This window comes from Rickettsiella endosymbiont of Litargus connexus (genome assembly GCF_964277335.1).
Classification (GTDB): domain Bacteria; phylum Pseudomonadota; class Gammaproteobacteria; order Diplorickettsiales; family Diplorickettsiaceae; genus Aquirickettsiella; species Aquirickettsiella isopodorum.
In genome coordinates this window covers 288,357-403,699 of sequence record NZ_OZ195516.1, presented here as the reverse complement: position 1 = coordinate 403,699, position 115,343 = coordinate 288,357, and the positions used below count along the sequence as shown (strand labels likewise).

At 36.8% G+C, this 115,343-nt stretch carries 93 protein-coding genes, 2 tRNA genes and 3 pseudogenes (2 of these 98 cut by a window edge); 55 read left to right on the top strand and 43 right to left on the bottom strand.

Going from position 1 to position 115,343, the window contains the following annotated elements:
- The 5 genes and pseudogenes from dnaB to rpsF all read right to left on the bottom strand — a co-directional run.
- A protein-coding gene (gene dnaB / locus ACICP9_RS01730) for a replicative DNA helicase (protein WP_071662503.1) crosses the window boundary here: on the bottom strand, positions 1–696 show its 5' portion. The gene continues 669 nt to the left of window position 1, outside the view; the window shows 696 of its 1,365 coding nt (coding positions 1–696); the start codon lies at positions 694–696; its stop codon lies off the left edge, out of view.
- Between the two features lie 323 nt (positions 697–1,019).
- A complete protein-coding gene (rplI, locus tag ACICP9_RS01725; protein ID WP_071662504.1) occupies positions 1,020–1,472 on the bottom strand; it encodes a 50S ribosomal protein L9 in 453 nt (150 codons plus the stop codon).
- Between the two features lie 41 nt (positions 1,473–1,513).
- The gene (locus ACICP9_RS01720) at positions 1,514–2,440 is read right to left on the bottom strand and encodes a DUF2232 domain-containing protein (RefSeq protein WP_395498344.1); all 927 of its coding nucleotides are present in this window, start codon (positions 2,438–2,440) and stop codon (positions 1,514–1,516) included.
- Positions 2,441–2,478: 38 nt separating this feature from the next.
- A complete protein-coding gene (gene rpsR / locus ACICP9_RS01715) occupies positions 2,479–2,715 on the bottom strand; it encodes a 30S ribosomal protein S18 (protein WP_071662506.1) in 237 nt (78 codons plus the stop codon).
- A 133-nt stretch (positions 2,716–2,848) separates the two neighbouring features.
- Positions 2,849–3,271, bottom strand: a pseudogene (gene rpsF, locus ACICP9_RS01710) (30S ribosomal protein S6); the annotation flags it as partial.
- 190 nt (positions 3,272–3,461) lie between these two features.
- Here rpsF and ACICP9_RS01705 point away from each other — a divergent pair.
- From ACICP9_RS01705 to ACICP9_RS01695, 3 genes are all read left to right on the top strand, one after another.
- Entirely contained in the window at positions 3,462–4,430 is a 969-nt protein-coding gene (locus ACICP9_RS01705; protein ID WP_395498342.1) for a polyprenyl synthetase family protein, read from the top strand.
- Between the two features lie 161 nt (positions 4,431–4,591).
- Positions 4,592–6,073, top strand: coding sequence for a hypothetical protein (locus ACICP9_RS01700; protein WP_395498340.1), 1,482 nt, complete (start codon positions 4,592–4,594; stop codon positions 6,071–6,073).
- A 247-nt stretch (positions 6,074–6,320) separates the two neighbouring features.
- Positions 6,321–6,397: transfer RNA gene (locus ACICP9_RS01695), tRNA-Pro, on the top strand.
- A 339-nt stretch (positions 6,398–6,736) separates the two neighbouring features.
- On the opposite strand, the gene ACICP9_RS01690 is transcribed toward ACICP9_RS01695, so the two are convergent.
- Entirely contained in the window at positions 6,737–6,943 is a 207-nt protein-coding gene (locus ACICP9_RS01690; protein WP_395498338.1) for a hypothetical protein, read from the bottom strand.
- Positions 6,944–7,394: 451 nt separating this feature from the next.
- Here ACICP9_RS01690 and ACICP9_RS01685 point away from each other — a divergent pair, with 451 nt between their 5' ends.
- The 6 genes from ACICP9_RS01685 (at position 7,395) to ACICP9_RS01660 (ending at position 20,317) form a co-directional block, all read left to right on the top strand.
- Positions 7,395–9,770 (top strand): DUF1601 domain-containing protein, encoded by a 2,376-nt coding sequence (locus tag ACICP9_RS01685; protein ID WP_395498336.1) that lies wholly within the window; start codon positions 7,395–7,397, stop codon positions 9,768–9,770.
- A gap of 280 nt (positions 9,771–10,050) precedes the next feature.
- Positions 10,051–10,419, top strand: coding sequence for a hypothetical protein (locus ACICP9_RS01680; RefSeq protein ID WP_395498334.1), 369 nt, complete (start codon positions 10,051–10,053; stop codon positions 10,417–10,419).
- Between the two features lie 2 nt (positions 10,420–10,421).
- The gene (locus ACICP9_RS01675) at positions 10,422–10,547 is read left to right on the top strand and encodes an Rpn family recombination-promoting nuclease/putative transposase (RefSeq protein ID WP_395498900.1); all 126 of its coding nucleotides are present in this window, start codon (positions 10,422–10,424) and stop codon (positions 10,545–10,547) included.
- A gap of 260 nt (positions 10,548–10,807) precedes the next feature.
- On the top strand, positions 10,808–17,989 hold the full coding sequence (locus ACICP9_RS01670) for an NB-ARC domain-containing protein (RefSeq protein WP_395498332.1): 7,182 nt from the start codon (positions 10,808–10,810) through the stop codon (positions 17,987–17,989).
- A 632-nt stretch (positions 17,990–18,621) separates the two neighbouring features.
- The gene (locus ACICP9_RS01665) at positions 18,622–19,032 is read left to right on the top strand and encodes a hypothetical protein (RefSeq protein WP_395498330.1); all 411 of its coding nucleotides are present in this window, start codon (positions 18,622–18,624) and stop codon (positions 19,030–19,032) included.
- A gap of 13 nt (positions 19,033–19,045) precedes the next feature.
- Entirely contained in the window at positions 19,046–20,317 is a 1,272-nt protein-coding gene (locus ACICP9_RS01660; RefSeq protein WP_395498328.1) for an insecticidal delta-endotoxin Cry8Ea1 family protein, read from the top strand.
- A gap of 223 nt (positions 20,318–20,540) precedes the next feature.
- Here ACICP9_RS01660 and ACICP9_RS01655 read toward each other — a convergent pair whose 3' ends face one another.
- Genes ACICP9_RS01655 through ACICP9_RS01645 form a run of 3 tightly spaced genes read right to left on the bottom strand, consistent with a single transcriptional unit; the run spans position 20,541 to position 23,446 of the window.
- The gene (locus ACICP9_RS01655) at positions 20,541–20,978 is read right to left on the bottom strand and encodes a cytochrome c-type biogenesis protein CcmH (protein WP_395498326.1); all 438 of its coding nucleotides are present in this window, start codon (positions 20,976–20,978) and stop codon (positions 20,541–20,543) included.
- 18 nt (positions 20,979–20,996) lie between these two features.
- Positions 20,997–21,527, bottom strand: a complete 531-nt coding sequence (locus ACICP9_RS01650) for a DsbE family thiol:disulfide interchange protein (RefSeq protein ID WP_395498325.1) — start codon at positions 21,525–21,527, stop codon at positions 20,997–20,999.
- Positions 21,528–21,532: 5 nt separating this feature from the next.
- Positions 21,533–23,446, bottom strand: a complete 1,914-nt coding sequence (locus tag ACICP9_RS01645) for a heme lyase CcmF/NrfE family subunit (protein WP_395498323.1) — start codon at positions 23,444–23,446, stop codon at positions 21,533–21,535.
- A 178-nt stretch (positions 23,447–23,624) separates the two neighbouring features.
- Between ACICP9_RS01645 and udk the strand changes: the two genes are divergently transcribed.
- The 4 genes from udk (at position 23,625) to lolD (ending at position 27,173) form a co-directional block, all read left to right on the top strand.
- Positions 23,625–24,290, top strand: coding sequence for a uridine kinase (gene udk / locus ACICP9_RS01640; RefSeq protein WP_071662113.1), 666 nt, complete (start codon positions 23,625–23,627; stop codon positions 24,288–24,290).
- Positions 24,274–25,080: an enoyl-ACP reductase gene (locus ACICP9_RS01635; protein WP_071662112.1), complete on the top strand. Its 807-nt coding sequence runs from the start codon at positions 24,274–24,276 to the stop codon at positions 25,078–25,080. The genes udk and ACICP9_RS01635 overlap by 17 nt, the downstream gene beginning before the upstream one ends.
- A gap of 124 nt (positions 25,081–25,204) precedes the next feature.
- Positions 25,205–26,458, top strand: coding sequence for a lipoprotein-releasing ABC transporter permease subunit (locus tag ACICP9_RS01630; protein WP_395498320.1), 1,254 nt, complete (start codon positions 25,205–25,207; stop codon positions 26,456–26,458).
- Positions 26,451–27,173, top strand: a complete 723-nt coding sequence (gene lolD / locus ACICP9_RS01625; RefSeq protein WP_395498318.1) for a lipoprotein-releasing ABC transporter ATP-binding protein LolD — start codon at positions 26,451–26,453, stop codon at positions 27,171–27,173. The genes ACICP9_RS01630 and lolD overlap by 8 nt, the downstream gene beginning before the upstream one ends.
- Before the next feature lie 55 nt (positions 27,174–27,228).
- Here lolD and ACICP9_RS01620 read toward each other — a convergent pair whose 3' ends face one another.
- Positions 27,229–27,723, bottom strand: coding sequence for a response regulator (locus ACICP9_RS01620; RefSeq protein WP_395498316.1), 495 nt, complete (start codon positions 27,721–27,723; stop codon positions 27,229–27,231).
- 671 nt (positions 27,724–28,394) lie between these two features.
- Here ACICP9_RS01620 and ACICP9_RS01615 point away from each other — a divergent pair.
- Positions 28,395–29,123 carry a helix-turn-helix domain-containing protein gene (locus ACICP9_RS01615; RefSeq protein WP_395498314.1) on the top strand — a complete coding sequence of 243 codons (729 nt, stop codon included), beginning with the start codon at positions 28,395–28,397 and terminating at the stop codon, positions 29,121–29,123.
- Here the strand turns inward: ACICP9_RS01615 and ftsB are convergent.
- The 3 genes from ftsB to kdsA are packed head-to-tail and all read right to left on the bottom strand — an operon-like array spanning position 29,120 to position 31,576.
- Positions 29,120–29,422: a cell division protein FtsB gene (gene ftsB, locus ACICP9_RS01610; protein WP_071662107.1), complete on the bottom strand. Its 303-nt coding sequence runs from the start codon at positions 29,420–29,422 to the stop codon at positions 29,120–29,122. The two genes, ACICP9_RS01615 and ftsB, sit on opposite strands and share 4 nt — an antisense overlap.
- Entirely contained in the window at positions 29,423–30,733 is a 1,311-nt protein-coding gene (eno, locus tag ACICP9_RS01605; protein ID WP_395498312.1) for a phosphopyruvate hydratase, read from the bottom strand. It lies immediately after the preceding gene.
- Between the two features lie 9 nt (positions 30,734–30,742).
- Positions 30,743–31,576: a 3-deoxy-8-phosphooctulonate synthase gene (kdsA, locus tag ACICP9_RS01600; RefSeq protein WP_071662105.1), complete on the bottom strand. Its 834-nt coding sequence runs from the start codon at positions 31,574–31,576 to the stop codon at positions 30,743–30,745.
- 203 nt (positions 31,577–31,779) lie between these two features.
- On the opposite strand from kdsA, the gene ACICP9_RS01595 reads away from it, so the two are divergent.
- On the top strand, positions 31,780–32,922 hold the full coding sequence (locus ACICP9_RS01595; RefSeq protein ID WP_395498310.1) for a hypothetical protein: 1,143 nt from the start codon (positions 31,780–31,782) through the stop codon (positions 32,920–32,922).
- On the opposite strand, the gene ccmC is transcribed toward ACICP9_RS01595, so the two are convergent.
- The 3 genes from ccmC to ccmA form a co-directional block, all read right to left on the bottom strand.
- Complete coding sequence (gene ccmC, locus ACICP9_RS01590; protein WP_071662103.1) at positions 32,900–33,646, bottom strand: heme ABC transporter permease CcmC; 747 nt, start codon at positions 33,644–33,646, stop codon at positions 32,900–32,902. The two genes, ACICP9_RS01595 and ccmC, sit on opposite strands and share 23 nt — an antisense overlap.
- A 94-nt stretch (positions 33,647–33,740) precedes the next feature.
- Positions 33,741–34,430 (bottom strand): heme exporter protein CcmB, encoded by a 690-nt coding sequence (gene ccmB, locus ACICP9_RS01585; protein WP_071662102.1) that lies wholly within the window; start codon positions 34,428–34,430, stop codon positions 33,741–33,743.
- Positions 34,431–34,438: 8 nt separating this feature from the next.
- The gene (gene ccmA / locus ACICP9_RS01580) at positions 34,439–35,068 is read right to left on the bottom strand and encodes a cytochrome c biogenesis heme-transporting ATPase CcmA (RefSeq protein ID WP_395498308.1); all 630 of its coding nucleotides are present in this window, start codon (positions 35,066–35,068) and stop codon (positions 34,439–34,441) included.
- A 161-nt stretch (positions 35,069–35,229) separates the two neighbouring features.
- Between ccmA and sohB the strand changes: the two genes are divergently transcribed.
- The 8 genes from sohB to rlmH all read left to right on the top strand — a co-directional run bounded on the left by sohB (position 35,230) and on the right by rlmH (position 43,722).
- Positions 35,230–36,234 (top strand): protease SohB, encoded by a 1,005-nt coding sequence (gene sohB, locus ACICP9_RS01575; RefSeq protein WP_395498306.1) that lies wholly within the window; start codon positions 35,230–35,232, stop codon positions 36,232–36,234.
- 61 nt (positions 36,235–36,295) lie between these two features.
- A complete protein-coding gene (gene lnt, locus ACICP9_RS01570; RefSeq protein ID WP_395498304.1) occupies positions 36,296–37,810 on the top strand; it encodes an apolipoprotein N-acyltransferase in 1,515 nt (504 codons plus the stop codon).
- 273 nt (positions 37,811–38,083) lie between these two features.
- Complete coding sequence (leuS, locus tag ACICP9_RS01565; protein ID WP_395498302.1) at positions 38,084–40,588, top strand: leucine--tRNA ligase; 2,505 nt, start codon at positions 38,084–38,086, stop codon at positions 40,586–40,588.
- A gap of 54 nt (positions 40,589–40,642) precedes the next feature.
- Positions 40,643–41,173, top strand: a complete 531-nt coding sequence (gene lptE / locus ACICP9_RS01560; protein ID WP_395498300.1) for an LPS assembly lipoprotein LptE — start codon at positions 40,643–40,645, stop codon at positions 41,171–41,173.
- 4 nt (positions 41,174–41,177) lie between these two features.
- Complete coding sequence (gene holA, locus ACICP9_RS01555; protein ID WP_395498298.1) at positions 41,178–42,290, top strand: DNA polymerase III subunit delta; 1,113 nt, start codon at positions 41,178–41,180, stop codon at positions 42,288–42,290.
- A complete protein-coding gene (nadD, locus tag ACICP9_RS01550; RefSeq protein ID WP_071662095.1) occupies positions 42,287–42,913 on the top strand; it encodes a nicotinate-nucleotide adenylyltransferase in 627 nt (208 codons plus the stop codon). Before holA ends, nadD begins: the two co-directional genes overlap by 4 nt.
- The gene (rsfS, locus tag ACICP9_RS01545) at positions 42,910–43,245 is read left to right on the top strand and encodes a ribosome silencing factor (RefSeq protein ID WP_071662094.1); all 336 of its coding nucleotides are present in this window, start codon (positions 42,910–42,912) and stop codon (positions 43,243–43,245) included. Before nadD ends, rsfS begins: the two co-directional genes overlap by 4 nt.
- A 6-nt stretch (positions 43,246–43,251) precedes the next feature.
- Entirely contained in the window at positions 43,252–43,722 is a 471-nt protein-coding gene (gene rlmH, locus ACICP9_RS01540; protein WP_395498296.1) for a 23S rRNA (pseudouridine(1915)-N(3))-methyltransferase RlmH, read from the top strand.
- Between the two features lie 44 nt (positions 43,723–43,766).
- Here the strand turns inward: rlmH and ACICP9_RS01535 are convergent, their stop codons facing one another.
- The 5 genes from ACICP9_RS01535 to glyA all read right to left on the bottom strand — a co-directional run bounded on the left by ACICP9_RS01535 (position 43,767) and on the right by glyA (position 47,552).
- On the bottom strand, positions 43,767–44,249 hold the full coding sequence (locus ACICP9_RS01535; RefSeq protein ID WP_395498294.1) for a phosphatidylglycerophosphatase A: 483 nt from the start codon (positions 44,247–44,249) through the stop codon (positions 43,767–43,769).
- An 82-nt stretch (positions 44,250–44,331) separates the two neighbouring features.
- Positions 44,332–45,306, bottom strand: a complete 975-nt coding sequence (gene thiL / locus ACICP9_RS01530; protein WP_395498292.1) for a thiamine-phosphate kinase — start codon at positions 45,304–45,306, stop codon at positions 44,332–44,334.
- A gap of 34 nt (positions 45,307–45,340) precedes the next feature.
- Positions 45,341–45,787, bottom strand: coding sequence for a transcription antitermination factor NusB (gene nusB / locus ACICP9_RS01525; RefSeq protein WP_395498290.1), 447 nt, complete (start codon positions 45,785–45,787; stop codon positions 45,341–45,343).
- Positions 45,762–46,262 carry a transcriptional regulator NrdR gene (nrdR, locus tag ACICP9_RS01520; protein WP_395498898.1) on the bottom strand — a complete coding sequence of 167 codons (501 nt, stop codon included), beginning with the start codon at positions 46,260–46,262 and terminating at the stop codon, positions 45,762–45,764. Before nrdR ends, nusB begins: the two co-directional genes overlap by 26 nt.
- A 30-nt stretch (positions 46,263–46,292) precedes the next feature.
- A complete protein-coding gene (glyA, locus tag ACICP9_RS01515) occupies positions 46,293–47,552 on the bottom strand; it encodes a serine hydroxymethyltransferase (protein ID WP_395498288.1) in 1,260 nt (419 codons plus the stop codon).
- 292 nt (positions 47,553–47,844) lie between these two features.
- Here glyA and ettA point away from each other — a divergent pair, with 292 nt between their 5' ends.
- From ettA to miaA, 6 genes are all read left to right on the top strand, one after another.
- The gene (gene ettA, locus ACICP9_RS01510) at positions 47,845–49,524 is read left to right on the top strand and encodes an energy-dependent translational throttle protein EttA (protein WP_395498286.1); all 1,680 of its coding nucleotides are present in this window, start codon (positions 47,845–47,847) and stop codon (positions 49,522–49,524) included.
- A gap of 44 nt (positions 49,525–49,568) precedes the next feature.
- Positions 49,569–50,051, top strand: coding sequence for a tRNA (adenosine(37)-N6)-threonylcarbamoyltransferase complex ATPase subunit type 1 TsaE (gene tsaE, locus ACICP9_RS01505; protein WP_395498284.1), 483 nt, complete (start codon positions 49,569–49,571; stop codon positions 50,049–50,051).
- A gap of 131 nt (positions 50,052–50,182) precedes the next feature.
- A complete protein-coding gene (locus ACICP9_RS01500; RefSeq protein ID WP_395498282.1) occupies positions 50,183–51,244 on the top strand; it encodes a glycosyltransferase in 1,062 nt (353 codons plus the stop codon).
- 85 nt (positions 51,245–51,329) lie between these two features.
- Entirely contained in the window at positions 51,330–52,520 is a 1,191-nt protein-coding gene (locus tag ACICP9_RS01495; RefSeq protein ID WP_395498280.1) for a protein kinase domain-containing protein, read from the top strand.
- Between the two features lie 48 nt (positions 52,521–52,568).
- The gene (mutL, locus tag ACICP9_RS01490; protein WP_395498278.1) at positions 52,569–54,425 is read left to right on the top strand and encodes a DNA mismatch repair endonuclease MutL; all 1,857 of its coding nucleotides are present in this window, start codon (positions 52,569–52,571) and stop codon (positions 54,423–54,425) included.
- Between the two features lie 16 nt (positions 54,426–54,441).
- Positions 54,442–55,350 carry a tRNA (adenosine(37)-N6)-dimethylallyltransferase MiaA gene (gene miaA / locus ACICP9_RS01485; RefSeq protein WP_395498896.1) on the top strand — a complete coding sequence of 303 codons (909 nt, stop codon included), beginning with the start codon at positions 54,442–54,444 and terminating at the stop codon, positions 55,348–55,350.
- 1 nt (position 55,351) lies between these two features.
- On the opposite strand, the gene ACICP9_RS01480 is transcribed toward miaA, so the two are convergent.
- Genes ACICP9_RS01480 through ACICP9_RS01470 form a run of 3 tightly spaced genes read right to left on the bottom strand, consistent with a single transcriptional unit; the run spans position 55,352 to position 58,118 of the window.
- Positions 55,352–56,602: an MFS transporter gene (locus ACICP9_RS01480; RefSeq protein ID WP_395498276.1), complete on the bottom strand. Its 1,251-nt coding sequence runs from the start codon at positions 56,600–56,602 to the stop codon at positions 55,352–55,354.
- 10 nt (positions 56,603–56,612) lie between these two features.
- On the bottom strand, positions 56,613–57,185 hold the full coding sequence (locus ACICP9_RS01475; RefSeq protein ID WP_395498274.1) for a non-canonical purine NTP pyrophosphatase: 573 nt from the start codon (positions 57,183–57,185) through the stop codon (positions 56,613–56,615).
- Positions 57,186–57,200: 15 nt separating this feature from the next.
- Positions 57,201–58,118 (bottom strand): DUF1338 domain-containing protein, encoded by a 918-nt coding sequence (locus ACICP9_RS01470; protein WP_395498272.1) that lies wholly within the window; start codon positions 58,116–58,118, stop codon positions 57,201–57,203.
- 119 nt (positions 58,119–58,237) lie between these two features.
- On the opposite strand from ACICP9_RS01470, the gene ACICP9_RS01465 reads away from it, so the two are divergent.
- The 5 genes from ACICP9_RS01465 to ACICP9_RS01445 all read left to right on the top strand — a co-directional run bounded on the left by ACICP9_RS01465 (position 58,238) and on the right by ACICP9_RS01445 (position 62,599).
- Positions 58,238–58,573, top strand: a complete 336-nt coding sequence (locus tag ACICP9_RS01465) for an NGG1p interacting factor NIF3 (protein WP_395498270.1) — start codon at positions 58,238–58,240, stop codon at positions 58,571–58,573.
- On the top strand, positions 58,566–60,245 hold the full coding sequence (locus ACICP9_RS01460) for an AsmA family protein (RefSeq protein ID WP_395498268.1): 1,680 nt from the start codon (positions 58,566–58,568) through the stop codon (positions 60,243–60,245). The genes ACICP9_RS01465 and ACICP9_RS01460 overlap by 8 nt, the downstream gene beginning before the upstream one ends.
- A 46-nt stretch (positions 60,246–60,291) precedes the next feature.
- The gene (gene mutY, locus ACICP9_RS01455; RefSeq protein WP_395498266.1) at positions 60,292–61,353 is read left to right on the top strand and encodes an A/G-specific adenine glycosylase; all 1,062 of its coding nucleotides are present in this window, start codon (positions 60,292–60,294) and stop codon (positions 61,351–61,353) included.
- 81 nt (positions 61,354–61,434) lie between these two features.
- Positions 61,435–61,698: an oxidative damage protection protein gene (locus ACICP9_RS01450; RefSeq protein ID WP_395498264.1), complete on the top strand. Its 264-nt coding sequence runs from the start codon at positions 61,435–61,437 to the stop codon at positions 61,696–61,698.
- A gap of 49 nt (positions 61,699–61,747) precedes the next feature.
- Positions 61,748–62,599 (top strand): purine-nucleoside phosphorylase, encoded by an 852-nt coding sequence (locus ACICP9_RS01445; protein WP_395498262.1) that lies wholly within the window; start codon positions 61,748–61,750, stop codon positions 62,597–62,599.
- Positions 62,600–62,602: 3 nt separating this feature from the next.
- Here ACICP9_RS01445 and ACICP9_RS01440 read toward each other — a convergent pair whose 3' ends face one another.
- The 3 genes from ACICP9_RS01440 to ACICP9_RS01430 are packed head-to-tail and all read right to left on the bottom strand — an operon-like array spanning position 62,603 to position 64,825.
- Entirely contained in the window at positions 62,603–63,352 is a 750-nt protein-coding gene (locus tag ACICP9_RS01440; RefSeq protein WP_395498260.1) for an SDR family NAD(P)-dependent oxidoreductase, read from the bottom strand.
- Positions 63,331–64,170, bottom strand: a complete 840-nt coding sequence (locus ACICP9_RS01435) for a segregation and condensation protein A (RefSeq protein ID WP_395498258.1) — start codon at positions 64,168–64,170, stop codon at positions 63,331–63,333. The genes ACICP9_RS01440 and ACICP9_RS01435 overlap by 22 nt, the downstream gene beginning before the upstream one ends.
- 16 nt (positions 64,171–64,186) lie before the next feature.
- A complete protein-coding gene (locus tag ACICP9_RS01430) occupies positions 64,187–64,825 on the bottom strand; it encodes a site-2 protease family protein (protein WP_071662074.1) in 639 nt (212 codons plus the stop codon).
- A 277-nt stretch (positions 64,826–65,102) separates the two neighbouring features.
- On the opposite strand from ACICP9_RS01430, the gene ACICP9_RS01425 reads away from it, so the two are divergent.
- The 4 genes from ACICP9_RS01425 to clpA all read left to right on the top strand — a co-directional run bounded on the left by ACICP9_RS01425 (position 65,103) and on the right by clpA (position 71,038).
- A complete protein-coding gene (locus ACICP9_RS01425; protein WP_395498256.1) occupies positions 65,103–65,456 on the top strand; it encodes a hypothetical protein in 354 nt (117 codons plus the stop codon).
- A 69-nt stretch (positions 65,457–65,525) separates the two neighbouring features.
- Positions 65,526–67,082, top strand: coding sequence for a hypothetical protein (locus tag ACICP9_RS01420; RefSeq protein WP_395498254.1), 1,557 nt, complete (start codon positions 65,526–65,528; stop codon positions 67,080–67,082).
- A gap of 45 nt (positions 67,083–67,127) precedes the next feature.
- Entirely contained in the window at positions 67,128–68,426 is a 1,299-nt protein-coding gene (gene icd / locus ACICP9_RS01415) for an NADP-dependent isocitrate dehydrogenase (protein WP_395498252.1), read from the top strand.
- A 302-nt stretch (positions 68,427–68,728) separates the two neighbouring features.
- A complete protein-coding gene (gene clpA, locus ACICP9_RS01410) occupies positions 68,729–71,038 on the top strand; it encodes an ATP-dependent Clp protease ATP-binding subunit ClpA (protein WP_071662070.1) in 2,310 nt (769 codons plus the stop codon).
- On the opposite strand, the gene infA is transcribed toward clpA, so the two are convergent.
- Positions 71,031–71,279: a translation initiation factor IF-1 gene (infA, locus tag ACICP9_RS01405; protein ID WP_071662069.1), complete on the bottom strand. Its 249-nt coding sequence runs from the start codon at positions 71,277–71,279 to the stop codon at positions 71,031–71,033. The genes clpA and infA overlap by 8 nt on opposite strands.
- A 139-nt stretch (positions 71,280–71,418) precedes the next feature.
- Between infA and ACICP9_RS01400 the strand changes: the two genes are divergently transcribed.
- Together ACICP9_RS01400 and ACICP9_RS01395 are read left to right on the top strand one after the other, a co-directional pair.
- Positions 71,419–71,913 carry a CinA family protein gene (locus ACICP9_RS01400; protein WP_395498250.1) on the top strand — a complete coding sequence of 165 codons (495 nt, stop codon included), beginning with the start codon at positions 71,419–71,421 and terminating at the stop codon, positions 71,911–71,913.
- 287 nt (positions 71,914–72,200) lie between these two features.
- Entirely contained in the window at positions 72,201–79,232 is a 7,032-nt protein-coding gene (locus ACICP9_RS01395; RefSeq protein ID WP_395498248.1) for an ankyrin repeat domain-containing protein, read from the top strand.
- 65 nt (positions 79,233–79,297) lie between these two features.
- Here ACICP9_RS01395 and ACICP9_RS01390 read toward each other — a convergent pair whose 3' ends face one another.
- Together ACICP9_RS01390 and ACICP9_RS01385 are read right to left on the bottom strand one after the other, a co-directional pair.
- Complete coding sequence (locus tag ACICP9_RS01390; RefSeq protein ID WP_395498246.1) at positions 79,298–80,062, bottom strand: exodeoxyribonuclease III; 765 nt, start codon at positions 80,060–80,062, stop codon at positions 79,298–79,300.
- Positions 80,063–80,065: 3 nt separating this feature from the next.
- Positions 80,066–81,457, bottom strand: a complete 1,392-nt coding sequence (locus ACICP9_RS01385; RefSeq protein WP_395498244.1) for a phosphomannomutase/phosphoglucomutase — start codon at positions 81,455–81,457, stop codon at positions 80,066–80,068.
- Positions 81,458–81,738: 281 nt separating this feature from the next.
- Between ACICP9_RS01385 and ACICP9_RS01380 the strand changes: the two genes are divergently transcribed.
- Both ACICP9_RS01380 and ACICP9_RS01375 read left to right on the top strand, forming a co-directional pair.
- On the top strand, positions 81,739–84,561 hold the full coding sequence (locus ACICP9_RS01380; protein WP_395498894.1) for a ribonucleoside-diphosphate reductase subunit alpha: 2,823 nt from the start codon (positions 81,739–81,741) through the stop codon (positions 84,559–84,561).
- A gap of 39 nt (positions 84,562–84,600) precedes the next feature.
- Entirely contained in the window at positions 84,601–85,680 is a 1,080-nt protein-coding gene (locus ACICP9_RS01375; RefSeq protein WP_395498242.1) for a ribonucleotide-diphosphate reductase subunit beta, read from the top strand.
- A 60-nt stretch (positions 85,681–85,740) separates the two neighbouring features.
- Here the strand turns inward: ACICP9_RS01375 and ACICP9_RS01370 are convergent, their stop codons facing one another.
- From ACICP9_RS01370 to ACICP9_RS01360, 3 genes are read right to left on the bottom strand one after another with little or no spacing between them, the layout of a single operon-like run.
- The gene (locus ACICP9_RS01370; protein WP_395498240.1) at positions 85,741–86,568 is read right to left on the bottom strand and encodes a metal ABC transporter permease; all 828 of its coding nucleotides are present in this window, start codon (positions 86,566–86,568) and stop codon (positions 85,741–85,743) included.
- Complete coding sequence (locus tag ACICP9_RS01365; protein WP_395498238.1) at positions 86,525–87,337, bottom strand: metal ABC transporter ATP-binding protein; 813 nt, start codon at positions 87,335–87,337, stop codon at positions 86,525–86,527. The genes ACICP9_RS01370 and ACICP9_RS01365 overlap by 44 nt, the downstream gene beginning before the upstream one ends.
- Positions 87,334–88,194, bottom strand: coding sequence for a metal ABC transporter solute-binding protein, Zn/Mn family (locus tag ACICP9_RS01360; RefSeq protein ID WP_395498236.1), 861 nt, complete (start codon positions 88,192–88,194; stop codon positions 87,334–87,336). The genes ACICP9_RS01365 and ACICP9_RS01360 overlap by 4 nt, the downstream gene beginning before the upstream one ends.
- Positions 88,195–88,345: 151 nt before the next feature.
- Here ACICP9_RS01360 and ACICP9_RS01355 point away from each other — a divergent pair, with 151 nt between their 5' ends.
- From ACICP9_RS01355 to gcvPB, 6 genes are all read left to right on the top strand, one after another.
- A complete protein-coding gene (locus ACICP9_RS01355; protein WP_395498234.1) occupies positions 88,346–89,206 on the top strand; it encodes a ParA family protein in 861 nt (286 codons plus the stop codon).
- A complete protein-coding gene (locus ACICP9_RS01350) occupies positions 89,200–90,069 on the top strand; it encodes a ParB/RepB/Spo0J family partition protein (protein WP_395498892.1) in 870 nt (289 codons plus the stop codon). The genes ACICP9_RS01355 and ACICP9_RS01350 overlap by 7 nt, the downstream gene beginning before the upstream one ends.
- Positions 90,070–90,287: 218 nt before the next feature.
- Positions 90,288–91,376, top strand: a complete 1,089-nt coding sequence (gene gcvT, locus ACICP9_RS01345) for a glycine cleavage system aminomethyltransferase GcvT (protein WP_395498232.1) — start codon at positions 90,288–90,290, stop codon at positions 91,374–91,376.
- A 44-nt stretch (positions 91,377–91,420) separates the two neighbouring features.
- The gene (gcvH, locus tag ACICP9_RS01340) at positions 91,421–91,813 is read left to right on the top strand and encodes a glycine cleavage system protein GcvH (protein WP_395498230.1); all 393 of its coding nucleotides are present in this window, start codon (positions 91,421–91,423) and stop codon (positions 91,811–91,813) included.
- Position 91,814: 1 nt separating this feature from the next.
- Positions 91,815–93,182, top strand: a complete 1,368-nt coding sequence (gene gcvPA, locus ACICP9_RS01335; protein ID WP_395498228.1) for an aminomethyl-transferring glycine dehydrogenase subunit GcvPA — start codon at positions 91,815–91,817, stop codon at positions 93,180–93,182.
- 8 nt (positions 93,183–93,190) lie between these two features.
- The gene (gcvPB, locus tag ACICP9_RS01330) at positions 93,191–94,642 is read left to right on the top strand and encodes an aminomethyl-transferring glycine dehydrogenase subunit GcvPB (protein ID WP_395498226.1); all 1,452 of its coding nucleotides are present in this window, start codon (positions 93,191–93,193) and stop codon (positions 94,640–94,642) included.
- Here gcvPB and folP read toward each other — a convergent pair.
- Entirely contained in the window at positions 94,639–96,018 is a 1,380-nt protein-coding gene (gene folP, locus ACICP9_RS01325; protein WP_395498224.1) for a dihydropteroate synthase, read from the bottom strand. The two genes, gcvPB and folP, sit on opposite strands and share 4 nt — an antisense overlap.
- Before the next feature lie 106 nt (positions 96,019–96,124).
- Between folP and rpoD the strand changes: the two genes are divergently transcribed.
- A complete protein-coding gene (gene rpoD, locus ACICP9_RS01320) occupies positions 96,125–98,059 on the top strand; it encodes an RNA polymerase sigma factor RpoD (protein ID WP_395498222.1) in 1,935 nt (644 codons plus the stop codon).
- 43 nt (positions 98,060–98,102) lie between these two features.
- Here rpoD and ACICP9_RS01315 read toward each other — a convergent pair whose 3' ends face one another.
- Positions 98,103–99,137 carry a hypothetical protein gene (locus ACICP9_RS01315; RefSeq protein WP_395498220.1) on the bottom strand — a complete coding sequence of 345 codons (1,035 nt, stop codon included), beginning with the start codon at positions 99,135–99,137 and terminating at the stop codon, positions 98,103–98,105.
- A gap of 219 nt (positions 99,138–99,356) precedes the next feature.
- Here ACICP9_RS01315 and gstA point away from each other — a divergent pair, with 219 nt between their 5' ends.
- The 3 genes from gstA (at position 99,357) to ACICP9_RS01300 (ending at position 104,157) form a co-directional block, all read left to right on the top strand.
- Positions 99,357–99,968 carry a glutathione transferase GstA gene (gstA, locus tag ACICP9_RS01310; protein WP_395498218.1) on the top strand — a complete coding sequence of 204 codons (612 nt, stop codon included), beginning with the start codon at positions 99,357–99,359 and terminating at the stop codon, positions 99,966–99,968.
- Between the two features lie 252 nt (positions 99,969–100,220).
- Complete coding sequence (locus ACICP9_RS01305; RefSeq protein WP_395498216.1) at positions 100,221–101,552, top strand: hypothetical protein; 1,332 nt, start codon at positions 100,221–100,223, stop codon at positions 101,550–101,552.
- Between the two features lie 271 nt (positions 101,553–101,823).
- Positions 101,824–104,157, top strand: a complete 2,334-nt coding sequence (locus ACICP9_RS01300; RefSeq protein ID WP_395498214.1) for an ankyrin repeat domain-containing protein — start codon at positions 101,824–101,826, stop codon at positions 104,155–104,157.
- Between the two features lie 262 nt (positions 104,158–104,419).
- Here ACICP9_RS01300 and ACICP9_RS01295 read toward each other — a convergent pair whose 3' ends face one another.
- A complete protein-coding gene (locus tag ACICP9_RS01295) occupies positions 104,420–104,608 on the bottom strand; it encodes a hypothetical protein (protein ID WP_395498212.1) in 189 nt (62 codons plus the stop codon).
- Between the two features lie 35 nt (positions 104,609–104,643).
- Complete coding sequence (locus ACICP9_RS01290; protein WP_395498210.1) at positions 104,644–104,883, bottom strand: hypothetical protein; 240 nt, start codon at positions 104,881–104,883, stop codon at positions 104,644–104,646.
- 235 nt (positions 104,884–105,118) lie between these two features.
- Between ACICP9_RS01290 and ACICP9_RS01285 the strand changes: the two genes are divergently transcribed.
- A complete protein-coding gene (locus tag ACICP9_RS01285; RefSeq protein WP_395498208.1) occupies positions 105,119–105,985 on the top strand; it encodes a hypothetical protein in 867 nt (288 codons plus the stop codon).
- 41 nt (positions 105,986–106,026) lie between these two features.
- Positions 106,027–106,160: pseudogene (locus ACICP9_RS01280) on the top strand (transposase); the annotation flags it as partial.
- Between the two features lie 63 nt (positions 106,161–106,223).
- Here the strand turns inward: ACICP9_RS01280 and ACICP9_RS01275 are convergent.
- The 6 genes and pseudogenes from ACICP9_RS01275 to ACICP9_RS01250 form a co-directional block, all read right to left on the bottom strand.
- Positions 106,224–106,300, bottom strand: a tRNA-Ile gene (locus ACICP9_RS01275).
- A 64-nt stretch (positions 106,301–106,364) separates the two neighbouring features.
- Positions 106,365–106,609, bottom strand: a pseudogene (locus ACICP9_RS01270) (tyrosine-type recombinase/integrase); the annotation flags it as partial.
- 743 nt (positions 106,610–107,352) lie between these two features.
- Entirely contained in the window at positions 107,353–109,317 is a 1,965-nt protein-coding gene (locus ACICP9_RS01265; RefSeq protein WP_395498206.1) for an alkyl/aryl-sulfatase, read from the bottom strand.
- Between the two features lie 48 nt (positions 109,318–109,365).
- Positions 109,366–110,145, bottom strand: a complete 780-nt coding sequence (locus ACICP9_RS01260; RefSeq protein WP_395498204.1) for a hypothetical protein — start codon at positions 110,143–110,145, stop codon at positions 109,366–109,368.
- 785 nt (positions 110,146–110,930) lie between these two features.
- Complete coding sequence (locus tag ACICP9_RS01255) at positions 110,931–112,544, bottom strand: hypothetical protein (protein WP_395498202.1); 1,614 nt, start codon at positions 112,542–112,544, stop codon at positions 110,931–110,933.
- The gene (locus ACICP9_RS01250) at positions 112,538–114,538 is read right to left on the bottom strand and encodes a hypothetical protein (protein WP_395498200.1); all 2,001 of its coding nucleotides are present in this window, start codon (positions 114,536–114,538) and stop codon (positions 112,538–112,540) included. Before ACICP9_RS01250 ends, ACICP9_RS01255 begins: the two co-directional genes overlap by 7 nt.
- Positions 114,539–115,268: 730 nt before the next feature.
- Here ACICP9_RS01250 and ACICP9_RS01245 point away from each other — a divergent pair.
- Positions 115,269–115,343 carry the 5' end (the start) of a hypothetical protein gene (locus tag ACICP9_RS01245; RefSeq protein WP_395498198.1) on the top strand. 99 nt of this gene lie beyond the right edge of the window, so the window shows 75 of its 174 coding nt (coding positions 1–75); its start codon is at positions 115,269–115,271; the stop codon falls past the right edge of the window.

Sequence of the window (115,343 nt, the reverse complement as noted above, 5' to 3'; positions counted from 1 at the left end):
TTGTATTGCTGCATGTTCTGCAATATTCATGGCAAATGTTGTTTTTCCCATTGACGGTCGGCCTGCAACAATCACGAGATCAGCGGGTTGTAACCCCGATGTCATTTCGTCTAAATCTTTATAAGCAGTGGAGAGTCCCGTGATCACTTGATCGGAATGAAACAAGATATCAATTCTATCGACCGCTTTTGCCAAAAAATCGCTAATTCTAAGTGGACCACTCCCACGTGTGCCTTGATCAGAAATCTGAAATACTTTTCGCTCCGCTTCGTCTACCAGTTCAGTGATCGAACGTCCTTCTGGCATGAAAGCATTTTCAGTGATTTCAGAAGCGATACCAATCAATTGGCGTAAAATTGAACGTTCTCGTACGATATCGGCATAAGCGACGATATTGGCAGCACTGGGTGTATTGCGCACCAATTCAAATAAATAAAGATCGCCGCCTATTTCTATCAATTGATTCGAGCTTTTTAAAGCATCTGTAAGAGTGACTACATCAAAAGGCTTCGCATGATTGGCAAAACTAACAATCGTACGAAATAAGATACGATGTGATAACAGATAAAAATCTTTTTCTTTTAATCTGTCTGCAACTCTATCCCATGCTTGATTATCCAGCATTAATCCACCTAAAACCGATTGCTCGGCTTCAAGTGAATGTGGAGGTAACTTTAGATGATCGGTTTTTTGCATAGCAAGAATTGCCTAAACCATAAACTAACAAAAAAAATCCTTGTTGCTAGTTTAAATTTAATCTTTTACAGAAGTTAGTAAAGTGCTGTATTTATTCCTATAAAGATACTCTTAGCACTTGAATTTTTATCTGGGTTGCTGCTTAACTCGCAATCCTCATGGTTGTCAATACGCTTCAGTTGCTTTTTTATTTTCGCAGTCTTGCGAAAAAATCAATTGCTATGAGTATAATAGGACTTATCGTTCAAAATACAACATCCTTGTTATATTAGCCAGCTGTAAGTAATATAAAGGGGCCTGTCGAAATTTTGTTGGATAAATAATTATTCTTCTGCAACAACATTTACTTTCAATATTGCGATAACATCACTGTGTAATTGCACAGTGACTTCATGTTCACCCAATTGACGTAACGGACCATTAGGTAAGCGAATTTCACTCTTTTCAAGTGTGACACCTGCAGCATTTGCTGCACGGACCAATTCAGAAATACCAATAGAACCATATAAACGACCTTCTTCTGCTGACTTAACCGGTATGGTTAATGCTAAATCATTGATAGCCGCGGCACGCGTTTCAGCGACGTCTAATTTTTCTTGTGCGACTTTCTCTAATTCAGCACGCTTCATTTTGAATTCAGCGATAGTTTCCTTATTAGCAGGTACCGCCTTGTTTTCAGGGTATAAATAATTTCGCGCATAACCGTTACGCACCGTCACTTGATCCCCTAAATCACCTAAAGAATGTATTTTTTCTAATAAAATTACTTGTGCCATGAAAAATAAACCTCAAAATTCACTTGTTAACTCTTTATGTATCAACTGTTACTTTCTATTCTTAACCGATAGCGTAAATTAACCCAGCTATCGATAACTGCGAATAGTATCAGTGCAGTGGCTACATAAGGAAAAAAAACTACCAATAGAACATAAAATAGAAAAATCCATTTATTAGCTACGTTTCTTAAATCCGCCACCGCATGAAAAACACTTAACCCTGCTAATACAAAAATTAATCCCACAACAGGTAAGACATCTTGCGCTAATACTATTCCTAGGAAACTTAATATACCTATCACTAAAAGAAGGAGTACTTCCCATAGACTCAGCCGGACACTTTTTAATTCCAGTCGAAACTGGCCCGGATTATATAGCATTGACTGCAACCCTCGTGCAAGTATTAAATTAATAAGTACCGACAAGGAAATAAATGCGACTTGAAAACCAGTAGCAAACTTAGCAAAAAATTGAAAACGTGCTGTGTTAATAGCGACATTAAATTGATTTTTAACCAATGTGGCATAATGCTCGAACTGATTTGACCATACCTCATTGATATGTGGTATCCATAAATGCACTAAGAGCACTGCTAATAAACCAAGCAACAGACTGGTTGTTAATACAGCTTTCCAACTCTGGGTTTGACGTAATATTAAGGCTAACACATACGTAAATAAACTGCCGCCAATAATTCCATATAAAATAATTAAACGATTACCTAAACTAGCGACAACAACGGCCGGTAAAATAACCCATAATAATACGATAACCCCTTCTTTAGCGCCCTTACGTAAGGTAACTAAAGAAACAATGACATTACTCACCCATCCGAACAAAGGAAGAATAGTAAAAAGTAGTCCTACTATGACGGCCTGTCGGCGGCCACGCATCACATAGCTTGCAAAACGATGCAATATACCTCTTGGACTTGTCGAACTTGAATTTTTTTCTATGTTGCCGCTCAATTCGCAATCCTCATGATTCTCATCATTTTTAGCCTACATTAACCCATGTTTTGATGTTTATCACAATAAGGAAGTAATCCTAAAAACCGTGCGCGTTTAATCGCTTGCGTCAATTTACGTTGAACGCTAGCGGTAGTTCCTGTTGTGCGACTGGGAACTATTTTAGCGGTCTCCGTCAAATGATTTTTTAAAAGAGGGAGATCTTTATAATCGACCTGCATACCTTCAGCAGAAATTCGGCAATGCTTACGGCGTCTATTTTGATAATTGTTCATAAAATCTATTCATCCTAATAATTAAAAGCTGATAATTAATATTACAAGGTTACTACACCGCTCTTCCTTCAACTTCAGTCTCTCTAGAATCTCTAGAATCTCTAGAATCTCTAGAATCTCTAGAATCTCTAGAATCTCTAGAATCTCTAGAATCTCTAGAATCTCTGGAATCTCTGGAATCTCTGGAATCTCTGGAATCTCTAGAATACTCTCGTCTATTTTCCTGGCCTTGCATTTCTTTTGCTTTTGCTAAAGGAGACATTTCAGTAATAGCTCGATCGACTTTTATAATCAGCTGACGTAACACCGCATCATTAAAGCGAAAATTATCGCTGAGTTCAGCCATAGCCTCTTTCCCGCATTCTATATTCATTAGAATATAATGCGCCTTAGGAAGCTTATTAATAGGAAAACAAAGCTGTCTACGACCCCAATCTTCAAGACGGTGAACCTGTCCGCCGCTATTTTTAACAATGGCCGTATAACGTTGAACCATAGCAGAAACCTGATCACTTTGATCAGGATGAATTAAAAGCACTATTTCATAATGACGCATAGTATCTCTCTCGGTTAAAAGCCTCCCAACTCACGTGGTGAGGCAAGTATATACTTAAAGGACTACCCTAAAAGCGGGCCTATTATACGGTCGGACCCTTTAAGATGCAATAAATCCCTACTGCTTGACAGGCCTTTCCTTGCCACCTAGCATTCAGCTTTAAATTTAATCATTACCTCTAATCTATCCTATGGATTTAGCGCCTATATTAGCCTTGGTTAAGCAAGACCTTGACCAGGTCGATACCCTAATCGATAACTGCCTTTACTCTGATATTCCTTTGATATCAGAATTGGCGAAGCATCTTATTAATAGTGGTGGTAAGCGCTTACGCCCATTAATTGCCCTACTCAGTGCGAAGGCCTTTGGCTACCAGGGAGAGGGGCATAGGCAGCTTGCGGCAAGTTTAGAACTCATCCATACAGCGACCTTATTACATGATGATGTCATTGATGGTTCAGAGCTACGCCGTGGCAAAAAAACCGCCAATAGTTTATGGGGGAATTCCGCCAGCGTTCTAGTCGGGGACTTCCTATACTCGCGCGCCTTTCAATTGATCAGTCAAATCAATAATTCGCGTGTGCTTACATCGCTCGCAGATGCCACGAACACATTATCCCAAGCAGAAATTTTACAATTACTTAGTTGCCACAATGCCGATGTTGATGAAGCCTATTGCTTAAAGATTATCCAAGGTAAAACGGGCGTACTTTTTTCTATCGCCGCAGAACAACCCGCTATTCTAACTACACGACCCGAAGCTGAAATTTCAGCCATGGCCCATTATGGCGTGCATCTAGGTATTGCCTTTCAATTGATTGATGACGCACTCGATTATTCCGGAAGCAGTCTACAACTCGGCAAAAGCTTAGGCGATGATTTAGCCGAAGGTAAACCGACACTCCCCTTAATCTATGCGTTGCAACACGCGAATGCTACGCAAGCACAGCTCATAAGGGAAGCGCTCACACAAGGCAGTCAAAAACATTTGACCGCTATTTTAGATATCATGCAATCTACATCTGCTCTCAATTACACACGTCGCCTCGCCCAACACCATATTCAACAATCCTTGATCCATTTAGATAGCATTCCTGATTCAGATTATCGTCAAGCCCTGGCCCAACTGGCTAAGTTTGCCATTGAACGCACTTATTAAGTTTATAAAATAAGCCGTCTTTTTTTAGCCTATTTAAATTCATAATAGTTTAGGTGTCTAATTAGCACTTTTTTAATTCGAAAACAATTAAATCGATTAAGGTTATTTTAATAAAATCTACTTATAATTAACGGGCGAAAAATCTTTCTTAAAAAAACTCTATGGCAAAAATATTAAAAAGTACTAACAAGAATTTAAAGAATTTTGAATATTTACGTAAATTAAACGATAATAATAGTTCACATGGAATTTATCTTTTAAAGAAAGTAAAAAATAATAAACTAAAAAGCCTATGGGTTGCTAAATTTTTAAATCAAAAAAAAGAAGCTCAACTAGAAGCGCTTTCCCAAGACTTGTTCCGCTTGATACTTCCTCAACAGCCAAAAACACGCTGGGGGCAAATACCTGGAAATGAAGCGCTTATAAGCCAATCCATTGAATATTATGTGCTCTCCAGAGCAATACTTAACTTTAAAGATAAATTTTTTTTCTCTCCAAAAAATAATGAATCCATACTCAATCATAGCATTACCGGATTGGCGGCTACACAAGTTTTAGCATTATGGTTAAATGAAATCGATTTTAAAGCGGGCAATGTCGGTATCGATCCCGAGAAAAAAATAGTTATAAAAATTGATGGGGGTTTAAGTTTTATTTCATTAAACCCTAATTTCAGCTATTTACACCAAGGAAATTTTAATATTACTACAGAGGATCTTGAAGCACTGCCTAATTTAGTAAACTATGAAGCTTGTAATTGGTTACAACAAATTCGATGGGACTTGAATAAAAAACATAGTATAAAAACAGCACCGACAGAATTAGACAAAAAGATCAACCAAAGCCCTCAGTTTAAAAATGAATTATATCAAACTATCTTACGCATTATTTCATTACCTGATGCGCTTATTCATTTTTTTACCCAATGTTATATAGCCCAGCACAGCGATGCACAATTATTTTCAGACTTTATCATCCAAAGAAAACATCAACTAGAAGCTGCCGCGAATAATATTCTCGCTTTTGATAGTTATCGTCAAAGCAATCAAGCAAGAAAAGATATAATGACCTATTTAAACTATCTAAGAAACTTTAAAACCATGGGTAAATCTGTTTTACTCACTGATTTTTCAAATAAAAGTAACCTTAATGTCGAAATAATCATCATTGAAAATTTTAAAAAAAATAGAATAAATAATTTTCCTAGAATACTTAATACGTATCGCACTCGCTTAAACCATACGATTGATTTATTCTCTGAGAAATTTGAAGACTGGCTACTGCCTTTAGATCGAGAAAAAATTACTTTAAATATCGAATTTTTAAATAAAATTGTAACGGAATATTCGGCTTCACCCTCATTTTTAATGAAAAATATATTTTATACGACATTAGAAAAAGTTAAAAATATCCTTAAAACAGAAAACGCACCAGAAAGTTCGCTTATTTCAGATGTCATCTTATCCATTAACACTTTGCTGAATGACAGAGACCATCTAAAACAAAAAAAATCTCTACCGATTTTGGAAAAAAACAAAACGATTCAACCATCTATTTCGATAAGTTTTTTTAATAAAAAAAATCAAAAAATATCAACCGACCATCAATCTAACTCACCTTGCACCAGTACTTGTATTATTTAGTTATTTTTTTTTCGATCTAAACTATTTTTTACTAAAAAATAAGGTGTATTAATATGCTATTAGAACTTTATCATGCTGCTAAAGCAGGAAAACTGCGCGCTATGTACATTTGAATAGCGACTCTCTTAAAAAAGCAGCGGAAAAGACAAATTGTCTACACTTGAATCGCGTCGCTTAACTTAGAGCTAGCTGAATGAAACCAAAGCTGATAGAATTCCTCGAAATTTTTGACCTATTTCGTCAATTGCGGGGTGTAGCTCAGCTTGGTAGAGCACTAACTTCGGGAGTTAGGGGCCGGAGGTTCGAATCCTCTCATCCCGACCAGCCTATCCCACAAAAAAAAACTTAAAAATTAACCTATTTCGTTCATTCTATTCCATTCAATTATTTTCCAACCTGGCTTACATAAGCACCATGTACCAAATTTGTACCAGTTACTAAATGATCAGCAGCTTTCTTGAGATAATCACTATTCAAATGCGCATAGCGATTCACCATATCACTATTTATTTGAGTAAAAAGGGTTTAATATTCTATGAAAGGTGATATCGGTAAGATTTACTCAACGGCTTATCATAAACCTAGTCTGGGAGAATTATTGTGGATCCACACGTTACTTAAGTACTGACATTTCTCCTGATGAAATTCCTTATTCAAGATTAGCTAAAAAACTATGGGATGATGAATCAGAGTTTGCCAAGTTTGCCCTTGCTCTTTCGCTTCTGAATAAAACATATGAATATTCATTTTCATTTTTTTAGTTAAGGCAGTAATCTCTCTTTCCAAAGCATTAATTTCTGCTTGCATCTGCGCTTGATTTTTTCTCGTTTCGGCATTTTCTGCCTCCAACTCTGCAAATTTTTGATCCATCCACTCTAAACTCTTTCTATCGCGTTCTGCTTCCTCTAGTAGTTTATCTACATTTATCTTCGATTTAGGAATATATCGCTTTAATTTCGTTAAGCCTTTACTCAGCTTTCAAGCGAGTTTTCAGCAAAGTATTGAAACGCTTTAAATAACTCAGTTTGGATTAACTTTAAACACTCATCACCATGAGATTTATCTGGATGAAATAATAAACTACAATGTCGAAAAAAAACAGGTCAATCGATGCTCTAAAAGCTTAATTATCCGCTAAAATTTTAGCGGGATAAATTATTACAATAAACTATAAAGAAAAGCTCCATTATTATATCAATAAATAATATTTTTAACGCGAGCAAAATAATTTGTAGTTTTTTTTAATTTAGTTAATAGATTTTTTGTGTATAATTAAGTTATTATAGATAGGTTAACCGTAAAATATGCTAGAAATAAATCTGTGAAAAAAAATATCGCAATTAATGAAAAAATTTTATTAAATGATGCTCGCGGTTTATTTAAACTTTTTTCTGAAGAAAAAAATGATTTTGATAGTATTAATTTAACAACCTTACTTAATAGACTCAGTAAAATTATCACGCCAAAACATTTTTTTTCTTATAAAAAAAATATTTCCGAAATAGTTTATTTAATTCCATACTATAATTTTAGACCTATAGGTATCAGTAACCTATTAAATGCTTTTTCTAAATGGCCTATTTCAATACATGAAGCCCCCTATTCAAAAGCTATTAAGCATTTACTACAAAAAATTCTGTATCAAACGCGGAATTTTAATGGACAGAGTATTTCAATGACACTCAACGCCCTGAGTAAATGGCCTAACATAAAGGAAATCTATTACTCAGAAGCGATAGATGCACTCGTTCAGTATATTCCTCAAAGCGCTCCTAATTTTAATGGACAAAATTTTTCAATGACACTCAACGCGCTGAGTAAATGGCCTGAGTGCATTAATAAGGTCGTTTATTCAGAAGCGATAAATGCGCTCGTTCAGTGTATTCCCCAAAGCGCTCCTAATTTTAATGCACAGCATATTTCAGTGACACTAAACGTGCTGAGTAAATGGCCTGAGTGTATTGTAGAAACTGCTTATTCAAAAGCGATTGATGTACTCGTTCAATGCATTATCAAAAGATCACGTGATTTTAATACACAGGATATTTCAAATACACTTAACGCGCTGAGTAAATGGCCTGAGTGTATTGTAGAAACTGCTTATTCAAAAGCGATTGATGTACTCGTTCAATGCATTCTCAAAAGATCACGTGATTTTAACACACAGGATATTTCAAATACACTCAACGCGCTGAGTAAATGGCCTGAATGCATTAACAATGTCGTTTATTCAGAAGCGATCGCTGCACTTATTCAATGCATTCCTCAAAAAAATCGTAATTTTAATGCACGGGAAATTTCAAATACACTCAACGCGCTGAGTAAATGGCCTGAGTGTATTGAAGAAACTGCCTACGCAAAAGCGATTGATGCACTCGTTCAGTGTATTCCTGAAAGCGCTCGTTATTTTAATACACAAGCTATACCAGTTATACTCAACGCGCTGAGTAAATGGCCTGAGTGCATTAATAAGGTCGTTTATTCAGAAGCGATCGCTGCACTCGTTCAGTGTATTCCCCAAAGCGCTCCTAATTTTAATGCACAGGATATTTCAGTGACACTCAACGCGCTGAGTAAATGGTCTGAATGCATTAACAAGGTCGTTTATTCAGAAGCGATAGATGCACTCGTTCAGTGTATTCCCCAAAGCGCTTATAATTTTAATGCTCAGGATATTTCAAATACACTCAACGCGCTGAGTAAATGGCCTGAATGCATTAACAAGGTCATTTATTCAGAAGCGTTTGCTGCACTTGTTCAATGTATTCTCAAAAGAGCACGTGATTTTAATGCTCAGGATATTTCAAATATACTCAACGCGATGAGTAAATGGCCTGAATTGTGTCTTCAGGATTGCCTCGGGTATTTAAAAGCAATCAATGTTTTGATTAGTTGTATCCCTGAAAAAATGGATACCTTTACTACACAGATACACCAGATTTCTTTTTTAACATTAACTTGGTGTAAATTTCAATTTTTAAATTATTCAAATGCTCAATGGATTAATAAAGAAGAAATAATCAAAAAACTAATAAAAAATAATGAAACATCCATTATAAAAGAATTAAATTCCATAACAACGAGACAGTTTTATCAAGTTTATTTATTTCAACCTGATCTTATTCCTTGTAGACTTAGAGAAACAATTAAGTGTCATGAATTTGAATCAGAAGAAATTAAAACTTCTCGATTACAGAACGATGTATTCCAACATCTTTTGGCTTTTTTCCCAGAATTTAAATTTGTAGCTGAACATTTTTTAGAATTTACCTACGTCGACATCGCTTGGCCTGAAAAAAAAATTCTTATCCAAGTCAACGGTCCAAGCCATTATGCAGAAAAAAAATTGAATTTATCAAGTCAATTTAATAATCATCTATTCGAAAAACTAGGCTGGTCTGTCGTTATTATTCCGTATTTCGATTGGAAAGAGCTTATAAAAGATAGCGCTCGAAAAAAATATCTTAAAAGAAAGTTAGGTTTTTTAATAAAACAATTATCTGAAGGAAACGCAATCAAAGCAGCTATCCTCTATAAAAATAATGAAAAATCCGATATAAATACACCCTCAATCGATGATGAAAGAAAACTTGTAAAGCTATTTAACGGAAAGAGACCGAAAACATCGTTAACTTTAAACGATAAAGAGGATAATCAATACCATAAATCTTCACATCAAAGATTTGGAAAAATATAGTACAAAAAAAACAGGAGTTTTACGCTAGGAAAGGCTAAACTAAGAGTAGATTAAGGATTAATAAGAAAAGAAAGGATGTCAGGATTTAAGTGCACAAAACAGCTATACTAAGCATTTTTACAAGCCAGTCATGTAAGGTATTCAGGCTTAGCGCTATCCGAAGTAAGCCCTATCGAATGATCGCATGACAGCAGTAAGTCGCTTTTTGAAAAATAAATCCTTTAGGCAGAGAGAGGTTTAGGAGGTTTCCAAATGCTATATAGACAAAGCAGCGCCTTGTTTGTTCGTAACCGATAATACGGTGCTCACAAAAACGCACAGTAAAAAGATAGAATTAGTCAATTACAAATATTCAGGAAATCTACATGGTTTAAAAGAAGCGACATTTATTCCCTTTGCTTATCAAGGTATGATAAAAATACAGATGGAAAAACTAAAAATAACCATTTTTGATTTTATCGCTTGCAAGGCGAGAGAATTAACGCCAAAAGCGATGGACATTGATGCGCGGTATTCCAGTTTAAAAAACTTTAAACCGATTAGAGACCATGTCTGGGTGGTAATTTTTTTTGAAAAGACTTATTTATTTAATGGACTAATAATCAGCCTCATGATAAATTTTTTAAACGGAATCTTAAGGATAGAGTAGCTATTGATTTTTTAAAATCATATTTAGCACCGCAGCTTTACAAGAAGATTGATATTAATTCTCTCCCATTAACAGAAAAAAGTTTTATTGTTCCACAGCTTCGTGAAATTCATAGTGACGTATTCTAAATGTTTAATGAAGTACCCGGTTATTTATTCTTCTGCTTGAACTAAATTAATTTTTAGAAATTTTTAATAAAATATCGACAAAACTGCTAAATTTTAGTAAATTATTAATTGATGCTTATTTTTTTTAATACTTTTAGTATTAAAAAAATAAATTGCTGAAAAATATTAATTTAACAATTTGTTAGATAATTTAATTAATTATTTTAATCTTAGCTCATAAAAAAATTTAAATAAGAAACCTAAAATAAAAGGACTTAACTATGCTACAAATAGAAAATAAAACTCAACAATTTTATCGTTATTCTAAGTTAATTCAATTACAAGAGATAGAACATTCCATTAAACAAAGAATTTCTTCACGCATTAAACGAGCGCCATCTGTTAATACACTTGTCGAAGCCACTGCAAAAAACGATTTTAGTTATTGGTTAAGTCAAGAAGATATTGCTGATATTGCTCGGATAGAATATAACCAATTCCGCACTAGAACCGAAAACAATGCTGAATTTGAAATATTAGGTTCAATGACGCAATTATCTTCTACCGTAAAATCATTTCAAGAAAAAATTAAAACGAATAAATGGAGCAAAGCTTTGCTTACGTTAATTATGAATCTTGAAAATTTACATTGGGTTACTATGCTTATATCGTATAAAAATAATAATTATGTTGCCTATTACGTAGATTCAAAAAATAATCCTATTCCTCAAAATTATTTTGAATTGCTTTATAATCCATATCTAATACATCCAATAATAAATCTAAACTCAGGCTATATGCAACAAAAAGATGGCTTCAATTGTGGTTTATGGGCACTCGAAAATGCGGTGGTTCTAAATGCAATGTTTGATCACAAGGAACCACTTGATTGGTTAAGTAAAGCATTGAGACGGGTGCACGATAAAAATTATTTTGAAGGGAAAAGAATATTATTATCCGAAAAACTCATCAATGATCCTCTATGGAAAGAACGCCATTTAAATTTTGTGCATCCTGATGAAATATCTAAAAAAACGCAATTATTAGATGATTCATTTACTCTAGATAAGCTTGAACATGACTCTAAACGATTAAAAGCCTCGCCTAACAAAGAAAAAGAAAAGGTCACGGCTTTATTAGAGATCTTTGTTACTACTTTTTTAAGTTTTTTCTTAAAAAATATAGGAATTTATCATGTACTTGCTAAGGAAAAACGATTAACAGCGGAAGCACTTAAAGTTGAAATAAAAACGGGGGCTACAAGCGCTTTATTCGGTGTATATATTGCCGATAGCCTTGTAGGTCTAATTCCTGCTTTGGTTGCTTCACTTAGAACAATAAGTAGTAAGTATTATATATCAAAAGATAAGGCGCAAAAGATAACCCATTTTTTTTCTAATGTTGAATCAGGAAATTTAGATTCTATGCTAGCTGAAGTAGCTGTTAATATTTTTTACAGCTTTGAAAGTCAATTTATGCAGGTAACGGACAAAGCAGGTGAAAAAGTGGCAATAGAGAAACTCGCAGAGGACGCAGTCGAGCGAATATTCAATGCTATAAACAAGCTTTATGATGTTAACTGCGTTTTTTCTAAACAATTGCTAGAAGAAAGTGTGTTAAAAGGTGCATCGGAAAAATTTTTCGATCCAAATCTTAAAGAGATCGCACTGACAACTTCAGGTTATATGATTCTAAATAAAGAAGGAGAAAAAATTAACACCAGTAAATTATATGAACATACAGGTTTAGTAGAACTTAGTGCAAATGATCAACCTATTAAATTTTATGCAACTAAAAAGTATTCACGTCATAAATATGGCTATCGCCGTCTATTTGATTGGGAAAAAGAAGTCAGCGGTGAATTGAAGAAAGACCTGAAAGAACAATATATCAATGATCAATTTCTTCAGGCAAATGATATTTCTCAATTTCATTTAAGAAAATATTCTTATGTTTTCTCTCAAGAAACTAACCATGCCGAAGCATCGCGCCTTTTAGATAAAATTAAAAATCATCAATTCCCACAACCAGTTATTAAGGATCAGAATAATAAAAAGCCTATTTATTTTAATTTAAGAAAACCAGTAAAAAACTTTAGTGGAAGGATTGAGATTCTTAAAAATTTGCATCGCACGCTGATATCGGAAAGAACGATAGCCATAGTGCCTAATTGGTCCACTTTTTCGATTTCTTCGGATAAAGATATAGCAGACACGCATGGTAGCGATTCATCATCAGCTTCGAGTGGCTCCCTTTTATCCATTAGTGGGTTGGGAGGAATAGGCAAGACACAATTAGCTTTACGCTATGCTGAACTCTATGCGCATCATTATGATCATAATGTGTTATGGATCGATGCAGAAACTATTGAAAATATAGCCTATTCTTTTAAAAAACTCTCTAAAAAGCTAGAAATTTCTATCAGTGAATATGGACAAGAAAAAACACTTGAAGAAATCGTAGAAAATGCTTATGAGTATTTTTCGGATAGAAAAAGTTTATTTATTTTTGATAATGTTGAGAATTACCGTGCAATCGAAATTTATTTACCTAAATCGAGACCTGACAACAAACCCACGGTGCTTATAACCTCACGTTATGGCAATTGGGATAATGTCGCAACTACGATGAAGCTTAATGTATTTACCGAAGTTGAAACCCAAGAACTTATTAAGAAATCATTGGGCTTAGATGAGAGTACTCAACTTGAAAAAATACTGGAATTAAATCAATTACTTCAAGGCTTGCCGTTAGCACTACAACAAGCGCTTGCTTACATTAAATTGAGAAGATCTACTGATAGTATTTTTTCATTTCAGGATTACATTGAACTGTATAAAGAAAAAAAGAAAGAATTATTAAATTTTGATTTTACAAAATATTTTAACGATCCTTATTTAGAAACAGTTTTTACAACATGGCTTATTACGTTATGTAAAATCAAATCTAATCCGATAGGTGAAGATGCAATAGAAATTTTAAATATTATGGCTTATTTAAATCCAAATAGTATCTCCATTAACAAATTTGAGTATTTAAATAAAATTTATTTTCCAAAATCATACGATCTCGCTAGTATTACCTCTTTATTAAACAGTTATTCTATGATTAATTCGCATGGAAAAGAAGATGTATATACCATTCATCGATTAGTTCAACAGGTCATACGGATTAATCTCGAAGAACATCAGGAAAAGTTTAAAGCGATAGTCGAAAAAGCACAACTACTATTTTGGCATTGGCAATTTGCTTTTAAAAAAGACCAAGAAGTTTTCTTCCACTATCTACATTTTTTAATCTATATGGCAGAACATAAGGAGCTTATTGGTAGCTTGTTGTTTGGTCATCCAGAAAAAATACTATTTGATAATTTAATTCTTAAAAATGAGAAACAGCGTCATTATTTTATTGATTTAGCCTACTTGAAATTTCCAAAGGAAAAATTTCTTAAGTTTGCAGGAGACGCAATTGCCTACTATATAAAATTTGGTTTGTTTTTCTCTTTATCGGAAATACTTAATTATCTAGAAAAAAAATGGTCTATAAAAAGTTTTTCAAAGGAAAATATTAATTATATTAGCGAATATATTAATAATTTAAAGAATTCTAAGCTAAAATTAAATCGATTTTCGAGTAATCCTGAAAAAAAAGCAAGACAAAGAAGCGCAGTTTTACTCTATGCTGAATTTAATCACAAAATATTTGGGAATTTTTTTTTCAAATATGCTGGCTGCTCATTTCAAAGTTTAAAGAGAAGTATTTGTTTACTTTCTGAAGCTGAAAAAAAGATCAAAGAGCACAGGAATCAAGCGATTAAAGCTCATTTTAAAAAAATAGAACAAGTATCCCGTTTTATCAGTTCAGCGTTGATGACTAAAGATACGCTATCAGCCTTGATTCAAGGTCATTTTAATGAAGTGGCCATTAATTTCGGATTAATGACTAGCAGTCTGTTTTTTGGAAAAATATCCGATAGCTTGCTCACTCAAGGAAAAAACTTAGCCTCCGATGCCAGTTTACTTGAAAAGAATTTAGGCTTGGAAAATAAAAAAGTACTCAGCATTTTATTCAATGAAAATGTATCTTCCATGGGCAAACGACAATTTTTAGGTAAAGCACTGCAAGCGGCTTCGCCATTTGTTGCTAAAGCCACCTCAATTTATTTTGCTTATAATCTTAAAAATGAAATACACGCTTATAGAATGGGAAATAAAGATGTTCTTCCGAATATCATTTCAAATAGTGTCATTTTGAGTATCGATGGCATCGAAGCCGGTATCGAGGGGGCTGAATTTCTTGGATTTATTACGGGGATATCCGCCTTCACTGGTCCTCTTGGAGAAGGAATGGCGCTAGTTGTCTGGCTAGGAGCTGAAGGGTATGCGGTTGAAAAACACGTTGAAGCCATTGAAAAATATGTGCATCTTTCTAGAGGAGAAAAATTTTTTGAGTTTTTACTTAGCACACTTCATCTGGCTCCTTTAGAATATATACAGCTTAAAGCCAATAATGGGCAATTAGTAGAACGTGCGATTAATTTTTTAAAAGATAACACCGCTATTCAGTGGTATATTTTTCCTGCTTTTACTTTTGTAGAAGATACATGCAAAATCCGTAAAGCTTTTTTAACTGAAAAAATAAATTTTACACCTGACGATAATAATCCTGACGAACCTGCTGAGGGTAATTTAATTTGTTTATCCGCCTCTCCACCTCCTTATGAGGTACTTAATATAAAAATGAAGTATTACTTATGCCATAAGACCTTAGGCGTAAGCTATGCACTAAACAGAACCGGTAATGGAACTTTAGTCGATTTAGGAGAAGGAGAGGACGAAGTCATTGCTTTTTCTCATTCCCCCACATTATTTATTGTACAAAACGGTAAAAAACGGTATCTAGGGGGTGATAATGGCAATGTATTTAATTTGCAAGGAAATTCGATTGCAGGCCTGCTTCAAGGAGGCAATGAGACTGATATACTGGTCCTGGATAAATTTCATCCTGAAAACAGTGATTATTTGCTATTTGATACGGATGGATTCTTATGCGGAAAAAACAAAGCCGCCATGCAATCGATTCCACCCTTTTGTGCGCCTGATGAGATTAGAGTCCAAATCGATCGGATCGATCACATTTACGGACGGAAAAATGAATCTGATATTTTATATCTTGATCAGGATGTTCGTTTTATTGATGGCTACGGGGGAAAAAATCAAACACATCCCGATAATTTTTTTATCACTGATCGTTCTTATAAGAATTTAGAGTTTGTGTTAAGAAATAATACACTAATCACATTTTTATCAAACCCAACAATAGACTCGATAAGCTATCGAATTCCTTCTGGCGAGATAGGTGAGTCTTGGATTCATTATTATTTTAAAGAAACTATTCAGCATCGATTCTTCTTTGAATATTTCCTACATGAAGTTGATTTAATATCGATTCAAGATAATACAGTACATATTTCTATTTTAGTGGGTGAAGATAAAGATAAAAAAACATTTTCTCTTAGTATTTCAGAGGCTTTAATGACCTTAGAGGTCAACCAAACTCATAATACAGCACAGCATTCCAAAAACTTCTATTATTTTTTTAAAGATTTTGAAATAAAATTAATCACTAATGAGCATTTATATGGAAAAGAAATAATCTTTAATAATAAAACAATGGATGAAAAAATTAGTTTATTTAAAGCATTAGCCAATCGTTTAGAAAAAACTTTCTCTATGCAATTAATAAACAACCTCACCCTATCGATAGGTCGAGAGAAAAAACATGAGATTTTTTATATCAATGGTGCCTATGAAAATCATTTGGTGGGGAATGGAGGTGAAAATGTTTATACTATTTTGCCTAATAAAAAAATATTCTTTCCTGTTTCTAATATAGTTCTCTATGAAACCTCTAATGATTCAAATGAGTTGCTCGAGCGGATAGATACGTTAGATTTACGGGAAATGATAAAGGAATATAAACAAATCTACCCAAGTGCTGTTACCTCTTCAGATGTATTTCCCTTTGGAAATGATTTAATCTTAACCTTAAGTAATGCGATTTATGCTCCGATTTATCCTGATTCTTATGACTCAAATTGTTTTGAACCTTGGCTGACGATCTTATTAAAAAATGCACTGTTTGATAATAGTCATTGGTATCAAAGACTGGATATCTTTTTTGATATTCTGCCCAAAAATATAGTTTCGCTAGACGATGAAGTTTGGAGTTTAATTACAGCACCTTTACTTTTTACTGCCGATAAAAAGATTATCGTCATTACTACTCAAGATATAGAAGAGGATACAGAAGTTCAGGTATTAAAAAATATCGGAAATTATGCATTCTTTCGTGATGAAACTAATCTTATACTTACTAATGCTTTTATAGTTTTAAATGATTACTGCACAATTATCTGCCGCCATTTTTATCAAGAACCGGAAATGAGAAAAAAGATATTATCGACGACATTTAAATTTTTTGACCAAGAAATTCATCCTAATGACCATCAAAAACAAATTGAGCATGCGACACATTTTCAACATTTATCTCAAATAGTGATCGCTAGTAATTTGAGTAGCCTACTTACACATACGTATTTAAATTCAATAGGGATGAAAGGTCATCAGAAGAAGTTATCTCAGCCACGAGTGCGTCGTAAACGTCAAGCCCATCAAGAAGAAAAAATAATAGTTGACGCCATACAAAGCTCGACAAGCACAAAGAAAAATTCTAAACAAACCAATCAAACATTTTTTCATGATAGGAAACATGCTTCTCAAGCTAGTAGAATTGAGGAGGAAAACCGCATCTTAGCAATAGCAGATGATTATCTCGAGAAATATGATAGTTCTTTACGAAAAAAATCGTATCGGAATACTAAAAAACTGAATCAGAAAAAAAATAAAAATAAAAGAAAAGATGTGTTTCCATCTGTGCGGGGAAAAGATAAACCCAATATAGCAAAGCATCCGCTACTTAATCAAAAAAATAATGCTAATTATTTCCAACCAATTACTCAAAACTACCTTGCTTCTAAAACACAAAAAACATTACCTAAATTTCAAACAGAAAAGCAGCTTCGGCTAACTTCTAAATCAGAATCAACAAACACAAAAGATAATTTCTTTAAAAATTCCCATTTTGATAAAAATAAGAGTTTTCATAAAACGAATAAATTTTTACCGCAAGAAAATTTAAGATTAGAGAAAACGCGATCGATATATCCTAAATTACCCTATGAACAAAATCAAACGGGCTCAAAACCGAATTCGCATTCTTTCTCTATACAGCCACACACGCCTAATACTCACAATACACTGATCTTTTTAGATTTTGTTGTTAGAAAATCTTTAAGAAATCCCATTGTGCCAGTTTCTTTGGATAAAAAATTAAACAAAAACATAAAAAGAGCTATAATACAAAAAGATAAACTTAATAATCGAACATATTTTAATTCATAGTCCATAACCTAAGAAGTTTGCTTTGTAAATATCTAGCAACTAAATTGATTAAAATGATCCTATTCTCCATCGAGAATCTCCGTTTTATTTTCACGAAGAGCAGTAACCGCTAAAGCCCATTTCATTTCTTCATTCAGATCGGAATAAAGAGAAGCTTTTTGATGAACCACGGCTTGTTCACTTAAGGAATGAAAATCATCCCAAAGAGGTTTATTTTTATTTTACATATAAGGCTTATTATTCTTTTAGCTAATTAAACAAAGAATCGGCTCCTTCTTGATAATGGACATATACCCGTTAAAGATCTTGAAGATCTATACATTTGCCACAAAGAATTAAACATTTACGTCAAGCTGCTGAAGATATTGAAGCTTTCAATGGTTTTGAGATCTATTCAAAAGCTTTAGAAAAATTAGAAAAACAGGAGTTAGCACATGCTTAATTCTACTAGACAATTAGTACCACATAAAGCACTTGGCAACACGTCTTATTCTGGTAATACTGCCACATTCTAATATCATTACGAACCGTCAATATAATATAATTTTCAAAAAAATTTGATAGTTTATAATAAAGGCTCAGATAGAAAATTTTTAAATTAATTAATTAATTTTTACAACAAAGGATTTTTTATGACAAATTTTATATTTAACATATATAGAGAAAATACCAATAATTCTTCGGACAGTTATAAGCTACCTGATCAAATATTTCCGCAAGAGGATATAACGAATTTTTCTGAAGTTTACAATTTTGAAATACCACCTAATAGTAGTAAGGATGTGCTAAACCAAAATAGTGGAATCATCCCTGGAGCACATAAACAATACCGGGTGGCTAACATGGGTAGGAAAGATATCATTGCTCAAATTAGGTGGGGTACAGCAGTTCAATGGATGGGGGTCATGGGAAAACAAATAATACCTCCTGGAGAAACGAAAATTGTTAGAAATGAAGGTCGTGCATATTACTGTACTTGTTTACAGCTTATTAATGAAACTTCTTCTAGATCTATAGTGGGAGCAAATTATGCAGGTTGGTAATACAGATATCACAATGAATAAACCATTTGAAATTAGTAATTATAATCCTAGATATATCCAATTTATACATAATTACTCATTGGAAGAAGTAGATTTTAATGCAGCGCTTAAATCGGTGTTAATATTTGGAATAGGAAAAATACCAGGAGTAGGTGAAGGATTAGCACTGTTACTTGATATATTCTGGCCACAAGAAAAGGAAAATTTATGGGAAAAAATTAAAGATAAAGTAGAAAAACTTATTGATCAAAATGCTTTGCAAATAATAGAACTAATCTTATCTGGAGATATAAAACAATTTGAAGAAAGAATAAAAACAGTAAATAGCGAAATTTTAGGAAAAAAATTAAAAGATGCTAGTAATCATTATATGAATATAGCAGAAGACTTAGTAGGGTTTGAAAAAAAATTTATTTTTGCAGATCTAAAAAGATTAGACAAAAAGGCAATTAATCTCTATGTACTGCCATTATATTCCACGACGGTATTAATGAAAGTATCCTATTATATCACTGGAATTCAAAAGGCCGAATTAATTGGATTAAACGAATCACAAACAACAAGACTTAAAAAATATTTAAATAGTTTAATACACGATAGTAAAGGAGTTAATTATTACATTAAAACCTTAAACGAAGATCGTATCGATGCAACTTACGATGATGCCCCACCGGATGAGATATTCGACGCCATGATGTACACACGTAGCTTTGCTGCTATAAATGGTCTAGAATACATCCCTATTTGGAATAAAATGGTTGAGTTGCATTCTTTAGATACGGAATGCTACGTAGATGTAATTTCCTATTCAAAATTATTTGGTCGACAGACCCCTGATTTAGCTAAACAAGCTATTGCAGTAGAAATGACACAGCCTCTGACACCTGATCTTCTAAATAATGGCCAACGCAATAAAATAAAATCTATCACTGGATACATTCGAAGGATAGGAGGGAGTCCTCGAGTAGGCGGTGGGAAAATCATCTTTGAAAATGGTACAAACTACCAATTTGGGACTATCACAAATGAATTGGTTTACAAAGAATTGAATGGTGCCTTAATTAATAATTTGGTAGTTTATGGTAATAAAGCGATAGATGAAGCAACCTTTTATTTTTCAGATGGAAGTCAACTTTCTTTTGGCGAACGGGCATACCCCCCCACATATCATGAATTTAAATTATCAGGCCATCATATCGTTTCGTTTTATATAACTAGCGATGCGCCTAGTCTTGCTGGCCAAGCAGCTAACATCGCTGTAGCTTATCAACTTACTAATAAATAACAAAATTTTCAAGTAACCCATAGATTAATTTAAATTTGTGGGTTACTTTTATTTATTTTTTATGTAGCTCATTCGAAAATTATGAGGAAGATGTTATGAACGCAGCACAACAATTAAAGCAACAAGGTTAAGAGAGTATCTACTCGGAGTAGATCTAATTTTAAGTTGTGATCTTACAAAGTTTTTATGGATGATCATAGCCAAGAGGTTGATAAGTCGTCATTTAAGAACCTGAAATTCGAGTATCGAATTTCTTTATTTTGAGTAGTAGTATGAGCAAAATAACTAATAATAAAATAAACGGGGATAACCACAAGCAAAAGGTTATACGCGAGAAAGCGGGCTTAAATGAAATAAACTCACCATAACGGCTCACTAAATAATTTTTTACTTGGTCTACCGATTCGCCCTGCTTGATTCGTCGATAAATCACTAAACGCAGATCGTTTGCTAGAGGCGCATTCGAATCGGCTAAGTTTTGATTTTGACAAACTAAACAGCGCATTTCATGAGTGATTTCTTCAAATTGGATTTTTTTCTCTGAAGAATCAAAGACATACATTTCGCTTAATTCAGAAAAAGCTAATGGAGAAAAAAAAATGGCCAACCAGAATAGTTTTCTTAAACTATTTTTTTTAAAAAATTTTTTAACGCCTTGCATGATAAAATTTTAATTAATCTATGATTGACTTTTATGGAGATGTTTAATAAGTGGTTGCATATTCTGTATCCAAATCGACGAAGTTAATGGGCCTACCTGCTTATAACGAATAATGCCTTGTGGATCGATTAAATAGCTTTCAGGCACACCATAAACGCCTAAATCTATAGCAAGTAACCCTTGCGGGTCAAAAATAATTTTTTGAAAGGGATTGCCTTGTTGTCTTAGCCATTGTTTTGCCTGATTAAATTCATCACGGTAATTTAAACCGTAAATAGAAATGGCATGATTTTTCTTCAAACTTAATAAAAAAGACTGTTCTTCAGTACAAGTTAAACACCAGCTTGACCACACGACTAACAGTGTCCAATGTTGCAAAAATATTTTTTTTCTTAATGTTATTGATTTTTTTAGTAAATCATTGGCTGAAAATTCTGAAATCGGTTGATTAATTAATGGCGATGGCAGGTGATTGGGGTCCTTTTCTAAACCTTGCCATAAAAAACAGACGATGATCAATAAAATAATTAGCGGAATAATATAACGCATGAATACTAATACTTAATTTTTTTATAGCGTCTGGAGAGTATGGCCCATAGACCGCCAAGTATCATGCATAAACCGCCCATCCAAATCCAACGTACAAAAGGTTTGTAATAAAAACGTAAAGCCCAGGTCTGTTTGCCCACCGGCTCAGCCAAAGACACATATAAATCGCGCCAAATACCTGCTGCAATAGCGGGTTTGCTGATCATGACATCGGTTATGGGATAATAACGTAATTGTGGCCGTAGAAATAGACTACTTTGATGGTTCACTTGAATAGTAGCCACTGCGCCAGTGTAATTAGGACCTTGCAAGGCATCCACCTGTTGCAAAGTAAAATGATAACCTGCTAATGACAAGCTTTCTCCGATACTCATTCGCACATTACGCTCAAGACTATAATAACTGCTTAAAATGATTCCTATCGCTAGAATAGCAACACCTAAGTGTGCGACTAACATTGCACCTTGCGTTTTTATAATATTTTTTAAGCTTAATTTTTTTTTAAACGATGCCACTAGCAACTGTAAAGTATTTAATAGGATCCATAATGTCAAGCTTAAGCCTATTAGCACTTGCCAATGCAGTTCTTTACTCAACAAAATAATCAAGATAAAACTTAAACTGAATGAACTGAGTAGGATACTAACTATTTTTCTTAAAATCTCGCCACGTACTTGATGCTGCCAGGGTATTAAATAGGATAGGCCCATAAAAAATAATATTAAAATAGCGAAAGGTGTCAACACGAGACTAAAATACGGTGCGCCCACGGAAAGCTTACCAAAATCTAATACTTCAATAATTAACGGATACAATGTGCCAAGTAACACAGTAAATACCATCACACTTAATAAAACATTATTCACGATTAAAAGTGTGGTGCGGGAGAGCAAACTCACGTGTAAATCTTGTTGTTTTAATCGATGGATTTTAAAGGCATAAATAGCCAACGCGGTTCCTATCAATACCACTAATAAACCTAACATGAAAACACCCCGCCAAGGATCAACCGCAAAGGCATGCACAGAAATCAAAATCCCGGAACGCACGATAAAAGTGCCGATTAAACTTAAGGCAAAGGTTAATATGGCAAGTAATATCACCCAGGTTTTCAGTAATTCTTTTTTTTCTACCACTAATAAAGAGTGAATTAACGCGGTGCCCGCAAGCCAAGGTAATAGCGATGCGTTTTCGACGGGATCCCAAAACCACCAACCTCCCCAACCTAACACACGATAAGCCCACCAACTGCCTGATACAATTCCCCACGTCAAAAAACACCAGGCCGCTAAAGTCCAAGGCCGCATCCAAGTTGCCCATTGCTTATCGAAACGACCGCTTAATAATGCGGCTATAGCAAAAGCAAAACTGACCGAAAAACCCACATAACCCATATAAAGTAACGGCGGATGAATAATTAAACCTGGATCTTGTAATAAAGGATTCAGATCTCGTCCATCCATCATTCGCTCTGCCGCTAAACTAAATGGATTCGAGAGTGTCAGTAGAAATAATAGAAAACCTGCGCTAATAAATCCCAGTACCGATACGACTCGTGCTAATAAAGCCAATTCGATGGATTGATTTAAAACAATGACGGCAACTGTCCATAGATTTAAAATAAACACCCATAATAATAGAGAACCTTCATGTCCACCCCATAAGGCACACACACGATAAAACCAAGGCAAGTGGGTATTAGAATTTTGCGCCACATACACAAAGGAAAAATCATTGACTAAAAACGCATAGGCTAAACTTAGCATAGCCAGCGCAATGAATGTAAATTGTGACAGTGTTATAGGTTTAATCCATTTAAGCCAATTACGGTGTTGGTAATAAAGACCGGCTAAAGGAATGCTGCATTGAAGCAATGCTAGAAAAAAAGCGCCTAGCAATAGCGCATAAGAAAATGTCACAGAAAACTTCCTTTGTATTATTTATATTCGTTAGGCTTTTATATTTTACATATAATTGTTACTTAATATAATAAAAGTATTAAATAAACCGTATACTGATCATCAATACTATTTATGCCATTTACCTTTTTATAAAAAACTGCTAACTTACGAGCATTTATTGAATACTAAGGCTTGTATGACTCAGCGTTGTATCATCATCGGTATCGCCGGAGCGTCTGCTTCGGGCAAGAGTTTATTGGCCCATACTATTGTCAAAGAACTGGGCTCTGAACAAGTTGCTGTTATCTCGGAAGATTCTTATTATAAAGATAACAGTACCCTCGCCTTTGAAAAACGCTTAGAAAACAATTATGACCATCCGGATGCTTTTGATCATGACTTACTTATCCATCATCTCAAGCAATTGCAATCTGGTAAATCAGTAGAAATTCCTATTTATAATCACACGCTGCATATTCGTGAGCAACAAACACGACCTCTGGGTCCACATACCATTATTGTCTTAGAAGGGATTTTACTTTTTGCTGAAATTAGCTTAAGGGAATTGATGGATATTCGCATCTATATGGATACACCATTAGATGTTTGTTTGAGTCGCCGCATCAAACGTGATGTCATAGAGCGCGGTAGAGAAATTGAGGCGGTGTTAGCACAATATCAAGAAACCGTTCGTCCGATGTATTCGCAATTCATCGAACCTTCGAAACATTATGCAGATATCATTGTTCCACGGGGCGGCGAAAATCGAATTGCGATTGAACTCATCAAAGCCAAAATTCGTGAATTATTAAATAATTTTAGCAACAAAAGTAAAGAGGAAAATCATGGGTCTGCTAGATAATAAACGTGCCTTAATTGTTGGTTTAGCAAGTAATCGATCGATTGCTTACGGAATCGCGGAAGCCATGCACCGCGAAGGAGCAAAACTCGCCTTTGCCTACCAAGGTGAAAAATTAAAAGACCGTGTCACTAAAATGGCAAATAGAGACTTTGATTCGAACATCGTCATTCCTTGCGATGTCAGTCGAGATGAAGACATTACCGAACTTTTTAAGCAACTCAATGTCAGTTGGGATGGATTGGATAGTTTAGTTCATTCCGTTGCTTACGCACCCGCCGATCAATTGCAGGGCGATTATCTCGACAATGTAAATCGTGAGGGTTTTAGAATTGCACATGACATCAGTAGCTATAGTTTAGCGGCATTAGCCAAAGCAGCGTATCCGATGATGACAGACCAACCGAACGGAGGAGCTATCCTAACGCTCAGCTATCTGGGATCCGAAAAGGCTTTGCAAAACTATAATATTATGGGTTTAGCGAAAGCGAGTTTAGAGGCCAATGTTCGTTATCTAGCGAATAGCTTAGGTCCCAAACACATCCGTGTTAATGCCATCTCCGCTGGACCAATTCGTACGCTAGCCGCCTCAGGCATCTCAGGTTTTCGAAAAATTCTAGCTTATAATGCTGCCGTTACGCCCTTACGCCAAAATACCACCATAGAACAAGTCGGAAATACGGCAGCTTTCCTCTGTTCGAATATGGCTTCAGGAATTACCGGGGAAATCATCCATGTTGACGGTGGATTTCATGCCATCGTTGCTATGGGTGAACCGACTGAAACAGTATAGCAAAAATACCTCTTTTCTCCCCTAAGCTTGGAATTTAACGCTAGTGCCATATTCCGGGGCATAAAAATTCGCATTCTTTCCAGTGAATGGTATATTACCTTAACAACATTAATAGGGTTTTAGTGTGTTCCGTCCCATCGCTTTATATATAGGTTTGCGTTATACCCGTGCAAAAAAACGTAATCATTTCATTTCCTTTATTTCGTTGACATCGATGATCGGTATTGCTCTCGGGGTCACGGTCTTAATCACGGTTTTATCGGTAATGAATGGGTTTGATAATGCGATTCGCGATCGTATCTTTAACATAGCCACTCAAGTCGCTATCACTGCGACGAGCGGCCATCCATTGACGCAAATTGCTCCGTTAAGACAAAAAGTATCTCAACAAGCCGGCGTCATTGCCAGCGCCCCGTATGCATCTGGACAAGGTATGTTAGTCGATCAAGGACAACCGCATCCGATTATGATCACCGGCGTGCTTCCTGAATTAGAAAAAAACGTTTCTGAAATACCACACAAAATAGTGGAAGGTAGTTTCAATTTAAAACCGGGTCACTATAATATTGTGTTGGGCGAAGAATTGGCCTTAGGTTTGGGTATCCAAATCGGTGACAAGGTCAATATTATCACACCCCGTGTTAGTTTAACTCCAGTCGGTATTATTCCACGTTTTAAAACGTTTACCGTCAGTGGGATTTTTCAGGTCGGACGAAGTTTTGGCTTTGAAAGTAGTATGGCTTACATCGCACTAAAAGATGCGCAAACTCTCTTTCAATTAGGTCAAAGTGTAACCGGCTTACGACTAAAATTAAATGATTTGTATGCGGCCCCCCAGGTTTCCAGCGAGCTTAATAAAGCACTCCCTCCAACTTATACCGTAACCGATTGGACTAGTACCTACGGTAGTTTGATGTATGCTATTTCTTTAGAAAAAAGAATGATGTTTTTTATTTTATTATTATTAATTGCGATCTCTGCCTTTAATTTAGTGTCATCGTTAATGATGGTGGTCACTGATAAACAATCGGATATTGCGATTTTGCGCACCCTAGGCGCTACACCTGGTACGATTTTAAGTATTTTTATGGTTCAAGGGTGCGTGATTGGTTTTAGCGGTACATTACTGGGCTTAATCGGTGGAATTGCGTTAGCCTCTCAAGTCGGTAACATCTTAAGCTTTATTGAACATACTTTTCATATACAAATTTTTGCTTCTAATGTCTACTTTTTCGTGGATAAATTACCTTCCAAGATTGAAACAGCCGACGTCATTCATATTTGTTTAGCTGCTTTGGGTATGAGTTTATTAGCCACTATCTATCCGGCATTAAAAGCCGCGCGTACACTTCCCGCGGAGGCTTTACGTTATGAATAGATCATCTAGCGATTTTGCGAGACCGCTTAAACAGAATACCACTGTTCTGAGTTGTACTGAATTAAGCAAAACCTTTCATGATGGCTCTTTGTATGTAGAGGTCCTCAAGCCTATTAACTTTTCTGTAAAAGCTCGTGAGCGTATTGCTATTGTTGGCCCTTCAGGCGCAGGAAAAAGTACACTACTGCATTTATTAGGGGGATTGGATCGACCCAGCTCAGGTGAAGTTTTTCTGGCAGGGCAAAACCTAGCTGAGTTGAGCGAAAACCATCGTAGCCATCTACGTAATCGTTATCTTGGCTTTATTTATCAATTTCACCATTTATTACCTGAATTTACCGTATTAGAAAATACGTGTATCCCATTATTGCTAGCTGGTGCTAAACCGGTATTCGCTCAGAAAAAAGCACTTAATTTATTAAAAAAAGTCGGCTTAATACATCGACAACATCATAAACTAGGTGAGTTATCGGGTGGAGAACGTCAACGCACTGCCATCGTCAGAGCACTGGTTAATAATCCACTTTGTATATTAGCCGATGAACCAACGGGTAATCTCGACAGTCATACTGCAGAGCAGGTTTATCAAACTTTACTTGAGCTCAATACAGAATTTAATACCAGCTTAGTGATTGTCACGCATGATCAGAATCTCGCTAGCCGATTGGATAAAATTTTACATATGGAAGATGGCCAATTAATTTCTACTTGTTAGAAACAAATTTTTTCACCTTTTTTTTATTAATCTTCCAGATGTTGTCAGTTAAGTTTTAAGTAATCACTCCATAGTTTTGTAAAATTTTTTTAAAATCTTTTTCTTGTATAGGTTTTAGGTACACTTCATTGACACCTAAAGCCAAATAATTTTTTTTGCAGGCATCATTTAACCAACTACTGGTTAATACGATAGGTGACCTTTGGTTGACATTTCTTTCATCACTACGAATTAAATTAATAAAGATCTTGGTACTACAATCCGGTAAATTGACATCTAAAAGAATAACTTTGTAAGATAAAGTCAATTTTTCTAACGCCCTGCGTGCTGAATGGACGCATTCTACGTAACAACCGAATTTCTGAAGATGACTAACATTGATTTTTTGACAAATTTTATTATCGTCTATCGATAAAATTCTAGCCACAGATTGACCGGTATTTTTCATCGGCAAATTTTCTGCTAAAGATTTTTTCAACCCCGGATGCAAGCTATTTCCAAAATCTTTAATTTTTTCAACGAGATGGGTTCGTAATTTTAATATTGACATTGTTCTTCTCCATAAATTGAGCAATCGTTTTATTTCCTTTTATAGGTTGTTCAACTAAATTTTTATAATTATCCAAAATATAACGCTATAAATTTTTTCAAAAACAGAAGTTTTGCGATTTTTAGTCTCAAGATCAAACAATTTAAATACGGTCAGCCATAAGATTACAATACTATGACTTAATTTTCATACTTTTTTAAATAAATACAACTCATACTATCCACTCTATGGAGGATATTCGTTATAATGGATCCATTACGCGATGTTTCCTTTATGAAATTTAAGTTGTGTTTATAAAATAATGACTGCTATAGTCTAATTGACTAAATAACCACTTTAATTTAAAAAAGCAACCGTCATCTTTTAATTTATCATTTTAAGTTTAAGGATATATACCTCTTTTAAAAATATCAGAACTATTCTGGTTAACTATTAACCGAAAGATTTAATTATTCTGATCGAAATAATCTTAAATAGTTAATTTGAAAAATAGTTTTATCTTAATCGGTACTATTTGCACCTTATTTGTTACTTTTTTAAACATTCATGCAGCAAAGAATTTACATAAATAAAGCTCCTTAAATAAAAGAAGATAAACGCTATTTAGTCTTTTATTAAGACTAAATATTATCTTAATAGACATTTTATGTCAAATTTAGTAAAGGAAGATAATGAAGAAAAATCCTAAATCCATAAAAGAAAAAAACTCCTCTCTCGCCTTGGATATTCAAGAACGCGCTAATCGACTCAAATTTTTGCGAAAAATGTCGCACCTTTCAATGAAAGAATTTGCTCAACATTGTAATCTGGGCTTAACCACCATTAATTATTGGGAACAAGGGTATAGTAATGTCACTGAACGTGGAGCACAAAAAGTCTGTAAGGCTATGCGTGAAGAAGGAATAGAGTGTTCAGTGATCTGGTTGATGACAGGATATGGCGAACCCCCGAAGGTAACCGACTCAAGCAAACTTTCTAAATTAAATTATAAAAATCTTGAATCATTATCCAGAACCTCTATTAACGAGAAGAAATCCGACTATCCCATGGAAAATATCGAAATTAAAGAGGAATTAATGCTTTTTAGAAAAAATTATCCTGAGCATCTGATATATCTTATTGATAATGAAAGTATGAAACCGCTTTATAGTCCAGGCGATCTGGTGGCTGGAAAAAAATTAATCGGTAAAAATATGGAGCTGGCTCACGGCGCAGACTGTATCATTGAACTGGAAGGAAAAGAGCTAATGGTTAGACGCGTAAAAATAGGACATGCTGCTAATCGTTTCGATCTCTATGTGATTAATTCGGATACTTCACTCGAATTTCCCCCTTTACGCAATATCAAAATATTAGCTTTAGCACCCATTATTCGAATCTGGAAACCGATTAAATTTTAATGTAGGTTAGCTTTTTTTTTCTTTTCTGGCTTATCCACTAGCATATAAAATAACTCATTGGATTTCACCATATTGAGATCATGACGCGCATGTTCTTCCAAGGCGACTTTACCTGACTTAAGATCCTTAATTTCAGCAACCATAGCCGTATTGCGCTGGCTGAGCTGTGTATTTTCTTTCATTTGCATAGTAATCTGTTTTTTAAGTTGGTGCACTCGCCATACACCCTCTTGTACAAACCAAAGCTTGTATTGCAAACTTAAAAAAAGTAGTGTCAAAATAACAATGAGCGGTTTCATTTAATGACTATTTAAAAAACGTGAAAAAAATTGAATCCCTGCATAATCTACCTGATTTTTCTTTGAAAGCTCTGCTTCAATCCGTAACAAACGATTGTATTTAGCGGTTCGATCGGTGCGACACACGGAACCGGTTTTTATCTGGCCAGCTCTAGTACCCACCGCTAAATCGGCAATACTGGTATCTTCTGTTTCACCCGAACGATGTGAAATCACCGTTGCATAGTGTGCTTGCTTTGCGAGCGAAATCACCTCTAAGGTTTCACTCACAGTACCAATCTGATTCAATTTTATAAGAATCGCATTGGCTAATTTTTTATCTATTCCTTGCTTGAATAAAACGGGATTAGTCACAAATAAATCATCTCCGACCAGTTGAATTTGTTTACCCAGTCGTTGTGTGAGTTGTAGCCAACCTGACTCATCGGATTCGGCCATTCCATCTTCTATACTAATAATAGGATATTGTTTCACGAAATTCTCTAAATAAAGAATCCATTGTTCCGTATCTAATTCCTTATTCTCTAAACAATATTTTCCGTGATGATAAAATTCATTACTTGCTGCATCTAAACCTAAATAGATATCCTTGCCTGGCTTATATCCTGCTTGTTGAATAGCGACTAAAATACTTTCAATTGCTTCCTGATGTGACTGAAAATTAGGTGCAAACCCCCCTTCATCGCCAACATTGGTATTGAAACCTTGTTTTTTTAGATAGGATTTTAAACAATGAAAGATCTCCACCCCCCATCGTAACGCTTCACTAAAAGTAGGCGCCCCTACTGGCAAAATCATAAATTCTTGTATCGCTAATGAATTATCGGCATGGACACCGCCGTTAATAATATTCATTTGTGGTACTGGCATTAAGTATTTTTTATCTCGTTGGCCCATCAGCTCAGCGATATGCACATAAAGTGCTTGTCCTTGTGCTAAGGCAGCGACTTTAAGCAAACTCAGTGAGACACCTAAAATAGCATTAGCCCCTAATTTTCCTTTATTATCTGTTCCATCTAAATTTTTCATTAACCTATCTAATTCATTTTGATCGATCACCTCTTTTCCCATTAATTTTTTTTGTATCGGTCCCAGAATATTTTGGATAGCTAATAAAACGCCTTTACCTTGATAACGATCCGGTCTCTCTGTATCTCTTAATTCTAAAGCTTCCTTTGAACCTGTCGATGCCCCAGAAGGAACACTCGCCTCAGCTTTTAAACCTGAATCCAAAATGACTTCGACAGCAATAGTAGGATTACCTCGCGAATCTAAAATTTCATAGGCATTTATCTCAGTAATTTTTGACATACCTTCTACCTATAACGTAGTTTCTATTAAACTGGTTTTTTTTACGGTTTTATCTATTTCTTGTAAAGTAGCTAACAGTTCTTCTATTTTTCCTAATGGCCAAGAATTAGGTCCATCGCTTAATGCTTTTTCTGGGTTCGGATGTGTCTCCATAAAAAGCCCAGCGATCCCAACCGCTACGGCAGCACGCGCCAATACGGGTACAAATTCACGTTGCCCTCCCGACGATCCCCCTTGACCACCGGGCAATTGCACGGAGTGAGTGGCATCAAATATCACTGGACAATGGGTTGCGCGCATGACGGCTAATGAACGCATATCCGAAACAAGATTATTGTATCCAAAAGTAACGCCACGCTCACAGACCATAATCACGGCATCACTAACTTGACGTGCTTTCTCAACGACATATTGCATATCCCACGGAGAAAGAAACTGACCTTTTTTAATATTAACCGGTAAACCTTGTTGAGCAACTTTTTGAATAAAATTAGTCTGTCGACATAAAAATGCCGGTGTTTGTAAAACATCTACTACACTAGACACTTCATTTAAAGGCGTATCTTCATGAACATCCGTAATGATCGCAACACCCAAGTGCTTTTTTACTTTTTCTAAAATACGTAACCCTTCTGCTAGACCTAAACCACGAAAACTCTTGGTTGACGAACGGTTTGCTTTATCAAAAGAAGATTTATAAATAAAGGGGATATTCAACTTATCCGTTATTTCTTTCAGGCGCCCCGCCGTATCCATAGCCAATTGTTCGCTTTCCACGACGCAAGGACCTGCCATAAGAAATAATGGTTTATCAAGACCCACTTCAAAATTTAGCAATTTCATAATAATAAGCGCAAAATTAAAGATTCATAGTTTACTCTTAAACTGAATTAAGTCCTATACCTCGATCCTTAGCAACGTGATGATTCTTTAAAAGGATCTGAAGAGTAAAATTTAAAAATTCGATTTTATAAAGAAAAAATATTTTTTATAAAAAATTAGTTTAGTGTTAATATAGGAAAAAATAATAATGGGGCTGCATGAGAATGTACTTCGAAAATAATAAAATTTTATTCTCAAATAAAGAAAAAAAACCCGATCTTTTAAAAAAAAGATTGCTTTTTAATTTAATTAAAAAATCTAAAAAAAGCTTATGGCAAAAAGTAAGCAAAAAGAGACGTCAGCAATTTGGTAAAAATAGTTTAGAGGCTAACAAGAATTTATTTTTTACGGACAATAAATCTTTAGTCGAATTTCAACTAAAGAAAAATTTATTGGCTTTCCTACCTCAATATAATGCAGAAAATGCTATCCATACACTGTATCAACGTTATATACAGAATAATAAAATGAATGAACAGGCCTATTTACATTTTTACAATCGCTTAACAGCAAAAATCGATATTTTAAAAATTATCGATGCCGATCATGGAAAAAATATTGCTTTAAACCCAGATATCGTTTGCAAGATGCTCTCTCTATTAACCTATTCTGTTGGACTACTTTCTTCTGCCCTGTTTCACGCTATCGCGGCAATTACTCGACATGGAATCAATGAACTAAGTGATATCAGAAAAATTAACAGTGCCAAAAATAAACTCAATCATTGGATAACTGATCTGAATTTCATTAAATTACTCAGTATTATGCTGACAAAAACCCATGAGCCGGATTTCGCTCACCAAGAAAAAATGGACTATTTCCTCGATGAACAATTTTTAATATTTTGGTCTTTGTTTAAAAAACAAGCTAAAATGGATACTGAAATCCCTGATTTAAATGATTTTTGGTCGACCTGTTTAGTTGAGTATGTTAAAGAATTAAAATGTCCTCTTTTAAAGGATAATTTCGAGCATTGCTTAAATGAAATGCTTGCTTCAGTTAATTTTAATCACCCACATCAAGAGTACTCGCAGTTACCTAATACAAATGCGTCCAATCAATATAAAAATGTCAGTACACCCAGCCAAGAAAGCATATTTCTTGCTCAATGGATATTACAAACGGTCATTAGTCATTATTTAAATCGCATGTTGGAACTTAATCAGACAGTTAAAATGCATCCCAATTCCTCAGCGTTTACATCAACTTTTTGGCACAATGGAAACAAAAATTCTAGAGAAAATTTTAATCCACCTAGCCCTGCAATTAATTCAATTTTTTCACCTAGATTAATCGCAAGTTATTAACTTCGTGGATTTTAATAGATTGTTCTAATATTTCGCAGCGTATATTTAACAATAAAACAATTAAGTAAAAGCTGATAAAGGCTACTATCATCGCTAATAAAGGATAGAGCATGGAACGCTCGATTAAAGAAGGGCTTAAAAAATGGATAGTCGCGCCTTGGTGTAAAGTATTCCACCAATACACTGAATAATGAATAATGGGTAAATTCGCTAAACCCAATATAAGCAATATCGCCGTGTTTTGTGCAGCCATATGACGTTCAGGCATTGCAGAACGCAAAGCAATAACCCCTAAATATAAAAATAACAAAATAAGCTCCGAGGTTAAACGCGCGTCCCATACCCACCAAACTCCCCACATTGGTTTAGCCCAAACACTTCCTGTGAACAAGGCTAAAAAAGTAAACCATGCGCCTAAAAAAACACTTCCAGAAACGATCAATTCTGCTAATTTAATACGAAAAATTAAACTAATCCCTGCAAAAATAGCCATAATAAAATAAATAAACAAGGACAAAAAAGCACTCGGGACATGTACGTAGATGATGCGAAAAGCATCCCCTTGTTGATAATCAGCCGGCGCTAAATACAATCCTCCAACCGCACCATAACTACCAAATACCAGTAAAGCTAAAGCAAACAGTGGAATTAAATAGGTCGATAATGAATAAAAATGTTTTATTGCTATATACCGATAGATTTTATTTCTTCTTCGTTTAGTCATTTTATTATTTCCTTTAAACAGATAACCTATAACAATAAACTCATAGTCATTTAATTTTTGGGAGTGGCACGTTATAAAGCAACCTCGAAATGTATTATGTAAAAGCAATCCCTAAACGCAGTATTTTATTAATAACTAACGGAGATAAACTCATGCTTAGAATCATTAACACGCCTAACCAAGCTAACGGTCCATTCGCAGGTAATCCCATACTTGCTAAGGCAACCGCACTGCTCGCAAAAATTAATACGGGAATGTAAAAAGGGATGATGATCAATACTATCAATAACTCACTATGACGAAGCCCTAAAGTTAAAGCTCGTGCAATACCACCCAGAAATATTAAGGTTGGTGTGCCGAATAAGATAGTAAAGTAGAGCGTTTTTAAAGCCATGACCGGAATAAATAAGCTTAGACTCAAAATTGGCGTCACGAGAAATAAAGAAACACTAATCACTAACCAAAATACTAATAACTTAACAAATATGACTAAAGTCAGTTCATTCGGCAACAAAATGAGCTGTTCCAAATCGCCTTCCTTCCAATCATTTCGAAAAAGCTGATCTAACATTAATAATACCAAAAATAAGATGATTACCCAAAAAATCCCCGAGGATATTTTTTCTAATAAAATTGGATCAGTGCTTATGCTTAAAGGAAATAAAATAATGACTAAAATTAAAAATAATAACGGGTATAATAGCTCTTGATAACTACGAAGAATAGCGATTAACTCACAACGTAAATTGATTAGTAGCTTGAAAAAAAAGTTATCATTTAACATTACTTACCCTATAAAAAAATTTTTTTTATTTCCGAATGCAATGAATAGACCGATGAATGACTGGTAAAAACAATGACTCCTCCTCTAGCACTTTGTTTTTCCATTAAAGATGACAATAAGGTAATACCTTGTTTATCTAAAGAAGTAAACGGTTCATCCAAGATCCAACAATTTGCTTTGATCAATAACAATTTAGCTAAACTCAAACGTCGTTGTTGACCTATGGAAAGTTGCTTTAATAAGGTTTTTGTACAGTGTCTTAAATTTAATTGATCCAATATCTGATGAATGTCATGGATTGCTTTGCGTTTAGATTGGTGGCGAATTAAATTTCGTCTCGTCAGACATAAATAAAGATTTTCAATCAAATTGAGCGTGGATTTCATGCCTAGGCGGTGGTTAACATAGAGTAAATTTTCAGTAAAATTTATACTATTTTTCTTAATTGAAAGACCATTCCACATCACTTTTCCTGTTAAAGGAATACGTAATCCAGTTAATATCTCCAATAAAGTCGTTTTACCTGAACCATTTGCGCCAACAATATGCAAGGTCTGTCCTTGGCAAAGTTGAAACGTGAGTTGTTTAAACAGGATCCGTTTACTCCTTTCATAAGAAAGTCCATCGACTGTTAACACATTCTTTATTCCTTGATAAAATGATGGGCTCTATCCCGTTTCATCCAATAATTTTCTATTATTTATGTCATCACTTGCCTATTTAGCTAAGTCCTGTTGTATACATAACAGGGCGTACGCTATATTATTCCTTTTTTCCACTACTTAAAAGGCCAACCAGCATGTCATTTCTTCTTCAATATGTGGTTTTCCTAGCGAAACTTTTTACGTTGGGGCTAGCTATTTTAGTAATAATTGCCGGAGTTTTTTCTATTGCGCGCAAAGCTAAAGAACACAATAAAAATAAACTCTGTGTTAAAAAACTTAATAAAAAATTTCAAGAATTTGCTGAAACCTTAAATTCAGAAATTCTGAATAAGAAAGAACTCCGAAAATATGTCAAAGAACAAAAAATTAAATTAAAAAAGACTGCTAAATTATCAAAAAAGCGGGTTTTTGTCTTAAATTTTCAAGGCGACATCAAAGCAACTGCCGTTAATAATCTACGTGAAGAAATCACTGCGCTCATCCAAGTCGCTACACCGCAAGATGAAGTGGTATTGCGATTAGAAAGCGGCGGGGGAATGGTGGCTCCTTATGGATTAGCGGCTTCACAGTTACAACGTTTAAAAGATAAGCGCATTCCTCTGACCGTGACAATAGATAAAATAGCCGCGAGTGGCGGATATCTAATGGCCTGCGTTGGTGATAAAATCTTGGCGGCTCCGTTTGCGATTATTGGTTCGATTGGCGTCGTGGCACAACTTCCTAATTTCCATCGCTTTTTAAAAAAAAGAGATATTGATTTCGAATTATTAACCGCTGGCGAATATAAACGTACACTAACGATTTTTGGGGAAAACACACCAAAAGCACGTGAAAAAACCCAAACGGATCTAGAAGAAATCCATCACCTTTTTAAAGCTTTTATTCAAGCAAATCGAAAACAAGTCGATATGACCGAAGTCGCTACGGGAGCCCATTGGCTTGCAAAAGATGCATTAGCCCTCAATCTAGTCGACGAACTCATAACCAGTGATGATTATTTAAGTCTACTGGCAGGAAGCGATAAAGCAGAAATTTATGAGTGCCAGTATCTAACTAAAAAATCAGTGTCCGAAAAATTAAGTAGTAATGTACAATCTGCTCTAAGTAAATTAATGTGGTTTAAAACGACTGATCGTTGAAAATTAAACCACACTATTTCATTAAAATCGAGCTTCTTAGTTCTCTTGCCTATGCAATTTTATGACCTATTATAAAGAAATAAGCGCGCTCATTGTTGGCGGTTTGCTAGCCTTCGCTTTTGCCCCCCTGGGTATTTATCCTTTAGCTATTTTCTCTCCTGCTTTATTGTTCTTACTCTGGCTAAATAGTTCAGCCCAACGGGCTTTCATTTTAGGATTACTTTTTGGTATTGGTTTTTATGGTGTTGGCGTCTCATGGGTATTTATTAGCATTCATGAATTTGGCCATACTTCTCTTTTTTTAGCCTCGTTAATTACTGGCTTATTTATTTTTATATTAGCTTTATTCACTGCTATCCAAGGTTTTTTAGTCAACCGTTTTTATCCTAGTAACACGCTCATGAAGCTTTATTTAATATTTCCTAGCTCTTGGGCATTAACCGAATGGGTACGTAGCTGGATATTTACCGGATTTCCTTGGTTATTACTAGGAACCAGTCAAGTAAACACACCGCTGAGTGGTTACGCACCCCTCTTTGGAGTCTATGGGTTGACTTTTCTAGTCGCTTTGACGGCAAGTTTATTTCTAACTGTATTCTGCCCTCTTTTAAACAAATATTTTAATTGTCAATTAGATCTTAAAAATTTTCATTATTACCGACCCTTATTTGCAGTACTAGGCTTATGGGTCCTAGGATATCTCTTACATTTTATCTCTTGGACACATATCCAGGGAAAACCCATTCAAATCAGTCTGGTGCAAGCGAATATTCCCCAAGAAATAAAATGGGAGCCTGCGTATCAAAAAGCCTCCTTAATACACTATCAACAATTAACGCAAGCACACTGGAATAGCCGACTCATCATTTGGCCAGAAGCCGCTATTCCTCTATTACAAAATCAAGCAGAACCCTTTTTAAAACAGCTCGATCGACAAGCTAAACAACATAAAACGACGCTGATTGCAGGGATACCCATCCAAAAAGGCTTCCAATACTACAATGGTATGCTAGCCTTAGGCCTGGATCATGCGACCTATTATAAACAACGACTGGTTATTTTTGGTGAATATCTCCCTTGGTGGATCCTCTGGGCTCATGGACTATTAAATTTATTAGATATTCCCATGTCAAGTTTTTCGCCTGGGCCCAATAATCAGCCTATATTTAGGGTAGCTAATGTTAATTTAGGTACTTTTATTTGTTACGAAATTGCTTATTCCCACTTAGTTCGACAAGCCTTGAAAAAAAATGCTCAGTTACTATTAACCATTAATGATGACGCCTGGTTCGGCCATTCTTTTGCCTTAGCTCAGCATCTACAAATTGGTCAATTCCAAGCCTTGGCCACCGGGCGTTATTTAGCTTTTTTAAGCAACACCGGCCTAACCGCCATTGTCACACCTAAAGGCAAAATTATAGCGAAACTTCCTCCCTTCGAGACCGGCGTGCTCACCAGTTCGATTTATAAAAGTGTTGGTTTTACACCCTGGGTTAATCTGGGTGATGGTTCGATTATTATCTTTTTAGTAGGATTAAGTCTCTTATGTTACGCTTATCGAAAAGATCAAACTTAGCCATTTATCCTTCCGTTAACTCAGGCTATTATAGACTCACGTCGTATCCAAACGGCTATCATAATAAAAATTGGAAATGGGTATATAATCAATAACTATTTTTAATCTATTCAAATTAAGAGTACTTTAGAAATGGGGCCTATACTCACCATTGGATTTTTGGCAAGTGCCGCGACGCGCAATCGACGTGTAATCCGCATGAGATTGCGAATTGAGCAGCAAGAGGCAAAAATTCAAGTCGAAGAGTATAACTAAAACAAGGTATCTAGCCACATGCAAGAACAATATCAACCATTAGCACTTGAAGCGGACATCCAAAAATTTTGGGAAGAACACCAGTGTTTCAAAGTCACTGAAGATCTCAATAAAGAAAAATTTTATTGTTTATCTATGTTTCCCTATCCTAGTGGTCATTTACACGTCGGTCATGTCCGTAATTATGTATTGGGCGATGTCATTGCCCGTTACCAAAGAATGTTAGGTAAAAATGTTCTACACCCGATAGGTTGGGATGCTTTTGGTTTACCCGCTGAAAATGCAGCGATTGAAAAAGGGATACCGCCGGCGAAATGGACTTATACCAACATTGAACATATGTCCAAACAATTTAAACAGCTCGGCTTAAGTTTTGACTGGAGTCGAGAAATTACGACTTGTAAACCGGATTATTATCGATGGGAGCAATGGCTTTTTATCCAATTACTTAAAAATGGTTTGGTCTATAAAAAAAATGCTTTTGTGAATTGGGATCCTATTGATAAAACCGTATTAGCAAATGAACAAGTAATTGATGGTCGTGGCTGGCGTTCCGGTGCGCTCATAGAGCGTAAAGAAATTCCACAATGGTTTTTAAAAATCACCGCCTACGCTGATGAATTATTAAACGATCTCGATACTTTAGAAGCATGGCCTGATGAAGTCAAAACCATGCAACGCAATTGGATAGGTCGATCCCAAGGTTTAACTATTCAATTTAAAGTCAATCATCCTGAATTAGATCCGATTGAAATTTTTACTACGCGTCCTGATACTTTATTTGGAGCTACTTTTATCGCACTTTCCCCTAATCATCCGATTACACACTTTGTCGCTCAACATGATCCAAAACTGCGAGATATCATTGCCAGCTTTCAACAAATACCCACCTCAGAAGAAGTGACTGCACATTTAGAAAAAAAAGGTTTTAGTACCGGTCTCACCGCGTATAATCCTCTCACCAAGGAAAACGTACCGATATGGATAGCCAATTTTGTCAAAACTGACTATGGCTCAGGAGCCATCATGGGAGTGCCTGCGCACGATGAACGTGACTTTGAGTTCGCCAAGAAATATCATTTACCGATACGCCCCGTCATTCAATCTACTCAACCGCATGATTATCAGTCCGCTCCCCTTATTATGAATACGGGAACATTAATTAATTCGGGTCTCTATACGGGATTAAGTGCCGAGCTAGCGTCTGTCACGATCGCAAAACGGCTCATTAAAGAAAAAATAGCGAAGCATACGACCAATTATCGACTTCGTGATTGGGGTGTTTCACGCCAGCGTTATTGGGGAACACCCATCCCTATTATTTATTGCCCGACTTGTGGTGTCGTTCCCGTCCCAGAAGAAGATTTACCCGTTATCCTCCCCGAAACAATAAACTTTAATGGCGAGGGCTCTCCTTTAAAAAATATTCCTGAGTTTTATCAAACTAGCTGTCCTACTTGTAAACAACCCGCCACCCGAGAAACAGATACTTTAGATACATTCGTCGAATCTTCTTGGTATTACGCGCGCTTTGCTTGTCCTACACAGAACAGAGCTATGTTAGATGATCGATCAAAATATTGGACGCCTGTTGATCATTACATTGGTGGTATTGAACATGCCGTATTACATTTACTCTATGCCCGATTTTTTCATAAAGTATTACGTGATTTAGGTCTACTGAATTCTAATGAACCTTTTACGCGCCTGCTGACACAAGGCATGGTACTTAAAGACGGTGCAAAAATGTCTAAATCTAAAGGCAACACGGTTGATCCAGCCAAACTCATGTCGCAATATGGAGCAGATACTTTACGATTATTTATTCTATTCGCTGCGCCTCCTGAGCAATCTTTAGAATGGTCTGATGCAGGTGTTGAAGGTGCTTACCGGTTTTTAAAACGTTTGTGGGCGTTAGCCTATAGCAACCCTTGGATATTAGAACTCAACGAAACACATAAACATAGCCTCACACCTCCCATCGATTGGACAAAAACTCCTAATGAGCATCGTAATTTACGCCGACAAGTCCATGAAATTTTGCAACTTGCACGCCATGATTTTGAACGACAACAGTTTAATACGGTGATAGCCAGCTGCATGAAGCTTTTGAATACGCTACAAACAGCCAGCCAACTATTAAGCGGATCATCGACTGATGAAGATGCTCAGCACACACTTAAACATATTATATGGCAAGGTTTAAGCATACTATTGCGCTTATTAGCGCCCATCGTTCCTCATATAACACATGCTTTATGGAAAGAACTTAATTTTTCCGGTTTAATTGGCAAAGCACATTGGCCAAAAGTGGCAGCTGATGCCTTAACAGCAGAAAAAATTGATTGGGTAGTACAGGTGAATGGTAAATTACGTGCACAATTATCGCTCGATATGCACTATAATGACGAAACACTGAAGGCGATTATTCTCAATGACCCCATGATCAAACGCTATACTGAAAATCAAACGATTAAAAAAATTATTATCGTCCCCAAAAAATTAGTTAATATTGTAATTTAAAATGAAAGCACTTCAAGACGCTTGCTCACCGCTTAAAGTGCAAAGAGTCTATATATGATAACTCGTTGCTATCCATTTTTATTTAGTCTTTTTCTAAGCTTCATGCTAACGGCTTGTGGCTTTCAATTAAGAGGCCATGAATTTTCGTTACCTTTTCGTACACTTTCTTTGGAATCTAACCAACCCTATAGTCATTTCACCAAAGAATTACAAAAAGCATTAGCAGCGGCGGGAGCCAATATCTTACTCGCAACTCCGACATCTCCCCGCTTACAAATTCTTGCACAAAATTTTACTCGCACAGCTACCAGCCTAGGAAATGCCGGACAAACAACCACCTATTTACTTGTTTATAGTATTTTATTTCAGATAATCGATTGCAAAGGCCATGTTTTATTAGCTCCACAACAAATCCGCGCCACACGGACATTTTCGATTACATCCAATCAACTTGCCGGTGACCTCAACACGGAAAATGATTTACTAGAAAATATGCAACAAGATGTCATTCAACAACTTTTAATTCGTTTAGCTTCCCCAGAATTACACCAGCAACTTCGTTGCAACACTTGTCCTCAGCAATAATCTTATGCAATGTCGTTATGAACAATTACATCAGCAATTAAATAATCCTGTTTTAGCGCCGATTTATTTGATCTTCGGCGAAGAAATAGTATTAATTCAAGCCGCCTGCCATGCCATTCGTTTAACGGCAAAAAAAGCGGGCTTTACGGATCGACAAGTATTTTATGCCGACAAACTATTTAATAGTTCTTCGCTGATGGATTGTATGAATAACTATGGGTTATTTTCAGAAAAACAACTCCTTGAATTACATCTATCACAAGGTTTTTCTGAAACCGTAACACAAACGCTGACACTTTATGCAAAAAACCCACCTCACAATAAACTTTTACTCATAATAGCCGGGAAGCTGGATCGTCGTTTACAGCAAACCGCTTGGTTTAAAAGTATTCATAACGTAGGTTTAGTCATTCCTATATGGCCTTTGCAAGCCTCACAATTATTTAAGTGGGTAACAGAGCGTTTTCATGCTCATGGCTTAAAAGTAGAAAAAGCGGCTATTGAATGTCTTATTTTTTCCACCGAAGGAAATTTATTAGCTACTGCGCAAACGATAGAGAAACTCAGTTTATATTTTGACACAAAAAATAACGTGATTACGACTGCCTTGTTGACGCAAGCACTCAGCGATAACGCGCGATTTGATCCTTTCAAGCTGACCGATGCGGCATTAGCAGGAAACGCTGAACGTTGTTTACGCATTTTAGTGCATTTAAAAGAAGAAGGGATCGAACCTTTATTAATTTTATGGGCACTAAGCCGCGAATGCCGAATATTAGCTTCTTTGGCATTCGAACTTAAGCAAGGCAAAAATCTGCTCACACTTTTTAAAGAACAATCGATATGGGAAAAGCGCCAAATACTCTATAAACAAGCCTTAACACGCCATCCCATGACACAGTGGTATCAGCTGTTGCGCCTTGCCAGCCGCATTGATCAACTTATAAAAGGGATAGGCACAGGCTCTGTTTGGAATGCTTTACAAACACTCAGTCTTCACATTGCGGAACCCAGTGACACTCACAGTAATTGGGCTTTTGGTAAGTATCACGAAAAAGATTGCGAATGGCATGGTAACACAAATAAAAAAATGAGAGCGAAGAGTAGCTTATTATGATAGGAATCTTAGGTGGCAGTTTTGATCCCATACATTATGGGCATTTACATATTGCACTCGCCTTATATCAACAGCTCCATTTGAGTGAAGTCCGTTTCATTCCTTGTAAAAATCCTGTTACTGACAAAAAAATAGTGGCGACTCAACAACAGCGATTAACTATGTTAGCACTGGCTTTACAGAATTATTCCTATTTTTCAGTTGACGAACGAGAATTACACAGAACCACTCCTTCCTATATGATAGAGACATTAGCTTCTCTACGTCTAGAATTGGGTAATACACCTTTGGGACTTATTTTAGGCTATGATAATTTAGCTCAATTGAATCATTGGCATCAATGGACATCCCTAATCGACTATGCACACTTATTAATTGTACCTAGACCTGATCATGCTGAATCCTATTCTAAGGAAATTCACGCTTTTGTTGAAAAGCACCATACACTGGATCCTTTTTTATTATCACAACAACCCGCTGGATTATTACTCATGACTCATGTACAAGCTTTATCTATCTCGGCTAGTTACATACGCAAAACGATTGCGAGTGGTCATTACCCTGTGGGTTTATTACCGGCTAGCGTCCTTGATTATATTTTGGAACAAAAGTTATACTTATGACACAACCCACTTTAAATAAAGATCTACAAACTGATCTAATAAGCTTATTAGAAGATCACAAAGCAAAAAACATAACTGTCCTCGATGTCAGTAAAATCACCGATATTACCGATCTCATGATCATTTGCACTGGAAATTCTAATCGACATGTTAAGACCTTAGCACAGTACCTCATTACAGCCGCCAAAGCTAAAAACATAACGATTTATGGTATAGAAGGTGAAAAAGAAGGGGAATGGATACTAATCGATTTAGTCGATGCCATTATCCATATCATGTTACCTCAAGAACGTGAATTTTATAATCTTGAAAAGTTATGGAGCCAACCGTAAGTAAACATGATCATTCATTTAATTGCCGTAGGAACTCGATGTACGGCATGGGCTGAAACAGGTTTTCAAGATTATCAGAAGCGTTTACCGGCGGAATGTAAACTTAATTTAATGACCATACCGCTTAGTAAACGTAATAAAAATTCTCCCATTTCGAAGCACATTGCCGAAGAAGAAAAAAAAATATTAGCGGCTATCCCGAGACGATCCCGTGTCATTGCTTTGGATGTCAAAGGACAAATGTGGAATACCCAACAACTGGCACAAGCTTTACAACAATGGCAGTTAGAAAGACGAGCGATCAGTTTATTAATTGGCGGACCCGATGGTTTGGGGGACACCTGCCTAAACCAGGCTGAACGTATTTGGTCACTTTCAGCCTTAACACTCCCTCATGCACTGGTTCGAATTGTCGTGGCAGAACAATTGTATCGTGCTTGGAGTCTATTAAATGGACATCCTTATCACCGAGAGTAGAGTATATGCTTCGTACTCGAAATTTTGTCGGTGTTGCCCAATATTTAAAATAAATGAAAATGATATATTAATTGTAAAACTATCCAAGCGTACACACCAGCCATTAAATCATCGACCATGACACCTAATCCACCGGGCATTTTTCGATCGATCATCGCAATTGGCCAAGGTTTCACAATATCAAATAATCGAAATAAAACAAAACCTATTGCTATCCATGACCAACCTTTCGGAGCAGCAAACAAAGTCAATCCAAATCCACATATTTCGTCCCAAACTATCCCTGAATAATCATGAACTCCTATTCCTCGCTCTGTCACATCACAAATCCAAATGCCTAAGAGTATGGCAACTAACAAAACCAGTCCATAATGAATCAAAGATAAAGAGTGTATTAAATAATACAAAGGAATAGCGACCAATGTTCCACAAGTACCTGGAGCAAAAGGCGATAATCCAGCACCAAAACCAAAAGCAATTAAGTAAATGGGATGGCTAAATACCTTACGGACTAAATCCTTTTGCATAGTTTCTCTCATCACATTCAATAAAAAAAGATTATATACTGATTAGAAGCCAAGACGCGAACCGGAAAGCACGTATCAATAATTAAATAAAATGTTGAAATCCCGTTTTATCTATACTAAAAGTTGATCCATTTTTATCAAGTAATATTAACCCAGGTTTTTCTTTAATCGTCCCTATGCAGGTATAAGGCGTATTCAAAGTGGCTAAATGGAGTTTCAACGCTCTTTCATGCGCTTCTGGCACAGTAAAGCATAACTCATAATCATCTCCTGAACCTAAAGCTAATTGCCATGCTCTTTCAGTTGGTAACGTTTGCACACTATCTGATAGAGGAAGTTTTTCTAGTTGAAGTATCGCCCCCACTTGATTGGCAGATAAGATATGACCTAAATCAGCCGCTAATCCATCTGACACATCAATAGCACTGCTGGCAACATCACGCAATGCAAGACCAATCTCGACGCGAGGTTCTGGTCGATTTAAACGCTGCATGACGGCAAAAATTTGAGAGGATGTTAATAATCCTAAGCCATCTTTTTTTTGTATGGCTTCTAACGCCAAGCCTGCGTCACCTATGGTCCCGGTCAGATAAATGCGGTCACCTGCGCGTGCTCCGACACGACTTAATGCTTTTCCTGGCGGAACAAACCCCAACGCTTGCACAGTAATGGTAAGTGGTCCTTGCGTCATATCTCCTCCCACGAGTTGTAACTGAAAATGTTGCATAAGGGAGAAAAAACCATCGGTAAATTTTTTAAGCCAGATTTCATCGGCATTAGGTAGCGTCAGTGCCAATAAAATCCATGCGGGCTTCGCAGCCATTGCGGCAAGATCACTTAAATTGACTGCTAATGATTTATATCCAATATCCTCAGGTGATGTATTTTCAGGGAAATGTCGACCTGACACTAATGTGTCGGTACTTACTACCAAATGTTGACCTAGTGGTACATCCAATAAAGCCGCATCATCACCTATCCCTAAAATAACATCGCTACGATTGCTCGTTCGACTAAAAAAACGTTGAATCAAATCAAATTCATTAAACAACATCATTAATTAAGTAAAAAATTATACGATTAAAAAATTATTAATCCTTGTACTCCAAAGGACGATTTTTTTTTGCGAGTAAATCTAAAATACCGTTAATATATTTATAGCTATCGGTGGCACCAAACATTTTTGCTAATTCGATAGATTCATTTAAAGCCACTTTATAAGGAACTTCCGCACATTCAAGTAATTCGTAAGCACCTAATCTCAAAATTGCCAATTCTACCAAATCTAATTCTTTCAGTGGGCGATCTAAACATTGCTGTAAATGACTATCTAATGATGTTTGCTCTTTCAAAACTCCTTGAACTAACAAAACAAAATAAGCGGTATCCACACTCACCATTTCTTCTTGAGCCAAAAATTTGGCTTGAATAGCAGAAAAATTTTCGTGCGTTAAATGCCATTGATAAATGGCTTGCATAGCAAAACGACGAGCACGTTGTTTTGGCTTAAAATTATTTTTTTTCGATTTCAGTGTCATGAGAATGTTTTTTATTAGCGGAAATATCTTGTTTTAATTGTTCAATTGCCTGGTTAAATGCCTGGATATCTTGAAAGCTGCGGTACACTGAGGCAAATCGCACATAAGCCACAGGATCTAAATCACACAGCTCTTCCATGACCCATTCACCTATTTGTCGCGAAGAAATTTCACGTTCTCCCAAAGAACGTAATTTTTTCATTAAGCGTAGAATGACCGCCTCCACTTGCTCACTGGAAATGGGTCTTTTTTCTAGGGCTTTAAGCATGCCCGCCCTGAGTTTTTCTTGATCAAATGCACTTCGTGTATTATCACGCTTAACCACCCGAGGTAACCCTAACTCCGCCGATTCAAAACTACTAAAGCGCTCGTTACATTGTAAACACTCGCGACGACGTCTTACCTGCTGGCCATCACTACTCAGACGAGAGTCGATCACTTTAGTATCTGCTTCATTACAAAAAGGACAATACATCATTGAATCTCTAGAAGTACATTTCTGAGGTTACACGGAGTATACTGGAAATTGCCGGCATAGTGCCATGACTTGTTTTCTGACCTTTTCAACTGTCGCTGGATCTTTTAGATTATCGAGGACATCACAAACCCAATGTGCGACGTCTCGAGCCTCATTTTCTCTTAAACCGCGCGTAGTCATTGCCGGTGTACCTATTCGTAAACCACTGGTTATAAATGGTTTACAAGGATCATTAGGAAGCATATTTTTATTTAAAGTAATATAAGCTTTTTCTAAGATACCTTCTGCTTCTTTACCTGTAATTTTTTTAGCGATCATATCGATTAAAAAAAGGTGATTATCCGTTCCGCCTGAAACAATTTTATATCCTCTCTCCAACATGACCTGAACCATAGCCTTCGCATTATCAATAACCTGCTGCTGGTAAATTTTAAAACGAGGGTCTAACGCTTCTTTAAATGCTACCGCTTTTGCAGCAATAACATGCATCAAAGGTCCACCTTGCTGACCTGGAAATACGGCTGAATTTAATTTCTTTTCGATCTCAGGATTTGAACGCGCTAAAATTAAGCCCCCTCTAGGCCCACGTAAGGTTTTATGGGTAGTACTAGTTACCACATCAGCGATGGGAATCGGTGAAGGATAGAGACCCGCTGCCACCAAGCCGGCCACATGTGCCATATCCACCAAAAAATAAGCCCCCACTTCATCCGCAATATCTCTAAATCGTTGCCAATCCACCACCCGTGAATAAGACGAAAACCCAGCAATAATTAATTTGGGTTTATGTTTCTTTGCTAAGGCTTCAACTTCTGAATAATCAATCAATTGCGTATCTTGTGTAACACCATAAGCAAAGGACTGATATATTTTTCCTGAAAAACTGACTTTTGCTCCATGTGTTAAATGACCGCCATGAGCTAAACTCATCCCCAACAAACGATCACCTGGTTCTAACAAAGCCATATAAGCGGATGCATTCGCTTGCGAACCCGAATGTGTTTGCACATTCGCATAATCCGCTTTAAATAATTCCTTTGCTCTATCCATCGCTAATTGTTCGACGAGATCAATGTATTCACAGCCACCATAATAGCGTTTACCAGGATAACCTTCTGCATATTTATTGGTTAAAACAGATCCCTGTGCTTGCAATACGAGTGGACTGGCATAGTTTTCTGACGCGATTAATTCCAAATGATCTTCTTGACGTTGAGCTTCTTTGTTCATTGCAGACCATAAATCAGGATCAAAGTCGCTAATAGTTTCTTGTAGTGAATAAGGCATGATTATTTAACCCCACATTAGAAAACAAAAAAATTAATAGTTAAGCTAACTTTGGTTTATATTACTCTTTTTAACATTGAATCAAAAGCTCGTTTCTACTTCCTGTCTCATGTCGTATCCGTTAAAAATAAATAGAAAAATTACCGTTCACTCCAAGCAGCATCTACTTGTTATACTAACAATTTGAGCTAAAAAGAAAAAAGTTAAATCTGATCACTCGTTAAAAAATCTAGCTAGTTTTAGCTATTATTGCTAGTATTCTTTCTTTTCAAATAATTCATTCATTCGATTTATGTCAGAACAATATATTTATACTATGCAGGCAGTGAGTAAAATCGTTGTCCCCAAAAAAGAAATCCTAAAAGACATTTGGCTCTCTTTTTATCACGGAGCAAAAATTGGAGTTTTAGGGCTTAATGGTGCGGGTAAATCGACTTTACTACGCATTTTAGCCGGTATTGATAAAGATTTTGTGGGTGAAGCCCGACCATTACCTGGAATCAACATTGGGTATTTACCTCAAGAACCCCAATTAGACCCGCTTAAAGATGTCCGTGGCAATGTGGAAGAAGCGATCGCAGAGACTAAAAAATTGCTGGATCGATTTAACGAAATCAGTATGAAATTTGCCGAGCCAATGAGTGACTCGGCCATGAATCAGCTCTTTACAGAGCAAGGAGAACTACAAACCCAGATTGATGCGCAAGGTGGATGGGAATTAGAGCGTAAATTAAGTATCGCCGCAGATGCACTGGGTTTACCGCCATGGGATGCAAAAGTCACTCAACTTTCCGGAGGAGAGCGCCGTCGTGTAGCCTTGTGCCGGCTGTTATTATCAAACCCCGATATCTTGTTACTCGACGAGCCCACTAACCACTTAGATGCACAAAGTGTGGCATGGCTAGAACGTTTTTTACATGATTATCCTGGCACAGTGATAGCCGTTACACATGATCGCTATTTTTTAGATAATGTAGCGGGCTGGATTTTGGAGCTTGATAGAGGTCATGGAATCCCTTATGAAGGAAATTATTCTTCTTGGTTAGAGCAAAAACAACAGCGCCTGGCTCAAGAAGGAAGGCAACAAGCAGCGCATGAAAAAAGTTTAAAAGCGGAATTAGAGTGGGTGAGAACCAATCCAAAAGGACGACAAGCAAAAAGCAAAGCCCGGTTAGCGCGCTTTGAAGAGCTTAGTTCACAAGAATTTCAAAAACGAGCCGAAACTCAAACGCTTTATATCCCTCCCGGACTACGTTTAGGCGACTCGGTATTGGAATTTGATCATCTCACTAAAGGCTTTAATGGACGAATATTAATTGATAATTTCAGCTTTACGGTGCCTAAAGGCGCTATAGTCGGTATTATCGGCCCAAATGGTGCTGGAAAATCTACTTTATTTAAACTCATCATGCAACAAGAACATCCGGATAGCGGACAAATACATCAAGGTGCTTCTGTGCAATTGGCTTATATTGATCAAAGTCGCGATTCACTCAATCCGGATCATACCGTATGGCAGGAAATATCCGACGGGCTGGATATCATGACAATTAACCAATTTCAAATGCCCTCTCGATCCTATGTCGGGCGCTTTAACTTTAAAGGTTCCGACCAACAAAAATTAATAAAAAATCTATCGGGTGGCGAACGTAACCGTGTCCATTTAGCCAAATTATTGCGTGCGGGAGGAAATGTTTTACTCCTGGATGAACCCACCAATGATTTGGACGTGGAAACTTTGCGCGCCTTAGAAGAAGCATTATTAAGTTTCCCCGGTTGTATATTGGTCATTTCTCACGATCGTTGGTTTTTAGATAGAATAGCGACTCATATCTTGGCATTTCAAGAAGACAAACAGATTGATTGTTTTACGGGTAATTTTACCGAGTATGAAATGGATCGTTTAAAGCGTTTAGGTATTAACGAGCCTCCAGCTAAGCAGAAAATAAAATACAAAAAATTAATCGATTAACCTAAACTTTTTAAGGATTCATTGATTTCTGATAATTGTAATCTATGTTAGTCACTTTGCTTAAAACCGAAAAAGAAACAACACAAGTAGTCCAAAAATTTGCTGAATGTTGCCCTGAAAATAAAAGACTGATCATTTTTTTAAACGGTGAGTTAGGTGCAGGCAAAACATTCTTTGCTCGTGCTTTTATAAAAAGCTTAGGCTATCCCGGTTTAGTAAAAAGCCCGACATATACCTTGATGGAAACGTATGAGGTAGCGCATTTTTGGGTTTACCATCTCGACCTCTATCGTTTACAATCGGCTAACGAAATATTCGACATGGGTCTTTGTGATGAATTTGACCATACAGGTATTTGGCTAATCGAATGGCCTGAACGTGCTTTAGCCTTTTTACCTAAGCCGGATATTGTTTGTCAAATTGACATAATCGGAACCCACCGACAAATACAATTCTTTGCCAAAAACCACGAAGGGGCACAAATCTTACATCTATTCAATCAATGCTTAAATAATAATGAGCACTAAGAAACAAAGTATGCTAATAACCGCTTTTATCAAAGCGTCATAGGCGTGAGATCCAATCTTTGTAACCTTCTGATAAAAGTCAATCTTATTAAGGACTAGTCTCCTCTATTCCTTTTCCTTATACTCAAGCTATGCTAACGGACTCTTATCCAACTATTCTTATCCCTGCTTACCAGCCTAACGATAATCTGGTAGCACTCATAAAATCTTTACGTGACAGCCAGCCCCAGCAGAGAATTATTGTTGTTGACGATGGATCGGACGTTGATAAACAAGTCATTTTTTCAAAAATTCAAACTTTTAATATCGAACTTCTTCGCCATACAAAAAATAAAGGGAAAGGTCAGGCGCTTAAAACAGGATTTCAACATTGGTTAGCCACTAGCCATTCTAAAGAATTAGGCATTGTAACGGCTGATGCGGATGGTCAACATCTTCCTCAAGATATTCTACATCTGTCCACCGTTTTTATGCAAAGTCCTTCTGATCTCTATTTAGGCAAACGTACATTTAATCAAACACCGATTCCCTGGCGTAGCCGATTCGGTAATAAACTTACCAAATACATTTTACGCCTTTTTAGCAAAACCATCTTAGAGGATACACAAACGGGTTTGCGCGTCATTCCACGAAAACTCTTATTACCCTTATTAAATTCGAACGCCCGAGGCTATGAATTCGAGTTGGAAATGCTATTAATTGCTGAAGAACATCAAGTCAATATTCAAGAAATTCCTATAAAAACAGTCTATTTAGATGATAATCGTTCATCGCATTTTAATCCTTTGATTGACTCAATCAAAATTTATTTTGTGTTTATTCGCTTTGCTGCAATATCCTTAATTTCCGCCGCTATTGATTTTGCATTATTTTTCTTAACTTACTGGCTTAAAAAAAATATATTTTTAGCGGTATTATTGGGACGCATTTTATCGGCCACTTTCAATTTCAAATTGAATCAACATCTTGCTTTTAAAAGCAAAAATCACTGGCTGCCCGCTGCGTTGAAATATACGGCCTTAGCCTGTTTTTTAGGACTTATTGCCTACAGTTTAATTACATTAATCCATGATTTTGGAATAAATGTCTATAGCAGTAAAATTATTGCAGAAATTGCATTATTTATTCTTTCATTTACCATACAACGTTTTTTTATTTTCAATAAAGTTCCCACATTGGAAAGCAAATATTAATTTGGGTAGTTTATTCTAATTTAAATTTAAAGCTTCCAAAATTTTAATTTAAGCGTTAGCAATACAATAAAAAGGTTATAAAACGATGTATCGTCATAAAAAAAAACCCTATTTAACATTATCTGATTTAACTCAACAGTCAGGAACCGAGGATCCCACTTCATGGGTTTCCGAACAAAACATTGCAGTTATTCGACATGGAAAACTTTACCTACCTGATAATACTGCTCCTAATGCATTAGTTCAAAAAAAAGAAAAAAAATCAACAGCCTCTGAAATAAAAATTTATCGACTGATTGCCTCTAATAAACAATCTGAAAAAAAATCAATTTTACAACCTATTTTTAATCGCCTGAAAGGATCTTTTCTATTTTTCCCATTAATATCTGGTGGAAATTTAGATTTATCACAGTATTTTTTGTTTGAACAATTTAAAGAAAAAAGAATCATAGCGGCCTCATGGTTAATGAAACAGCTATTTTTGTTGCTGGAGGCATTGCATCATCTACATACTGAAACATTTGTACTTGAGGGTCGTGTATTTAAAGGAATCATCCATGGTGACATTAAACCTAGTAATATTTTAATAAATGAACTCGGTAATCTCGTATTGGCCGATTTTGACTGCGCTTATCCTGCAACTGAGCCTGCGTGTCAGTTGGGTAGTTTGCGTTATATGGCTCCTGAATTATTTTCCAATTTGAATTTTACGCTAACGCCCTTTTTAAATATCGATAAATCGGATATTTGGTCACTGGGAATTACACTCTATCGACTATTAAATAATAAATTTCCTAATTTCTTTCCTAGTTTTAATTACAATCAAAAAAATTCTGCCCATCATTTTTTTCAAGAAAAAATATTTGATAAAAATACTCCTTGTATACTTTTTGAAGATAATATCAGCAGCTTTATTGACTTAAAACAATGGGGAGAAAATTATTCTTCATCTTTTATAGCAAAAAAAGCGAGAGAAAGTCTTAAGATTTTACAGCATCATAAAGAAAAAAATATAGCTCACCTTACTCTATCGGATATTTTAAGTCATTTATCTACCGCTATGTTAGGTTCAATAGACGATCGTCCTAATACAAAGGAACTCTTAACGCTGATGCACGCATTACAAAAACATTTTAGCCCCTTTAATGATAAGGAATCTCAAGAATTTATTAACGAATTGCTTAGCCATTCCTCATTGAATACAGAAACCTGTGTCAATAAAAATTTAAACCCTTCTGGAGCAAAACTTAAGAATAAAACTCGATCATTCAGCTAATGCCCATAATTTGTTAGAATTATCTTCTTTTCTTAACTGTATGAAATTATGTCAGGTCGTATCCAACACCTATCACCTCATCTAGCCAATCAGATTGCAGCCGGGGAAGTGATTGAACGACCTGCGTCGATCGTAAAAGAGCTAGTCGAAAATAGTCTAGATGCGGATAGCCAACAAATTAATATCGATATTGATAAAGGAGGGATTCAACGTATTCGTGTTCGTGATAATGGTCATGGTATACACAAAGATGATTTAATTTTGGCATTAGACCGACATGCCACGAGCAAAATTAACACGTTCAATGATTTAGAACGGATCAACACACTCGGATTCCGTGGTGAAGCCTTAGCCAGCATTAGTTCTATTGCTCGTCTCAACTTAAGTTCCTCTACAGAAACAACACAACTAGGCTGGAAAATTACTTGCGATTATTATCAGCAATACCCTTTAGCTCCTGTTCCTATCGCTCATGCGCAAGGAACGACCGTAGAAATTCACGATCTTTTTTTTAACACGCCAGCGAGACGCAAATTTTTAAAGTCTGAAACCACTGAATTTGGGCATATAGAAAACTTAGTAAAACGTTTAAGTCTCAGTCATTTTTCCATAGAATTTAATCTGCATCACAATAAACAACTCATTTACCAACTTCACCCTGCCTACGACGAAATGGCGAAAGAAAAACGTATTGCCACCTTATGCAGTCGTTCATTTGTTGAAAATGCTATTTATATTGATATGCAGAGTATGGATTTACGTTTATGGGGCTGGATTTCATTACCCACTTTTTCCCGTAAACAAAGCGATTTACAATATTTTTATGTTAACCAACGTATGGTAAAAGATAAGTTAATCAATCATGCGGTGAAGCAAGCTTATCAAGACGTCCTGTATAATGGTCGTCATCCCGCTTTTACCCTATTTATCGAAATCGATCCTTATGCCGTCGATGTCAATGCACATCCTGCTAAATATGAAGTTCGTTTCCGTGAGAGTCGCTTGGTCTATGATTTTGTGAAACAAAGTCTACAAAAAGCATTAGCCAGCACACGTCCTAAACTACAAACGATCCACTCAATACCTCTCGCAACTCAATTATCGGCTGAAATAAATGAGAAAATCACTGATATCTCTCCTGAAGTGACTCCTCCTCAACAAAGTAGCTTACCTCTGCAGGCTGCAGCAGAAGATTCTACAAGCCATCACACTAAGACTGAAACTAATGCTTGTCTTTCACTTCAAGAACAGAACAAATTATTAGCTGAAAAAAAATCGACTCTGCCATTAGCAGAAAAACCAACAGAAAATGAGGTCTGTGATCCCCCCTTAGGTTTTGCCTTAGCACAACTGCATGGTATCTATCTCTTGGCCGAAAATTCACACGGCTTAATTTTGGTGGATATTCATGCGGCACACGAACGTATACTGTATGAACGTTTAAAACAAGACCTACAAAATACTGGAATAAAAACTCAGCTTTTATTAATTCCAATCTGTTTAACACTGTCTCAGCAAGAACTTCAGCTATTAGATGAATACATAAGTCTATTTACACAATTTGGGTTTAAACTTGAAAACTTGGGTCCTGAAACCGTTGTTATTCGCCAAATCCCTGAACTTTTAGCAGAAAATAATATAGAGCAATTAGTGCAAGATGTTTTGAGTGATTTAATTCAGCATGCTCACAGTCAACACCTTCCTGAAAAAATAAATGAATTACTTTCTCGCATCGCTTGTCATAGTGCTGTACGTGCACACCGCAAGATGACACGGATTGAAATGAATCAACTACTCCGTGATATGGAACAGACTTCGCGTAGTAATCAATGTAACCATGGTCGACCCACCTGGAAACAGTTGTCTTTAGCTGATATTGACCGGTTTTTTCTACGTGGACGTTAAACCTGTTATTTGCCTGATGGGCCCAACGGCTTCAGGAAAAACAAGTCTGGCTATCGATTTACTTTCCTATTTAGATTTTGAAATTATTAGTGTGGACTCAGCCATGATTTATCGTGGCATGGATATTGGTACGGCCAAACCTTCTGCACTTATTTTAAAACAAGCCCCTCATCGATTAATTGATACGCATGATCCCAGTGAAATTTATTCCGCCGCTGAATTTAGATCAGATGCGATTTCTGCGATTGAAAACATTCTTAATAAAGGCCGCATTCCTTTATTAGTCGGCGGAACGATGCTGTATTTTCATGTCTTGCAACAAGGCATTGCCACTTTACCGCCAGCTAACTTTCTCATTCGCGAGCAACTAAAAAAAGATCTCAAAAATTTAGGATTAAAAAAACTTCATGAACGTTTATCTGCTATTGACCCAATGGCTGCACGGCGCATACACCCTAATGACCCTCAACGTATCTTACGTGCATTAGAAGTTGCACTGGCATCAGGGAAAACATTAACGGAATTACAACTGGCGCCCACTCTATCACCGTTACCGTATTTATTTATTAATATTGCTTTGCTTCCTGATGATAGAAGTCGATTACACAAAGCCATCGCCACGCGTTTTCAAACGATGTTAGATCGCGGTTTCATAGAAGAAGTTGAAAAATTATTTAAACGCGGCGATCTACACGCTAACTTGCCGGCTATTCGCACCGTAGGTTACCGACAAATTTGGAATTATTTACTGAATACTATTTCTACTACTGAGATGCAAGATCGTTCCATTATTGCGACGCGGCAACTTGCTAAACGTCAAATAACCTGGTTACGTTCTTGGCCAAAATTAAATAGTTTTGCCAGCAACAATAAAGAAAATGAAAAGAAAATAATAGAACTAATTAAAATAAATTTAAATAAATAATCTAGGACGGCTCTTTTTTAAACGTTATTAACATTATCAGTGCTACAACAGCACCCACAGCAAGATATAGACCCGGTATAGCAACATTCGTCGTTTTGGTTATTAAATAAATAGCAACCAATGGCGCTGTTCCACCAAAAATAGAGTAAGCCAGATTATAACTGAATGAGCCTAAGGTATAACGTACTGGAACAGGTATTCGATCGAGTGTTAGCGCCATTAACGGGCCTTGAAAGCTAGCGGCAAGAATAGTAAACATTATTTGCGCAATAACAATCATAAAAAAAGAACCCTGCGTAATCATGACATAAAGCGGATAACTGAAGCACATCAATCCAGTTGCACCTGTCAACATGATAGGTTTCCGTCCCCATTTATCCGAAAGCCAACCAAAAAAAATATCGAGCACAATCAATAAAATCAATATCAGTGTATTCAGTGCATGGGCATGAATTCGAGAATGACCTAGAACGTCCGTAAAATAAACCGGCATAAAAATAAAAATGAGATACGTTATCAATGCGGATAATAAATATAGACCCATTAATTGAACAATTAATATTTTATACGCTACAAAAATTTTTTTTAATGGAAATTTTTCTATTAAACATTGAGCGTGTAAATGCTGAAATTCTGGCGTCTCAGCAGTTCGGGTTCTTATATAATAAGCAATCAAACCACTCATAGTCGCTAACAAAAAAGGTAATCTCCAGGCAAAACTATAAAGAAAATGACTTTGAAATCCAACGAATAAAATAAAAACGATAAGTGATCCGAATAATAAACCAATCACGGAACTTGCCCAGATTAACGATGAAAAAAAACCCGTTTTATTGGAAGGTATCGATTCTACAATAAAACAAGCCGAACCAAATGCTTCTCCTCCTACCGCAACACCTTGCAGTAATCGAAAAAAGAGTAACAAAAATGCAGCACTGATTCCGATCATGCTATAACCAGGAAGCAAACCCATTCCACCTGTCGCTATTGCCATTAATAATACGCTTAAGCTTAAGGCTTTTTTTCTACCCCGTGTATCGCCGAGGTAACCAAATAACGCTGCACCCAAAGGCCTTGCTAAATAACCCATAGCAAAAACACTATAACTCAGCAACAAGCCCATGCGGGGTAAAGCAGGAAAAAAAATCTGTGCAAAAATACCTGCTAAATAGGCATAAAGACTAAAATCATACCATTCTAAAATAGTCCCTATACAAGCTGAAAAAACAACCTTTTTTTGATCGCTGGTCAAACATTTTTCCTTACACTGATTGAGTTTGATACCAATCAATAAATTTCTTTAATGCTTGTTGACGAAAAGAAAAACGAAAAAAATCATCGGTATACCGTAGTTGTGCCAAAGTTTTATCAGAACCTTCTGGTTTAAAGATAGCGGTAAAAGGAAGTTTAGGATGCGAAGATAAGTCTTCTGGCATCACTATTGTGCCTAAACAAACCCCTTCAAATAATTGAGTTTGTACTCCATCGGTGTAAGCTAACTGCAAAATAAAAGAAGCACGATTATCATCCTCAATCAATTTGAATAAACCTTTAAAACCTAATCCTTGAAAGACAAATTTTGATAAAGTCCCTGGAAATAGATTATAGGCAGCAAAGAATAAGCCTCCATCATCAAGTAACAATGGTTGTTTGACGGCATTAAATGCTTTTTTCACTTTATCTAACACCACTATTTTTTGATCTAAACTCTGAATTTCATCAATATCAATCGCATATTGTTCAACACGAAAAGTCGCAGGCACTCTATTAAAAAAATCGGTCACTTCTTCGAATTTACCGGCATTATTGGTCACATAATAAATTTTATTATTCAATTTGTTTTCCAAAAATTACTTTAAGTAAAGTGATTCAACCACACGATCGGCATTATCTGCAACAAACCCAGTAAAATAATCATGCCATCGTCTTTTTACTCCCGCTTTTTTGGGATAACGCCATACAAACTCGATAAATCGATCCGATAAATCAATGACGCCATCGGTGAGTTTTATGGATTTAATAGCCGGTTGTGTTGAACTTTGTTCTATACCTTTATTAATATTGCCTTTTATCAAACCACCCTTTTGGTTCAACGAAATATTTAAAGTAGCGCTCAAAAATTGATTAAATAGTTTTAGCTGACTAAAACTATTAGACAAATGAATACTCCAAGCGAAATGATTGACTTGACGACCCATGACTAACACCCACGCTAACAGTTCATTTTGATTTTTTACTATTTCATATTCTTGCACGGTAGGTAATGGCCAATCTCTCGATTGAAGATAATTCAAAATAAATTTCGACAGTTCAGTCGCTGCCTGCTCATCTTGTTGTAAAGTCCGATAATGCAGAAATTTTAATTGCTCCGTATCCAAAGGTTTAGCAAATCCTACATAATAATCAATGATTTTTAATACATTGGGCGTTAACGCTTCGCGACGAAAATCGGCAACTACTATTTGCGCTGGCGCCTCCGTAGCTAAGGTCTCGAGACTTATTTCTTCCGATAGCCATCTAAAATTATTTTGTTTTTCAGCCAAATAATCCTGTCCACGAGGGCTATAACCAAGATATGAGAACAAACAAGACAGTGTATCCATGCCAGTACATGGACCCGGTAAATCAATCAGCGCAAAATGATCCCGGATTAATTCTTCCTGAAAATGCTTCTGTATATAACTTTGAATTGTAGATAACTCAGTTAAATGCGTACTATAACTCTCCCATAATTGGCTGAAAATATAATTTTTAACACGATTTAACATAGACACCTCTAAAGTTCATAATGAAGAGAAAACTTCTTCACAACCCACTCGCAAATTTTATACCGAATACTATATACTAATGTCCTTTACTAAATTATAAGCTAATATTATTAAGCGCTATGTATAAAATTTCAGTTTATATCCCGAGTCATCACTTAGAATCCGTCAAATTAGCCATGTTTGATCAAGGCGGTGGTCGATTAGGAAATTATGAACACTGTGCTTGGCAAGTACTAGGACAAGGTCAATTTCGTCCTACGGCGCAGGCCCATCCTTTTTTAGGTCAAAAAGGGATTGTAGAAACGACTGACGAATATTTAGTCGAAATGCTTTGTGAAGAAAAATTTATTAAATCGGTCATAGCGGCTTTAAAAAAATGCCATCCCTATGAAGAACCTGCCTTTTCGGTGGTTCGATTAGAAAATTCCTATGAGGCAATAAAACCCCATGTCTAAGCTACTTCGTGTTTTATTTACGTTTATTGGTGCTGTTATTTTATTGGGCCTAGTTTCATTGATAGGTCTCGTGGTATTTGTAAACCCTAATGATCTTAAACCACAAATTAGTCAAGCCGTCACCCAGTTTACTGGCCGTCAGCTGCAATTAGGCGGAGACATACAATGGTCTATTTTCCCATGGCTAGGATTACAATTATGTAATGCTAAACTGACTAATAATCCTGGTTTTGGTAAGAATCCATTCGCACAAATTAAAAAGCTGGATATTCAAGTTCGTTTACTTCCTTTATTACATAAACAATTAGAAATTGGTAAATTACAAGTGAATGGTCTCACACTTTATTTGCTAAAAAATGCTAAAGGTCGAGTCAACTGGGAAGGGCCACTGACCTCTTCTAAAAAAACTTCTAGTCATTCAGAAAATAACCGTTTAGAGCGTTTAAAACCCATAGGATTTATCGTAACTGGTTTAGGCATTCGGGATGGACATATTATTTATGTTGATCAACAAAAAAATAAACGCTTTGAAATAACGCATCTCCAATTTAAGAGTGCTAACCTTGCTATTAATAAAAGCTCACCCTTTGATATTCAGTTTAACTTAATTTCTAACGAACCCACGATTAATGCGGCTATTAAATTACGATCGAATATTTTACTCAGTACTGACAAGAATCATCTAGAATTTAATCATTTTAATTTAAATACTTTATTAAAAGGTCCTAATTATGCTAAAGGCGAACTTCCTCTGTCTTTAAAAGGCCACATCGATATTGATTTGAATAAACAGGATATCATTGCGGATCAACTGGTCGCCATCATTAATCAAATTAAACTAACAGGACGCATCACAGGTCAAAATTTTTTAAAGAATCCTCGCTTTGCCGGCAACTTAAACAGCCCGCAAATTAAGACCGGACAATTAATTTTTCAGCAAATACATCTTGGCTTTCAATTTAAAAATAATTTGCTGACGCTTAATCCAATAAATGCCCAATTTTATCAAGGTCATTATCAAGGTAATGCCTCTATCAATCTTAATCCAAAAGTACCTTTTATCACTGCTCAAAATCAATTTAATCAAATTAATACCGCATTGCTATTTCAAGATCTGATTAATCAAAGTCGGCTACAATTGTCCGGTTTAGCGACACTCAATCTGAACCTATCAACGCAAGGAGATACCGCTGATGCGCTCACAAGAAATTTGAATGGACAAGGCCGCTTTAACTTAGATCAAGGTGCTTTAAAAGGGGTTAATTTGTCGTATTGGATAGCTTTAGGCAAAGCCTTACTTAAGCATGAAGTCGCGCCTAAGAACACGGGTTCGGATACCCCGTTTGATAAATTTAACGGTAGTTTTAATATTAATCAGGGTGTCGTCAATAACAATGATTTAATCATCCGTAGTGGCCGTTTACGCGTTAATGGTAAAGGGGTTTTAAATTTACCGCTACAACAAATTAATTATGAATTACAAGCACAACCCATATTATCGGATGGGAGTCCTGAAGGAATTGCCATACCTATTAGAATTTCAGGACCTTTACAACATCCTTCTATTAGCCCCATTCTGGATCAATTAAGTATTGATATCATCAAAGAAAAACTTAAAGGGAAACTCGGTGATGCATTAAAAAAATTAGATCTGAACAAACTATTTCACTAATTGCTCAATTAAAACATCAAGTAACCCATTTTTACAAAAACCACCCGTGACACTAACCGCTAAACAATTCCAACAAAAAATGTTAGCCTGGTTTAGTCGATCGGGCCGCAAACATCTACCCTGGCAACAAACAAAATCTCCTTATTCTATTTGGCTTTCGGAAATCATGCTGCAACAGACACAAGTTGTAACAGTGATTCCCTATTTTCAACGTTTTATACAACATTTTCCAACACTGTCCTCACTCGCTAAAGCCGATATCGATGAAGTCATTCGGCTCTGGTCAGGCTTAGGTTATTATGCACGAGCACGTAATTTACATCGCTGCGCGCAAATCGTTGAAAAAGAATATTCAGGTAAATTTCCGCAAGATTTATTGTTATTACAAAATTTGCCAGGCATCGGCCGATCAACCGCGGGAGCCATACTGGCCTTAGCCTTTAACCTACCCGCCGCCATACTTGATGGTAATGTGAAACGTGTATTAACCCGATTTCATACCCTCTCAGGCTGGTCTGGTTTAAGCAAAGTCAATAAACAATTATGGGCTTTAGCTGAACTTTATACACCAAAAAACAAACATATCCGTCATTACACACAAGCGATGATGGATCTAGGTGCACTGGTTTGCACACGCACACAACCCAAATGTACGGAATGTCCTTTGCAAAGCCATTGCAAAGCTTATACTGAAAAGAGCACGGCAAATTATCCGTCACCCAAACCACGTAAAACTAACCCTTATCGTGCTATCACGATGGTAATCTTAATCAATGAGCATCAGGAAATTTTGCTAGAAAAAAGGCCACCGAGCGGAATTTGGGGTGGGTTATGGAGCTTGCCAGAATGTTCTATTACAGAAAAAGTAACAAATTTTTGCAAAAAACATTATCATTGTGAAATAGAAAAACCTATCAAAAAATACCCCTTTTTAAAGCATACGTTTAGTCATTTTCAACTTGAAATTAGACCCGTTCTCATTCAGGTTAAACATTGGCATCCGCCACTGATGGAATCTAACTGTATAGTCTGGTATAACAGGCAACAATTAGCATTAAGAGGCGTTGCCGCACCTGTCAAAAAATTATTAAGCCAAATATGCGCATAGAAACTGGAGTTTTGGCTGCTGCGAAGAGGGTTGCGAGCTAAACGGCAACACAGAAAAAATTCAAGTGCAAAGAGTCTATTTATGAGCCGAACTATTTATTGCATTAAACTACACACACAAGCAGAAGGACTTGATTATCTCCCTTATCCTGGAGAATTAGGTCAGCGTATCTATCAATCCATTAGCAAACCTGCTTGGCAACAATGGGTAAACCATCAAACAATGCTCATCAATGAGTATCGCTTAAGTACATTTGAACCTCAAGCACGTGAATTTTTAAAAAAAGAAATGGAAAAATTTTTATTTGGATCTGACGAAATACCGAGTACACCTCCTGCAGAGTAATCCTCATTAAAATCCCATAGGTGATTTTATCTCATTAAAAAGGTGATCTATGACAGCCAATGCTTTTCCACAACCGCTTGCTCAATCTATTTTAAAACGTCGACCGGGCTTCCAACCTAAGATTGGAATTATTTTAGGTTCAGGCTTAGCTGATATTGCGAATAAAATGACTGACTGTATCTCGATTCCCTATGCTGAACTCACTGGCTTCCCAGTGAGTAGCGTCGTAGGACATCATGGAAAAATGATACTCGGCTACCTGAATAAAATACCTATCGTCTGCTGCCAAGGACGTGTTCATCTTTATGAAGGAATGCAAGGCAAAGACTTCAAACTATTTATCCGCACCTTAAAATGTTTGGGCTGCCATACATTAATAATGACTAATGCGGTAGGATCATTAAATAAAAATGTAAAATCAGGTCAATTGGTTTTAATTTCGGATCATATTAATTTGCATCCGATGAATCCTCTCATAGGCCCCAATGATGAAGAATTTGGCCCCCGTTTCTTCCCCATGGATGATGCTTATGATTTAGGTATCCGACACCTTATTCAGCAGACCGCAAAAAAGCTCTCTATCTCTCTCAACGAGGGTGTTTATGTGAGTGTTTTAGGACCTAATTTTGAAACTCCAGCAGAAATTCGTGCCTTTCGACAGTTAGGCGCTGATGTGGTAGGGATGTCCACTGTTCCTGAAGTGATTGTTGCTAGACATTGTGGTTTAAAAGTGGCTGTCATTTCTGTGGTAACCAATCTAGCAGCGGGTCTTAGCGATGAACCCATTACGCATGAAGGCACCGTCCATTTTGCTGCTAAAGCGAGCAACCATCTAGGCCGATTGCTCGAATCGGTAGTCGTGCCTATCGCTAACAGTCAAAAATTCCCGTGCGAAGAGTAATATTTATTGTATGGTATAACCACCATCCACATTTACTAATGCGCCTGTCATAAAAGAAGCGGCATCACTGCATAAAAACCCGACAACCTGCGCGACTTCTTCAGGTTTCCCGACTCGCTTCAAAGGTAATTTTTCAGCACTCTGCTCTTGAATAGAAGCGAATGTTAATCCCGTTTTTTGCTGAAATTGTTCTAAAACAGCTTGATACATTGGTGTATCAATAGTGCCTGGACAGACACAATTCACTCGAATTCCATATTGAGCATAATCTAATGCCGTACTTTTAGCCAATTGTGCAATAGCTGCTTTACTGGCACCATAAATAGCGCATTGTTCTTTGGCAATAAAAGCTTGATCCGAAGCCATTAAAACGATTGAGCCGTTTCTTTGTTGTTTCATGCGAGGTAATACTTGCTGCAAGCAATAAATCGTGCCGAATAAATTGGTTGCAAAGACTTTTTGTATGGCTTCATTAGAACTTTCTTCGATATTAGCAAATAAATGGATACCCGCATTACAAAAAAGATAATCAATCCTAGGGGTTTTTTGAAGAATATTATCCATTGCTGATTTAACCTGATCTGCATTCGCAACATCGCACTCTAAATAATAAATCGACTGAGTGGCGACATCGATCCATTTTTTTTTATCGAGTATATAAACTTTTGCTCCGGCAGCGCTAAATAAAGCAACGGTTGCCGCGCCAATACCTGATGATCCGCCGGTTATTATTATTGTTTTACTTTGAAACATCCGATCCCTCGCACTTCGATCTCTCCAAAAGACGTAGCTTGTGAAAGTTCAATTAAGGATTGGCGCCATAATTCTAATAACGCCATAAAAGTGACTACAACGCCCATACGCCCTTCATCAAATTTGAATAACTCAGTAAATTTTAGAGGGGATTGCGCCGTTATTTTTTTCAAAATTTGCGACATACGTTCCTTAATCGACAAAGGCTCTTCGGCAATGGGATGATGCGTCCTTAAAGCCGCTCTGGCTAAAACCGCTTGAAAAGCCTCTACTAACTCCTCTAAAGCCAAGGGCGGAGCTTGTCTGGGATTTTCTGTCGAGACGGGTGGAAGCCCTGCTTCAGCCATTGCTAAAAAAACATCCCGCCCTAGACGGGGCAATTGCTCTAAGGCCTGTGCCGCTTGTTTAGTCCTTTCATATTCTTGTAAACGGCGGATTAATTCAGCGCGTGGATCCGCTTCATCATTCGTTGGGGTCTCAGTAGGCTTAGGTAAAAGCAAGCGCGATTTAATTTCAGTCAATATGGCTGCCATGACCAGATATTCTGCAGCTAATTCAATTTCTAATACCTGCATCAACTCAATATATTGCATATATTGGCGGGTTATTTCGGCAACTGGAATATCTAAAATATCAAAATTTTGCTTTTTTATCAGATATAACAACAGATCTAAAGGGCCTGTAAAAGCTTCTAACAGTACTTCTAAAGCCTGAGGGGGAATATACAGATCGTAAGGTAACTGAACCAAGGGTTGACCACGTATCGTGGCAATAGGCGCATCGCCGATTAGTGTCGTAGCTAGTCTATTTTCACTCATAGCGCCAGTGTAATCGTTATAATCCAAAAAATCTAAAAAAAACCGATAATAACCCTTGTAATAGCGGGCCTAAGATTCTGCCCAGAATACCGCTGGCCAATAAAAGTACTAAAATAAGAAAGCCATATACCTCTAATTTATTAAACTGGTACGCCATTGCAGGTGACAAAAAACTGGCCACCACGCGACTACCATCTAGGGGGGGGATCGGAAGAAGGTTTAACAACATTAATACCAAGTTAATTGATATGCCAATCTGAGCCATGTAAATAACCGGATCATTATCGAATCCCATCGCAATTTTGGCGATACCCACCCACAAAAAAGCCATCATGAGATTAGCCAAAGGACCTGCCGCAGCGACTAAGGCCATATCACGTCTGGGATTTTTAAGATTTTGCCAAGTAATGGGTACTGGCTTAGCCCAGCCAAATATAAACCCCCCTAGGGAAAAAAGGATAGCTGGGACAATAATGGTCCCGATGGGGTCAATATGCTTCAATGGATTCAAGGTTAAGCGACCTAATAGTTTAGCCGTTGGATCCCCACATTTTGAGGCAACCCAACCATGTGCCGTTTCATGGACGGTAATAGCAAATAATAAAGGTATTACCCAAAGTATTATTTTTTGACCTAAAGAAAAGCCACCTATCATCTCTTCACTCAATCGTTCATTAAAAATGAAAGTATATACTCATTTGAGTCAAATAGGCGAATGCGCTTTTTGTGATTTTCGCCCCAATATAAGGCCCTATCCCCGTTTAACTTGTTTATTTTGCAAAAACGATTAAGTCATTTCCAAAAAATCCTTACTCTTAAAATTAATGCCTTAATGAATGCTATATTTTAAATAATAGTTAATAAATAGTTAAGTTTCTTCGGTTACTATTCATACAATAAACTAATAAATCTAGAAAAAACTGAATCTTATTATGAAGTCAAATCTAAAATTAAAACTAGCTAAAAAGGATAATCTAGACCTAACACATAAAATCGAACAACTTAAAAACTATCTTTTACAACAATTCCCTGAGCAAGACTTAATTTTATCTGACAATACCAATTCAAGTCGTTCTTTTTTTCAACCGATCAAACCCATTGGACCCATTTCAATCCAATTACTAAATACGACACTCCAAGAACATTTTCAATGTTTACTAAAGTATAAAGCACCTACCATTCATTCGGAAACTCTTTATAAAGATTTATTGCGCTTTATACAAACTCATTGTAAGGAACAAGTCGAAACTAATCATGCGAGAAATCACTTAAAAATTTGCTTTTAAAATTCTAAATTTTCTAGTATATCTCTCGCTAAAATCTAACTCATTTACTTTTAAGCAGCTTAACCTAACATGCCAAAGATAAAAAATAATCTATCCCTTTTAACCTCTAAAAAAAATTTTTTGGATGCGAAACAAGTCAGCAATCCAGACGAATTAGAGCGTTACTTAATAACTCTTATGGAAGTTGCTAATAAACACTATCAGACTGCTCATCTCCAGTCTAAAAATAATCTAGATACCAAAGAATTTAGTTCTTGCAAGGAAAAATTCCGAGAAATCATGTCTATTATTGAAAAAAAAGGAAATCCTACTCAGTTAACTAATGAACTTTATTTTGAAGCATGGACATCAATGCTCTATTGTGATGTCTACACTTTAAATTTGGATCCAGAAACAGAAGAAAAATTAAATGGATTAAACAAAAAAATTCTAGCCATCGAAATTGATTTTAATCAATTAGTTATAAAAAAAATAAGCTTAGAATCAAACGATAAAAATAAAAACTCACTTAAACAATTAAAACATATCGATAACTTTCAGCAATTTTGGATAGTTAGTCAAAATAGTCTGAAAGCAGAGTATTGTTATAATTTTGCAGAATTTTTAATAAAAAAGTCAAGCTTTGAAAAGTCCATTTATTATTTTAAAAAATCTGCTAGCTTCTATAGAGAAGCCGCTAAAAAATCTATTCATGCTCAGCATAAGATGAAACTCTTAAACTTTGCCAATCAAACAAATAAACGTATCCAGTTCATTCAGGAACGATCCAACCAAAATCAGTGTAACGTATTAACTCCTCCGCTAAAAAAATTGGTCATTCATCTGAAAAAACTACCCGATGCATTATCACCACGATGGAAAATAATTAATAACCCCTCCTTATTATTTCCATCTAAAACTAAAAGCTCCCCCAAAACAACCAATTTAGTTAAAAATTCTACTCCTTCCCATCCTATAAAAAGAAAACGAACGCTATTCACAAATCTTACATCAAGTGATGAACTCAGTTATCAAAAAACTAAAAAACTAAAAAAAATGTCTCCTATTTGCCAATTAAGGTCCTTATGGATCATAGAGTGTGAAAAAATAGTCGATAAATTTAAACAACTTAGCATAGAGATTGATCTCGTTCATCTATCAAACAATAAAAAATCGTTTAATGAACGTAAAGCTATTGTTCATAATAACTATGCTATTTTCCTAGTAGAAGATTTAAATAATATAGAAAAAAAATACTCTGATGCCCAAAAAATTACTTCTTTAAAGAAAGCGGCACAACTCCTCGAAAAATCTATAGAATTTTATAAAAAAACGCATTTATCTGAAAAAAAAGAAGCTTTAGAGCAATGCATAACTACGCTTAAATCCAGTCTGATAAAGTTAGAAACTACCATTAATCAAATGGCTAACTCTAAGGATTCTCCATCAATTAAAGCACAAAAATGCCGAACAAAATCAACAATAACTCTCTCTGATGAAAAACTTTTTGACTATCAAGGGATTTATTCTACTCGATTAGCTTGTAAATTTTTTAAAGATTCTTTTACTGACACCCCTATAAACAACCTAAATCTAAGAAAAGTTTACCTTAGGCCTAAACTCGCTCAAGTGAGTAAAATCTTGTAAAATTGAGAAGAAATTTTTCAATCAAAAAAAAGCGGAGTAGCACGCATGACTTACCAGCATATTCAGATTCCAAGTTCAGGCGAGAAAATATCAGTAAATTCCGACTATTCCTTAAATGTCCCGAATCAACCTATCATTCCTTTTATTGAAGGGGATGGTATCGGTGTTGATATTACGCCGGCTATGCGACTCGTCGTCGATGCGGCTATCCGCAAGGCTTATGGTGATAACCGTCGAATTGCTTGGATGGAAATCTATGCCGGTGAAAAAGCCACGCACGTTTATGGCACTGATGTTTGGCTACCCGAAGAAACACTCACTACAGTACGTGATTATGTGGTTTCTATCAAAGGTCCACTCACGACACCTGTAGGCGGAGGTATCCGCTCCTTAAATGTGGCATTGCGCCAACAACTGGATCTGTATGTTTGTTTACGACCGATCCGTTATTTTAAAGGGGTACCAAGCCCGGTTCGCGAACCTGAAAAAACCAATATGGTTATTTTCAGAGAAAACTCTGAAGATATTTATGCAGGAATAGAGTGGGAAGCCGACAGTAAAGAAGCCAAAAAATTGATCGCCTTCTTACAAGATGACATGGGTGTTAAAAAGATTCGCTTTCCTGAACATTGTGGCATTGGCATTAAACCCGTCTCGAAAGAAGGAACACAACGATTGGTAAAATGCGCCATTCAATATGCCATAACTCACGATCTGCCTTCAGTCACCTTAGTACATAAAGGCAACATCATGAAATTCACCGAAGGTGCGTTTAAAGATTGGGGTTATGCGGTCGCTAAAGAACAATTTGGCGCAGAACTGCTCGACGGAGGACCTTGGATGTGCCTAAAAAATCCGAAAACCACTAAAGAAATTATTATTAAAGATTTCATTGCCGATGCCTTTTTACAACAAATTCTACTCCGTCCAGCGGAATACAGTGTCATAGCGACATTAAATCTGAATGGCGATTATATCTCCGATGCTTTAGCGGCGCAGGTCGGTGGTATCGGCATTGCTCCTGGCGCCAACCTGAGCGATAAAGTGGCTATGTTTGAAGCAACCCATGGCACAGCACCCAAATATGCCGGTCAAAATAAAGTCAATCCCGGATCGCTGATCCTATCCGCTGAAATGATGCTACGACATCTGGGTTGGAACGAAGCAGCCGATTACATCCTAATCGGGATGGAAGGCGCTATATTAGCCAAAACCGTGACTTATGACTTTGCGCGTTTAATGAACCATGCCAAAGAAGTCAGTTGTTCTGATTTTGCTCAATCTATCGTCGATCATATGAGCAATAAACACACACTGGCATCGGCTACAACATTAGAAAAATAATTATTTTTCTAATCTGCCATGAGTTAAGAGGAAAATTTAATTTTCCTTTTAGCATCATCCCCCTTAAGCACTTTTATCCTGCTGAAAAAACATTACCTCGTATGGGAAAAATACACCCTACCCCTCTCTGCGTTTAAAAGGTTTAAAATTAAGCAAACTCGCAAATCCTTAAATTTCGACTAGGCTAAAAATAAAGGGAAATAATTTTTTCAACATGGACTACCCAGCTTGTATAACAACAGTGAAAAACGCCTTTATGTGTGAATTCACGGATTTGATACGATTCGAAAAGGAGGGCTACCATGTTTAGCAAAGAGCTTGAAGTTAGTTTAAATTCGATATTTAAACAAGCCCGTGAAAAGCGTTATGAATATTTAACGGTTGAACATCTATTGTTAGCGCTTTTAGATGAACCTTCTGCTGTTGCCGCACTAAAAGCGTGCGGAGCGAATTTAAATCGGCTTAAGAACGAGATTAGTAATTTTATTGCAGCAACCACACCTTTGTTTCCTTCTGCTGATCCTAATCTCGATATACAACCCACATTAGGTTTTCAACGGGTGTTACAACGTGCTATTTTTCAAGTACAATCCAGCGGAAAAATGCAAGTACATGGCGTTAATATTTTAGCGGCTATTTTTGGGGAACAAGATAGCCAAGCTATTTATTTTTTACGCCGCGAAAATGTAACACGCTCTGATATATCGAATTACATATCGCAAGGGCTACCTAAATTACAAGATAATTTGGAGCCTAAATTAAATCAGTTTGTGACTGAAGAAGAAGTCACTATAGAAGGTCCTGGAAATAGTCCATTAGAACTTTATGCAATTAATTTAAATAGTAAAGCGCGTCTTGGAAAAATTGATCCTTTAATTGGCCGCGAAGAGGAATTAGCGCGAGTTATTCAAATCCTATGTCGCCGTCGTAAAAACAACCCGTTATTAGTCGGTGAAGCTGGTGTCGGTAAAACTGCGATTGTCGAAGGACTGGCTAAAGCCATTATTGAAAAAAGGGTTCCCTCTGTTCTTGCGAATAGTACCCTTTATTCTTTAGATCTCGGTAGTTTACTTGCTGGAACCAAATATCGTGGTGATTTTGAAAAAAGATTTAAGGCTTTATTAGCTCAGCTCAAACAAGAACCTCAATCCGTACTGTTTATTGATGAGATTCATGTCGTCATTGGTGCCGGCGCTGCCTCGGGTGGTGTCATGGATGCTTCTAATTTAATTAAACCGTTACTCACTACCGGAGAATTAAAATGCATTGGTGCTACCACTTACCAAGAATATCGCAGCATTTTTGAAAAGGATCGGGCATTAGCAAGACGTTTCCAAAAAATTGATGTCCCCGAACCTAATTTAGAAGAAACCATAGCCATTCTACGCGGTCTACGCGATAGACTGGAAACACATCATCATGTGAAATATCGTATGAATGCCTTACGTGCTAGTGTAGAACTGGCTGCACGTTATTTACCCGATCGTTTCTTACCAGACAAAGCCATTGATATCGTGGATGAAGCAGGCGCTTATCAGGCCTTACGACCTAACCATAAAAGAAAGCAAGTCATCGGTATTCATGAGATCGAAGCCATTGTGGCAAAGATGGTACGTATTCCTACACGAAATGTTTCTGCCTCCGACAAAAGTCGTTTACGGCACTTAGAAACAAAATTAAAAGCTCGCGTATTTGGCCAAGGGATAGCCATTGAAAATCTTTGTGCCGCCATGAAATTAACGCGTTCTGGTTTAAGAGAAACCAATAAAACAATTGGGTCCTTTCTTTTCGCAGGCCCAACGGGGGTGGGTAAAACAGAAGTGACGCGTCAATTGGCAGAACTGATGGGCATCGAATTACTGCGCTTTGATATGTCTGAATATATGGAAAGACACAGTGTATCTCGCTTAATAGGAGCTCCTCCGGGTTATATTGGTTATGATCAAGGGGGTTTACTAACCGAAGCAGTGACTAAACATCCTCATGCTGTTTTATTATTGGATGAAATAGAAAAAGCTCATCCTGATATTTTTAATCTCTTATTGCAAGTGATGGATCATGGTAACTTAACGGATACCAATGGTCGAAAAACAGATTTTAGTCATATTATTTTGGTCATGACCAGTAATGCGGGAGCCGATCAGTTTAGCCGTCAAGAGATAGGCTTTACGCCTAATTTAAATCATACTGAAAACTCAGAGGCCATCAAACGCGTATTTTCTCCTGAATTTCGCAATCGCTTGGACGCCACTATTTTCTTTAATTATTTAAATGCAAATATCGTCTCTCAAGTGGTCGATAAATACTTACATGAATTAGAATCACAACTCGAAAAGAAACACGTCACGTTGCAGGTAGACAAACCCGCCCGTGCTTGGTTAGCTCAACATGGTTATGAAAGAAGCATGGGCGCACGTCCAATGATGCGTCTCATTCAGGAACAAATTAAAAAACCGATTGCTGATGAATTACTTTTTGGACGCTTAGTACACGGTGGTCATTTAACATTAACGTGTACCAACGATGAATTACAATTAATTATTTCCGCAAAAGGTAGCGTTATTACGCCTCCTGAGCAAAATAAAAATCTAACTCAAGCCCCGATTAGCTAGGCTTAGATTTATCAGGCTCGGATCCTTTACCGCGAAATATGATACGACCTTTGCTGAGATCATAAGGTGTCATTTCCACTTTCACTTTGTCACCTGTGAGAACACGGATATAACTTTTTCGCATACGTCCAGAAATATGGGCATTTATAACATGCCCATTTTCTAATTCCACCCTAAATAAGGTATTCGGTAAAGTCTCAATGACTGTACCTTCCATCACTATCTGATCTTCTTTGGCCATAAATTACCTAAGGTTAACTCTCTTATGCATTAATACGGCTATGTTGCCGTAAAAGTCATTTGTTTATACTATAACATTTTTTTGCATCAGCCGTTATACTCCTAAACTAAGGAAACTACGATAGGATGCTAGGCAACGGATGACTCACTCATTATCCCAAGTGCATTGCGACGCTAAAAAATTAGGCGATCAACTCAAACAACAGCATTTACAGTTAGTGACTGCAGAATCGTGTACCGGAGGACAATTAGCACAAACCATTTCCAGCGTACCTGGCGCTTCTGCATGGTTTGAGCGTGGTTTTGTGACTTACTCTCGTTTATCTAAACAACAAGTTTTGGGTGTCGATCAGACTCTATTCAATCAATATGGCTCTGTGAGTGAAGAAGTGGTACTCGCAATGGCTACCGGTGCCTTAAACAAAAGCCCTGCCAACGTCAGTATAGCCATTACCGGCATCGCAGGACCTGATAGTGGCACTGAGCAATTGCCAATAGGTACGATATGGACAGCTTGGGTTAGTAAAAATGCTTTCAGTAAAACGCTATGCCAACACTACTCGGGTGATCGATTAATTATTCGTTACGCAGCAGTAGAATTCGCATTAAAAACCTTGTTAAATTTAATAAAGTAAAATATTATCTTGCACAAATTTAGAAACTTTATTTGGTATTATGCTGACGTTTTATAGATAACGTCCGTTAAAAATAATTATTGCACTATCGCTACCCTATTTATCGAAATTATTTTTTCATGGCCTCACACATTCAAATAACCAGTGTCCGTTGCACAATAATAAAAAAAACTTGATGTCTTATCGATCGTTTTAGACAATTGCGCAACCGCTTGTAAACCGTGCTACAAAAGCATTTTTTAACTATCTTAATAAATTACAAGTACACTCTAATCAAGGAGTAAAAAATGCCTTATACCTACCTATCAAAAGAAGAGTTCGATAATAACTATCAAGTATCAGCAAGTTTATTATCAAGTTATATAAAAGAGAATGAGAATAACGTTGCAAATCTGCGTAGCATTGAACAAACTTTTACAAATCAAAATCTTTTTGTTTTAAACGGAGAGAACGGCAAATCATTTTTACATGAAGCTGCAGCACGACAAAATCTTCCTCTCATCACGTTGCTTCAGAAAATCGGCCACGATATTAATCTTCAAGATAATCAATATAAAACACCCTTGTATGATGCGTGTAGTCAATTAAAGTTAGCCTCGGTTATTACTTTGTTAAATTATGGTGCAAACCCGAATTTGGGTAATAGTCACCTTATGTTTCAAGGAAATCGAAATGGCATAGACGGTTTAGTAACGTATCAGGGTGAAACCATTCCTTTAGTAGCTACCATTGAAAGCACAGCGACAGTGACGGCGGAACAGCTTACAACCGCATTAACTCGTATGCAATCTGTTGAGGTTTTTTCCGGTTTAACGACTGAAGAAGCGACGAAACATGCCGCCGCATTGATTGTAAAGAAGCTAATTGAAAAAGGAGTCCGTACTAATCTACAAACCGGCTTGGACAATTTTTCAGCGTTACATCGTGCTATTATCCATACACAAAGTTTGACTGTTAAGGAACTAATCCATTCAGGTCAAGTCAATCCTTACCTTGTTGACCGTGATGGTGAAACAGGCTTACATATGGTCGCTAACTATCGAAGTCAAGAAGAAAAGGAATATAAACTCGCTCAGATTCAAATGCAGGAAGAAAAAGAAATTGCAGAATTAATTATCCCGCATCTTGAAGCGCTTGACATACAAGAAATAAAATACGGAAATACGCCGCTTCATACTGCAGTTATCCGCAGTAATAGGAATGTTGTTAAATCTCTTTATCAAAAAGATTATCTGTTTCAGCATAGAAAGATTTTAAGTATCCAAAATAACGCGGGTAATACTGCCCTACACGAAGCGGTAAAAGTAACCAGACGAGGGCCTAAGGTTTTAAAACTGTTATTACGAGTCGCTACAAACGATGATTTGGCTATCATAAATAATGAAGGCAAAACCGCAAAACAAATGGCAGAACATCTACTGCAAGAATCATCCGTTATAAGTTCTTTAACTCAAGAAATAAAAGTTGCAGAAACCAATCTAGATACACTACTTAACAGCCTACCGCATCGTATTACTCAGTTACACAATTTAGACGATAAGACTGTGAAGACTATATTTGAATGGAAACCATTAAGTCAGCATCAATTAATAGAATTAAAAAAAGCTATTAATCACTTAAATACAGCCATTGATAATTTAGAAACTAATCCGTCTTTTGATACTGAATTATCGGACTTTGAAGAATTAGCGAGTGATATACATAGTTTGTCTTATGACTTAAAGCACTATGAACAGATTGCTTCATCAAAAAAAGGGAATTATCATTCAGTTTTAATAGAAACAGCAGATGAATTACGCTTGCAAGCAGACAAATTAGCTGAAAATATTGATAATGATCTTATTTCTAAAAGCTATCTTGAGATATTAACAAGTGTAAGGCAAGAGGAATATTTTTCTTGGAAAAATCAAATATTAGAACTACCAACCAGTTTTCCAAATTTACCAAACATAAATATTAATTCGCCCGCCTATCAAGCGGATCTAGCCAAAGCGAATCGATTTTTTTACAACGCTGAAGAACAATTATATAAAGGCAATAACAATGATGCAAAAAAGTATATAGAAGAAGCTATTGGAATTTATCATCAGTTAAACGAATACCAACCTCTCGAAGAGGCTTATCAATTTTTAGCGAAAACTGCGGTTAACCGTGAGCCATTATCAATCGCTCGCTATGAAGAAGTAAATCGAAACAAGTTGCTTTCTTTAGAGTATCAGGAAAAATTACAGGGACATTTAGCGCTGGCTGGTCTTTATAAAGAGCTTAAAGAACAAACACTTTCATCTTCATCACCTTTGCCTTCTCCTCTCTCAATCGATGATTTAGTAGCACGTGAATCCTTTCATTACTATGCATCCTATAAACTCACTCAAGGCCATCCGGATAGTGCAGCGCATGTCGTATTACAACGTGAACTCGGAATAGCGAACAATGCTAAATTAGGAACTTATAATATTCAACAATGTGTTGCTGTTATTGCGTTTGATCCTATCAGTAAAAAAGTGGTTTTATCTCATTTCGATAAATATTCTGGGCCTTTAAGCTTTGTCGATCAATTACTCAATGAATTTCCTGGCCAATCTAAGATACATCTCTATATGAGTGGCGCAAGAGATCGAGTCAGTTTGGCATCAAGCACAAGCACCATATCAGATAACAACATAGAACAAGTTTTAAAACAAATATACGCAGAAAAAAATCGTTTTGTTATTCAATCATCTGATTTAGGTGATAAACCATCACCAGAAGCCGTTGTTTTTGATGTAAAGTCTCAACGATTAATACATGCGGTGCCTAACCTTTCTGATAGTAGCCTTGAATCAAGAGAAGTCAATTTTCAATTGCAACGGATAAAAGGGGATTATTTACGCCCTTTAAATCCGGTTGATTTTACAAGAAATGAAATCGATAGAGAAATAAGTTTTTCTATCGAACAACAACAACAAATAGCTTTTGAATACACTCGTTTTACTAAGAACACAGGCCAAACAGAAGCATGGAATCACCAAATATTTTATCCTTTAATGGCAGTGAATAACGAGCTGGCAAGAGTAAATAAACCGAATTTTAGCCAAGGTTTGCTAACTGCGCGCCTAAATACGGAGCAAGATAACGGTAATCTATTGATGGATATCGATGAGGATGTCGCTAGCGATTTGGATATTACTCAACTGCGGTGTATCGGGGGAAACAGACGCAAACGTGAATCCAATTGTGTATTAGATAGCCAAGCAATACTTGACGATCTGAAGAGCTTATCTGAGGCTAAGCAAGCTGAATTTTTGCACTATATTTCTACAAGAACAGTAGGTGGAAAGAAGCAAAAAGAAGTTTCAAAGCTGATTGTTAATAACAAAATAATTAAGCATCTAGGTAAAGTGAGTAAGCTTTCCTCTCATTTAATGGGAGGTATCTTTGCTGAAGGGGCTATCGCTAACTTATTGAAAGGTGATCCTAATGCAGCGATTAATCTGGCAAGTTTTACAGGAAGCAGTTTTCTGTCTACAGGCTTATCTACACTGCTAGATGAAGAGGGAAAGCTTGTGTTAGCGACGACAAAAAAGGTATTTCGAGGCAAATTTTTAAGGGCAAGTGCCCCTTTTGCACGTCGTGGAACCGCTCTATTAATTGGGTATGATTTTTATAATCAAATTAAAGCACTACAAAATGATAGTAGTAATACCGACGCATGGGTAGGCGCGATAAGTGATGGAATTTTCTTGGCAACTGATTTAATAGAAATAGGGATAGAAGTAGCTGAAATCAGTTCAGAAGCCATAGCATTGATGGGTATTTCCGCTGTCACTGGTCCGATAGGCGAGACTGTGGGTGCGATTGTTATGTTGGGAAGTCAGATATATAAAAGTGTCGAAACGGTTGATCGTGAGAATCATTTCGTTCATTTGACCGCTTTTGAAAAATTTAAAGAAGGTTGGCGTGCTTTTTTAGATCTGGAGCCGGAATCCTATATTCAAAACATGCTCGATGAAGTTGTCGAATATGATCATCGATTAGCAGAGAAACTAGAACTCTTAAAAAATCTTCCAGGAATTAAACATCTTATTTTTCCTGCGATTGAAAAAATTGGCGAAAAGCGTCGCGTTATTCAAGAAAAATCTCGCTGCGGAGGCGGATTGGTTTTTCCACCAAGAGATTGTTATAGAGATAAAATAGTCTGTGATCCTATCTTTAATGAGAGTAAAGATAACATTGTCTATTTTAAAGATAAATTCTCTGGGCTTGAGTTAACTAGAGAAAACATCACACCACCATCCGGAACCCAGCTGCTTTGTCTCCCTACGATAACAAAAAGCAAAGTGTCACCTATAGGCTTTTATGCCTGCAAGACAGCCATGGATTTTATCAGCAATCCTATCACCGGAGTAAGCAAGACACTTTGCCTCTCTATAATAAAAGGTAGAAATCTGTTTCCTACAGTGGTTTACCTCTGCCATGCAGCCATTGGTCTTAGTCTTATTAACGATACTACTAGAACAATGGCACTTTATGATCTGGGTGAAGGAGAAGATCATGCAACAGGCTTCAGAAATATTTCTAATGTTTTTATAGTCAATAATGGAGCTAAAGACTATGTAGGAGGCGCTCAAGAGGATACTTATATTGTAAAGGCTAGCGAAGTCGTGACTGCTTTAAATAAAGAAGGAGGGTTAGGGGGGTTAGATGGCCAAGAAGGGGTAGATACATTACTGTTACAAGGATTTCGACCGTTAGCATCAAAAATTATAGTCAATTTTAACGAAGGCGTTTTAAAATACAGTCATAAAACCTTAGCTATCGCCAACATAGAGAAACTCATTGGAGGAGATTTACCGATCTCAGTTGTTACCGCTTGTGATACCCAAGAGATAGACACAACCGGCGGATCCACTTTTACTCAGGCGGACACTGTTTTAATTCCTAAAAATTCGAGTTGTGATTATGTAACAAAATTTTACTTAAAACCCCATAGTGTTTTGAATAATAAAGCCCTACAAGGTCATTTTACTTACACTATCCTACCGGGTGCAGGAATGATATTGGTCAATTTGACGACTGAAAAAGTGTATGAGAAGTTAGCTTCCTCTGGGCATTTGAGACATCAATTTGTGTTTAATACAGAAATTTCAGATTTATATGCTATTTCATCAACAACACAAACAATTACCTTTCATTTTTTAGAGCATAAAATAAAAAAGCTTTTGCGCACTATCCAAACGATTTCTATTGCTAAAAATAATGCGACTAATGACATAACCCTGCATTATCAACTCAAGCCTGGGGCCTTCCTTGATGCAAAATATTTATCATTGCTGCCTGAAGTTCTTAAGTCCCCTTCATCTCAGAAAGCATTAAAGAATCTTTTGAAAAATTGCGATGCTAACGAAAATGTGACTGTTAGCAACCGATCTAAACTACGCCATGTGATCTTTAATCTACTAAAAAGCTCTGGTTTTATTCCGAATGATTTTAAATTGGATTTAAATTATTGTTTACTAAATAAACCTTTTTTTTATTTTATAAGCGGTGCTGAACTTAAAATAATTAATGGAAATAGCTATCTTTTTTATAGGACGGATCAGAGTATAGACGATATTATGACTCTCTATTCGCCCATGGCACGGCGTCTCAATATGATTTGTATTATCAGCACCTTGCTAAATCAAAGAGTTTTAATTGGTCATTATGGCCGCCAAGTCATGTATAATGACGAAAATGCCAAAGAGACTCATTTTAATAGCAATGGTGGCCAAGGTCTTTTTATTATCGAACCACCCTCCTCATTTCGCCTATTTGTCAACAACATTGTTCTTCACCGTGCTAACCATAGCGATCATATAGATACTTTAGATTTTCGACGGCTAAGTGCTAAACTTCAAACTGAGTTAGAAACAAGCGCTAATGCGTTTAAACTGATATTCATATCAAAAGACAACGCTCACCAGTATACCTTAGTGAATAGGTATCGATCATCAGACAATGAATATAATAAACCAGAGAATGATCTTCTTCTTATTTTAGGTATTGTACGGGATGGAACCGTTTTAGATTTTATTACTGTTCGTTTGAAAGATGCTATGCTGACGCATTGGTATAAAGAGTATTTACATATTATTTTAAATGTTGCCCCGCAGAAGATAGTTGGACAACCCCCGAATCTATATCTAGAACCTATTCCCTTAAAACTAGACAATGTGCACCAGCTTATCAGCATAGGCGTTGAAGACGTAGAAAAAAATACTGAAATTATTATTCCTAGAACCTATCATCAATTTAATTTTTATCATCATAATAAGACAAATTTAATAGGGACCAATATACTCAGTTCTATTTCAGAAACAGAAGAACCTTTGAGTATTATTTTAAAAAATTTTTATAAAGAGCCTAAATTAGCGACTTTATCATTTAAATTTTCTAATAAAAAAGTGGTTCTTGCAGAGAAATTAACGGCATTGAATACCGTACCCTACTTCGAAGAGGTGAAAGAAGCACGAGAAAACGCTTTAAAAAAAGAATCGATAGCGATTATTACTTCCAAGCCAATTCCATTCTTTCAAGCAAGTCAAGCTAACCATTTTAATACGAGTAACCTTATTAGGCGACGTCGTTCCGTTGAGTCAGATAATGTCATCAATTCTTTTACTCAGAATACAGAGTCGATACAAGAAAGAGCGGATGCTTACTATGATCACTACGACCAAAGGAAAGAAAAGTGTCGCCTTAAGAAGTTTAGTCATAAATCCAGGAAGGGTTTAGCAGCTTACTCAATGCATCCGACTAATGACCCAACTAAACAACCCATTTCAACCACTCATCAACTAAACGAGATCACTTTCAATAGGCCCTCCATAAAAAAGTCGGCACCGCGTAAGGCGTATTCTAAAGCGGCCCAGCGAACGGACGTACACCCGCCCACATCAGAACAACCCATTATTATTCAAAAAAATACGAATTTTTATAAACGCAGCCTATTTATAAAAAAAAATCCAATGAAAGTCAGGCAATCTAACGGTAAAGCAAATCGCTTTAAAGAAATAGCAAACACACCAGAGAGCTCTCCGTATACGCAGCGAATAGCAGCAACTAAATTGAGTAGCCGCCATCAATCACATCAGCAACAAACTCAATCAGAAGGAATATCACGTGTCACGGCATCTATTGATATACAGAGTACATTATTTGCTCTTTCTTATGCTGCGAAATGTTTAACGGGGAAAAATAATCGACCTATTGTTAATCCTAAAATACGTCGTATTCAGCAACAACTCGAAAGACGGAAACAGTCAAGCCTACCAGGGAGCAACCCTTTATTGCGCTGAGACCTACTATGAAATGAAACATCCCTAAAGACACACAGACAGTCACGTAAACACCTCACCTGCTGCTAAAACGTATAATCGATTGTTAAAGGGGCATGATCTGAAAAACGCTGCTCCTTATAAATCTCAACCGATTTAATTTTGTCTTTTAGCCCAGGAGTAATTATCTGATAATCAATCCGCCATCCCACATTATTATCCCAAGCACGACCACGATTTGACCACCAAGTATATTGTTCAGTGTGTTGATTCACCTCTCGAAAGGCATCCACGTAACCCATAGGTCCTAATACTTGATCCAACCAAGCACGTTCTTCAGGTAAAAAACCAGAATTTTTTTGATTGCACCGCCAATTTTTTAAATCTATCGGCTTATGTGCAATATTCCAATCTCCACAAATAATAAAGTCATGTTTTTGCTGACGTTGATTTTTTAAAATAGGTAGATAGTGGTCCAAAAATTGGAACTTAAGCTGTTGACGACATTCACCACTACTACCTGAAGGCATATACAAAGAAGCGATACTCAAGCCGGGAAAATTGAGCTGCAGATAACGACCTTCTTTATCCGCACATTCCCAGCCTAAACCACCAGTGATTGAATCCGGCTTGATACGGCTATAGATCGCCACACCACTATAACCTTTTTTTTCCGCATCAAAAAAATAGGCCTGATAGTCTTGAGGATAATGTGAGACATCCAACTGATCTTCTTGTGCTTTGGTTTCCTGCAAACAAATCACATCGGCTTTTTGCTGCTTCATCCATTCAAAAAAGCCTTTTCGTGCTGCAGAACGAATACCGTTCACATTTAAAGTCATAATACGCATAGTTTAGAAGGGTAACTTAAGATCGGGATCCATGGCTAATAAAGCATTCCTAAATAAAGTTTGGATACGCTTTAAGGCAGGTAAATTATCCGCTTCAAATCGCAGAATTAAATAAGGACTGGTATTCGACGCGCGCACTAAACCCCAACCGTCGCTAAACTCAGCACGGACACCATCTATTTTACTCAGTGTCGCTTCCGGAAAATTCACATGGGCTTGAAAAGCTTGAATAAATGCAAATTTTTTATCTTCCGCGATAGGCAATTTTAACTCCGGTGTATTAATGCTGTTCGGCAATTCAGCAAATAAATCACTTATATTTTTTTTACTTTTAGCAACAATTTCTAATAACCGAGCAGCGGTATATAAACCATCATCAAAACCATACCAACGTTCTTTAAAAAAAATGTGACCACTCATCTCGCCCGCTAATAATGCACCTGTTTCTTCTAATTTGGATTTCATAATCGAATGCCCTGTCTTCCACATTAAAGATTGGCCGTCGTTTTCTGCAATGAGCTTGGCTAAATGACCCGTTGATTTGATGTCATAAATGATGAGTGCGCCTGGATGGCGTGATAAGACATCCATCGCATACAACATCATCTGTCTATCGGGCCAAATAATTTCTCCTCGATTCGTGACCACACCCAGCCTATCTCCATCGCCATCCAAGGCCAAACCAATATCTGCCTGATGCTGTTTCACACTAGCAATTAAATCATTTAAATTCTCTGGTATGCTGGGATCAGGATGATGATTGGGAAAATGACCATCCACCTCACAAAATAATTCAATCACTTCACAACCCAAACGACGTAGTAATTCGGGCGCAACGACACCACCCACACCATTTCCACAATCAAGCACCACGCGTAAAGGCCGCGCTAAAGAAATATCTTGCGTAATCCGATTGAGATAAGCTCCCGTAACCGATATTTGCTGGTAACTCCCTTTTCCTGATTTAAAGCCACCTGCTTGGACACGTCGATAAAGTGCATCAATAGTTCCTTCGGATAAGCTCTTTCCTGCTAAAACAATCTTTAACCCATTATAATTCGATGGATTATGACTTGCTGTTAACATCACTCCCGAGCGACAATTTAAAACTCTTGTTGCGAAATAAAGAACGGGGCTAGGAACTTGACCAATATCAATCACGTCACAACCACTCTCACGTAATCCTTTGTGTAAGGCTTTCATCAAAATAGGCCCTGATAACCGTCCATCACGCGCTGTGATAATGGTTTGTTCGCCTTGGTCTTGAGCGGCACTCGCTATCGCTTTCCCCAGAATATAAATAAGTTCAGGTGTGATCGTCTCACCCACAATACCCCGAATATCGTAGGCACGAAAAATACTTTTTGAAATCTCTGCACAAGAAATGTGTTGCATATCACCTCTCATTTACGTACAAACCAACAAAATACGCTTATCATACAGAAGATTTAATCTTCTATGCATAAACCCTGTTCCAACAGGTCATGGCACGGAAAATAAGTCAGCCGATTAACCTGTTTTACCCAACTTACTCACAGCTTACTAAAGACTTCCTCACTTTATATAGTGGTTGCATAGTACATAAACCACATGATATTGTGTTATATCATTTCCATAAACCTATTTCCTCACAACCTTTTTAAGGAGCATCCATGAGCGGACTTTCATCCGAACTAATGACTTCTTCTCTTCTGCTTAACAGCGCAGAGATTCTACTACCTGAAGCGGAAGCAGAACAAGAGAGTAACCCCATTTGTACGTTACAAGTTATAAAACGTAATGGTAAACTGGTTAATTACGATCCGAGTAAAATTAGAGTTGCCATTACTAAAGCTTTTCTCGCCGTAGAAGGTGGGCAAGCCGCACTATCAACTCGTATTCATGAACGGGTATCACAGCTAACACAACAAGTCACAAATATCATACACCAACGCCACCCTAACGGCGGAACATTGCCCATTGAAGCCATACAAGATCAAGTGGAGCTGGCTTTAATGCGTGTAGAAGCTCACCAAGTTGCGCGCGCTTACGTGTTATACCGTGAAGAACGGCGAAAAATGCGTGCAGAAACGAAATCACAATCTGAAGTTCAATTACAAATAACTTTAGCGGATGGCAGTCAACGTCCACTCGATCTCATCCAACTGAGCCTATTGATCACAGAGACCTGTAAAGATTTAAGTGAAGTAAAACATGAGCTCATTTTACAAGAAACTTTACGTAATCTATATGATGGCATGCCTGTCACTGAAATTGATAAGGCACTTATTATCAGTGCACGATCGCTGGTTGAACAAGATCCTAATTACACTTATGCGACCGCACGCTTCTTATTACGCACATTATATACGGAAGCATTCAACTTTCTTGATCTGCCGACTACCACTCACACCCATCATTCTGGCGTCTATTCTCATTACTTCCAACACTATATCAAATGTGGTGTTGACTTAGAATTATTGGATCCACAACTACAAACCTTTAATTTAGAAAAATTAAGTAAAGCCTTACTCCCTGAACGCGATCAGAAATTTACTTATCTGAGTTTACAAACTTTATATGATCGTTACTTTTTACACGCCGATGATATCCGTTTTGAACTACCCCAAGCTTTCTTTATGCGTGTTGCTATGGGACTTGCGCAACAAGAACCGAACAAAGAAGAGCGCGCGATTGAGTTTTATCACTTACTTTCGTCTTTTGACTACATGGCCTCCACACCGACTCTCTTTAACGCCGGAACTTTGCGCCCACAACTTTCAAGTTGCTTTTTAACCACCGTATCTGATGATCTCGATCAAATTTACAGTGCCATAAAAGATAATGCTTTACTTTCAAAATTTGCGGGTGGCTTAGGTAATGACTGGACTTCAGTCCGAGCGATGGGTGCACGAATTAAAGGCACTAATGGTAAATCACTGGGTGTCGTCCCTTTTTTAAATGTAGCTAACGCTTCTGCCGTAGCCGTCAACCAAGGTGGCAAACGTAAAGGCGCTGTTTGCGCGTACTTAGAAACATGGCATTTAGATATCGAAGAATTTTTAGAATTACGAAAAAATACGGGTGATGATCGACGTCGTACGCATGATATGAATACCGCCAATTGGGTCCCTGATCTATTTATGAAACGACTCATGCAAGGAGAAAACTGGACTTTATTCTCACCTGATGAAACCCCCGATTTACATGATGCATTTGGTTTAGAATTTGAAGAAAAATATCACGCCTATGAAGCCAAAGTCGCGCGCGGTGAAATTAAAAATTTCAAAACAATTCCAGCAGCCAATCTATGGCGAAAAATGCTGAGTTTATTATTTGAAACCGGACATCCTTGGATCACATTTAAAGACCCTTGCAACTTACGTTCACCACAACAACATGTGGGGACCATTCATAGCTCCAATTTATGTACTGAAATTACGCTCAATACCTCTACTGATGAAATAGCCGTCTGTAATTTGGGCAGTATTAACTTGCCTCAACATCTAACCGAATCAGGAGAAATCGATCAAACAAAATTGCGTCATACTATCCGCACTGCGATTCGCATGTTAGATAATGTCATTGATATCAATTATTACACCGTGCCGCAAGCGCGTCGTTCTAACTTAAAGCACCGCCCTATTGGCTTAGGTCTGATGGGTTTTCAAGACGCCTTATATCAATTACGACTCCCTTATGCTTCAGAAGCCGCTATCACATTTGCCGATCACTCCATGGAATCGATTAGCTATTACGCCATAGAAGCTTCCAGTGATTTAGCCAAAGAACGGGGTTCGTATGAAAGTTTTAAGGGATCATTATGGAGCCAGGGAATTTTACCTTTAGATTCTATTGCACGACTACAAAAAACCCGTGGTGAATACTTAGATCAAGATCGAACTGCTCGTTTAGACTGGGATACATTACGTAAAAAAGTGATGCAAGAAGGGATGCGTAACTCGAATTGTATGGCCATTGCACCAACCGCCACGATCTCCAATATCTGTGGCGTTTCGCAATCGATTGAGCCGACCTATCAAAACCTTTTTGTAAAATCCAATATGTCCGGCGAATTTACCGTAATCAATCCGTATTTAGTCAAAGATCTAAAACTACTCGGATTATGGGATGCCGTGATGCTGAATGACCTTAAATATTATGACGGCAGTTTGCAAAAAATTGAACGTGTCCCTGATAGTTTAAAACAACTCTATGCCACTGCCTTTGAAGTTCCCACCCATTGGCTCGTTGAAGCCGGATCGCGCCGCCAAAAATGGATTGATCAAAGTCAATCGTTAAATCTCTACATGGCACAAGCTTCTGGTAAAAAATTAGATGAACTCTATAAACGAATTTGGCTGAAAGGATTAAAAACAAGTTACTATTTACGGACGATGGGCGCTACACATACTGAAAAAGCCACCTTAGAAAAAAGTCACTTAAATTCAGTACCAATGGATAGTACCGCCGGCCCTGCTTGCTCGATACTCGACCCAGGTTGCGAATCATGTCAATAGACTACTAGTTTCATAAACAAAATTGAGGATCCTAAAACGATGAACACTGAACATGCCACCGGTGGTTTTACCGGTCTAGAAACACTCGAAATAGGTGCAGCCCGTGTACAAGTCGATGACAAAAAGATTATCAACTGTCGTGCCGATCTCAATCAACTCGTGCCATTTAAATATAAATGGGCCTGGGAAAAATACTTAGCGGCCTGCGCTAATCATTGGATGCCACAAGAAGTTAACATGTCGGCAGACATTGCCTTATGGCGCGATCCAAAAGGATTAAGTGAAGATGAGCGTTTGATCATAGAACGCAGCTTAGGGTTTTTCTCAACTGCTGACTCTTTGGTTGCGAACAATCTGGTCTTAGCTGTCTATCGTCATATTACCAATCCAGAGTGTCGACAATATTTACTCAGACAAGCCTTTGAAGAGGCTTTGCATACGCATGCTTATCAATATGTCATAGAAAGTTTAGGTATGGATGAAGCACGTCTTTTTAATATGTATCGCGAATTACCGACCGTGGCTAAAAAAACAGAATGGGCGCTTCCTTTTACACAAAGCTTAGCCGATCCAAATTTTCGTACCGGCACATCCGACAATGATCAACGTCTATTGCGCGATTTAATTGCTTTTTATGTGATATTCGAAGGCATATTTTTCTATGTTGGTTTTTCACAGATCCTCAGCATGGGGCGACGAAATAAAATGACCGGAACCGCCGAGCAATTTCAATATATCTTACGCGACGAATCGATGCATTTAAATTTTGGGATCGATGTGATCAATCAGATTAAATTGGAAAATCCACATTTATGGACAGCCGAATTCAAACACTATGTCATTGGCCTCGTCAAAGAAGGTGTTGATCTAGAATATCAATATGCTTTAGATACCATGCCGCGTGGTATTCTTGGATTAAATGCTAACATGATGTGGGATTATCTACGTTTCATCGGCAATCGCCGTCTTGCACAAATCGGCTTGCCTGAACAATATCCTGGTGTTAGCAACCCTTTGCCGTGGATGAGTGAAATTATTGATCTCAAGAAAGAAAAGAATTTCTTTGAAACCCGCGTAACGGAATATCAAACTGGCGGAAGTTTAAATTGGGATGATTAATTTATAAACGCAATTAAACTCAATCCGTAAGGAGTTAGTAACCACTAACTCCTTTTTTGTTTAATGATTGGCTTTTCCTACGATAAAACTCAAAAAGTAATTAGCGGCTGCCAACGCACTAATCCAAAATGGAATAGGCCAATCCGTAATAAATGCTAAAATGATGCCTAACCATACGATTAAAATACCAAACAGTACAGTTAAAAATAAACCGCTTAAAACATGATGAGTCCAATTTAAAGCCGCTGCGGAAGGCCCTATCAATAAAGTAAACACTAATAACACACCAACCACTTGACTGGCTTCGGTTACGGCAACTGCCACAATGATCATAAACAAAATAGAAATCAGCGGCAAAGAAACACCTTTCGCTTCCGCTAACTCGGGTTCTAAGCTAGCAAATAATAAAGGTCTGGCAATGACACTTAAGGCTAACAAGCTACAAATAGAATAGATCAACATCATTTTTATTAAATGCGCTGAAACACCTAAGAGATTACCAAAGAGTATCGTCATCGCTTGCGCCGCATAACTCGTATAAAAATGTAAAAATAAAACACCGAGTCCTAGTGCCAATGCCAAAATGATGCCGATAGCCACATCGCTTCTACTTATTCGGTGACCTAAGCTACCCATGCCGATGGCTGCTAATATCGTCAAAATCAACTGTCCTGTCACCGGCATTAAACCCACTAAACCTGCGCCGGTCGCCCCAGCAAAACCAATATGGCCTAATGCATGACCTGCAAAAGCTAACTTGCGAATAACCATAAAGTATCCAACGAAACCGGCTAATATCGCTGCAATCGTACCCACTAACAGTGCGTTACGAAGAAAATGATATTCAAACAGCGAAATGATCAAGGTCGGGTCGACAATGGTTGACATGATGATGGAATCCTAATTCTTTATTTATGACAAAAAGTTGCTGTTCATGCTGAATAACCTGTATATCCAACCCATAAAGTTCACTTAATTTTTTACTATTGATAATTTCATTCACTAAACCAATCACCGCTTTACCTTTCGCCAAATAGAGTACTCTATCGACGCTGGTTAATAACGGATTAATATCATGTGAAGTAAACAATATGGTAATCCCATATTGCAAACGAATATCATCAATTAAACTGACCAGCGTGGCTTGATAATAAGGATCTAAATTCATTAACGGTTCATCTAACAGTAAAATTTTTGGTTTATTCAATAAGGCTTGAGCCAATAATAAACGTTGACGCTCCCCTCCTGATAAAAGATTGTAAGGTCGATTGACAATCTTTTCAGCTTTGACCAACTGAATAACACGCTGCAATTCTTCGGTTTGTTCTGAATTTAAAACTGGCAAACCCCATTGGTATCCATTTAAATTAGCGCCTAACCAAGCGTAAGCACTCAAACTATTACCACTATTTTGGCGCATTTGTGGCATATAACCAATAAAAGCAGCCCCTTTATGTACGGCTTGTCCGAATAATGAAATACCGCCCTTGGATGGGGCAATTAAACCTAATATCGATCGCAACAAAGTACTTTTTCCAGCACCATTAGCGCCTAAAATCGCAACAAATTCACCGGACTTAATGTCTGCAGTGAAATTCTGAAAAATACAGCGTTGCCCATAGGCAAGGCTAAACTGTTTAAATTCGATGGCGTTCATTTAAAGCCTGCCTCCACTCGTTCTAATTGATCTCGCATCCACTGGTAATAAGTAGTATGCATCGGTTGGGTTTCCATAACACCGACGATAGGAATTCCCAACAATTTAGCCTGTTGTAACAAATGCAAAACCAATGGACTGCTCACCTGACTATTATAAAATACCAGTTTGACGCGATGTTGTTGCAACTGACGTTGAAACGTTTGCACTTGTTTAGGACTCGGATCCACTCCATTCATCATGCTGAGTTGAAACGGAATTCCTTGCATACGAAATCCTAAAGCCTGCGCCATATATCCAAACACCGGTTCTGTCGCAATAACCGAACTCCCGTTATGTTGCGCTTTAATTTGTTTTATCCGTTGCCATAAATTTTGCTGTTGTGCAATAAACTGTTGGTAGTGCGCTTGATATTCCTTTTGATGCTGTGGATCGTGCATGATCAAGTAGTCGCGTAATACCTTAGCATAGATGGGCATGGTATTAGGATCATACCAAATATGCGGATTAGCTCCTTCTTTTCTATGTATTAAATTAGCGACGCAAATAATAGTTCTTGCTGAACCTGAGCCAACATTCAATAAATTCTGTATCCAAGGATCGTAGCCCAAACCATTATAAACAATTAAATCTCCTTGCTCCAAAACCTTAGCCACACTCGGAGTTAAATTAAATAAATGTGGATCTTGATCGGGTTGATTAAGAATGCTGGTGACTTGGACAAAATTCCCACCGATTTGTTTTGCAACAGAACCATAAAAATTCTCGGCAGCGATAATATGGATGGGCTTTGCTATACTAGGTATTGTAAAGCTAATTGCCAATAGCAAGGTTAAGCCGAGTAAAAATTTCAACATGAAAAAACCCTTTTATTCAACGAAAAATTTTCGTTGTGGATATGATAGAGGTCTGTTGACTCAAATCATTATCCAATAACAATGATAATTAGCAAGTTTGCACTGAGCCGTTATACTATACCAAACCTGTCAAGCTAGATTATGGGGCATTATGGGCAAAATTATCGCTATCGTAAATCAAAAAGGGGGCGTGGGGAAAACCACAACCTGTATTAATCTTGCTGCATCGATGGCCTTGTTAGCACAAAAAACACTGTTAATTGACCTCGATCCTCAAGCCAATGCAACCACAGGTAGTCTTTTGCAAAAAGACCTCGATCCTCATATTGCCCAAGTCCTTTTAGATGAAGTTCCAATAGAACAGAGTCTCGTTGTTACTCCAGCAAATTATACATTGATACCCGGTTCAGGGAATTTAACACAGACAGAAATTCAATTATTAAAAATTGAACAACGTGAATACACACTCAAAAAAAAGCTAAGCGTGTTGGCCGATGCGTACGATTATATTTTACTCGATTGTCCTCCGTCTTTAAATATACTAACCGTCAATGCGTTAGTAGCTGCTCACTTCGTCATCATCCCGGTGCAATGTGAATATTTTGCTTTAGAAGGCTTAAGCAATCTAATGAACACCTTGCAAAGTTTACGTTCCACGGTTAATCCACATTTACAGATTCACGGCATACTACGTACGCTATTTGATGGTCGAAATAGTCTAGCCAAACAAATTTCAGAAGAATTACTCACGCATTTTAAAGAGAAAATGTATACCACACTGATACCACGTAATATTCGACTCGCTGAAGCACCGAGTCATGGCCAACCTGCATTATTGTATGATCCTCAATCAAATGGGAGCCAAGCCTATTTAAGTTTAGCTAAAGAAGTATTAACACGGGATGGTTGTTCTATCCCATCCGTCAGCTCACCTACTGATATACCCTCAAACGTTTTTTTAAAAAAACGCTCAAACTACGAAAAAACTCCGTCTGTTGAACAGGTATTATGATGAAAAAATCACGTTTAGGTCGCAATCTTGACATGCTATTAAGTGGTCAACCTTTTGAGGATCTCGTCCAAACAGTCAAACCTCACAAAGAAGAATTACGTCATTTATCCATAGAATGGTTACAAGCCGGTCGTTATCAACCTCGAAGAGAGTTTGCTAAAGAAGCACTCGAAGATTTAGCCAATTCCATTCGCACACAAGGCATTATCAATCCTATTGTAGTCCGTCTTATTGGCGAAAATCGCTATGAAATTATTGCCGGAGAACGTCGTTGGCGCGCCGCTCAACTAGCTAAGCTCAATGAAGTACCCGTATTAATCAAGGTAATCTCAGACGAAACCGCACTCGCTATTTCTTTGATTGAAAATATTCAACGTCAAGATCTGAATCCACTCGAAGAAGCAGAAGGGATACAACGACTCATTAATGAATTTAAATTAACACATCAAGAAATTGCTACTACGCTGGGACGTTCACGCACCACGATTACCAATTTACTCCGCTTATTAAGTTTAGCGCCACAAGTCAAACTTTTACTGCAGCAAGGACAACTCGAAATGGGCCACGCCAGAGCTTTACTCAGTCTATCGGGTAACCTACAAATTCAAGCGGCTGAAAAAATTGTCAAAAATAAACTCTCTGTTCGCGAAGCAGAACGTTTAGTACAAAATGGAGCGTTTATTAACGCTGAAATAGTGATTCCTTCAAAAATTGATGCAGATGTGCAACAACTCGAACGCAAATTATCCGAAACATTAGGGGCCAAAGTCTATTTTAAACAAACCGCTAAAGGAAAAGGTCAACTCATCATTCATTATAATAGTTTAGAAGAATTAGATGGCATTCTGTCTCATATGAATTAATTTTTTTCAGCAAAATGACTAGATGGCCTGCGCATTATTTTCGCTCGCCATAACAAAGTGATTTTTTATTTTATTTTTAGATACCGTTTCGTTCAATTCGCGAAACATTTATACCATTGCATAAGTGGTATATACAACAAAAGGCTCGTATCAAACTATAGTAATTTATTAGCCACAAGTTATAATTAGGTATTGAAAACTTATGAAATGGCAAGCCAATGGAAAATAAAACCGTTCTTCACGGGCAACATAAAAAAAACGGGGCAATACTCGTCAATTTTGCAGGGTGGCAAATGCCTCTGCATTATGGATCTCAGATACAAGAACATCACGTCGTCAGACAAGACAGTGGTTTATTTGATGTGTCGCATATGTTAGCTGTCGATATTGCAGGGGAAAATGCGATTCACTATCTCAGTTTTTTATTAGCCAATAACCCACAACGGCTCGCTCCAGGAAAAGCTTTATATACCTGCATGTTAAATAATGCTGGTGGCATTTTGGATGATTTAATTGTTTATCAACTTTCGCAACAACTTTATCGCGTAGTGATCAATGCAGGAAATCGCCTATCCGATCTGGAGTGGATGAAGGAACAAGCCCAGAATTATTCCTCTCTCTCTATAGTTGAACGTAACGATCTAGCGATTATCGCTATCCAAGGTCCTCATGCCATTTCAAAAGCAAGTAAAGCATTTAGCGCAAGTCAACAATCCCTGATTAGGGATTTAAAACCTTTCCAATGTATTGAACGTGACAATTGGTGCATCGCTAGAACAGGTTACACCGGAGAAGATGGCCTAGAAGTGATCTTACCTCTACAAGAAGCTGAAAATTTCTGGCAACGTTTAATAGACTTGGGTAACAAGCCCTGTGGATTAGGGGCTCGAGATACCTTACGTCTCGAAGCCGGATTGAATTTGCATGGTTCAGACATGGATGCGACTACCACCCCTTTAGAGTCCAATCTAGCTTGGACGATTGCTTGGGATCCTATCGATCGAGACTTTATTGGCCGACCAGCGCTCATCCAACAACAACAAAATCTAAGCCGTAAATTAGTGGGTTTAGTACTAGAAGAAAAAGGTCGTATCTTACGTAAACAACAAAAAATTATTACTTCTGAAGGAGAAGGTGAAATTACTAGTGGAAGCTATTCTCCTACTTTAGGTAGTTCAATCGCTTTTGCTAGAATACCTTACGCACACAACGAAGATTATTGTAATGTCATCATGGGAAGCAGACAATACCAGGTACGTATCATTAAACCTCCCTTTATACGAAGAGGAAAAAGAACTTTTATTTAGAGTGTATCTTCATAAGAAATTGAATTTATTAAAGAGTAATTATCATGAAAAAACTACCCGAATTATTAAAATATACGGCTACACATGAGTGGATTCGACTCGAAGAAAATAATATTGCCTGTGTTGGTATTACTCCACATGCTCAAGAATTGTTAGGGGATATCGTTTACGTTGAATTACCTATTATTAAAAAAATTTTAAAACGAAGTGAAGAGGCCTGTGTTTTAGAGTCTGTAAAAGCAGCGGCCGATGTTTATACACCACTTTCAGGTATAGTCACTGAAATCAATACCACACTGAGTAAGTCACCCGAACTCATCAACTCCGACTCTTATGGACAAGGATGGTTATTTCGACTTCAGTTTTCTAATCCGAGTGAATTAGTAAATCTATTGGATTTTGCAACTTATAAACAACAGATTTTGGTTGAGGCCTAACATGCCATTTATTCCTCATACTGATGTCGAAGTACAAGAAATGCTAGCGACATTGGGTGTACATCACATTGACGATCTTTTTGATGAAATTCCACCTCATTTAAAAACTACTGAATTAAATCTTATTCCTTCTGGCTTAACTGAAATGGAGATAACACGTTTAGCAGCACAACGTGGCCTAGAAAATAAGAACGGACTCTGTTTTATTGGTGCCGGTGCTTATGAACATCATATTCCCGCGGTGGTTTGGGATATTGCTAGCCGTGGTGAATTTATGACGGCTTACACACCTTATCAAGCCGAAGCAAGTCAAGGAACGTTACAATTAATCTACGAATATCAAACCATGATGGCGAGCCTGACTGGCATGGATTATTCTAATGCTTCGCTTTACGACGGCGCCTCTGCTTTAGCTGAAGCGGTTTTGATGGCCGTTAGATCCAACAAAAAAACGCAATCGACAAAAATTTTAATCCCACGCACTTTACACCCTCATTATCGACAAACCTTACAAGCGATTGTTACTCAACAAGCCATTGAACTCATTGAATTACCTTATTGCCCATTACAAGGTAAAACATTGCTCTCAACGCTCGATCATTGGAAACAACAAGCTATTTGCGCTTTAGTCATACCACAACCTAATTTTTTTGGATCCCTAGAAGAAGTGGATCAGTTAAGTGACTGGGCACATGCTCAACAGGCTTTTGTCATTGCTGTCACCAATCCCATTAGCTTGGCTTTGCTAAAAGAACCTGGGAGTTGGGGTGAACAAGGCGCTGACATCGTATGCGGTGAAGGACAAGCGCTCGGTGTTCCACTGGCAGGTGGTGGACCTTATTTTGGTTTTATGTGTTGCAAAAAAGAATGGCTGCGACAAATGCCAGGACGAATTGTGGGCCGCACCCTGGATAAAAACGGTAAGCCCGGATTTACATTAACGCTACAAGCTCGCGAACAACATATACGCCGCGCAAAAGCCACATCGAATATTTGTACCAACCAAGGTTTATTAGTCACTGCAGCTACGATTTATATGAGTCTATTAGGGCCCAAAGGTTTACAGCAAGTCGCTTCCGCATCTCATCACCATACGCAGCAACTCGCTGATCTATTAACCCAAATACCCGGTGTAGAATTAATGTTCAGTAGTCCTTTTTTTCATGAGTTTGTGATTCGTTTACCTAAACCTGTTCCTGATTTATTACATGGTTTAGCTAAAGTAGGAATACAAGGAGGCTATGATCTATCAAGGCTTTATCCTGAATTAGATCAGGCTCTATTAATTTGTGTCACAGAAACCAAAAATCAGACTGATTTAAACTTTTATCAACAAGAATTATCAAAATTACTACAGACGATATCGTAAAAATTTTTATGCTTATTTTTGAACTAAGTCAACCAGGTCGCACGGCAAAAGCGCAAATTCCACCCCATTTACAGCCGTTTAAGTATTCTTCACTACCCGAAAATTTATTGCGTAAAACAGAAATTTCTTTACCTGAAGTTTCTGAATTACAAGTGGTACGTCATTTTACTCGCCTGTCACAAAAAAACTTCTCTATCGACACACATTTCTATCCACTTGGATCCTGTACGATGAAGTACAACCCACGTGGTGTACATCGTCTGGCATCATTACCTGCTTTTCTTAATCAACATCCTTTATTACTCGAAGAATATTGTCAAGGAACCTTACATTGTCTGTATGAATTTCAAGAAATTCTAAAAGCTATCACCGGTATGTGCGGTGTTTCTTTAACACCGATGGCAGGCGCACAAGGTGAATTTGCAGGTGTTGCCATGATTAAAGCCTACCACGCCTCACGCAATGATCATGACAGGACAGAATTTTTGATTCCCGATGCTGCACATGGTACCAATCCTGCTTCAGCAGTCATGTGTGGTTATAAAGTTCGTGAAATCCCCACTAACATTGAAGGTGATATTGATTTAGAAGCCTTGCAAGCCGCAGTAGGACCCCATACGGCGGGAATCATGTTAACCAATCCTTCGACTTTAGGAATCTTTGAAAGGCAAATCGAACAGATTGCCCACATTATCCATCGAGCTGGTGGGTTACTTTACTACGATGGCGCTAACCTCAATGCAATTTTAGGTAAAGTACGGCCTGGAGATATGGGGTTTGATGTCATGCATCTCAACTTGCATAAAACGTTTGCCACACCACATGGTGGCGGCGGTCCCGGTGCGGGACCTGTTGCTGTTGGAGGACGTCTTTTGCCCTTTCTACCCATACCCACGGTTGCTTTCGAACAAGATCGTTATCGATGGCTTAATTTAAAAGACCGACCACAAAGTATTGGTCGCTTATCCACGTTTATGGGAAATACAGGAATTCTTTTACGTGCTTATCTCTATGCTCGCTTATTAGGTCGTGATGGTTTAAAACGAATATCCGAATTCGCCACCTTGAATGCCAATTATTTACTTAAACGATTGCAACGGATTGGATATATTCCCGCTTTTCCACAACGGCGCGCCAGTCATGAATTTATTTTGACGTTAAAAGTCTTATCTAAGCAATTTAATGTCACCGCAATGGATGTCGGAAAACGTTTACTTGATTTTGGTTTTCATGCACCAACAACCTATTTTCCTTTACTCGTTCCAGAATGCTTATTGATAGAACCTACCGAAACAGAATCCAAACAAGAATTAGATCAGTTTATAACGGCTATGGAAAAAATTTTTATCGAAGCAAAAGAAAATCCAACGCATTTAAACAATGCGCCGCATCATTTAAGTCATCAACGTTTAGATGAGGTGAAGGCAGTACGAGACTTAGATCTTATCTGGGAAAGTTAATTTTCTTCGCAATAAAAACTTTCTCTTTTTACATTAGGTTTGATTAATTCATCCGATGAAATGAATTGTGTCGCCATGGCAATGGCTTCAGCATTTAAACTCACATTATGGACGCGCAAAAAATCCACACCCTGCACTGCCAACTGGTAGGACACTATCGCTGTCTCAAAATCTCTGTCTGGAAAAGCCTTTTCTGTTATTAAGCTTAAAAAAGATTTTCGTGAATGACCTACTAACAAGGGACAGTTTAAACGACGGAATTGCTCGATATTTTTTAACAAAAAAATGGATTGTTGCGATGTTTTACCAAAACCTATACCCATATCAAAAATGAATTGATTGGCATCGACACCAGCATCTAGTAATTCGTCGAAACGTTGCTCGGTCCAATCTATTATTTGTTCACAGATATTAGGGTACGAAGCGAGTACGACATTTTTCTGGGCTGGAACGCCAAGGTTATGCATGACGACACATTTCACCGAGCTACCCGCTACCAATGCACGCATGTTAGGATCAATAAATCCACTCACATCATTAATCCAGTCAATACCCAACTGCATCGCTCTTTCTGCTACGATAGCATGCCGTGTATCGATACTAATCTTTGGCTTAAATGCCCATTGTTTGCACTGCTCTTTTAAGGTGGTTAAAACAGGCTTTAATAGTGCCCACTCCGTTTCTGGTAAAATGGGCGTTGCGCCTGGCCGAGTCGATTCGGCCCCTATATCCAACACTTCAGCTCCTTCACGTACCAATTTTTCCGCTTGGGCCAGCGCATTAGGTAGGGTTACAAATTTACCTCCATCAGAAAAAGAATCCGGTGTTATATTTAATATTCCCACTAAGGCGCTTCCTTCTAAACGATGCGGAAGTTGTTTCGTCCCACAAGGTGCTTTATCACCGCTATAACGCGAACCCCAACGCTGTAATATATCAGCAAATTCTGCTGTTGGATGTTGCCAATCTGGCCATACATCAAGCAAAGGCCATAAAGCAAAAGGTCTAGATAATAGTTCTGTGTGTGGTATTTTTAGACCAGTCTGATCAATCACACAATTACCCCAAGCCAAAATATCAATGTCGATAATTCTTGGCGCCCAACGTTGATTTTCTTCCCTACCCAGCTGTCCCTCAATCTGTTTAATAAGCTTAAGCACCTCTAACGGAGATAACTCTGTTTTACAAGCCACTGCTAGATTTAAAAAAGGTCTATTCCAAGCCACAGGTGCATAGGCCGGTAGTAGTGCTGATGAACTATAAAGAGGAGAAATTTGACTAGGTGCAATCGTCCGTGTTTTTTGTAATAATTGCAACGCTAAGCGTAAGTTATTAAAACTATCGCCTAAGTTTGTACCTAAACTGAGTATTAGCATATTTTTTGCCTTAAAGGGCTTGCCTTTTCGACGTTAAAGGTTTATAGGTTTATCTTAATTAGGTATATAATAAAATTATTACTTTCCCAAGAGGTCAAGCGCAGCTATGGATTTCGAACAACAACAATCCCGTTTACGAGAGCTTATTGCACATGGTAAAAAGCAAGGATTTGTCACTTACGCTGAAATCAATGACCATCTGTTGGAAGATATTATCTCTGAAGCTGAGCAAGAGCAACTGCAGCTTGATGAAATTATCTTGATGCTCAATGATATCGGCATACCTGTTTATGAAGTTCCACCTGACATGGAAACCTTACTCTCTTCGAGTATCGCTAATAACTCATCAGAAGAAGAGAGTAGCTCAGAAAACACGAATATTCTCAGTAATATCGCAGCTGAATTAGGCCGGACAACCGATCCGGTACGAATGTATATGCGTGAAATGGGCACCGTTGAATTGCTCACACGCGAAGGCGAAATTAAACTGGCCAAACGTATTGAAGAAGGTTTACAAGCGATACTCGCTGCCCTCACTCAATATCCAGAAAATGTTTTTGATATACTGAGTGATTATGCGCGTTATGAACAACAAGAAATCCGCCTAAATGACATTATTAGTGGATTTCTCGATCTGGAAGAATTATCCATACCGCTCGAATTACCACCCGGAAAAAATAGTCCCGTTGAAGCTGAAACAGAGGATGAAAGTTTTAGCGAAGATAAAAGCACTGAGGATAAAAATACTGATGATGATAGCGACGACATCAAAGCTAAAATCAGTACAACAGATGACGATGAAGGATTTAATGAGCTAGATGGTGGACCCGATCCAGAATTAGCGCATACTCGTTTTGCCGAATTAAAAGCACTCTATGAAGCGTATATTACGACGCAAAAAAAACAAGGTCGCCATGATAAAAAAACATTAAAACAGGCTACCTTATTAGCCGACGCATTTACTAAATTTAAATTAATTCCACGCCAGCTTGATAAATTGACGCGAAAAATGCGTGATCTATTAGAAAAAATTCGAATTCAAGAACGTGTCATCATGCGTTTATGTATTAATGAAGCCAAAATGCCGCGCCAACTTTTCATTAGTACTTTTCCAAAAAACGAGACCAATGAAAATTTTCTCAAAAAACATGTCAATGCTAAAAAAAATTATTCACAAGCTCTAAAATCTTTGCATATTCCTATCACCGCGGCACAAAACAAGTTGCGTGAATTAGAAAAAACTATTGGTATGACAATAGCTGAAATCAAAGAAATCAATCGACAAATGTCAGCTGGCGAAGCGAAAGCGCGACGTGCAAAAAAAGAAATGGTTGAAGCCAATCTACGACTTGTTATTTCTATCGCCAAAAAATATACCAACCGTGGTTTACAATTTCTCGACTTAATTCAAGAAGGTAATATTGGCCTAATGAAAGCCGTTGATAAATTTGAATATCGGCGCGGTTATAAATTTTCAACCTATGCCACTTGGTGGATACGACAAGCCATCACCCGATCCATTGCCGATCAAGCACGAACTATCCGTATTCCGGTGCATATGATTGAAACGATTAATAAATTAAATCGTATTTCACGTCAAATATTACAAGCAACGGGTAAAGAACCCTCACCTGAAGATCTCAGTAAAAAAATGGGGTTACCGGAAGATAAAATCCGTAAAATACTTAAGATTGCAAAAGAACCTATTTCCATGGAAACACCGATTGGCGATGAAGATGGTGATTCTCATTTAGGTGACTTTATCGAAGACGCAACCGCCTTATCACCCATCGATGCCGCTACCATCGAAGGTCTACGTGAAACAGCACAAAGAGTGCTGGCATCGCTCACACCGCGTGAAGCAAAAGTATTACGCATGCGCTTTGGTATTGATATGAATACCGATCACACTTTGGAAGAAGTGGGTAAACAATTTGATGTGACTCGTGAACGTATTCGACAAATTGAGGCTAAGGCATTACGTAAATTACGTCATCCTACCCGATCAGAACCCTTGCGTAGCTTTCTTGATCAAGAATAAGGTATTGATATTCATAACCAATACCTTTTTATTTATGAACGCATCAAGATTTAGCTGTAGGCGATAACTGTGCTGTTTTTTGCTCAAGTTGTTCTACAGAATGATTCTTTGAGAAAAAATTTCCAACATATTTACCCGCTGTCGCAAGGTCGCTACCAATATTACGCATTACAGGACCCACGACGGGTATTTGACTTACGACATGAAAAAGCACTAAGCCTCCCACTATCACACCATTCAAACTATTAACCGTTGCTTCATTACTTGTTTCCGAAGGTAAAGATGCTTCTCGAATAATAAGTGAATGTACCTCATCAGGCGGATTAACCTCTGTAAAAATTAAAGGTAACCTCGCTTTTTGGGAATTTTCATCCGGAAAAACACCCTCTTCTGATGACTGTAAGCTTTGCAATATAGCATAGGTATCTATCTCGGATTCGGTCCTCTTGTTTCGATTCACTCTCTCAGTACCATTAACCCATTCATCAAAACCACCTCGCTGATCCATGATATGGACAGTAAGCCTTTTTTGAATAGTTTCATTTTTAACTCTATTTATAACCTCGACGGGTAATCTAACGGATGTATCATTGGTATAAAGTGCATAATTAGCTAAGCGTAAATTAATAGTCCAAGGAACCACTCTACGCTGCTCACGTACATAAGAAGAATTTTCAAGTATTTCATGTTTTATTGCCGCAACATCATTTTCATTTAACGCTCGACATAATTTAGGACCGATTAAATTAGGATTGGAATAGCACAAAATAACTAAACTAAGCAACTCTCGAGGTTCAAATTCTCGATCTTTCAATTGTGGATACCCTCGCTGCCCAAACTTATCTCTTACTTTTTTAGCTTTAACAAGCATTTCTGAAGCATCAATGTTATGAATGGATGGTATCGAATTATATTGACTAAGCACGGTTAACCAATTTGCTGCTTGATTATTTGCTAGTTTCTCAATTAATTGATTAATACTTAAATTTGTTAAATTTTTACTAGCCATTAAATTAATAACTTCTTTCAGTTCATTTTCTTCATTGGATGGCAAGGTAATCCATAATATTTCACTCATAAAATTACTCCTTTTCAATTATTGATTAAATAAACTAACATGTCTAAAATTTATTTACAAATAGAATAAATTGATTTTAATAAGATTTAAATTTTTTAAAAAATACAAAAAAATTGACTCGACCTCTATAAAAAAATAAAAATAAATAGATAATTTCAAAATTAGATCCGTGTGTAATGAAAATGATTGTCAATAATTGATTATTTAAAGGAGCTCGAAATGAAACTATTCTATAGTCCCGGCGCTTGTTCGCTATCCCCTCACATCGTGTTACGAGAAACAAAACAAGCATTTACGTTAGAAAAAGTGGATTTAATGCAAAAAAAGACGGAATCTGGGAAAAATTATCTAACCATCAATCCCAAAGGACAAGTTCCCGCACTATTATTAGACGATGGCAACTTGCTGACTGAAGGTGTCGCCATCGTGTTATATCTGGCAGATAAGATGCCACACTCCCATCTGATTGCGCCTACTGATAACTTATCACGTTATCAAACCATCGCATGGCTTACCTATATTTCTTCCGAGCTCCATAAAAGCTTTAGTCCTCTGTTTAACTCGAAAACACCAGAGAAATATAAGGCAATCCTACGAGAAAAACTGAAGGCACAATTCAACTATTTAGATGAAGTTTTAAAAAAGGACGAATACCTGCAAGGAAACCATTTTACTGTAGCGGATGCTTATCTATTTACTATTTTACGTTGGGCATTTGCCATGAAATTTGATCTCAATCAATATAAACACTTAATGATTTATTTCGATCGCATTGCAAAACGACCGTCGGTACAAGCTGCACTAGCCGCAGAAAATATAAATAAACAATAAATAGATAACTTTAACAAATCAAATAGCGATCTTGTTAATACTAAAGAGCTATCTCTCTAGCTATTTACAAAAATGATCCAAATGCAATGCCTAATCTTTGTAAAATTCTATCTATAAAAACTTTTTTCTAGTCTTTCAATACTCAAGAAGAGAATTAATTTTTTTTATAAATACAAGATAATGTAAGCAACTTTTTTTATAATAATAAGTATAATAAATTTTTACTAAATTAATATAAAAATGGAGTTAGACATGACACAAAATATACAAATTAAATACTTAGAAACACAGCAAGTAATTGAAGGATTTGGTTGCTTTGGTGGACGAGAAATACCTTTTTTTCGAGATGCTAGACGTGATGACATCATGAAAGCTTTGTTCCAGGACTTGCAATTTTCTATTGTGAGAACAGAAGTTCACCCAAACTTTTCAACGCAACCCGGTGAAAGAAATTTCAACATGGATGCTAATTTAGATATTCCTCCCAATGACCCTTATTTTGATAATCCTGATCAAGCGGAAGTCGAACGTCGCTCCCAACTTTGGATATTGAAAACTGTCAAACAACAGTATCCTCATATAAAAATAGTTCCCAGTGTGTGGAGCCCACCCTACTACATGAAAACGGCTTTAAAAAAATTATCCAAAGATTATTATGCAGAATTTGCTAATTTTTTAGCTGATTATATCGAAGCCTATCAGACAGCAGGCATTCCCATTTTTGCCATGTCACCACAAAATGAACCCGAAAACATTATCTCGCCATGGGATGTTTGTCTTTGGCTTCCTTCGGATACCGCTTCTTTTGTAGAAAAATATATGAAACCCATTTTTCAACAACGCAATCTAGATACAAAAATTATGGTAGGAGAATCCGCTAATTGGGGATTCAATAGCATCACACTCAATTTAGTCTCTTGGTTTATGAAAGATAAAAAAAATGTGGATATCTTAGCGAGTCATGCTTATTCAATACCCAGTCTTAAAGGCACAGTCAGTTACGATACCAATCCGCTTGGCCAATTACCCTCAGGGTATCAATCCGCTTGGATTACTGAATCTTGTGCAACGACACCGTTTGACCCCAGTATGACATTAGGTTTGCAAGCAGCTATTTGTTTGCATAAATTTTTAGCTGTCAAAGAGGTTAATGCCTTTATTTTTTGGCTAGGTATGATAAGAGGAAATAATAATGAAGCGTTAATTTCTTCCAATGGAGTAGGTAATTATCAGCTAACTAAAGTCTATGATGTTATGGGCAATTATTCGAGATATGTCAAAGAAGGCTATCGTCGTATCACAACGAATAGTGCTGCACTTGCTTCTAGTCTTTATGTATCTGCTTTTAAAGCGACTGATACCGATCATTTAAGCATTGTAATAATTAATGCGAGTGATGATCAAGTTCCTGCTTCAATACATTTGGAACAAGCACCTTTGTCGATACAAACACTAACACCCTATACTACTCCAACTGAATTAGGGGTTCGTTGGCAAGCAGGAGAAGCGATTCATCTTGTTGGTGGAAAATTCAATACTCATTTACTTCCTAGTTCGGTGACAACATTCACCTCCTCAAGCTAATAACAGAATAGAACTCAATATAAACTAACAATAAATTATTATTTTTTAAGTTGATTGGTTCGGTTCAGTGCAGGTTTTTTACGTATAAACTTAGACACCCGTCAAAACCTGCACGAACCATCGCGAGGTCGCAAGAAAAAATAGGTAGTTATATGATTATTACCAATAAGTACAAATACTTTACCTCGAAAATTAACATTAAGGATAACGTGTTATACTGTTAATTATTAGTAGATAATTAAAGCCCTAAAAATAATAAGGAGTTTCCTATATGCCATGGCCGCCCAAACTTTCTAATCCAGTATTAGAGTCGCACACTGTTCCACTAGAACTGTTAGAATTACTTAGACGAACTAACCTTAATCATAACGTTAATCTAGTTAGTAATGATGAAGAAGCATTGTATGCCGCGTCCTATAAAGGGCATGTTAACAAAGTAAAGCGACTTATAAAGAATGGAGCTAACGTTAATTTAGTTAACCCCCATAATGGAGAAACACCTCTATATGCCGCATGTTGTAAAGGCCATACTGAGATAGTAAAGCGACTTATAAAGAATGGAGCTAACGTTAATTTAGTTAACCCCCATAATGGAGAAACACCTCTATATGCCGCATGTTGTAAAGGCCATACTGAGATAGTAAAGCGACTTATAAAGAATGGAGCTAACGTTAATTTAGTTAACCCCCATAATGGAGAAACACCTCTATATGCCGCATGTTGTAAAGGCCATACTGAGATAGTAAAGAAACTTATAAACCATGGGGCTATTCTTGATTTAGCGAGTAACAATGAAAAAACAACACCCCTCTATCAAGCCTCTAAAAAAGGTCACTCCGAAATAGTAAAATTACTGATAGAAAATGGAGCTGACGTTAATCTAGCTGACCAAAATGGCGCAACACCACTGGATTGTGCGTATTTTAAAGGCCATAATGAGATAATAGAGTTATTTATAAAAAATGAAACTACTTCTAGCAAGAGTAAAGAAGGACTATTCTACACATCCTGCTTAACAGGTAAAACTGAGATCGTAAAGTTATTTATAACGCATGGAGTTAACCTTAATCCAGAAAATAATATTCTCGGAACACCTCTAACCTGGGCGTGTTCAACAGGTCATACTGAAACAGTAAAATTACTGATAGAAAATGGAGCTATTGTTGATGTGGTTGACTATGGGGAAACATTACTGTACGCCGCGTGTTCAAAAGGCCACACCGAAATAGTAAAATTACTGATAGAAAATGGAGCTATTGTTGATGTGGTTGACTATGGGGAAACATTACTGTACGCCGCGTGTTCAAAAGGCCACACCGAAATAGTAAAATTACTGATAGAAAATGGGGCAATTGTAAATTTACTCAGTAGCAATGAAAAAACAACACCCCTCTATCAAGCCTCTAAAAAGGGCTACACAGAAATAGTAAAATTACTGATAGAAAATGGCGCTGACATTAACCTAGCTGACCAACCTGATAGAACACCGCTGTATTGTGCGTATTTTAAAGGTCATAATGAAATAGTAGAGTTATTTTTAGAAAATAAAGCGACTACTCGCGAAAGTAAAGAAAACTTATTGTTCTTGTCATGTTCAAAAGGTAATTATGAGGTAGTAAAATTGCTCATAAAGCATAGAGTTGAGGTTAATTTAGATAATGAGAGTGATGGAACACCATTGGGTTTGGCCTGTTCAGAAGGTCATACTGAAATAGTAAAACTACTTATTGAAAATGACGCTAACGTTAATGCAATTAACAATTATGGAGCAACGCCATTATATTGGGCTTGTTCAGAAAGCCATACTGAAATTGTAAGATTACTTGCAGATGCAGGGGCTAACGTTAATTTACCTGATAGTCGTGGAGTAACATTCCTCTATAGCGCCTGTTCAAACGATCAAACCGAAGTAGTTAATCTATTAACAAATAAGGGGGCAAAAGTTAATTTAGCAAGTAATAGCGGAAGGACACCCCTTTATCATGCGTCTAAAAAAGGTAATCCTAAAATAGTAAAACGTCTTATAAACTATGGAGCTAATGTTGGTGCCGCTAGCAATAGCGGTAGAACACCACTCTGCCGTGCACATTTAGAAGGTCATAGAGAGATAGTAGAATTACTGATTTATAGTGCAATGCTTCAAAATATAGACGAAGAAACACCCCGCTTCATACAACAAAATGAAAAATTATCCGCTGTTTGGGATACATTAAGTAAAATTGAAGCCATAAAAAAAATAAAAAAACTAAGATTCTCTTTCTACGATTTAACCGAAAAAGATACCGATATTTTAGCGAGATCTATTAAGAATAGAGATCTAGAGTTTTTGAGAGAACAGCTATTTCCTGACTATACGGACGGGTTGAAAAAAAAATTAGAAGAGATTTATTTGCATAAAAAAGAAAGAAATGAAACGATAGACTCACTTCTATCCAATTCATGCCTTAAATATAATATGTTTTCTTCGGCCTTTAAACAGAACAGAAATCAAACGGTACAGCTAAATGAAAATGTCGCAAGAGAGATCTTAGAGCACTTGGAGACTAAAGAGCTAGGAGTACTTACTGAAGCAGTTAATGTGCCTTCTTCTTTCAAAAACTCATAAACCCAAAAAGTCGATTAAACCAAAGCAAAAGGGTTTACAAGGAATCAATCTATAGGCGGCGACACGAACACAAGATAGGGTTGAGTTTGAACAAAGCAACGCAAAGAGGGAAGAACGAATAGAAAAAACAATGGACTTGCTTAGATTACAACAGCAGTCAACTCCATTCCATTGGATCATTCTATGCCCTCCAACAATCCTGGCTTCTTTAATTTTCTATGATCGAACTGAAACAAAATAACCGCAGCCAAATCCTTTAGGTCTAAATCGTAAAAGCCATAAACCAAGGTATTGGGTAAAATAAGTTCAGAGAGATAATTCGTTTATTTTCTTCGAGATTTTGTATTTCTCTAGAAAAATATAATCGTTCATGCTGTACGGTAATGACAGAGTAATATTCTTGCTGAATTAAAAACTCAGGCATACCGGCTTTACGATCTTCTTCGATCATCTCATCAGTGATATACCGCTGACCTTTTTAATCTTTTAAACTGTCCACACTTTCAATACGCCAAATCTAAGCCGAATTAGTTTTAAGATTGTAAATAACGATACGCATGATTTATGCCATTGAAGTAATTTGTAAAATAAACCACCCTGATTTTGCCGAAAAACGGGCATGAGGATGTGCAATACTCTCGGATCAGAAAAGAAAATCGCTAAAGCATACTTTTCTTCATCCGGCATTGACCCCCACATCGCGGTTTCTAAATTAATTTCAGACATAAAAACAACCTGATAAACAAAAAGAACTTTATTTATCAGGTTGGCCAAGGAAAGGACTGATAAGACCCATCAACTTAAGAATCGAAAAGAAGTTTTACTGAAGCTTAAGTCGATAGATCATTATAATTATCACGAAAAACAAGACAATTTACATCCTATGGGAATGAATCGGTTAATAAAGTTTTAAGAATAAATAGCTATATTATGGAAATCTATTGAAAAGGGTAGTTTTTCTATGACAGATATAATGATACGACTTGATGAGGTACTAAAATTGCTTTCATTTGGAGATTTTCCAAATAAACAGGAATTATTCAAGGCATTTGAAAACCTTAAAAAAATATTTAACTATCCTGTTTCTTCTGAATCTTTTCCAGAAATTATTAGCGCATTAAAGAGCAATCTATTTTATCGGCAATTTGAGCTTGATGGTGATCCAGAATTCTTGAAAGCACTTGTCAATAAAATTCATAATTTTGAAGTCATTGAAAAAATTCTTTTGGCACCTTCGAAAATAAATTATTCTCAGACTGAAGAAATAGTTTTGAAACAGCGTCGTAACATGCTTTTTTCACTAGCTCTTGTGGAGAAAGATTTAAAAGAATTGGGAATCTCTGGCAACGAAAACCAGCCTGATCTCGACGATTTTTTTGACGTTTATTTTGATAATCTAGAAGAACTAAAGAAAATGACTTCTTCTAAATCTATTTCGATTGATAATATAGATTGGTTTTTGAGGTCAGATCTTTTTGAACTGGTATTAGAAAATTCCGATTATTTTGATGTAAAATTAACTGATTTATATGAAATTCTTTTAGAAAATACTGAAATTAAAACTAAAAAGGACTTTATTACGCATAAACAATTATTAGAAAAAGTCCTGAACGAAAACAATTATAAAGAATTTTACAATATTTTAAGCAAAAATAAAAAACAGCTATCACAGAACTTAAGAACTTATCATAATATTCCGATAGCTATCAATAGCCATAATATTTTCAAAAAAATCCCTAATTTAAAACTTTCTCCTATGACTAAAAAAGCACTTATTAATAGTTTGAAGAATTATAAAGATTCTCCTTATGTAAGCTTTAAATGTTAATATTCAAACTTTATTTTAGCGACTTCCTGGGCGAGGTTTAAATGTGGCGATTTAGTAAAAGCAATGGAATAACAAAAGGGTTTCATCTCGTAAAATGAAATTGATTCAACGTCGCGCTTATGGCTTTAAAAATTTTGAAAACTACCGCTTAAGAGTTAAAGTTCTATGTGCTTAATTTGCCCCCTAAAGTGGGAAAGACCTAAAAACATTTGAAAGTAGTGTCAGTGTTTGATTATACTGGTGGGCCCACTAGGACTTGAACCTAGGACCAACGGATTATGAGTCCGCTGCTCTAACCAACTGAGCTATGGGCCCTTCACAAGAAAGGAGCCGAATTGTAGCTAATTTAAACACGATTAGCAATTTCGTTTTGAGTCTATTATGAAGCATGTACCAGTTTTGTACCAGCTACACGTTCTGCTGCATTCTGGAGATGATCGCTACTTAGATGAGCATAACGCTCTACCATGTCCAATGATGACCATTCCCCCATTTTCTGCACCTCATACAAAGAAGTCCCATTTTGCACATGCCAAGATGCCAAGTATGACGTAAATCATGCCAACGGAAATTATCAATCCCCGCTCTGTTAAGTGCATTACGCCATGCCTTCGTATTGCATTGCTTTAGCTGACACTTATCATCCTTAAGGCTACGTTTATGAATGGATTCCCTTAATCATCTTAAGGCAGCTTCTTGCCATAGGCGCTCTGGCTTTTCACTAACTGACATTGCCGCCAAACATCCGCTTTTAATCGATCATGCAGTTCCTATGCTTCTTGCTTGTTTGAAGTCCCAGTAGAACGCTGTACTTTTTTTTCATCGTGTGAAAATCTGATCCACCAGATATTGTTTCTTTTACAGAGTGCCCTATTTTTTCTCTCCTATTGTTAGAGACACCCTGTGATACTTTGCAGGGTTCATCGTAAAGCGAACGAAGATAATTAACAAAATCCTCTTCTAAAAAACACCAATACTTTCCTGGCTTACCTGCGGAAATCTTTTTACTGGCTGCTAATCTTCTAAGTCCTCTGTTTTTATATCGGTAAATAAATTACTAAATGTCTGGAAACAAAAAGCGGAAGATGATCTTGAAGCTACCCCGACAGAAACTGTGCCAACCGGTTTGTTGATTAATTATCTTTTAAATCCCAACATCAATCTTTCGGAGAGGTAGATGACTTTTTCAGATTATGCTGAACAAGTTTCAAAGGCTAATAATGATGAGTCAATCCCACAGCAAAAAATATTGTTATCAAATATTATGATGACTAATAATTCTGTGGCTAACTAAGAACAAAAAAACTGGCATTGGTCTTCGTTTGAAGTTTTTTAGCCACTATTTTTCAACTTCAAGCACTAGCTATTTAATTTGGCGTGATGATGTTAAACATCGGAGCAAAAGTATCAAATAAACTCATAAATTCATCAAGCTTTTGCTTGTTGCCTTCTAATTTAATGTCACCTTCTGAAATAGCTTGCATAACATTTTTTTGTTTTAATGTCAGTTCATCAAAAATGTTTCTAGTAAGATTTAAAGTTGCATCAGCATCTTTAAATTTTTTATTCTGTGTATAGATTAAAACTGAATTTTCCATTTCTAATGCATAGGATTGTTTTTTATCGATTAAATTAAGGTTAATTCGAATTTTTTTACCTTCGGCTTTTTGGCTATTGAGTCTGATACCCATGTAATCCAGGTACATTTCTAACGGCATCGCGCGTAGTGTATCTGCGCTAGCTGTCTCAGTTGTCTGAACATGAGGAACACCATGACGAAGTTCGTAAGCACCCATTAAGTATTCATTACGCCATGTTGCATTTTCGGTTTGATAACCCAATTGTTCAAATGCATCGGCTTCTAATTCACGTGCTGTCATATTACTTGGATTTGCAAAAACAACATGATTCATGACTTCGGCAACCCACCGGTATTGTCCTTTGCTATAATATTCTCGCGCTTTATGAATAACTGCATCCTCTCCTCCCATAAATTCAACATACAATTTACCGACTTCTACGGGGGGTAATTGATTAAGATGTGCAGGATTTGAATCATACCAACCTAAATAACGTTGAAAGACTGCCTTGGCATTATGGCTTACTGAGCCATAATAGCCACGGTTGTACCATTCATCAGATAAAGATTTAGGTAACTTCAGACTATTAGCGATTTCTGTCATAGTATAGCCTTGATTCATCATATGCAGTGTCTGATCATGAATATATTTATAAAGATCCCTTTGTTTGCTTAAAAAATTCACAATATTTGTGCTGCCCCACTTCGGCCAAGCATGTTGACCAAATACGACATCTGTTTGGATTCCAAACATTTCAATGGCGGTATTTAAAGTCTTCCACCAAGCAACGGCATCTCTGACTTGTGCTCCCCGCAAAGTATAAAGATTATGCATTGTTGGAATAGCGACGTCTGCTGTGCATAATGCGCGCTGTTTCGGAAAATAAATAATCATTTCGGCAGGGGCTTCAGCATTAGGTGCCATTTGAAAAATCATTTCTACACCGTCAATGATACGTTTTTCGCCAGTCTTAGTAATTGTATCTGTAGGTGGAATTAAGGTTACATCACCTAGAGACGAGGTTGTACCCAAAGCGCAACCTACTTGACCTTTTTCACTTTTAGGTAATAGTGGGCCATACATATAAGTTGCACGTCGACTCATCGCATTTCCAGCATAAACATTTTCACTCACCGCGGCTTCCAAGAAACCTTGCGGTGCAACTATTTTTACTTTGCCATTTGCAACATCTTCAGGCGTGGTTATGCCGCTTACGCCTCCATAGTGGTCCGCATGGCTATGTGTGTAAATAACTGCAACAACTGGTTTTTTAGGTCGGTATTGATAATACAATTCGAGCCCGGCTTTTGCAGTTTGTCTAGTTATAAGCGGATCAATGATTATAATTCCTTTATTACCTTCTATGATGCTCATGTTTGAGAGATCATATCCTCTCACCTGATATATATTGTCTTTAACTTGGTAAAGGCCATAATTCATGTTGAGTTTCGATATACGCCAGAGGCTTGGATTAACAGTAGAAGGGACTTGTGGTGCAGACAGTAAAAATGCGTAATTTTTCATTGACCAAATGATTCGGCCGTCAGAATCCTTGATTTCAAAATTTGGAACATTTCCAATGAAATTTTTCTTGGCATCTTCAAAATCTTTTTTGTTGTTAAAAGGAAGTTTATCTAAAAAAGATTGATTGATTGTTTTGGTAAATTGAGTAGCTGCTTTAGGAGTTAATTCATCTGCATGGATGCTAAAAGTAAAAAACAATAAACTATAAATAATTACTTTACGAATCATAGAGATGTTCCTCAATACAAAATGCTGAGTTAAGAAATTGCTCTTTTATCAGAGAAATTGTAAATTTAATGCCGTATAAATTTGTATTAACGGTTGCCCCACTCCATTATGTGAAATTGAAAATTGCGGTTCAATAAAAAAATTATAGACGATCTTTCCAACCTTGTTGATTTTTCCAAGGCCAAGGCTTAATGGGACAACATGGCTATTTGAAACAAAGTTGAAAGTCCAAATCGGAGCCGTTCTTAAATAGTAGCCTTTGCCTAATTGGTAAAATACAAAAGGTTGTATGGCAAGAATGCTTGTGTGTTCTCTTTTTTGGTTCCCAGAAAAATCTACTTGATAAGTCATTAGGCCACCAAATTGAATTTTTTTTGAATTGCCATTAAAGTAAACTATAGCTAATCCTCCTTGCCATTTACTGGCACCTAAAGTACTAGGACTCGCTGTGGGTGCTACTATCAAGGGCCCTAAACCAAAACTTATCGATGGGTTTCCTGTGTCCAATAAATATGCAGCGAAAATATTAAAATCACCTGTGCCTGTAGGATGAGCGAAATTTGTGGGAAAATTTTCAATTGGCATAGAAGCCCTAATTAAAAATTTTTTAACCGGTTGTGCATAACGTAACCAAAATGTATCTCCATTACTGTGAAATCCAGAAATGTCAGGATAGTAATAATTTTGAATATTAAATGCTTTAATGTTAGCAATCGGATTGTTGGCTTGAACAAAATCAGAACCTGGATTATCGGTTTGCACAGCATAAGCAGTATTTGTTAATAAGAGAAAAAATAAGGTTATTTTTCTACATAAAAATTTAATCAAGGTTAAGCACTCATAATTAATAAAAAAATATAGATCATTGATCTGATTTTATTTTAATTGAGCTGGAGATTGATATTGATTAATATAGCCTATCTCAAAAAATTGAGTAGTATATTTAACTAATACAAGCGGAATATTAATGAAAATCCAGCGGATGTTCAAGATATCTCTATATCTATTAAACACACGGACAATTTCAATTTTAGCGATTTTATAATAATTAGGTAATGACCATTTAAATGTCATTAAGCCAACGTGTTTATTAGTTAAGTCTTCTCGAGTATCTCAAAGAATAGGATTAACAACTAGGTTATCCATCGTGTTATACAGAGAATCGAGTAACTTTTACCGAAGGGAAGATGCAAAATTCTTTGCAGAATCCTCAGGAAATAAGACTATCAAAGTATCTTCAAACTCTGTGTGTACAAGTTATGTAGAAATACTTGCGTTAACTGCAGATTTAAAGTTAAAGCAGAAAAATCAAATTGTTTTTAAATATTTTCCGGAAGTATATTAGTGTCAGCTAAAAAGTTTCTAATAGTCAACAACTTCAAAATGCCGCGTTATGTTGATCTTCACTTTTTCTTTTTCCAAATTTTTTTATGATTTCTTTAAACTCAGCCCACGCTTAGTAAGCATGATGCCATTATTGCATTCAAATCTACAAAAAAACGCATCCAAGGTGACACAACAAATTTTTTAAACTGCTCAAAAACTATAAGAAATAATCCCCGTATTATAAGCTGTTGCTTAATCTCTTCTCCTCCAGACTCAAATCATCTTCATCATGGAGCGGGCCGGGTAAAAAAATGGGTGCTAGTTCCAGGTCTTTCTTGATCTTGCGAAGACATCGCTTCTTCTGACGAGTGATGCATTGTCATATTTTCTGTCCACAAATCGCTTAATCTTTCAATTTTTTCTTTCATTCTTGCAATTTTCGTATCCCACCACTCCACTTTCTCTTGCACTCCCTCTTGTTCTTGCGGTGCTCGCTTTGTGTCTAGCTTTGCCATAAATATTTCATGATTTTTTATCGCTTTTTCAACCTTAGCTTTGGTTTCTTCACTATTTTTTTCTAGCTTTGCCATAAATCTTTCATGATTTTTTATCGCTTTTTCAACCTTGGCTTTGGTTTCTTCACGATTACGTTGTAATTCTTCGCGATCACGTTTCATTTCGTCCCAAATATTTAGGCACCTTGATCCCCGCTTGGGAATACAATTCTTCAGTGTCTCTAAACCTTCTATCAGCGTTTTCCGTGAATTCTCTGAGAGTTGATTGAATTCTTTGCATAACTCCGTTCGGATTCGGATTAAATTATTGTTTCCCTTTGATTGGTCAGGATGAAACAACAAGACACTATTTCGAAAGACGCTTATTAAGCGGAGTTGTAGATCTTCTGAGCATTTTATGGCTTCCTCGCACTCAACTTTACCTTGCCGGGCTTGCTTGATCAGTTGTTGATAATCCTCTATCTGCGGAGTTATCATATCTCTTATATTATTGAGACTTTGTTCTAATAATATTTTTATCTCCGTATACCTTTCTTTCTCTAATAAGCTTGTTATCGCCTCTCGTTGCAAGCTAACCCAATCACCTAGCACTCTCATATTACCTAGATCTGTTCCAATAGAAGGTATCGTCCGCGTATTTCTTGTGCCGGCCGCAAGGCCTACGTGAACCAGTTCCTGGCTATCCGATACAGCACTAGGCTCTGCTACCCCATCGTTGTTAGCGCTAGTTTGTTCGGGAAAGAATGACCCTGATAGTAAATAATCACGCATAAGCTTAACCAACTCTTGAGATTCCTTTTTTATTCGACTTCGTACCGCCGGTAACTTTTTTAATTTTTTGTCCATACACTTTAAAAGTCTTTGCTCTGTTTTTTGTTCGTATTGACTTAATATCGATGTAAATCGATTTTGTAACCAATTTAAATCACCCGCATGTTGTTCTAACCTCTTCTCACATTGCTTTATATCTCGATCAAACCAAGCCAACAGATCTAAAAAGATAGCTCGTTCTTGTCCACTGCTTTTAGCAATAGAACCTGTATGGCCATGTTGTTTCTCCACTTCAGCAAAAGCAAGACAGCGTTGATAATAAGCATAGACCTTGCGCTTATTATTAATCGAAGTAAATAAACTCAACCACCACCGTTGCCAAAAGGGTTTTTTCCAATAATGTTGAAGCTCAGCGTGTAGTGCTTGCGGTTCTAAACCAAAGAACCGCAGACTACTTAAGCTCGCCTCATCTCGCTTCCACAGAGGGGATTCTTCACTTAATGTCGGAGTAATTAAAAAGACCGAACTCCATCTTTTATCACGCCACCATGACATCCAGGTAAAAGGTTTTTTCGCCAGGCGCTGCCCTATACCCTGCAATAAGCTATTTAACATGCTCTCCTTGAGTAACATTCTGACTCAATGACACTACCATCCAGAAAAAAATAAGCATTGCTTCTCGGTCTTTCTTCCGGCAGGGTATTCCGATTCATCATTCTACTTTGCTCCAGTAAATTATTTAGCTTTTCAATTTGATCGTCCTTCTCCATAAGCTTCAATTCCGTCTTCTCTTTCTCTCTCTCCATCCCTTCTATAAGGTTATTTATAGTCGCGTCTTTTTCCTGAAGAGCATTACTCTTTTTCGCTAGATCATTACGCTGTTCTGCTATGATCTTGGCCTGTTCTATAGGATCATTTGTTATTCCAGTGATCTTTCCTAATTCTATATCCAGTTTCTTTAATATAATCTGTATTGGGATATGTAGTTCGGATCCATTAGCAAAACCTAGTAACGCGCTTGAGGACCTCTCTATCATTTCGCGCACAATTTTCTGCATATGAGACAAGGAATCAGGGTTAGGTCTTTCTTGTCCATTCACGGTAGCTACTTGTATACTTTCATAGAGACCCAGCTGAAATCCTGCGTATTCTTCACCTCTTTTCTCGGAAGGAGGTTTAAGATCAAACATTTTTCGGCATAGATTGATGATATCTTTTGTAAAGGATAGGAAGCCTGGCAAATCATTTTTATGGATTAATATATCCCCATATTGACTGAGGTGGTCTATCAGTTCCTTCAAAACATCATGCAGCGCCGAGTGTTCACTGAAATGCCCTACGACTAACTCCATCAAACTCGAATTTTTTCTAATGTGAGCAAACAATAGTTTCTTTATAGCGCAGCGTCTCCTCCCTTGTAGCGCTCTCTTTAAAAAAGGTTCTTTATTAGGGGGTATTTCAAATAAGTTCACGTTAGCTTTAAGTAAAGCCTCTATGGCTTTTGCATTTTTTGTTTCCAATGCCTTTTCAAGTAAAAGATAACCCACTGTTTTTCCTTGCGTTGAAATGAATGTATCCAAATGCAATTGAAATAAGGCAGAATATTCTTTCACGTAAGCACTATAATCTCCATAGACCTTCGGGAATACATAGATTTCCTCTAGCCACATTTCTTTTTCACAATTTAATAGTGCCAACTCTCTTTGACTGCTTAACAAAAATTCAAAACATGTATTAAATCTCGATTTATGCCCTTCTTCTCCATAATCTAAGTTTCTTTTTTGTTGTATAACTCTAACTTCATTGACCTCGGCTAAAGCTTCGAGTGCTACATCCAGTAGCCTCTCTTGTGATAATTGTTCTTTTTTAAATCGTATCCAGCAAGGCTCCGATAAGCGCTGATTGATCTGATTATAAATTTCCATCAATGCCCAATTATCCACAGGCTCTGGTAGATTAATTTCCTTTATGCGGTAATTTTTATCCAGCAATTCTGATAAAGCAGAATAAGCCTCTGTATCAAGTGGTGTCGTTCCAAAATCTAAGTATTTCAAATTCGAATGTTCGATAAATACATGGCTTAGCTGTTTCCACTCATAACGATTAGATGACCAATCTAGTTCTAAGCTTAAAAATTCTAGCGCAGGAAGTAGATTTAATATCTTAATGAACGATTCTTGCGTTAACATTGCCGTTTTTATTGTTAATTTTACTAAAATATCTGAATAACTTTTAAATCCAGTAAAAAAATTTGGGTTTAAAGGTATAATTTTTTCATTTAAACAAGAATAAACTCTATTTAATTGGATGCTATCCCATATTTGGGAAAAATTTAATATTGTCAGTAAAAAGCTTTCGGCTGTCGCAATCCGTATGTTGTAAAGACTTTCTGGTGGCTCGCCAGGTTCAACTATTTCCGATGTATAATACGGGATTAACTCAACTTGGTTTAAATGAAATTGACGAGAAGGTAATTTAGAAATTCTTAAAAAATTATCTCTTATATAGTTTACAAGGGATTCAAGTTGTCTTAAATGCATGTGAGTATCATTTAAATGAAAACAACCATTTTTCCTAAATCGATCGAGTGCTTCACTGAATAGGGGCATTATTAAGTCCTTTTGTTGTTAATTCTCTTTACGTGTTTTATTACATTTTTTACTTTTTTAAAAAGTATAATTTATATTTTTAATATTGAATAGATCTAAAATTATACATTTAGTATAAATTTATTTAAATTAATTGGTTATGAAATTTAAAGAAAAACCTATGTACCCAAATTGTACCAGCTGAGATTTAATACACTTAAACTACTGTAGTTTTCAGTAGCTTATTAAGTTTGCAAAGTATCGCAAGTGTTTGATTATTTAGGTTAAATGACGGATTATGAGTCCACTTCTTCAACCAACTGAGCTATGGGCCCTTCACAAGAAAGGAGCCGAATTGTAGCTAATTTAAACACGATTAGCAATTTCGTTTTGAATCCATTCTTAGAATTTGAGCCTATTTTGTACGCACAACCAAATCTCAAGCAATTTCTTCTCTAACCTTTTGTAATTTTTATGCTTAGAGTTTATTTTATCTGTCGCTTGAAAAATATATTCGCTAACCAACCGATCTTGACAAATTTCTTCTATAATCACATACGTATCACTTATACAAGGAATGTCTATGAAACTTTTCTTATCTGGCTTAACAGTAAGTTTATTAATCTTAAGTTCAAACGCTTTTGCAGTGAGGACGGAGGAATGCCAAGCGGTTTGGAAATCTTCTTCTGCCTATAAAAGCTGCTCTCCAGGATGAGGAACAAAAGCTATAGGGAATAAATGTGGTATTTATGTGCATTGCAAAAAACCGGATGGTAGTGAAGTCGCTAATGGGAGTTACATGGCCCATTACGATCAATGGGGCAAG

What these genes read in the sequence shown, in the direction of transcription:
- rplI (WP_071662504.1), bottom strand. Translation starts at nt 1,472, where the DNA reads ATGGCACAAGTAATTTTATTAGAAAAAATACATTCTTTAGGTGATTTA.
- rpsR (WP_071662506.1), bottom strand. Translation starts at nt 2,715, where the DNA reads ATGAACAATTATCAAAATAGACGCCGTAAGCATTGCCGAATTTCTGCT.
- ACICP9_RS01705 (WP_395498342.1), top strand. Translation starts at nt 3,462, where the DNA reads ATGGATTTAGCGCCTATATTAGCCTTGGTTAAGCAAGACCTTGACCAG.
- ACICP9_RS01700 (WP_395498340.1), top strand. Translation starts at nt 4,592, where the DNA reads ATGGCAAAAATATTAAAAAGTACTAACAAGAATTTAAAGAATTTTGAA.
- ACICP9_RS01690 (WP_395498338.1), bottom strand. Translation starts at nt 6,943, where the DNA reads ATGGATCAAAAATTTGCAGAGTTGGAGGCAGAAAATGCCGAAACGAGA.
- ACICP9_RS01670 (WP_395498332.1), top strand. Translation starts at nt 10,808, where the DNA reads ATGCTACAAATAGAAAATAAAACTCAACAATTTTATCGTTATTCTAAG.
- ACICP9_RS01665 (WP_395498330.1), top strand. Translation starts at nt 18,622, where the DNA reads ATGACAAATTTTATATTTAACATATATAGAGAAAATACCAATAATTCT.
- ACICP9_RS01660 (WP_395498328.1), top strand. Translation starts at nt 19,046, where the DNA reads ATGAATAAACCATTTGAAATTAGTAATTATAATCCTAGATATATCCAA.
- ACICP9_RS01655 (WP_395498326.1), bottom strand. Translation starts at nt 20,978, where the DNA reads ATGCAAGGCGTTAAAAAATTTTTTAAAAAAAATAGTTTAAGAAAACTA.
- ACICP9_RS01650 (WP_395498325.1), bottom strand. Translation starts at nt 21,527, where the DNA reads ATGCGTTATATTATTCCGCTAATTATTTTATTGATCATCGTCTGTTTT.
- udk (WP_071662113.1), top strand. Translation starts at nt 23,625, where the DNA reads ATGACTCAGCGTTGTATCATCATCGGTATCGCCGGAGCGTCTGCTTCG.
- ACICP9_RS01635 (WP_071662112.1), top strand. Translation starts at nt 24,274, where the DNA reads ATGGGTCTGCTAGATAATAAACGTGCCTTAATTGTTGGTTTAGCAAGT.
- lolD (WP_395498318.1), top strand. Translation starts at nt 26,451, where the DNA reads ATGAATAGATCATCTAGCGATTTTGCGAGACCGCTTAAACAGAATACC.
- ACICP9_RS01620 (WP_395498316.1), bottom strand. Translation starts at nt 27,723, where the DNA reads ATGTCAATATTAAAATTACGAACCCATCTCGTTGAAAAAATTAAAGAT.
- ACICP9_RS01615 (WP_395498314.1), top strand. Translation starts at nt 28,395, where the DNA reads ATGAAGAAAAATCCTAAATCCATAAAAGAAAAAAACTCCTCTCTCGCC.
- ftsB (WP_071662107.1), bottom strand. Translation starts at nt 29,422, where the DNA reads ATGAAACCGCTCATTGTTATTTTGACACTACTTTTTTTAAGTTTGCAA.
- eno (WP_395498312.1), bottom strand. Translation starts at nt 30,733, where the DNA reads ATGTCAAAAATTACTGAGATAAATGCCTATGAAATTTTAGATTCGCGA.
- kdsA (WP_071662105.1), bottom strand. Translation starts at nt 31,576, where the DNA reads ATGAAATTGCTAAATTTTGAAGTGGGTCTTGATAAACCATTATTTCTT.
- ACICP9_RS01595 (WP_395498310.1), top strand. Translation starts at nt 31,780, where the DNA reads ATGTACTTCGAAAATAATAAAATTTTATTCTCAAATAAAGAAAAAAAA.
- ccmC (WP_071662103.1), bottom strand. Translation starts at nt 33,646, where the DNA reads ATGACTAAACGAAGAAGAAATAAAATCTATCGGTATATAGCAATAAAA.
- ccmB (WP_071662102.1), bottom strand. Translation starts at nt 34,430, where the DNA reads ATGTTAAATGATAACTTTTTTTTCAAGCTACTAATCAATTTACGTTGT.
- sohB (WP_395498306.1), top strand. Translation starts at nt 35,230, where the DNA reads ATGTCATTTCTTCTTCAATATGTGGTTTTCCTAGCGAAACTTTTTACG.
- lnt (WP_395498304.1), top strand. Translation starts at nt 36,296, where the DNA reads ATGACCTATTATAAAGAAATAAGCGCGCTCATTGTTGGCGGTTTGCTA.
- leuS (WP_395498302.1), top strand. Translation starts at nt 38,084, where the DNA reads ATGCAAGAACAATATCAACCATTAGCACTTGAAGCGGACATCCAAAAA.
- lptE (WP_395498300.1), top strand. Translation starts at nt 40,643, where the DNA reads ATGATAACTCGTTGCTATCCATTTTTATTTAGTCTTTTTCTAAGCTTC.
- holA (WP_395498298.1), top strand. Translation starts at nt 41,178, where the DNA reads ATGCAATGTCGTTATGAACAATTACATCAGCAATTAAATAATCCTGTT.
- nadD (WP_071662095.1), top strand. Translation starts at nt 42,287, where the DNA reads ATGATAGGAATCTTAGGTGGCAGTTTTGATCCCATACATTATGGGCAT.
- rsfS (WP_071662094.1), top strand. Translation starts at nt 42,910, where the DNA reads ATGACACAACCCACTTTAAATAAAGATCTACAAACTGATCTAATAAGC.
- rlmH (WP_395498296.1), top strand. Translation starts at nt 43,252, where the DNA reads ATGATCATTCATTTAATTGCCGTAGGAACTCGATGTACGGCATGGGCT.
- ACICP9_RS01535 (WP_395498294.1), bottom strand. Translation starts at nt 44,249, where the DNA reads ATGCAAAAGGATTTAGTCCGTAAGGTATTTAGCCATCCCATTTACTTA.
- thiL (WP_395498292.1), bottom strand. Translation starts at nt 45,306, where the DNA reads ATGATGTTGTTTAATGAATTTGATTTGATTCAACGTTTTTTTAGTCGA.
- nusB (WP_395498290.1), bottom strand. Translation starts at nt 45,787, where the DNA reads ATGACACTGAAATCGAAAAAAAATAATTTTAAGCCAAAACAACGTGCT.
- nrdR (WP_395498898.1), bottom strand. Translation starts at nt 46,262, where the DNA reads ATGTATTGTCCTTTTTGTAATGAAGCAGATACTAAAGTGATCGACTCT.
- glyA (WP_395498288.1), bottom strand. Translation starts at nt 47,552, where the DNA reads ATGCCTTATTCACTACAAGAAACTATTAGCGACTTTGATCCTGATTTA.
- ettA (WP_395498286.1), top strand. Translation starts at nt 47,845, where the DNA reads ATGTCAGAACAATATATTTATACTATGCAGGCAGTGAGTAAAATCGTT.
- tsaE (WP_395498284.1), top strand. Translation starts at nt 49,569, where the DNA reads ATGTTAGTCACTTTGCTTAAAACCGAAAAAGAAACAACACAAGTAGTC.
- ACICP9_RS01500 (WP_395498282.1), top strand. Translation starts at nt 50,183, where the DNA reads ATGCTAACGGACTCTTATCCAACTATTCTTATCCCTGCTTACCAGCCT.
- ACICP9_RS01495 (WP_395498280.1), top strand. Translation starts at nt 51,330, where the DNA reads ATGTATCGTCATAAAAAAAAACCCTATTTAACATTATCTGATTTAACT.
- mutL (WP_395498278.1), top strand. Translation starts at nt 52,569, where the DNA reads ATGTCAGGTCGTATCCAACACCTATCACCTCATCTAGCCAATCAGATT.
- miaA (WP_395498896.1), top strand. Translation starts at nt 54,442, where the DNA reads ATGGGCCCAACGGCTTCAGGAAAAACAAGTCTGGCTATCGATTTACTT.
- ACICP9_RS01470 (WP_395498272.1), bottom strand. Translation starts at nt 58,118, where the DNA reads ATGTTAAATCGTGTTAAAAATTATATTTTCAGCCAATTATGGGAGAGT.
- ACICP9_RS01465 (WP_395498270.1), top strand. Translation starts at nt 58,238, where the DNA reads ATGTATAAAATTTCAGTTTATATCCCGAGTCATCACTTAGAATCCGTC.
- ACICP9_RS01460 (WP_395498268.1), top strand. Translation starts at nt 58,566, where the DNA reads ATGTCTAAGCTACTTCGTGTTTTATTTACGTTTATTGGTGCTGTTATT.
- ACICP9_RS01450 (WP_395498264.1), top strand. Translation starts at nt 61,435, where the DNA reads ATGAGCCGAACTATTTATTGCATTAAACTACACACACAAGCAGAAGGA.
- ACICP9_RS01445 (WP_395498262.1), top strand. Translation starts at nt 61,748, where the DNA reads ATGACAGCCAATGCTTTTCCACAACCGCTTGCTCAATCTATTTTAAAA.
- ACICP9_RS01440 (WP_395498260.1), bottom strand. Translation starts at nt 63,352, where the DNA reads ATGTTTCAAAGTAAAACAATAATAATAACCGGCGGATCATCAGGTATT.
- ACICP9_RS01435 (WP_395498258.1), bottom strand. Translation starts at nt 64,170, where the DNA reads ATGAGTGAAAATAGACTAGCTACGACACTAATCGGCGATGCGCCTATT.
- ACICP9_RS01430 (WP_071662074.1), bottom strand. Translation starts at nt 64,825, where the DNA reads ATGATAGGTGGCTTTTCTTTAGGTCAAAAAATAATACTTTGGGTAATA.
- ACICP9_RS01425 (WP_395498256.1), top strand. Translation starts at nt 65,103, where the DNA reads ATGAAGTCAAATCTAAAATTAAAACTAGCTAAAAAGGATAATCTAGAC.
- ACICP9_RS01420 (WP_395498254.1), top strand. Translation starts at nt 65,526, where the DNA reads ATGCCAAAGATAAAAAATAATCTATCCCTTTTAACCTCTAAAAAAAAT.
- icd (WP_395498252.1), top strand. Translation starts at nt 67,128, where the DNA reads ATGACTTACCAGCATATTCAGATTCCAAGTTCAGGCGAGAAAATATCA.
- clpA (WP_071662070.1), top strand. Translation starts at nt 68,729, where the DNA reads ATGTTTAGCAAAGAGCTTGAAGTTAGTTTAAATTCGATATTTAAACAA.
- infA (WP_071662069.1), bottom strand. Translation starts at nt 71,279, where the DNA reads ATGGCCAAAGAAGATCAGATAGTGATGGAAGGTACAGTCATTGAGACT.
- ACICP9_RS01400 (WP_395498250.1), top strand. Translation starts at nt 71,419, where the DNA reads ATGACTCACTCATTATCCCAAGTGCATTGCGACGCTAAAAAATTAGGC.
- ACICP9_RS01395 (WP_395498248.1), top strand. Translation starts at nt 72,201, where the DNA reads ATGCCTTATACCTACCTATCAAAAGAAGAGTTCGATAATAACTATCAA.
- ACICP9_RS01390 (WP_395498246.1), bottom strand. Translation starts at nt 80,062, where the DNA reads ATGCGTATTATGACTTTAAATGTGAACGGTATTCGTTCTGCAGCACGA.
- ACICP9_RS01385 (WP_395498244.1), bottom strand. Translation starts at nt 81,457, where the DNA reads ATGCAACACATTTCTTGTGCAGAGATTTCAAAAAGTATTTTTCGTGCC.
- ACICP9_RS01380 (WP_395498894.1), top strand. Translation starts at nt 81,739, where the DNA reads ATGACTTCTTCTCTTCTGCTTAACAGCGCAGAGATTCTACTACCTGAA.
- ACICP9_RS01375 (WP_395498242.1), top strand. Translation starts at nt 84,601, where the DNA reads ATGAACACTGAACATGCCACCGGTGGTTTTACCGGTCTAGAAACACTC.
- ACICP9_RS01370 (WP_395498240.1), bottom strand. Translation starts at nt 86,568, where the DNA reads ATGTCAACCATTGTCGACCCGACCTTGATCATTTCGCTGTTTGAATAT.
- ACICP9_RS01365 (WP_395498238.1), bottom strand. Translation starts at nt 87,337, where the DNA reads ATGAACGCCATCGAATTTAAACAGTTTAGCCTTGCCTATGGGCAACGC.
- ACICP9_RS01360 (WP_395498236.1), bottom strand. Translation starts at nt 88,194, where the DNA reads ATGTTGAAATTTTTACTCGGCTTAACCTTGCTATTGGCAATTAGCTTT.
- ACICP9_RS01355 (WP_395498234.1), top strand. Translation starts at nt 88,346, where the DNA reads ATGGGCAAAATTATCGCTATCGTAAATCAAAAAGGGGGCGTGGGGAAA.
- gcvT (WP_395498232.1), top strand. Translation starts at nt 90,288, where the DNA reads ATGGAAAATAAAACCGTTCTTCACGGGCAACATAAAAAAAACGGGGCA.
- gcvH (WP_395498230.1), top strand. Translation starts at nt 91,421, where the DNA reads ATGAAAAAACTACCCGAATTATTAAAATATACGGCTACACATGAGTGG.
- gcvPA (WP_395498228.1), top strand. Translation starts at nt 91,815, where the DNA reads ATGCCATTTATTCCTCATACTGATGTCGAAGTACAAGAAATGCTAGCG.
- gcvPB (WP_395498226.1), top strand. Translation starts at nt 93,191, where the DNA reads ATGCTTATTTTTGAACTAAGTCAACCAGGTCGCACGGCAAAAGCGCAA.
- folP (WP_395498224.1), bottom strand. Translation starts at nt 96,018, where the DNA reads ATGCTAATACTCAGTTTAGGTACAAACTTAGGCGATAGTTTTAATAAC.
- rpoD (WP_395498222.1), top strand. Translation starts at nt 96,125, where the DNA reads ATGGATTTCGAACAACAACAATCCCGTTTACGAGAGCTTATTGCACAT.
- ACICP9_RS01315 (WP_395498220.1), bottom strand. Translation starts at nt 99,137, where the DNA reads ATGAGTGAAATATTATGGATTACCTTGCCATCCAATGAAGAAAATGAA.
- gstA (WP_395498218.1), top strand. Translation starts at nt 99,357, where the DNA reads ATGAAACTATTCTATAGTCCCGGCGCTTGTTCGCTATCCCCTCACATC.
- ACICP9_RS01305 (WP_395498216.1), top strand. Translation starts at nt 100,221, where the DNA reads ATGACACAAAATATACAAATTAAATACTTAGAAACACAGCAAGTAATT.
- ACICP9_RS01300 (WP_395498214.1), top strand. Translation starts at nt 101,824, where the DNA reads ATGCCATGGCCGCCCAAACTTTCTAATCCAGTATTAGAGTCGCACACT.
- ACICP9_RS01295 (WP_395498212.1), bottom strand. Translation starts at nt 104,608, where the DNA reads ATGATCGAAGAAGATCGTAAAGCCGGTATGCCTGAGTTTTTAATTCAG.
- ACICP9_RS01290 (WP_395498210.1), bottom strand. Translation starts at nt 104,883, where the DNA reads ATGTCTGAAATTAATTTAGAAACCGCGATGTGGGGGTCAATGCCGGAT.
- ACICP9_RS01285 (WP_395498208.1), top strand. Translation starts at nt 105,119, where the DNA reads ATGACAGATATAATGATACGACTTGATGAGGTACTAAAATTGCTTTCA.
- ACICP9_RS01265 (WP_395498206.1), bottom strand. Translation starts at nt 109,317, where the DNA reads ATGATTCGTAAAGTAATTATTTATAGTTTATTGTTTTTTACTTTTAGC.
- ACICP9_RS01255 (WP_395498202.1), bottom strand. Translation starts at nt 112,544, where the DNA reads ATGTTAAATAGCTTATTGCAGGGTATAGGGCAGCGCCTGGCGAAAAAA.
- ACICP9_RS01250 (WP_395498200.1), bottom strand. Translation starts at nt 114,538, where the DNA reads ATGCCCCTATTCAGTGAAGCACTCGATCGATTTAGGAAAAATGGTTGT.